101 protein-coding genes, 1 tRNA gene and 1 pseudogene (1 of these 103 cut by a window edge) are annotated in these 115343 nt (G+C 63.4%); 44 read left to right on the top strand and 59 right to left on the bottom strand.

Translation table 11 applies throughout. The features are described from left to right. Positions 1-980 carry the 5' portion of a 3-dehydroquinate synthase gene (gene aroB / locus AC1DX4_RS27595; protein WP_477223312.1) on the bottom strand. The gene continues 157 nt to the left of window position 1, outside the view, so only the first 980 of its 1137 coding nucleotides appear in the window; it begins with the start codon at positions 978-980; the stop codon falls past the left edge of the window. Beyond that, positions 977-1588 (bottom strand): shikimate kinase, encoded by a 612-nt coding sequence (locus AC1DX4_RS27590; protein WP_477223311.1) that lies wholly within the window; start codon positions 1586-1588, stop codon positions 977-979. Before AC1DX4_RS27590 ends, aroB begins: the two co-directional genes overlap by 4 nt. 211 nt (positions 1589-1799) lie before the next feature. Here AC1DX4_RS27590 and AC1DX4_RS27585 point away from each other — a divergent pair, with 211 nt between their 5' ends. The 5 genes from AC1DX4_RS27585 (at position 1800) to AC1DX4_RS27565 (ending at position 5749) form a co-directional block, all read left to right on the top strand. After that, positions 1800-1952, top strand: a complete 153-nt coding sequence (locus AC1DX4_RS27585; protein WP_015315495.1) for a hypothetical protein — start codon at positions 1800-1802, stop codon at positions 1950-1952. Positions 1953-1961: 9 nt separating this feature from the next. Next, positions 1962-2879 carry a site-specific tyrosine recombinase XerD gene (locus tag AC1DX4_RS27580; RefSeq protein ID WP_477223310.1) on the top strand — a complete coding sequence of 306 codons (918 nt, stop codon included), beginning with the start codon at positions 1962-1964 and terminating at the stop codon, positions 2877-2879. Positions 2880-2977: 98 nt separating this feature from the next. After that, positions 2978-3928 (top strand): acetyl-CoA carboxylase carboxyltransferase subunit alpha, encoded by a 951-nt coding sequence (locus AC1DX4_RS27575; protein WP_477223309.1) that lies wholly within the window; start codon positions 2978-2980, stop codon positions 3926-3928. Between the two features lie 241 nt (positions 3929-4169). After that, complete coding sequence (locus AC1DX4_RS27570; protein WP_477223308.1) at positions 4170-5501, top strand: L,D-transpeptidase family protein; 1332 nt, start codon at positions 4170-4172, stop codon at positions 5499-5501. An 8-nt stretch (positions 5502-5509) separates the two neighbouring features. Then, on the top strand, positions 5510-5749 hold the full coding sequence (locus AC1DX4_RS27565) for a sulfurtransferase TusA family protein (RefSeq protein ID WP_477223307.1): 240 nt from the start codon (positions 5510-5512) through the stop codon (positions 5747-5749). Positions 5750-5765: 16 nt separating this feature from the next. Here AC1DX4_RS27565 and AC1DX4_RS27560 read toward each other — a convergent pair whose 3' ends face one another. Together AC1DX4_RS27560 and AC1DX4_RS27555 are read right to left on the bottom strand one after the other, a co-directional pair. Further along, positions 5766-6887, bottom strand: a complete 1122-nt coding sequence (locus AC1DX4_RS27560; RefSeq protein WP_477223306.1) for a CobW family GTP-binding protein — start codon at positions 6885-6887, stop codon at positions 5766-5768. A 4-nt stretch (positions 6888-6891) separates the two neighbouring features. Continuing rightward, positions 6892-8058 (bottom strand): D-alanyl-D-alanine carboxypeptidase family protein, encoded by a 1167-nt coding sequence (locus AC1DX4_RS27555; protein WP_477223305.1) that lies wholly within the window; start codon positions 8056-8058, stop codon positions 6892-6894. Positions 8059-8292: 234 nt separating this feature from the next. Between AC1DX4_RS27555 and AC1DX4_RS27550 the strand changes: the two genes are divergently transcribed. The 6 genes and pseudogenes from AC1DX4_RS27550 to AC1DX4_RS27525 all read left to right on the top strand — a co-directional run bounded on the left by AC1DX4_RS27550 (position 8293) and on the right by AC1DX4_RS27525 (position 15474). Further along, a complete protein-coding gene (locus AC1DX4_RS27550; RefSeq protein WP_477223304.1) occupies positions 8293-9456 on the top strand; it encodes a M20 aminoacylase family protein in 1164 nt (387 codons plus the stop codon). Between the two features lie 84 nt (positions 9457-9540). Beyond that, positions 9541-9617 (top strand) — tRNA-Arg (locus tag AC1DX4_RS27545). A 675-nt stretch (positions 9618-10292) separates the two neighbouring features. Further along, on the top strand, positions 10293-11561 hold the full coding sequence (locus AC1DX4_RS27540) for a hypothetical protein (protein ID WP_477223303.1): 1269 nt from the start codon (positions 10293-10295) through the stop codon (positions 11559-11561). Between the two features lie 35 nt (positions 11562-11596). Continuing rightward, positions 11597-13972, top strand: a complete 2376-nt coding sequence (locus AC1DX4_RS27535; protein WP_477223302.1) for a di-heme-cytochrome C peroxidase — start codon at positions 11597-11599, stop codon at positions 13970-13972. 115 nt (positions 13973-14087) lie between these two features. Continuing rightward, on the top strand, positions 14088-14489 hold the full coding sequence (locus AC1DX4_RS27530) for a cytochrome b (protein ID WP_477223301.1): 402 nt from the start codon (positions 14088-14090) through the stop codon (positions 14487-14489). A gap of 13 nt (positions 14490-14502) precedes the next feature. Beyond that, positions 14503-15474: pseudogene (locus AC1DX4_RS27525) on the top strand (IS630 family transposase). 271 nt (positions 15475-15745) lie between these two features. On the opposite strand, the gene AC1DX4_RS27520 reads toward AC1DX4_RS27525, so the two are convergent. From AC1DX4_RS27520 to AC1DX4_RS27485, 8 genes are all read right to left on the bottom strand, one after another. Further along, positions 15746-16180, bottom strand: a complete 435-nt coding sequence (locus tag AC1DX4_RS27520; protein ID WP_477223389.1) for a YqaA family protein — start codon at positions 16178-16180, stop codon at positions 15746-15748. 128 nt (positions 16181-16308) lie between these two features. Next, positions 16309-16662 (bottom strand): cupin domain-containing protein, encoded by a 354-nt coding sequence (locus AC1DX4_RS27515; RefSeq protein WP_477223300.1) that lies wholly within the window; start codon positions 16660-16662, stop codon positions 16309-16311. A gap of 140 nt (positions 16663-16802) precedes the next feature. After that, entirely contained in the window at positions 16803-17696 is an 894-nt protein-coding gene (locus AC1DX4_RS27510; RefSeq protein ID WP_477223299.1) for a sugar phosphate isomerase/epimerase family protein, read from the bottom strand. Positions 17697-17762: 66 nt separating this feature from the next. After that, on the bottom strand, positions 17763-18701 hold the full coding sequence (locus tag AC1DX4_RS27505; RefSeq protein WP_477223298.1) for an ABC transporter substrate-binding protein: 939 nt from the start codon (positions 18699-18701) through the stop codon (positions 17763-17765). Positions 18702-18781: 80 nt separating this feature from the next. Then, on the bottom strand, positions 18782-19780 hold the full coding sequence (locus AC1DX4_RS27500; RefSeq protein ID WP_477223297.1) for an ABC transporter permease subunit: 999 nt from the start codon (positions 19778-19780) through the stop codon (positions 18782-18784). Next, positions 19777-21321, bottom strand: a complete 1545-nt coding sequence (locus AC1DX4_RS27495; RefSeq protein ID WP_477223296.1) for a sugar ABC transporter ATP-binding protein — start codon at positions 21319-21321, stop codon at positions 19777-19779. Before AC1DX4_RS27495 ends, AC1DX4_RS27500 begins: the two co-directional genes overlap by 4 nt. After that, a complete protein-coding gene (locus AC1DX4_RS27490; RefSeq protein WP_477223295.1) occupies positions 21318-22697 on the bottom strand; it encodes an FGGY-family carbohydrate kinase in 1380 nt (459 codons plus the stop codon). Before AC1DX4_RS27490 ends, AC1DX4_RS27495 begins: the two co-directional genes overlap by 4 nt. Continuing rightward, positions 22694-23473 (bottom strand): DeoR/GlpR family DNA-binding transcription regulator, encoded by a 780-nt coding sequence (locus tag AC1DX4_RS27485; protein WP_477223294.1) that lies wholly within the window; start codon positions 23471-23473, stop codon positions 22694-22696. Before AC1DX4_RS27485 ends, AC1DX4_RS27490 begins: the two co-directional genes overlap by 4 nt. Before the next feature lie 180 nt (positions 23474-23653). Here AC1DX4_RS27485 and AC1DX4_RS27480 point away from each other — a divergent pair, with 180 nt between their 5' ends. The 3 genes from AC1DX4_RS27480 to AC1DX4_RS27470 are packed head-to-tail and all read left to right on the top strand — an operon-like array spanning position 23654 to position 26835. Next, complete coding sequence (locus AC1DX4_RS27480; RefSeq protein WP_477223293.1) at positions 23654-24697, top strand: class II aldolase/adducin family protein; 1044 nt, start codon at positions 23654-23656, stop codon at positions 24695-24697. 15 nt (positions 24698-24712) lie between these two features. Next, a complete protein-coding gene (locus AC1DX4_RS27475) occupies positions 24713-25987 on the top strand; it encodes an FGGY-family carbohydrate kinase (RefSeq protein WP_477223292.1) in 1275 nt (424 codons plus the stop codon). Then, positions 25984-26835 (top strand): TIGR01459 family HAD-type hydrolase, encoded by an 852-nt coding sequence (locus tag AC1DX4_RS27470; RefSeq protein ID WP_477223291.1) that lies wholly within the window; start codon positions 25984-25986, stop codon positions 26833-26835. Before AC1DX4_RS27475 ends, AC1DX4_RS27470 begins: the two co-directional genes overlap by 4 nt. On the opposite strand, the gene AC1DX4_RS27465 is transcribed toward AC1DX4_RS27470, so the two are convergent. Continuing rightward, entirely contained in the window at positions 26822-27847 is a 1026-nt protein-coding gene (locus AC1DX4_RS27465; protein WP_477223290.1) for a sugar-binding transcriptional regulator, read from the bottom strand. The genes AC1DX4_RS27470 and AC1DX4_RS27465 overlap by 14 nt on opposite strands. Positions 27848-28004: 157 nt before the next feature. Here AC1DX4_RS27465 and AC1DX4_RS27460 point away from each other — a divergent pair, with 157 nt between their 5' ends. Beyond that, positions 28005-28805, top strand: coding sequence for a hypothetical protein (locus AC1DX4_RS27460; protein ID WP_477223289.1), 801 nt, complete (start codon positions 28005-28007; stop codon positions 28803-28805). Between the two features lie 39 nt (positions 28806-28844). On the opposite strand, the gene ptsP is transcribed toward AC1DX4_RS27460, so the two are convergent. The 5 genes from ptsP to AC1DX4_RS27435 all read right to left on the bottom strand — a co-directional run bounded on the left by ptsP (position 28845) and on the right by AC1DX4_RS27435 (position 33606). Then, on the bottom strand, positions 28845-30830 hold the full coding sequence (gene ptsP, locus AC1DX4_RS27455) for a phosphoenolpyruvate--protein phosphotransferase (RefSeq protein ID WP_477223288.1): 1986 nt from the start codon (positions 30828-30830) through the stop codon (positions 28845-28847). 56 nt (positions 30831-30886) lie between these two features. Beyond that, a complete protein-coding gene (locus AC1DX4_RS27450; RefSeq protein WP_477223287.1) occupies positions 30887-31267 on the bottom strand; it encodes a PTS glucitol/sorbitol transporter subunit IIA in 381 nt (126 codons plus the stop codon). Positions 31268-31340: 73 nt separating this feature from the next. Next, positions 31341-32339, bottom strand: a complete 999-nt coding sequence (srlE, locus tag AC1DX4_RS27445) for a PTS glucitol/sorbitol transporter subunit IIB (protein WP_477223286.1) — start codon at positions 32337-32339, stop codon at positions 31341-31343. Positions 32340-32355: 16 nt separating this feature from the next. After that, positions 32356-33117: a PTS glucitol/sorbitol transporter subunit IIC gene (gene srlA / locus AC1DX4_RS27440; RefSeq protein WP_477223285.1), complete on the bottom strand. Its 762-nt coding sequence runs from the start codon at positions 33115-33117 to the stop codon at positions 32356-32358. A 51-nt stretch (positions 33118-33168) separates the two neighbouring features. Next, complete coding sequence (locus tag AC1DX4_RS27435) at positions 33169-33606, bottom strand: transcriptional regulator GutM (RefSeq protein WP_127415454.1); 438 nt, start codon at positions 33604-33606, stop codon at positions 33169-33171. Between the two features lie 190 nt (positions 33607-33796). Between AC1DX4_RS27435 and AC1DX4_RS27430 the strand changes: the two genes are divergently transcribed. Together AC1DX4_RS27430 and AC1DX4_RS27425 are read left to right on the top strand one after the other, a co-directional pair. After that, positions 33797-34438 carry a hypothetical protein gene (locus tag AC1DX4_RS27430; protein ID WP_477223284.1) on the top strand — a complete coding sequence of 214 codons (642 nt, stop codon included), beginning with the start codon at positions 33797-33799 and terminating at the stop codon, positions 34436-34438. Positions 34439-34541: 103 nt separating this feature from the next. Further along, entirely contained in the window at positions 34542-35216 is a 675-nt protein-coding gene (locus tag AC1DX4_RS27425; protein WP_477223283.1) for an HAD family hydrolase, read from the top strand. A 9-nt stretch (positions 35217-35225) separates the two neighbouring features. On the opposite strand, the gene AC1DX4_RS27420 is transcribed toward AC1DX4_RS27425, so the two are convergent. The 7 genes from AC1DX4_RS27420 to AC1DX4_RS27390 form a co-directional block, all read right to left on the bottom strand. Next, on the bottom strand, positions 35226-36242 hold the full coding sequence (locus AC1DX4_RS27420) for a DUF930 domain-containing protein (RefSeq protein ID WP_477223282.1): 1017 nt from the start codon (positions 36240-36242) through the stop codon (positions 35226-35228). A gap of 184 nt (positions 36243-36426) precedes the next feature. Next, positions 36427-37617, bottom strand: a complete 1191-nt coding sequence (locus tag AC1DX4_RS27415; RefSeq protein WP_477223281.1) for a DUF930 domain-containing protein — start codon at positions 37615-37617, stop codon at positions 36427-36429. A gap of 105 nt (positions 37618-37722) precedes the next feature. Continuing rightward, a complete protein-coding gene (locus AC1DX4_RS27410; RefSeq protein WP_477223280.1) occupies positions 37723-38466 on the bottom strand; it encodes a 5'/3'-nucleotidase SurE in 744 nt (247 codons plus the stop codon). Next, positions 38466-39629: an MBL fold metallo-hydrolase gene (locus AC1DX4_RS27405; protein WP_477223388.1), complete on the bottom strand. Its 1164-nt coding sequence runs from the start codon at positions 39627-39629 to the stop codon at positions 38466-38468. The genes AC1DX4_RS27410 and AC1DX4_RS27405 overlap by 1 nt, the downstream gene beginning before the upstream one ends. Continuing rightward, entirely contained in the window at positions 39629-40708 is a 1080-nt protein-coding gene (locus AC1DX4_RS27400) for an ABC transporter ATP-binding protein (protein WP_477223279.1), read from the bottom strand. Before AC1DX4_RS27400 ends, AC1DX4_RS27405 begins: the two co-directional genes overlap by 1 nt. Then, positions 40696-42399 carry an ABC transporter permease gene (locus AC1DX4_RS27395; protein ID WP_477223278.1) on the bottom strand — a complete coding sequence of 568 codons (1704 nt, stop codon included), beginning with the start codon at positions 42397-42399 and terminating at the stop codon, positions 40696-40698. Before AC1DX4_RS27395 ends, AC1DX4_RS27400 begins: the two co-directional genes overlap by 13 nt. Positions 42400-42457: 58 nt before the next feature. Next, complete coding sequence (locus AC1DX4_RS27390) at positions 42458-43444, bottom strand: ABC transporter substrate-binding protein (protein WP_477223277.1); 987 nt, start codon at positions 43442-43444, stop codon at positions 42458-42460. 262 nt (positions 43445-43706) lie between these two features. On the opposite strand from AC1DX4_RS27390, the gene AC1DX4_RS27385 reads away from it, so the two are divergent. Then, complete coding sequence (locus tag AC1DX4_RS27385; RefSeq protein ID WP_477223276.1) at positions 43707-44678, top strand: sugar-binding transcriptional regulator; 972 nt, start codon at positions 43707-43709, stop codon at positions 44676-44678. A gap of 19 nt (positions 44679-44697) precedes the next feature. Here the strand turns inward: AC1DX4_RS27385 and AC1DX4_RS27380 are convergent, their stop codons facing one another. The 5 genes from AC1DX4_RS27380 to AC1DX4_RS27360 all read right to left on the bottom strand — a co-directional run bounded on the left by AC1DX4_RS27380 (position 44698) and on the right by AC1DX4_RS27360 (position 49901). After that, the gene (locus AC1DX4_RS27380; RefSeq protein WP_115140670.1) at positions 44698-45066 is read right to left on the bottom strand and encodes a hypothetical protein; all 369 of its coding nucleotides are present in this window, start codon (positions 45064-45066) and stop codon (positions 44698-44700) included. Between the two features lie 115 nt (positions 45067-45181). Next, entirely contained in the window at positions 45182-46540 is a 1359-nt protein-coding gene (locus tag AC1DX4_RS27375) for a pyruvate dehydrogenase complex dihydrolipoamide acetyltransferase (RefSeq protein WP_477223275.1), read from the bottom strand. A 3-nt stretch (positions 46541-46543) separates the two neighbouring features. Beyond that, positions 46544-47542: an alpha-ketoacid dehydrogenase subunit beta gene (locus AC1DX4_RS27370; protein WP_477223274.1), complete on the bottom strand. Its 999-nt coding sequence runs from the start codon at positions 47540-47542 to the stop codon at positions 46544-46546. Then, positions 47542-48570, bottom strand: coding sequence for a thiamine pyrophosphate-dependent dehydrogenase E1 component subunit alpha (locus tag AC1DX4_RS27365; RefSeq protein WP_477223273.1), 1029 nt, complete (start codon positions 48568-48570; stop codon positions 47542-47544). The genes AC1DX4_RS27370 and AC1DX4_RS27365 overlap by 1 nt, the downstream gene beginning before the upstream one ends. A 2-nt stretch (positions 48571-48572) precedes the next feature. Further along, positions 48573-49901 (bottom strand): NAD(P)H-dependent oxidoreductase, encoded by a 1329-nt coding sequence (locus AC1DX4_RS27360; protein WP_258589039.1) that lies wholly within the window; start codon positions 49899-49901, stop codon positions 48573-48575. Between the two features lie 307 nt (positions 49902-50208). Here AC1DX4_RS27360 and AC1DX4_RS27355 point away from each other — a divergent pair, with 307 nt between their 5' ends. Both AC1DX4_RS27355 and AC1DX4_RS27350 read left to right on the top strand, forming a co-directional pair. Further along, positions 50209-51261 carry a thioesterase domain-containing protein gene (locus tag AC1DX4_RS27355; protein WP_477223272.1) on the top strand — a complete coding sequence of 351 codons (1053 nt, stop codon included), beginning with the start codon at positions 50209-50211 and terminating at the stop codon, positions 51259-51261. Next, positions 51258-52721 (top strand): class I adenylate-forming enzyme family protein, encoded by a 1464-nt coding sequence (locus AC1DX4_RS27350; RefSeq protein ID WP_477223271.1) that lies wholly within the window; start codon positions 51258-51260, stop codon positions 52719-52721. Before AC1DX4_RS27355 ends, AC1DX4_RS27350 begins: the two co-directional genes overlap by 4 nt. Position 52722: 1 nt before the next feature. On the opposite strand, the gene AC1DX4_RS27345 is transcribed toward AC1DX4_RS27350, so the two are convergent. From AC1DX4_RS27345 to AC1DX4_RS27330, 4 genes are all read right to left on the bottom strand, one after another. Beyond that, the gene (locus tag AC1DX4_RS27345; RefSeq protein ID WP_477223270.1) at positions 52723-54702 is read right to left on the bottom strand and encodes a tripartite tricarboxylate transporter permease; all 1980 of its coding nucleotides are present in this window, start codon (positions 54700-54702) and stop codon (positions 52723-52725) included. A 20-nt stretch (positions 54703-54722) separates the two neighbouring features. Then, positions 54723-55718, bottom strand: coding sequence for a Bug family tripartite tricarboxylate transporter substrate binding protein (locus tag AC1DX4_RS27340; protein ID WP_477223269.1), 996 nt, complete (start codon positions 55716-55718; stop codon positions 54723-54725). Between the two features lie 158 nt (positions 55719-55876). Then, on the bottom strand, positions 55877-56632 hold the full coding sequence (locus tag AC1DX4_RS27335) for a phosphodiesterase (protein ID WP_477223268.1): 756 nt from the start codon (positions 56630-56632) through the stop codon (positions 55877-55879). A gap of 73 nt (positions 56633-56705) precedes the next feature. Beyond that, entirely contained in the window at positions 56706-57494 is a 789-nt protein-coding gene (locus AC1DX4_RS27330) for a 3-hydroxybutyrate dehydrogenase (RefSeq protein WP_477223267.1), read from the bottom strand. A gap of 224 nt (positions 57495-57718) precedes the next feature. Between AC1DX4_RS27330 and AC1DX4_RS27325 the strand changes: the two genes are divergently transcribed. Beyond that, on the top strand, positions 57719-58507 hold the full coding sequence (locus AC1DX4_RS27325; RefSeq protein WP_477223266.1) for an acetoacetate decarboxylase: 789 nt from the start codon (positions 57719-57721) through the stop codon (positions 58505-58507). Then, positions 58500-59660 carry a patatin-like phospholipase family protein gene (locus AC1DX4_RS27320; protein ID WP_477223265.1) on the top strand — a complete coding sequence of 387 codons (1161 nt, stop codon included), beginning with the start codon at positions 58500-58502 and terminating at the stop codon, positions 59658-59660. The genes AC1DX4_RS27325 and AC1DX4_RS27320 overlap by 8 nt, the downstream gene beginning before the upstream one ends. A 307-nt stretch (positions 59661-59967) precedes the next feature. On the opposite strand, the gene AC1DX4_RS27315 is transcribed toward AC1DX4_RS27320, so the two are convergent. Next, positions 59968-61575 (bottom strand): inorganic phosphate transporter, encoded by a 1608-nt coding sequence (locus tag AC1DX4_RS27315; RefSeq protein ID WP_477223264.1) that lies wholly within the window; start codon positions 61573-61575, stop codon positions 59968-59970. A 170-nt stretch (positions 61576-61745) separates the two neighbouring features. Beyond that, entirely contained in the window at positions 61746-62960 is a 1215-nt protein-coding gene (locus tag AC1DX4_RS27310) for an ROK family protein (RefSeq protein ID WP_477223263.1), read from the bottom strand. A gap of 220 nt (positions 62961-63180) precedes the next feature. Between AC1DX4_RS27310 and AC1DX4_RS27305 the strand changes: the two genes are divergently transcribed. From AC1DX4_RS27305 to AC1DX4_RS27280, 6 genes are all read left to right on the top strand, one after another. Continuing rightward, positions 63181-64419: an extracellular solute-binding protein gene (locus AC1DX4_RS27305; protein WP_477223262.1), complete on the top strand. Its 1239-nt coding sequence runs from the start codon at positions 63181-63183 to the stop codon at positions 64417-64419. Between the two features lie 81 nt (positions 64420-64500). After that, on the top strand, positions 64501-65385 hold the full coding sequence (locus tag AC1DX4_RS27300; protein WP_477223261.1) for a carbohydrate ABC transporter permease: 885 nt from the start codon (positions 64501-64503) through the stop codon (positions 65383-65385). Further along, on the top strand, positions 65385-66230 hold the full coding sequence (locus AC1DX4_RS27295) for a carbohydrate ABC transporter permease (RefSeq protein WP_477223260.1): 846 nt from the start codon (positions 65385-65387) through the stop codon (positions 66228-66230). The genes AC1DX4_RS27300 and AC1DX4_RS27295 overlap by 1 nt, the downstream gene beginning before the upstream one ends. After that, positions 66227-67249: an SIS domain-containing protein gene (locus AC1DX4_RS27290; protein ID WP_477223259.1), complete on the top strand. Its 1023-nt coding sequence runs from the start codon at positions 66227-66229 to the stop codon at positions 67247-67249. Before AC1DX4_RS27295 ends, AC1DX4_RS27290 begins: the two co-directional genes overlap by 4 nt. Further along, a complete protein-coding gene (locus AC1DX4_RS27285) occupies positions 67249-68187 on the top strand; it encodes a PfkB family carbohydrate kinase (RefSeq protein ID WP_477223258.1) in 939 nt (312 codons plus the stop codon). Before AC1DX4_RS27290 ends, AC1DX4_RS27285 begins: the two co-directional genes overlap by 1 nt. Beyond that, positions 68174-69271 carry an ABC transporter ATP-binding protein gene (locus AC1DX4_RS27280; RefSeq protein ID WP_477223257.1) on the top strand — a complete coding sequence of 366 codons (1098 nt, stop codon included), beginning with the start codon at positions 68174-68176 and terminating at the stop codon, positions 69269-69271. The genes AC1DX4_RS27285 and AC1DX4_RS27280 overlap by 14 nt, the downstream gene beginning before the upstream one ends. Before the next feature lie 39 nt (positions 69272-69310). Here the strand turns inward: AC1DX4_RS27280 and AC1DX4_RS27275 are convergent, their stop codons facing one another. The 7 genes from AC1DX4_RS27275 to AC1DX4_RS27245 all read right to left on the bottom strand — a co-directional run bounded on the left by AC1DX4_RS27275 (position 69311) and on the right by AC1DX4_RS27245 (position 79353). Beyond that, the gene (locus AC1DX4_RS27275) at positions 69311-70006 is read right to left on the bottom strand and encodes an SDR family oxidoreductase (protein ID WP_477223256.1); all 696 of its coding nucleotides are present in this window, start codon (positions 70004-70006) and stop codon (positions 69311-69313) included. 4 nt (positions 70007-70010) lie between these two features. Further along, positions 70011-71414: a GH1 family beta-glucosidase gene (locus AC1DX4_RS27270; RefSeq protein ID WP_477223255.1), complete on the bottom strand. Its 1404-nt coding sequence runs from the start codon at positions 71412-71414 to the stop codon at positions 70011-70013. Then, entirely contained in the window at positions 71395-73044 is a 1650-nt protein-coding gene (locus AC1DX4_RS27265; RefSeq protein ID WP_477223254.1) for an amino acid ABC transporter permease, read from the bottom strand. Before AC1DX4_RS27265 ends, AC1DX4_RS27270 begins: the two co-directional genes overlap by 20 nt. A gap of 56 nt (positions 73045-73100) precedes the next feature. Further along, complete coding sequence (locus AC1DX4_RS27260) at positions 73101-73847, bottom strand: transporter substrate-binding domain-containing protein (protein WP_477223253.1); 747 nt, start codon at positions 73845-73847, stop codon at positions 73101-73103. A gap of 21 nt (positions 73848-73868) precedes the next feature. After that, positions 73869-74939, bottom strand: a complete 1071-nt coding sequence (locus AC1DX4_RS27255) for a LacI family DNA-binding transcriptional regulator (protein ID WP_477223252.1) — start codon at positions 74937-74939, stop codon at positions 73869-73871. 221 nt (positions 74940-75160) lie between these two features. Next, a complete protein-coding gene (locus AC1DX4_RS27250; protein ID WP_477223251.1) occupies positions 75161-76174 on the bottom strand; it encodes an amino acid ABC transporter substrate-binding protein in 1014 nt (337 codons plus the stop codon). 122 nt (positions 76175-76296) lie between these two features. Next, the gene (locus AC1DX4_RS27245) at positions 76297-79353 is read right to left on the bottom strand and encodes an aminotransferase class III-fold pyridoxal phosphate-dependent enzyme (protein ID WP_477223250.1); all 3057 of its coding nucleotides are present in this window, start codon (positions 79351-79353) and stop codon (positions 76297-76299) included. Between the two features lie 132 nt (positions 79354-79485). Between AC1DX4_RS27245 and AC1DX4_RS27240 the strand changes: the two genes are divergently transcribed. Next, complete coding sequence (locus AC1DX4_RS27240) at positions 79486-79926, top strand: Lrp/AsnC family transcriptional regulator (protein WP_477223249.1); 441 nt, start codon at positions 79486-79488, stop codon at positions 79924-79926. Positions 79927-79958: 32 nt separating this feature from the next. On the opposite strand, the gene AC1DX4_RS27235 is transcribed toward AC1DX4_RS27240, so the two are convergent. Then, positions 79959-80492, bottom strand: a complete 534-nt coding sequence (locus AC1DX4_RS27235) for a TetR/AcrR family transcriptional regulator (RefSeq protein ID WP_477223248.1) — start codon at positions 80490-80492, stop codon at positions 79959-79961. Between the two features lie 145 nt (positions 80493-80637). Between AC1DX4_RS27235 and AC1DX4_RS27230 the strand changes: the two genes are divergently transcribed. After that, positions 80638-81996 carry an efflux RND transporter periplasmic adaptor subunit gene (locus AC1DX4_RS27230; RefSeq protein ID WP_477223247.1) on the top strand — a complete coding sequence of 453 codons (1359 nt, stop codon included), beginning with the start codon at positions 80638-80640 and terminating at the stop codon, positions 81994-81996. Further along, the gene (locus tag AC1DX4_RS27225; protein WP_477223246.1) at positions 81993-85076 is read left to right on the top strand and encodes an efflux RND transporter permease subunit; all 3084 of its coding nucleotides are present in this window, start codon (positions 81993-81995) and stop codon (positions 85074-85076) included. The genes AC1DX4_RS27230 and AC1DX4_RS27225 overlap by 4 nt, the downstream gene beginning before the upstream one ends. 158 nt (positions 85077-85234) lie before the next feature. On the opposite strand, the gene AC1DX4_RS27220 is transcribed toward AC1DX4_RS27225, so the two are convergent. Together AC1DX4_RS27220 and AC1DX4_RS27215 are read right to left on the bottom strand one after the other, a co-directional pair. Next, positions 85235-85690 (bottom strand): L,D-transpeptidase, encoded by a 456-nt coding sequence (locus tag AC1DX4_RS27220; RefSeq protein ID WP_477223245.1) that lies wholly within the window; start codon positions 85688-85690, stop codon positions 85235-85237. Between the two features lie 274 nt (positions 85691-85964). After that, positions 85965-86348, bottom strand: coding sequence for a hypothetical protein (locus tag AC1DX4_RS27215; protein ID WP_477223244.1), 384 nt, complete (start codon positions 86346-86348; stop codon positions 85965-85967). A gap of 65 nt (positions 86349-86413) precedes the next feature. Here AC1DX4_RS27215 and AC1DX4_RS27210 point away from each other — a divergent pair, with 65 nt between their 5' ends. Then, positions 86414-86581, top strand: a complete 168-nt coding sequence (locus AC1DX4_RS27210; RefSeq protein WP_477223243.1) for a hypothetical protein — start codon at positions 86414-86416, stop codon at positions 86579-86581. Between the two features lie 68 nt (positions 86582-86649). Here AC1DX4_RS27210 and AC1DX4_RS27205 read toward each other — a convergent pair whose 3' ends face one another. Then, a complete protein-coding gene (locus tag AC1DX4_RS27205; RefSeq protein ID WP_477223242.1) occupies positions 86650-87351 on the bottom strand; it encodes a winged helix-turn-helix domain-containing protein in 702 nt (233 codons plus the stop codon). Positions 87352-87396: 45 nt separating this feature from the next. On the opposite strand from AC1DX4_RS27205, the gene AC1DX4_RS27200 reads away from it, so the two are divergent. Further along, on the top strand, positions 87397-88170 hold the full coding sequence (locus tag AC1DX4_RS27200; RefSeq protein ID WP_477223241.1) for a response regulator: 774 nt from the start codon (positions 87397-87399) through the stop codon (positions 88168-88170). Between the two features lie 107 nt (positions 88171-88277). Further along, complete coding sequence (locus AC1DX4_RS27195; protein ID WP_477223240.1) at positions 88278-90365, top strand: PAS domain S-box protein; 2088 nt, start codon at positions 88278-88280, stop codon at positions 90363-90365. Positions 90366-90486: 121 nt separating this feature from the next. On the opposite strand, the gene AC1DX4_RS27190 is transcribed toward AC1DX4_RS27195, so the two are convergent. Further along, positions 90487-90897, bottom strand: a complete 411-nt coding sequence (locus AC1DX4_RS27190; RefSeq protein ID WP_477223239.1) for a hypothetical protein — start codon at positions 90895-90897, stop codon at positions 90487-90489. A 496-nt stretch (positions 90898-91393) separates the two neighbouring features. Here AC1DX4_RS27190 and AC1DX4_RS27185 point away from each other — a divergent pair, with 496 nt between their 5' ends. Together AC1DX4_RS27185 and AC1DX4_RS27180 are read left to right on the top strand one after the other, a co-directional pair. Continuing rightward, positions 91394-92596, top strand: coding sequence for an aromatic ring-hydroxylating oxygenase subunit alpha (locus AC1DX4_RS27185; RefSeq protein ID WP_477223238.1), 1203 nt, complete (start codon positions 91394-91396; stop codon positions 92594-92596). A 178-nt stretch (positions 92597-92774) separates the two neighbouring features. Further along, entirely contained in the window at positions 92775-93944 is a 1170-nt protein-coding gene (locus AC1DX4_RS27180; RefSeq protein WP_477223237.1) for a calcium-binding protein, read from the top strand. Between the two features lie 296 nt (positions 93945-94240). Here the strand turns inward: AC1DX4_RS27180 and AC1DX4_RS27175 are convergent, their stop codons facing one another. Further along, a complete protein-coding gene (locus tag AC1DX4_RS27175) occupies positions 94241-95659 on the bottom strand; it encodes an aminotransferase (RefSeq protein WP_477223236.1) in 1419 nt (472 codons plus the stop codon). A gap of 256 nt (positions 95660-95915) precedes the next feature. Here AC1DX4_RS27175 and AC1DX4_RS27170 point away from each other — a divergent pair, with 256 nt between their 5' ends. The 3 genes from AC1DX4_RS27170 to AC1DX4_RS27160 are packed head-to-tail and all read left to right on the top strand — an operon-like array spanning position 95916 to position 98777. Then, on the top strand, positions 95916-96833 hold the full coding sequence (locus tag AC1DX4_RS27170; protein WP_477223235.1) for an ABC transporter permease: 918 nt from the start codon (positions 95916-95918) through the stop codon (positions 96831-96833). Beyond that, entirely contained in the window at positions 96830-97651 is an 822-nt protein-coding gene (locus AC1DX4_RS27165; protein WP_477223234.1) for an ABC transporter permease, read from the top strand. The genes AC1DX4_RS27170 and AC1DX4_RS27165 overlap by 4 nt, the downstream gene beginning before the upstream one ends. 52 nt (positions 97652-97703) lie before the next feature. After that, complete coding sequence (locus AC1DX4_RS27160; RefSeq protein ID WP_477223387.1) at positions 97704-98777, top strand: ABC transporter ATP-binding protein; 1074 nt, start codon at positions 97704-97706, stop codon at positions 98775-98777. Here the strand turns inward: AC1DX4_RS27160 and AC1DX4_RS27155 are convergent. The 5 genes from AC1DX4_RS27155 to AC1DX4_RS27135 form a co-directional block, all read right to left on the bottom strand. Further along, positions 98741-100051 carry a flavin monoamine oxidase family protein gene (locus tag AC1DX4_RS27155; RefSeq protein ID WP_477223233.1) on the bottom strand — a complete coding sequence of 437 codons (1311 nt, stop codon included), beginning with the start codon at positions 100049-100051 and terminating at the stop codon, positions 98741-98743. The genes AC1DX4_RS27160 and AC1DX4_RS27155 overlap by 37 nt on opposite strands. Then, positions 100048-101124, bottom strand: coding sequence for an extracellular solute-binding protein (locus AC1DX4_RS27150; protein WP_477223232.1), 1077 nt, complete (start codon positions 101122-101124; stop codon positions 100048-100050). Before AC1DX4_RS27150 ends, AC1DX4_RS27155 begins: the two co-directional genes overlap by 4 nt. A gap of 111 nt (positions 101125-101235) precedes the next feature. After that, positions 101236-102318: an ABC transporter substrate-binding protein gene (locus AC1DX4_RS27145; RefSeq protein ID WP_477223231.1), complete on the bottom strand. Its 1083-nt coding sequence runs from the start codon at positions 102316-102318 to the stop codon at positions 101236-101238. A gap of 48 nt (positions 102319-102366) precedes the next feature. Next, positions 102367-103053 carry a transcriptional regulator BetI gene (gene betI, locus AC1DX4_RS27140; RefSeq protein WP_477223230.1) on the bottom strand — a complete coding sequence of 229 codons (687 nt, stop codon included), beginning with the start codon at positions 103051-103053 and terminating at the stop codon, positions 102367-102369. Between the two features lie 6 nt (positions 103054-103059). Beyond that, complete coding sequence (locus AC1DX4_RS27135; RefSeq protein ID WP_477223229.1) at positions 103060-103854, bottom strand: class I SAM-dependent methyltransferase; 795 nt, start codon at positions 103852-103854, stop codon at positions 103060-103062. Positions 103855-104133: 279 nt separating this feature from the next. On the opposite strand from AC1DX4_RS27135, the gene AC1DX4_RS27130 reads away from it, so the two are divergent. The 4 genes from AC1DX4_RS27130 to AC1DX4_RS27115 are packed head-to-tail and all read left to right on the top strand — an operon-like array spanning position 104134 to position 108834. Next, on the top strand, positions 104134-105753 hold the full coding sequence (locus AC1DX4_RS27130; RefSeq protein WP_477223228.1) for a phytoene desaturase family protein: 1620 nt from the start codon (positions 104134-104136) through the stop codon (positions 105751-105753). Beyond that, positions 105740-107305 (top strand): phytoene desaturase family protein, encoded by a 1566-nt coding sequence (locus tag AC1DX4_RS27125; RefSeq protein WP_477223227.1) that lies wholly within the window; start codon positions 105740-105742, stop codon positions 107303-107305. Before AC1DX4_RS27130 ends, AC1DX4_RS27125 begins: the two co-directional genes overlap by 14 nt. A gap of 3 nt (positions 107306-107308) precedes the next feature. After that, complete coding sequence (locus tag AC1DX4_RS27120; protein WP_477223226.1) at positions 107309-108568, top strand: aminomethyl transferase family protein; 1260 nt, start codon at positions 107309-107311, stop codon at positions 108566-108568. Positions 108569-108570: 2 nt separating this feature from the next. Further along, entirely contained in the window at positions 108571-108834 is a 264-nt protein-coding gene (locus AC1DX4_RS27115; RefSeq protein WP_477223225.1) for a hypothetical protein, read from the top strand. 7 nt (positions 108835-108841) lie between these two features. Here the strand turns inward: AC1DX4_RS27115 and AC1DX4_RS27110 are convergent, their stop codons facing one another. The 4 genes from AC1DX4_RS27110 to AC1DX4_RS27095 all read right to left on the bottom strand — a co-directional run bounded on the left by AC1DX4_RS27110 (position 108842) and on the right by AC1DX4_RS27095 (position 111905). Then, on the bottom strand, positions 108842-109900 hold the full coding sequence (locus AC1DX4_RS27110; RefSeq protein WP_477223224.1) for a dipeptidase: 1059 nt from the start codon (positions 109898-109900) through the stop codon (positions 108842-108844). 145 nt (positions 109901-110045) lie between these two features. After that, positions 110046-110345, bottom strand: coding sequence for a GNAT family N-acetyltransferase (locus tag AC1DX4_RS27105; RefSeq protein WP_477223223.1), 300 nt, complete (start codon positions 110343-110345; stop codon positions 110046-110048). Between the two features lie 2 nt (positions 110346-110347). Further along, positions 110348-110968: an alpha/beta hydrolase gene (locus AC1DX4_RS27100; protein ID WP_477223222.1), complete on the bottom strand. Its 621-nt coding sequence runs from the start codon at positions 110966-110968 to the stop codon at positions 110348-110350. 4 nt (positions 110969-110972) lie between these two features. Beyond that, a complete protein-coding gene (locus AC1DX4_RS27095; RefSeq protein WP_477223221.1) occupies positions 110973-111905 on the bottom strand; it encodes a VOC family protein in 933 nt (310 codons plus the stop codon). A gap of 225 nt (positions 111906-112130) precedes the next feature. Between AC1DX4_RS27095 and AC1DX4_RS27090 the strand changes: the two genes are divergently transcribed. Continuing rightward, positions 112131-113690: an alkaline phosphatase family protein gene (locus tag AC1DX4_RS27090; protein ID WP_477223220.1), complete on the top strand. Its 1560-nt coding sequence runs from the start codon at positions 112131-112133 to the stop codon at positions 113688-113690. 110 nt (positions 113691-113800) lie between these two features. On the opposite strand, the gene AC1DX4_RS27085 is transcribed toward AC1DX4_RS27090, so the two are convergent. Then, positions 113801-115123, bottom strand: coding sequence for a PRC-barrel domain-containing protein (locus AC1DX4_RS27085; RefSeq protein ID WP_477223219.1), 1323 nt, complete (start codon positions 115121-115123; stop codon positions 113801-113803). Positions 115124-115343 lie beyond the last annotated feature (220 nt).

Raw genomic sequence — 115343 nt, 5'->3', positions numbered from 1 at the left:
AGCAGCGCCTCGGCATCGGGCAAATCGCCAGGAATATCGGCCATCCGCCAGGGCAGGCCGACGGCGCGCAGATGCGTCTCGACACGTGCCGCGTCGTCGGGGCTGGCGAGGTTGAGCCGCGAGGAGAACCGGTGCGCCAGCGCCATGCCGATGGCCACCCCTTCGCCATGGACGAGCCGGGTTCCATCATACTGCGTGGCGGCTTCGAGCGCGTGGCCGAATGTGTGGCCAAGGTTGAGCAGCGCCCGGTCGCCGGTCTCGAACTCATCGCGGGCGACGACATCGGCCTTGGCGCGGCAGGCTTCGGCAATGGCCTCTCCCCTCTCCGGCCCGCCGGCGAAGACTTTTTCCCAGTTCGCTTCCAGCCAGGCGAAGAATTCCGGCCGGTCGATCAGCCCGTATTTGGCGAGTTCGGCATAGCCGGCGCGGAATTCGCGGATCGGCAGCGTGTCGAGCACTTGCGTGTCGGCCAACACCAGCTTGGGCTGCAGGAAGACGCCGACAAGGTTCTTGCCGCGCGGGCTGTTGATGCCGGTCTTGCCGCCGACGGAGGAATCGACCTGCGCCAGCAGCGAGGTCGGAACCTGCACGAAATTCATGCCGCGGCGCACGATGCCAGCGGCAAAACCGGTGAGATCGCCGATGACGCCACCGCCCAGCGCGATGACGACATCGCCGCGCTCCAGCCTGGCGGCCAGAATTCCGTCGACCACTGCCTCGAGATGGGCGAAGCTCTTGGTCTTCTCGCCTGGTGGCATCGTGATGACGGTGGGCTGGATACCACCCTTCTCAAGCCCGGCCTTCAGCGTATCGAGATGCGCGGCGGCGACATTCTCGTCGGTGATGACAGCGGCGCGCGTGCCGGGCAGACGGCGCGAAATCTCCTCACCGGCGCGCGACAAAAGGCCGGAGCCGATCAATATGTCGTAGGCACGGTCGCCAAGCCCGACTTCGACGGTGACGGGCTGATCCGCGCTCACGATTCGACCTCGCCCGTCGCTGCGATTTCATCGATGCCGAAATGCCGGCACAGTGCGTCCAGCACCTCGGCGGCGATGACTTCCTTGCGGTCGTCGCGGGTCGGCACGGTGACATCGGAAGTCGCGTAGACCGGATAGCGCTCGCCCATCAGCCGCTCCAGCACGGCGCGAGGATCGGCGCTTTTCAGCAGTGGCCGGTTCTGCTTCTTCGAAACCCGGTCCATCAGAAGGTCGAGTTCGGCCTTCAGCCACACCGACACGCCATGCGCGGCAATAGCCTCGCGCGTCTGCGCGTTCATGAAAGCGCCACCGCCGGTCGACAGCACCTGCGGGCCGTTCTCCAGCACGCGCAGGATGACGCGCTGCTCCAGCGCCCTGAACTCGGTCTCGCCATAGCGCTCGAACAGCTCGGGCACGGTCATGCGCGAGACGCTCTCGATCTCCTGGTCGCTGTCGATGAAGGGTAGCGAAAGCATCGTCGCCACCTTGCGGCCGATCGCCGTCTTGCCGGCGCCCATCAGGCCGACAAAGACAATGGACCGGCTGCCCAGCCGGCCAAGCAGCGCGGCATGGGTCTCGCCTGGAGGATTTGCCTGGTGAGCGTTCATCAGCTGTTTCTTGGGCCCTCTTTGCCGGCGTATCGACATGAAAAGCCGGTTTGCGTCAAGCGTGCCGAGCACGGGCAAGCGTATATCGGCCGGGGGATGGCTGCATCAGAAGTTGCTAACAGGCCTCCGCTTCTTCCTTGAATTGGCCGGATTGGCGTCCCATAAGGGCACAGGGTTTGGAAACGCAGAACAAGAAGACGGGCGAAAATTGATGCCGACACTGTTTCGCTTTGTCGTGACCCTCGCGATTCTGGCCGGCATTGCTTATGGTACGATGTTCGCACTGGTGATGTTCGTCGAGCCGAAAAAGGCGGAGATGAGCGTGCGTATCCCGCCGGAAAAGCTGAATCCCAAGAAGAACTGATCCTCAAGGATGAACAGCGCCGCCCGCATCGAGGCCTTCCTGGAAATGATGAGCGCCGAGCGGGGTGCTGCCGAGAACACGCTGTCCTCCTACCGCCGCGACCTCGAAGACGCTTCGAGCGAGATCGGTGGCGGGCTCGCTGGTGCCGCCGCCGCCGATATCCGCGCCTACCTCGACGACATCGCCGCGCGCGGCTTCGCGCCGACCTCGCAGGCGCGCAAACTGTCGGCGATCCGCCAGTTCTTCAAATTCCTCTACGCCGAGGGCCTGCGCGCGGATGACCCGACCGGCACGCTGGACAGCCCGAAAAAGGGCCGCCCGCTGCCCAAGACGATGAGTGAGGCCGACACCGGCCGGCTGATCGACCGCGCCGCGCAGGAAGCCGGCGACGCCGGGCTCGGTCACGCCGACCGGCTGGCCGCCCTTCGCCTGCATGCGCTGGTCGAGGTGCTCTACGCCACGGGCCTTCGCGTTTCCGAGTTGGTCGGCCTGCCGGTGACGGTGGCGCAGCGCGACGACCGTTTCTTCATGGTGCGCGGCAAGGGCGACAAGGAGCGCATGGTGCCGCTATCGGCCAAGGCGCGCATAGCGATGAAGACCTGGCTTGCCGCTCGGGCCAAGGTGCCTGCCTTCGCCGACAGCCCGTTCCTGTTTCCGGCCGCATCGGACAGCGGCTATCTCTCGCGCCAGGTCTTCGCCCGTGACCTGAAAGGGCTGGCGGCGCGCGCCGGCATCGCCTCAGCGAAGATATCGCCGCACGTGCTGCGCCATGCTTTCGCCAGCCATCTCCTGCAGAACGGCGCCGATCTCAGGGCCGTTCAGCAGCTGCTTGGCCATGCCGACATATCGACGACACAGATTTACACCCATGTGCTGGAGGAGCGGCTGGTGCGGCTGGTCAACGATCATCATCCGCTTGCCGACTAGGCCTCATATCGCTATGTGAGGACGACATTTCACCGCCCGGAACCTTCGTTTCAACGGTTCCGCAGTCCTTGCCTTCCGACGCATCGGTCCGCTCAAGCATGTACAACTACCTGGATTTCGAAAAGCCGGTGCAGGATCTTGAGCTCAAGATCCTCGAGCTCAAGAAGCTTGCCGAGAACGGCGAGGCGGTCGATGTCGCCGATGAGATCGCCAGGCTCGAGAAGCGTTCCCACGACGCGCTGCGCGAACTCTACAAGGCGCTGACGCCGTGGCAGAAGGTACAGGTGGCGCGCCATTCCGACAGGCCGCACTGCGTCGACTACATCAGGGGCCTGTTCACCGATTTCACGCCGCTCGCCGGCGACCGCAATTTCGGCGAGGACCAGGCGATCGTTGGCGGTTTTGCCCGCTTTCGCGGCGAGCCTATCGCGATCATCGGCCAGGAAAAGGGTTCGGACACGACGAGCCGCCTGAGACACAATTTTGGTTCCGTGCGCCCCGAAGGCTACCGCAAGGCGGTGCGTTTGATGGAGCTTGCCGACCGTTTCAAGATCCCGCTTCTGACCTTGGTCGACACCGCTGGCGCCTATCCCGGCGTCAGTGCTGAAGAACGTGGCCAAGCCGAAGCCATCGCGCGCTCGACCTCAGCTTGCCTTGGCCTGAAAGTGCCGTCGATCTCGGTGGTCATCGGCGAAGGCGGTTCGGGCGGCGCCATCGCCATCGCCACCGCCAACCGCGTCTACATGCTCGAACATGCCATCTATTCGGTGATTTCGCCTGAGGGGGCGGCCTCGATCCTGTGGCGAGACACCACCCGCTTGAAGGATGCGGCGACCAATATGAAGATCACCGCGCAGGATCTTCTGCAATTGAAGATCATCGACGCCATCATTCCCGAGCCGATGGGCGGCGCCCAGCGTGGCCCCGAAACGGTTATTGCCGCGACCGGCGACCTCATCGCCAAGACGATGAAGGAATTTGCCGGCGCCAACACCGATTTTCGCGAGCAGCGCCGCGAGAAATATCTGGCGATGGGCCGCAGCCTCTGACGCCCTCCGATGGCGGAACAAGGCCATCGGAAGCCCTGCGCCCACAGCAATGTGGCGGCAATGAGCAATTTCGCCACAAAAATGCCGCCGCATTCGGGTCAATGAAAGTGCCGCGAAGGGTTAGCCGAGGCTTGCGGTAAGGAATTTTCAAGGTTAACGGGCTTACGGTCCGTCAGTGTTCAGCATGCGGGCTCGGCCGTTTCGAAGCCATTGGCCCGAGGGAAAAGACATAGCCGTATCCATGTTTGCCAAGCTCGCCCGTACCGGAGTCGTCGCCGCCTCGATAGCCATTGCCGGCTGCAATGATTCGTCGATGAAGGACTTTGCCCCGGAGGCCAACAAGCCGCTGCCGGACAAGATCCTCGCCGACATGAAGGCCAAGGGCATGATCCGCACCTCGTCGGTGATGGCGCGCATCTTCAAGGAAGAGGGCAAGCTCGAAATCTGGAAGGCCAAGACCAACGGCCGCTACGACATGGTGGCGAGCTACGACATCTGCAAATGGTCGGGCAAGCTCGGACCCAAATACACCGAAGGCGACCGCCAGGCGCCTGAAGGCTTCTACACGGTCCGTCCGGCGCAGATGAATCCGCGCTCGAACTACCATCTGTCCTTCAACATCGGCTTTCCCAACGCCTATGATAAGGCCAACGGCCGCACCGGCCAGAACCTGATGGTGCACGGCGCCTGTTCGTCGTCAGGCTGCTATTCGATGACCGATGCGCAGATCGAGCAGATCTATGCCTTCGGCCGCGACGCCTTCCAGGGCGGGCAGACCGAATTCCAGGTCGAGGCCTTTCCGTTCCGCATGACTGCCGCCAACATGGCGCGCTATCGCAGCGACCCGAACTACGAGTTCTGGAAGATGCTGAAGGTCGGCTACGACAATTTCGAGATCACCAAGGTGCCGCCGAAGGTGGACGTCTGCGAAAAGCGGTACGTCTTCAACCAGGTCGCCGCCGACGGCCAGACATTCGATCCGACCGGAGCGTGCCCCGCGACCACGCAGCCGGATTCGCTGAAGAGCGCCTACAACGCCTATCAGAGCACCTACGACGCGGATTTCAACGGCGCACTCAAGGCCAGCGTACCGCCGCCCAAGCCGACCATTGCCGGCGTCAAGGAAGCCAGCATCGTTTCGGACTGGTCGAAGCGCCGGGCGCGCGGCGAGCGCGTGCCGATCGATCCGCCGTCGCTCAATTCCAACGGCACGGTGACCGAGACGGCGCGCATGGGCCGCATCGACTCGCCGGCTGGCCGCAAGATGGCTGCACTCGACGCAGAGAAAGCCGCCAAGCAGAAGGCCGAGGAGCAGCGGCTGGCCGCCATAGAGGCCGCCAAACAGGCCAAGGAAGCTGCCAAGGCACAGGCGCTGGCCGAAAAGGAAGCGGCCAAGGCGCAAGCCGTGGCTGCAAAGGAAGCGGCCAAGGCCGCCAAGGAAGCCCCCGTCGCCACCGCCACCATCGCGGCCCCCACCGAGGCAGCGCCGGAAACCGAAACGCAAGCTGCAAGCGCCGATGAGAGCCGGGTGACGAAGCTGAAGAACAAGCTGCTCGGCATGTTCGGCGGCTGAGCCGAGTCTTGGCCGCGGATACCGCTATCTATGACCTCAAGGGCCTGAACTGCCCGCTTCCCGTGCTCAAGGCGAAAAAGCGCCTGGCGGGAATGCGGCCAGGCAGCCGGCTGTGGCTCGAAACCACCGACCCGCTGGCGGTCATCGACATTCCGGCATTCTGTGCTGACAGCGGCCATCATCTGGTAGAAACGTCAGCCGTTTCCGGTGGTCATCGCTTTCTGGTCGAACGCGGCGAGACTGTCTGAATTTCGATCTGAACTGCTATCTTCCGGCAATCGCCAGCGGATTGTTTTCCAGCGCCGCGCGGTCGGGCGTGTCGATCGACGGCCGGTTGGTGAAGGCCGCAAACAGCCGGCGCACATAGTCTTCCGGCATATCGAGTGTGATCAGCACCAGCCTTGTGCCGCGCTGGCCGTCAGGCCAGGCCGGCAGCCTTGCCGGTGGATGCAGGATCTTCTGCACGCCGTGGATAACCAGCGGCCGCGACGGATCTTCCTGCAACTCAATAACGCCCTTCATGCGCAGCAGCTTCTCGCCATGCGTCGAACGCAACAGGTCGAGGAACATTTCTATAGCCGAAAACGGCACCGGACCATCATGGATCAGCGAATAGGAGCGCACGCGCTGATCGTGTCGGTGGCCATGATCATGATTGTGGTCGTGGTTATGCGCGTGGTCATGGCCTTGATGGTGATGGTCGTGATCGTGCGCCGCCTCCTCGCCGAGCCAGCGCCGCACGTCGGCGGATTTGGTGGCGGGATTGTAGAGGCCGCAATCAAACAGATCAGCTACGCCTGTTTTTGAGTTGCCGGCATCGAGCAGTTCGGCACCCGGATTGATCCGCCGCAGGCGCGCCCGCAGTGTGTCGAGATCGCCGGCATCGGTCACCATGTCGGCCTTGCTCAGCACGATGCGGTCGGCGACGGCGACCTGTTTGACCGCCTCGACATGGGCATCGAGCGTGGCATTGCCATTGACCGCGTCGACCAGCGTGATGACGCCGTCGAGCCGGAAAGCCTGGACAAGTGCCGGATGCGCCATGATCGACTGCAGCACCGGCGCCGGGTCGGCAAGCCCCGTGGTTTCGACGATGACGCGGGCAAGCCTGGCGATACGGCCGGTCTGCAACCGGTCGACCAGGTCGGCCAGCGTGTCGACCAGTTCGCCGCGCACCGTGCAGCACAGGCAGCCATCCGAAAGCTGAATGATGCCATCGGAAGCCTGCTCGACCAGCAGATGGTCGATCGCCACCTCGCCGAACTCGTTGATAATCACCGCCGTGTCGGCCAGCGCCGGGTCTTTCAGGAGCCGGTTGAGCAATGTCGTTTTGCCGGCGCCGAGGAAGCCGGTCAGCACCGAAACGGGGATAGGAAAGCCGCTCATCAGGTTAGTTCGCCACCTTGGCCGGCTGGTCGCCTTGCGCGGCGGAACCGGCAATGGCCGCACCAGCGCCGGTCGGTGCCGGCCGATCGGGCCGCCAGCTTGGGATCGGCACATCGGCATAGTCCTGCCCACCCTGGTCGAGCATCGCCTTCGGTGCCGGACCGGTGGCGCCGCCGAGGCCGACGGCAACCAGCGTCGGCACATGGTCGAGCTTTTCCTGATAGGGCGACTTCGGCACATCCTTGGGAGCCTCGGCGGGCGGTGCTTCCGACTGTTCCTCCTTTGTCTTCTTCTTGCAGATCTCGTCATGCATGTCGTTGGGCGAGACCGTGTCGCCGTAAGGCGCCAGCGTTGCGATGGTGGCGGTGCCGGCGGCCGGCGTGTCGAAGCCCTGGTCGAGCAATTTTGCCGCAGCCTCGGCGCGGCTGACCGCCGACTTCTCACCAAGCACGACCGCAACCAGCGTGCGGCCGTTGCGGGTCGCCGAGCCGATCATGTTGAAGCCCGAAGGGCAGACGAAGCCCGTCTTCATACCGTCGGCGCCGGGATAACGACCGATCAGGAGATTGTAGTTCGGGATTTCCTTCTTGCCGACCGCAAGGCCCTCGATCGAGAACCATGGCGCATATTGCGGAAACTCGCGGCGGATCGCCATCACCAGAACCGAGAGGTCGCGCGCCGTGGTGTACTGGTCCGGCGAATAGAGCCCATTCGGGTTGACGAAATGGGTGCCGTTCATGCCGAGCCGGGCAGCTTCGGCGTTCATCCTTTCGGCGAAGGCGGCTTGCGAGCCGCCGACATTCTCGCCGACCGCCATGGCGATGTCATTGGCCGATTTGACCAGCATCATCTTCAGTGCATTGTCGAGCCGCATCACCGAGCCCGGCTTGAAACCCATCTTGCTTGGCGGCTCGCCGGCGGAATGCTTCGTCACCTTGATCGGCGAATCGAGCTGGACTTCACCGGCCGCGATCGCCCGGAAGGTCACATAGGCGGTCATCAGCTTGCTCAGCGAGGCTGGATACCAGCGCTTGAACGCATCCTGATGCTGCAGAATCTGGCCATTCTTCAGGTCGAAGACAACCACCGGATTGGCCAGCACCGATCCGGCCACGACCGACAGCATGATTGCGCCAGCCGAGAATAGTTTGAGGAAATGCCTGTGCCGCATGATCGAATCCGAAATCGCCTCTTGCCCTGATTGCCTCTGGCTCCGTAAGATTTCGTTACGTGACCGCCAGCATAATGAGTCCGACCCTCAAAAACGGACCGCATCGGTGCGGTGCTATTTACCCTATGTGACGCCAACATGGCAAAGTGCCTGACAATCACAATTCCAAAACCCCGGCACAATTGCAGTACACCAGGCTGAAGCCGGCTGCTCCAACGACGAAATGGAACCATCATGCCAATCCTGAACCGCGCCGCTGAAATGCAGGACGAAGTCGCCGGCTGGCGCCGGCATCTGCACCAGACACCGGAATTGAACTTCGACGTCTTCAAGACGGCGGCTTTCGTCACCGAAAAGCTGAAAGAGTTCGGTTGCGACGACGTGGTCACCGGCCTCGGCAAGACTGGCGTCGTCGGCATCATTCGCGGCCGCCAGGGCGAAGGCGCCACCATCGGCCTGCGCGCCGACATGGATGCGCTGCCGCTCAACGAAATCACCGGCAAGTCCTACGCCTCGACCGTTCCCGGCAAGATGCACGCCTGCGGCCATGACGGCCACACGGCGATGCTGCTGGGTGCAGCCAAATACCTCGCCGAGACGCGCAATTTCACCGGCTCGGTGGCGGTGATCTTCCAGCCGGCGGAAGAAGGCGGCGGCGGCGGCAACGAGATGGTCAAGGACGGCATGATGGAGCGCTTCGACATCGCAAAAGTGTTCGGCATGCACAACATGCCGGGCCTGCCTGTCGGCCAGTTCGCCATCCGCCCGGGCCCGATCATGGCGGCGACGGCCGAATTCACCATCACCGTGAAAGGCAGGGGCGGCCATGCCGCGATGCCGCACGGCACGATCGACCCGATCGTCATCACCAGCCAGCTGGTCGGCGCGTTGCAGACCATCGCCTCGCGCAGCACCGACCCGGTCGAGGCGGTGGTGGTGTCGGTGACCAAGTTCCATGCCGGCGACGCCTACAACATCATTCCCGAATCGGCCGAGATCGCCGGCACCGTGCGCACCTTGCGCAAGGAGATCGCCAAGAAATCCGAAGAGCGCATCCGCACCATCTGCGACGGCCTGGCGACCGCGTTCGGCGCCAAGATCGAGGTCGACTACCAGGCAAATTACCCCGTGACCTTCAACCACGCCGAAGAGACGGTGTTTGCCAGCGATGTCGCCGCGAACGTCGCCGGCGACGCCCACGTCCACCGCGAGATCCAGCCGGTGATGGGCGGCGAGGATTTCTCCTACATGCTGGAGGCCCGCCCCGGGGCCTTCATCTTCATCGGCAATGGCGACACCGCCGGTCTCCACAACCCGAACTATGACTTCAACGACGAGGCCATCCCGCACGGCATGAGCTACTGGGTGAAACTGGCGGAAACCGCGCTCGCCGCCTGACGAGCGCCGCACAAAAGGCTGGCCGATTGCGTGCGGCCGGCCTCTTGGCGAAACGATCCGAAGCGGCTATGTGTCGGGCCGCGTGGTCCCGTAGCTCAGTAGGATAGAGCGGCAGATTCCTAATCTGTAGGTCACAGGTTCGATTCCTGTCGGGATCACCATGCATATTCTGTTGACCACTCTCGCCGCTTGGCGGTGACGCCGACATCCTCCACAAGCCAGTTCGGGAAGCCGCGCCAGCCGTCCGATGTCGGGCAGCGAGGGCCTTCAGACTTCAATGACCAATTCTTCACCCGGTATAGCGCCTTGAGTGCCAATGGCGGCGCGAGGCCCTGGCACCAAAGCCCGGGCTCGTATGTTTTCGAGCCGCCATCCGAAGTGATCGGAAGCCGGCGACCGCGAGAAAGCATTGAGGCTTTATTATCGTACCAAATAAAACCTGGTAATTGACATCAGGCGCGCATCGTATGTATCAATATGCTCATACAACTATAATTTTGAATTCCCGTGCATGGCGTCGATCCTTGTCTGTCATCTGTTGAAGGAGACGTTGATGGATGCGTCGACGCTCGACAATTCATTGTAGAGAAGTTCACCGTCCTCTCGGAGGCGGAAAGCTGCTCTAACTCTTTGTTCTGACGCAATTCTTGGCGGAAAATCATTTCACGCTCTTCCCCGAATTGCTCTGAACCACGCCTTTGGACAATGGAGCAGAAAACACTTTCAACATAGCCGGGGGGCAGAATATGTGGAAATCTCTAAAGGCCTATCGAAGGACAATCCTGGCGGCCGGCGCGATGGCGTTTGCCGCGATACTGAGCTTCACCTCTCCGGCGGTGGTCGCCGATGCGCCCGAGCCGCTCCATCCGCTCGACGTGTCGATCCTGTTTCCGGCGCCGAAAGACGCGGCCGACCTTGCCAATTTCATTTCCGTTGCGGACCTGATCGGCGCCGGCGGCGTGCCGTTGGTTCCCGAGCCGCTATTCCAGCGGTTTCTCGCGATCGCGGCCGGTGATGCCAGCAAGATCGCCCTCGCTGACGGACAATCGGTGCAGATCGGTCTCCCGGACGGAGTCGAGAACATCAAGAACTGGTTCGTCGCCGGCATCCGCGTCGATGTCGGCGCGCCTGGCCTGTCGAAGAACGTCATGGCGGCGTTCGGCCAGATCCCACAGGTCCGCTTGATCCTGCAACCCGTGACGATTGAGGGCAGCGCGGTCAAGATCCACGACCGCGCCGCTCACATGATCTTCAGTTTTATAGGGGGAATACCGCAACAGGAGACTTGCGCAGTTCAGATGATACCTAAGGTCGATCCCGACCTCACTGCTTTTCGACTGACGCTCGCCGACTTCGCGTCGTTGCGCGACGATCTGGCCAAAGGCAGCTTTGGCGCCACGCCGATCTCCACGCAGGGTCTTCTCGATGTGCATCCCGCGCTCGCGGACGCCAAGGCGAGGAAGCCTTTCCGCGATCGTCTGGTGGCAATCCTGGACAAGGACCTTTCGGTAAAAAAACTCGGTTCCATGGCAGCGATGGGATTGCCGAAATCCGCTGCCGCCCCGTGGATTTTCGTCGCCATGAAGATACAGTCCAACCCAAAGATCGCCGACTTCGGGAAATTGATCGCGGTTCCAAACCCGGCCCTTGATGGCAAGGCAACAGCCGAATTGGTGCGTTTTTTCGGAGGCGGAGACAAAGTGGTCCCCGCTCCCGTCTCCAACAATTTGAGCGAGACGATGACGACTTGCTTTCAACCGCCAAGCGATCGCAAGGGCGTTTCCACGGCGACGTTGCTCAAAGCGACGGGAAGCGAGCAGGACACGATAACCCTGGCCGATATCATCGCCGACCCGTCGAAGAGCCATTTCTTCAACACCGATTGTGTCAGCTGCCATACCGAAACCCGACTGCTGAGGAGCAACTCTCCGACGACCAAGATCGAAGGCGTATCGGAGGCTGTGCTGCCGAAGGACCAATGGAACGTGCGCAACTTCGGTTGGGGGCTTGAGGCCGACGGCCTGAGGCCGACGATCACCCGGCGCACCGCAACCGAAACCGACGAGGTGGTGAAGGCTGCAAACGAGTTGCTGCAAACGCCGTAATCCGCAAGCCGGGAGATTGCGCTCGGGAGACGACGATGAAACTCCGGTCGGTATTGCAAAAGCTCGGACGAGGCGTCCTCAAACTGGGACTGATCGCTATCGTGGCCGTCGCCGTAGCGATTCTGGTCCTGAGTTATGCGCCGGACCGTGCCCGATCCTTCCTGGCCTTCAGGGGCAGGATCGTGGAGTTCGCTTCGGCGCTGCTCCCGCCGCCGCTTGTGGCCGAGCGGCCGCAGAAAGGTTGCGCCTGGCTCGACCAGAACTGGTCGGCCGAGGACCGGGCCTGGTTCCACAACGTCTCTCAGGGCACCGCGACGTTCCCGGTATCCTACGCCTGGTTCCAGAAGCTCGAGCGCCCGGAAATCAGCCCGTTCGACCTCTTCGTACGCCGCGGTCTGACCAGCGACCCTGACTACCTGTCCCGGCTCGGCTTCATGGCGCCGCGCGATTGCGATCCAAAAGCGGGCAGCGACGAGCCTGACGGTTATGGCACCCTTCCGGTCGGCTTTGCGGTGCTCAAGAGCGGCACCGATCCAATAACCGGGAAAGAATTCGCAGACGGTCTGGGGCTCACCTGCGCGGCATGTCACACCGGCCACATCTCCTACAAGGGATTCGAGCTGCGTATCGATGGGGCGCAGGCGATGATCGACCTGCAGAACCTGGAGCGGATCATAGGTCTGTCGATCTGCTACACCGCCAAAGCACCCTGGCGCAAAGACCGCTTCATCGATGCTGTTCTGCGCGCCGATTCCGCGCCCGATCCCCGGGACTATCGGGCAAGAAAAGATGTCGGGGAGGAGATCAAAAGGATCTGCGACAACGAGGTCTTCGGCAAGGTGACCGCCGAACGGAATATTCTTGCCCGTCAGCATATGGTTCATACCGAGGAAGGCTTCGGCCGCCTCGACGCGCTCAACCGCATCGGCAACCAGGTGTTCCACGACAACCTCGTCAACCCGCTGAAACCGGAAGAGCCAGCTGTAAAGGAGTATGAAGGCGGCCTGTCGCAGGCCGCCATGGACGCCAACTTTTCCGCCCATACCGCGCCGGTCAGCTTCCCGCCGATCTGGGATGTCCCCAATTTTTCCTGGGCGCAGTACGACGCCTCGATCCTCAATCCCAACATCCGCAACATCGGCGAAGCTATGGGTGTCAACGCCAAGATCAATATGGCCAATCCAAAACTGCCGCTGTTTGCGTCTACGGTCCATGTCGCCGAGATAGCGAGGATCGAGAGCATGCTGCAGGGCCGCAAGCACATGGACAAGAGCATGACGCAAGGCGGCGAACACATGGATGGGATGCCAACCAGCTTCGATGGCCCCCCGGAGCCGCTGGCAGCGCCCCGGTGGGACGATGCGGCGAAAAAGCTCGAAGCGATGAAGGGTTGGGATCCCGGAGACGACGAAAAATGGCGTACCCACCCCGACGCAGTGGCCGAAGGCCGTAAGCTATATCGCCAATTCTGCTTCGAATGCCATCGCGCACCGTTGCGCGACCCCGGGATTTCGGCTGACGACCCCGACTCGTTCTGGAAGAAAATAAACAGTGACCAGACCGACAGCCACCCGAACTGGATTTCGATCGGTGGCGAGTGGCTGTTCAACTTGGTGCAAAAGCCGGTCGCTGATATGGGCACCGATCCCGAACAGGGCCGCGTGCTCGCCGAGCGGCAGGTGAACGTACCGAAATATCTTGGCTTGGATCTCAAAGCGGAGGTTTTCGACCACTGCCCTTTGGAGCCCAATGCGGCTTTGAACAAATCCTATGTCGTCAATCTGATGGCGGCGGTCAGCAGGACCGAGAAGCAGTGGGCCGAGAACCCCAGGCGCGCCGACGGCAGCGCGATGTCGCAGGAAGAAGTCGCTGCCACTCACAGCGAACGGCCGAACTGTCCGAATCCGAAGGTCTTCAAGCGCATGCAGCCGGTCAGTGACAAGGATAAACCTACGATCCCGGTCAGCGACAAGGATAAACCTGTGCAGCCGGCCGGCGAGAAGGCGCAACCGGCAAGCGACTCGACCAGCGTCACCTATCTTGCCACGCCCCACTATCGCGCCCGGCCGCTCGACGGCGTTTGGGCGACGGCGCCCTATCTGCACAATGGCTCGGTTCCAACCCTTGACGATTTGCTCAGGCCACAGGCCGACCGGCCACAGGCCTTCTGTGTTGGTCCGGTCGAATTCGACCCGGAAAGAGTCGGACTGCCTGTCCCTGTCGCCACCAAACTGACGGCCGTTGAATGTGAGGCTGGATTGACCCGGTTCGACGCGCGGCAACGGGGCAACTCCAATCTCGGCCATTCCTTCGAAGGCATGCCGACTCGTTCACCGCCACCTGGTGTACTTGGCCGCCAACTGCCCAACCGAGAACGTTCCGCGCTGATCGAGTATTTGAAAACTCTATAAAGTCGGACTGTTGGATTCCTGTCGGGACCACCACGTTTTCAAGAGCTTGGCGAAGAAGTACTATACCTTTCTGCGAAATCAGATTCGTTGAAGAGGACGAAGACATCACGCCCTCATGCGCACCGTTGACTACCGTCGGGCCGCGGAGGTGAGCGGGAAATCTGGCCCGCATTGGCATTTCGGCATTCGTCTGCTGCATTGGCTGACCGTGATCGCGCTCGCGGCGCAACTCGCCATTGCCTTCGGGCCGATGAGAGGGCCGGGGATGACGATGATGAACTGGCTGCCGATTCACATGTCGATCGGCGTGACCATCCTGGCCATCATCGTCCTCAGGCTTTGCTGGCGCATCTCCACCCGGGCCCCTGCCAGGCCAACCTCACGGTTCGTGCGATTTGCGACGGCTTTCTTCCACATATTTCTCTACGTCACGATCCTCGCGATCTTGATAACAGGGTGGCTAGAGCAGTTCCTATTTTGGGAGAATCGTAAGATTCCCAAATCGGTGGGTTTGTGATTCAAGATGGTGACTGGACGGAGGCCAGCATCAGATGACGCGAGCCCTTTCAAACGATCTTCGTGAGCGTGTTGTTGAAGCAGTTGGCGCCGGCGAGAGCTGCCGTGTTGTGGCGTCGCGCTTTGGTGTTGCAGTCTCCTCGGCTGTGAAGTGGTCGCAGCGTTACCGTGCCACCGGCTCGGTGGCGCCAGGCAAGATGGGCGGGCACCGCAAGCGGGTTCTTGAGCCGCATCGGGCCTTTATATCGTGGAGCGGATCAATCAGACCTCTGAACTGACGCTGCATCGGCTGAAGGACGAGTTGGATGCGCGCGGGATCAAGGTCTCGCACAATACGGTCTGGCTGTTCTTGCGCCGCGAGGGGCTGAGCTTCAAAAAAAACGCTGTTCGCTCTTGAGCAGGCTCGCGCCGATGTTGCCCGCAGGCGTCAACGATGGCGATCCTGGCAGACCGGTCTCGATCCGCAATGCCTGGTCTTCATCGATGAGACCTGGATCAAGACCAACATGGCTCCGCTGCGAGGCTGGGGGCCGAAGGGCAAGCGGCTGCGCGGCCTGGCTCCGCACGGCCATTGGCGCACGCTGACCTTCCTCGGCGCTCTGCGCTGGGATCGGCTCGCGGCTCCTTGCGTCTTCGACGGACCGATCAACGGCCAATGCTTCCGCGCTTATGTCGAGCAGCAGCTCATCGCCGTTCTGAAGCCTGGCGACATCGTCGTCATGGATAATCTTGGAAGTCATAAGTCGGCCGCCATCAGGCAGATGATCAAGGCTGCCGGCGCCAGGCTTTGGTACCTGCCGCCCTACTCTCCGGACCTCAATCCGATCGAGCAGGCCTTTGCGAAGATCAAACACTGGATGCGCCAAGCTCAGAAGCGAACCGTCGAGGACACTTGGCGTAACATCGGCCACCTCGTCGAAACCATCGAGGCAGCAGAATGCAAGAACTACTTCAAAAACGCCGGATACGCTTCCGTCAAAATATGAAAGGCTCTAGGCTACCGGCCAATGCCTTTCATGCCACCCGCACGGCTTTTCGGAACCCTGCCTGTACCGTTGGCACCATCCGTCGGTGCGCTGTCGGCAAGGGGCTTCGCGTTCGTCCATGCCAAGCTGGTCTGGATAATGCTTGGACTTATCGGTGTTCACGTGCTGGCTGCCCTGGTTCATTTCGTGCTGTTGCGCGATCGTGTCATGCAAAGCATGGGCTTCGGTCGGTCGAACACGGCCTCCCAAGGAATAGACGATGTGCAGCTGATCACCCCGCAGCCCACAATCCTCCCGCAACAATCACCGCATAGCGTGCAGCCTTGCCTATTGCGACGAGAGTGACGAACACGCCAAGGTTCACGCGTGCGGCACCCGCGGCGATGGTGAAAGCATCTCCGACTACCGGCAACCAGGCAAACAGCAGTGTCCATTCGCCAAAGCGCCGGAATATCCGGCTTGCCTGCTCAAAGCGATCGGGAGTGACGGGGAACCAGCGCCTGTTCTGGAGCGAGCCGATGCCGCGCCCCAGAACCCAGTTTACCACGGAGCCGAGCGAATTGCCGATCGTGGCAACGGCAAGGAGCAGCGCTGGATCATCACGGCCCGAGACGATCAGCCCGGCGAGCACCGCCTCCGACGAGACCGGCAGGACAGTTGCGGCGAGGAACGCGCTGACGAACAACGCGCCATAGAGCGCCACCACGCCCAACTATACCTGCACGTCGACAGTGCCCATCATACCGAGCTGCTCATGCTCGAAGATGTGGCAGGGATACATCCGCGCCGAGGACCCGCCATGGGCGCCGGCCATCCGCGGTCCAACGGGCCGCCTCAGCCAACCTTGACAACGAAATGCTTGGTCACCGGCTCGATGATCTTCCAGGTGCCCTTGAAATCGGCTTCCACCACGAACGCATCGCCGGGGCCGACTTCGACAGGTGTGCCGCCATCGGGGGTGATGATGATGCGGCCGGCGATCATGTGCACGAATTCATAGTCGGTGTAGGTCGCGTGATAGGTGCCGGGCGACGCGCGCCAGGTGCCAGAGATGACCTTGCCGTCCGCGGTCGTGTGCTGGACGGCGGTTTGCATGGTCGGGTGGCCCTCGACCACGATCCAGCCAGGCAGGTCGCCGGCTTCCGCGTGTTCGACGGGGCCGAATTTGAGGATCGTCTTGTTCGTCATGCCTGGCTCCTTCTACTTCATGTGTCGCAGAGGTCGGATAGCCCATGCACATGACGGGAGCAATGCATGCATCACCAGAACCAGCGGCGTTTACGCGCCCTGGCAGCGCAGCCTGGGAAGTCCTGCCGCCCGCGAACGCCCTACGGCTTGTGCCGGGCCGAGACCAGTTCCGCCTTGCGTCGCGCCGTCTCCAGCCCCAGGCCGATGAAGGCGCGCGCGTGCTTGGCGAGCGCCATATTGTCGGTCCACAGATTGCGCCAGATGGCGGTCTTCTTCGACAGGTTCTCGTCAACGATCTCCGACGAGAAGGATTCGAAGCTGAGATCATCGGCATAGCCGACCGCGGTCAGCGCATCGAATATCGCTGCGAAGTCGATGTTGCCGGTGCCGAGGAAGCCGCGATGGCTCTCGCCGATATGGACATAGCCGATCTTGCCTGCGGCGTGGCCGATGGCCAGCCCGACATCGGCCTCCTCGATGTTCATGTGGAACGTGTCGAGATGCAGGAAGATGTTGTCCGAACCGGTGTCCTCGATGAAGGCGAGGCCTTGCGAGGCAGTGTTGAGCAGATTGCTCTCGAAGCGGTTGACGATCTCGAGATTGAGCGTGACGCCGGCCGCTTTCGCCGTCTCGGCAACCTTTGCCAGCGCTGCGGCGCTGCGGTTCCATTGATCGCGCGTCGGCGCCTCGACCTGCAGGCCATGGCTGGTCGACAGAATGCCGGCGACCTTGCTGCCGCCAAGGTCGCGCGTCAGCGCGATGGTCTGGTTGAGGATTTCGACGCCGCGCGCGGCAATCGCCTTCTCGGCGCTCGATATGTCGCCATCAGCAGGCAGTCCGATGCTGATGGCCACGCCGAGGCCGAGATCGGCGATGCGCTTGGCAAGCCCGCCAATGTCGACATTAGCCGGGTCGAGATAGGAGAATTCGATCAGGTCGAAGCCGGCCTCCCTGGTGTTGGCCAGCGTGCGTTCGAGCTCGCTTTGCGCCGAGCTTGCCGACCAGACGAAAGAATGGATCCCGATGCGCGACATGATCGTCTCCGGTTTGTGGATGAGGGGGGCGTGGCCGGGTCAACCCGGCCACGCTTGTTGGAGTGATCAGCGGGCCGCGGTCCAGCCCTTGTAGTCCTTCAGGTTCTCGGCGGTGATCAGCTTGGGATCGAGCAGCACGATCGGTTCCGCCGGCTTCTTGCCGGCCAGCAGATCGGCCGCCATCGTCAGCGACTGGCCAGCCATTACGTAAGGGTCCTGCGAGGCCGAGGCCTTGATCATCGACTTGCCGGAAGAGAGTTCCTTTTCGATATCTGGCGCGCCGTCGACTGCAGTGAAGATGAACTCCGAGCGATTGAGCTGCTTGGCGGCAAGCTGGGCGCCGATCGCCGTCGGATCGTTGATGGCGAACACCGCGTCGATCTTGTCGAAGCGGGTGAGCAGCGACTGGAACACTTTCAGGCCGCCGTCGCGCGAGCCTTCGGCGTTCTGGTCGTCGGACAGGATCTTGATGTCGGGGTGCTGTGCAAGCACGTTCTTGCAGCCCTTGACCCGCTCCAGGATCGACGACGATGCCGGGCCGTTGAGGATGACATAGTCGCCCTTGCCGCCGGTGTGGTCGACCAGGTACTGGCAGGCCTCCTCGCCGGCCTTGACGTTGTTGGTCATCACGGTGACGTCGGCGCCCGGCGCCGAAACGTCGAACGCGGCAACGATGATGCCGGCAGCCTGCGCCTTCTTCACCGCCGGCGCGATCGCCTTGGCATCGACGGCGTTGAGCATGATCACGTCGACGCCGGCGGCAATGAAGGAATCAACCTGCGAAACCTGCTTGTTGAGGTCGTAGTCGGCCGACACCGACGTCACCTCGACATTCGGATTGATCTTCTTGGCCGCGTCCTCGATGCCCTTGATGGTGGCGACGAAGAAGGGGTTACCGAGCAGGCCGACCGAGATGCCGACCTTGTTGAGGTCCTTGGCCGATGCCGGCGCGATGGCGACGGCCGCGAGTGCGGCGCCGCAGAGTAATTTGGTGATGATCTTCATTACGCTTACTTCCTCCTGATGCCCCGCGCCTCTCGCGGTGCGTTACACAAGCCGGTCGTTGATGCCGGCGACCAGGTCACTCACGTTCTTGCTCCAGCCTGGAGCCGGTAGCGGTCGAGGGCGACCGCCACGATGATGACCAATCCCTTGATGATGTACTGCCAGATGTCCGAGACACCGGCCAAGATGAGCCCGTTGGAGAGCACCGCGATGATCAGGCCGCCGATCAGCGTGCCCCAGATCGAGCCGACGCCGCCGACGAAGCTGGTGCCGCCGAGGATGACGGCAGCGATGGCGTCGAGCTCGTAGGACTGGCCGAGCTGCAGGCCGTTGGCGGCATAGAGCCTTGCCGCCGACATGGCGCCGCCGAGACCGGCGAGCAGGCCGGACACGCCGTAGACGAAGAGCAGCACCAGCGGCACCTTGATGCCGGTCAGCCGCGCCGCCTCGGCATTGCCGCCGACGGCGTAGATCCAGGTACCGAGCACGGTGCGCTTGAGCACTACCCAGGACAGCACCACCACCGCCAGCGCGATGATGACCAGCCAGGGGATGCCAAGCAGCGAGCCATTGCCGATGAAGTCGAACGGCAGGTCCGAGTTGAACACGGTCGTGTCCTGCCCGAGCAGGCGGGCAATGCCGCGCACGGCTGTCAGTGAACCCAGCGTGACGATGAAGGGCGGCAGCCTGATATAGGCGACGAGCAGCCCGTTGATGAGGCCGAAGCCGAGACCGGCCAGGATGGCCGCCGGCACGCCGAGCAGGCCCCAGTCCGGCACCAATGATACCATCACCGCCACCATCGCCGCGGCGGCGAGGATGGAGCCGACGGACAGGTCGATGCCGCCGGTCAGGATGACGAAGGTCATGCCGGCCGCCAGCACGATGTTGATCGACGATTGCTGCGTGACGATCAGCAGATTGGTCTCGGTCAGGAAGCGCGGGTTCATGAACTGGAAGCCGGCCGCCAGCAGGATCAGGACAGGCAACATGCCAAGCGCGGCGAAAGTGGTTCGCAACCGCCGGCTCGCGCCGGTGGCCTGGTCGCCAACGCTGATCCCGGTCGCCTTTTCGGTCATTGCTGAGCTGCTCCCGTTGCCAGTTCCATGATCTTCTCCTGACTGAGTGGCGTGCCTTCGGATGCCGTCACCTCGCCCGCGATAGTGCCGTCGCGCATCACCAGCACTCGGTCGGCGACGCCGATCACCTCGGGCAGTTCGCTGGAGATCATCAGGATGGCGATGCCGCTGTTGGCGAGATTGTCGATCAGCCGGTAGATTTCCGACTTGGCGCCGACATCGACGCCGCGGGTCGGTTCATCGAGGATGACGACCTTCGGCTCGGTCTCAAGCAGTCGGGCGAGCAGCACCTTCTGCTGGTTGCCGCCCGACAGCGAGCCGGCATTGGCCTGCGCCGAACGGGTGCGGATCGACAGGTCCGCGATGGCTTTTGCCGCGCGCCTGTCGGCGGCGCTGAAGTCGCGGAACCCGCCGGCCCGCGCGTCCCTGGCCAGCACGCCCATGCTGATGTTGTCGGAAATAGACATGTCGAGGAACAGCCCGAGTTCCTTGCGATCCTCGGTGAGATAGGCGATGCCGGCATCGAGCGCCTCGCGCGGCGAGCCGATGGTTACAGGCTTGCCGTCAAGTTCCAGCGTGCCTGATGTCCGCCTGTCGGCGCCGAAGATCAGCCGGGCGAGCTCGGTGCGGCCGGAGCCGACGAGACCCGCCAGCGCCAGCACCTCGCCCTTGTGCAGGTCGAACGAACAGTTCTTCAGCAGGCGGCCGTCGGACATGCCGCGCACCGAGAGCGCGACGGCGCGCTTCTCGTCCGGCGCGCGATGGTCCTTCTTGTAGAAGGCGGAGAGATCGCGGCCGACCATCATCGACACCAGCCGCGAGGCATTGAGGTCGGCGCGCTCCAGCGTGCCGACATAGCCGCTGTCGCGCAGCACGCTGACACGATCGGCGAGCTGGTAGACCTCTTCCATGCGATGACTGATGTAGATGATGGCGATGCCTTGGGCTTTCAGCGTCGCGATCACCTCGAACAGCCGGTCGGTCTCGCGCGAGGTCAGCGACGTGGTCGGCTCGTCCATGACGATAATGCGCGCATTGGTCGACAGGGCGCGGGCGATCTCGACCAGTTGGCGCTCGCCGAGCGACAGGCTCGAGACCAGGGCGCGCGCCGAGAAGGACACGCCGAGCCGTGCAATGATTTCGTTGGCGCGCCGGCTGCACTGGTCCCGATCGACGATGCCGAAGCGCCGCGGCTCGTTGCCGAGGAAGATGTTCTGCGCCACGGTCAGATTGGGCGCCAGCGACAGCTCCTGGTAGATGACAGCAATGCCGGCGGCGCGCGCCTTGACCGGATCGCCGGTCGCGGCGGGCACACCATCGATCAGGATCTCGCCGCCGGCATCCGGACGATAGGCGCCCGACAGCACCTTCATCAGCGTCGATTTGCCGGCGCCGTTTTCGCCCATCAGCGCGTGCAGCTCGCCGGCATGGACGGTAAGCGAAACATCGTGCAAGGCGCGGACCGCGCCAAACGTCTTGGAGATGTGGCGCATCTCCAGCACCGGCCGGCGCGCCGTCTCGGTCTTGGCCGTCGCGATCATCGCGCGCCTCCCGCCGTTTTGACGGCGGCGCCGTGCCCGCCAACGCGATCGCGCCAGGCGTTGCGATAACCGGCGAGGCCGGTGAAGCGCGTCGCATGCACCGGCTCCGGCGCCTCGGCGGCGAAGTCGCGCCCTACGCTTTCGAAGGCGAGCGCTGCCGCCCCCGTGGCGCTGCCTTCGAGCGAGGCGCCCTGCAGAAAGCCCTGCCCGGGGCGCAGTTGCGCCAGCAGCCCGGCCAGCAGGCCGCCAGTGTTCAGCCCGCCATCGACGATGACGGTGTCTTGCGAATGGATCAGGTCGAGGCAGAGATCGACCATCAGGGTCACGTAAAGCAGCGCCACCGCCGCGCGTTGCTCGTTGCTGGGCGTACCACCGATGATTTCGCCACGATGGCCTGATATCGGCCCGCCGGGCGCAAAACTCGGCAGCGCCATGATGCCGGCGTCGATTGCCTGCTGGATCGAGCCATGCGGGATCGCACCTTGCCAGCCGCCGCTGATGGCGGCGAATTCGCGCCCGCCCATGAAACGGATGGTCGGCACCGGGCCACCGTCGACATCGACATTGACCAGCATGTCACGGTCACGGTCGAGCGCATCGAGAGGGCAGTCGGGATTGAGCACGATGACCCAGGTGCCGGTCGACACCACGGTCAGCGGGCCAAGCTCTTGCCGGCGATAGGCATAGAGCGCCGCATTCGAGTCGTGAACGCCATTGTGGATGGCGATCGGCCGCGCCGCACCGCCGAGATGCCGCTCGCCGATGACGGTGCCGGCGCGCGCGAAGGCCGGCATCTGGCCACGCCACCCCTCGGCATCGACCAGCGAGGAAAAGTCTTGGCTGCGGGGCGCCCATAGATGCGAATGGCAGCCGAGATAGGAGACTTCCGAAACTGGCCTGCCGCCGAGGCGCCAGCTCCAGTACTGGGGATAGCCGAGGATCGATTTCGCTGCCGCGAACGCGTCGGGATCGACCTCCTGCAGCCACAGCATGTGACGGCCATAGTTGAAACCGAGCGGCAGGCGCGGCGAGAAGGTTTCGGCGAAATCCGGGATATGGCGATCGATTCGGGCAGCGATTTCGGCCGGCGGCTCCTGCTCGTAGTCGAGGATCGGATGCGTCAGCGCCGCGTCGTCCACGAGGGCAAAGGTGCAGCCATGGCCCGAGACCATCAGCCCTTCCACGCCATGGTTTTCAGCCGTATCGGTTACGGCACCGAGCGCCCAATCATGCAGCGCGGCCTCGTCGAGCACGCTGAAGCCGTTTTGGTGCGCCCATTTCGGCTGGGTGCGGCGCTCGGCGAGGATGCGTCCGTCCTGGCCGAAGACGAACAGCTTCGAATTGGTCTTGCCGAAATCGAGCACCGCCACTTTCACGGGACGGCTCCCGAGGTGGCCGCGATCCGCACCATGACGCCGGCATCCTCCAGCATGCGCGCATCGGCATCCGAAAGACCGTCGTCGGTGATCAGCGTGCCGATCCGCGACAGCGGTAGCGCGACGTTACGCGCGTGGATCGACAGTTTGCGGCTGTCGGCCAGCACCACGATCTGGTCGGCGCACAGGCTGAGGTCGACGATGGAGCGCACCAGCAGCGGGTGCGATTCCAGCAGCCCTTCCTGGTTGAGGCCTTGCGCACCGAGAAAGAATTTCGAGGCGTAGAAGGGCGTCGGCTGGGTGAGCGAATGGATGATGCCGGGTTCGCGATGCAGGTCGCCGCCGGCGACGGTCAGGCTGCAATGGCCATGATCGCTGAGATAGGCCGCGAGCGGCATTGAATTGGTGTAGAGCCGGATGCTGCGCTCGGCGAGCTTGACGCCGAGATGGAAGCAGGTTGAACCGCCATGGACGATGACAGCGTCGCCGTCGCGCACCATGGTCGCCGCGATGGCCGCGATCTGCCGCTTGGCCTCTACTGCGAGATCGCGGTTTTCGTCATAGGGCCGGGCATAGGCAACGCCCTGCGAAGCGCCGTCGAGCGCCGAGATGCCGCCATAGACCTTTCGTGCTTCACCGGCTTCGTCGATCCGGTCGATATCGCGCCGGACCGTCGCCGCCGAAACGCCTAGCCGCTCCTGCAGCTCGCGCACCGAGGCGAACGGTCGATCCCGCAGCAGCTCGACGATCTGACGCTGGCGGCCGGAGTCGCTCAATTCTTTCCTCCCAATGCCCTTTTCCATGGCAATTGGTGCAACTTACTCAACATCAGTCAGATTGCAAGCCAGTTTTGATGATAGTAGATCACTATTGACGTAAGTCGCTCGCATCTGCGATATCAGCGCCGATAGCGGCACGGCGACGGGATTTCGTGCAACCGTGTAAGGAAAGGCGTCATGGCAACCCAAGCTGATGCACAGGAACTGGCTGCCTTGCGGGCGCTTTCGGCTGGCATTGGGCTGAACCCGCATATGACCCAGGCGGCGGGGGGCAACACCTCGCTCAAGGCTGAAGACACGCTGTGGATCAAGGCGTCCGGCACCTGGCTGAAGGATGCGCTCACCCACGACATCATGGTGCCGGTGGCGATGGCGCCGCTGCTCAAGGCGGTCGACGCGCGCGATCCGGCCGCTGACACGCCGCAGGCCTTTGCCATCGATGAACTCAATCCACGCGGCCTGCGCCCGTCGATCGAAACCACGGTGCACGCCTTGATGCCGCAACGCGTGGTGCTGCATGTCCATTGCGTCGACACGATTTCGCTTGCCGTGCAGGCCGATGGCGAGGCCGAGGTCGCCAGGCGGCTCGCCGGGATCGAATGGGCCTACGTACCCTATTTCCGGCCAGGCCTGCCGCTCGCCCGTGGCATTGCCGAAAAGCTGCGGCCTGGTGTCGACGTGCTGATCCTCGGCAATCACGGGTTGGTCGTTGCCGCCGAAACCGTCACCGCCGCGGACCTCCTGCTCCGCCGCGTCAGGTCGCTGCTGGCGCGGCCACCGCGCGCGACCGCCGCGCCCGACATCGTGGCCCTGACGACGCTTGCCGGCGACGGCGTCTACCGACTGCCGGCGGATCTCGAAGCGCATGCGGTCGCGCTCGATCCGCAAAGCCGCCGCATGGCTGAGGCCGGCAGCCTCTATCCCGACCATGTCATCTTCCTCGGCCGGGGCTCGGTCGTGGCGAGGCCAGGCGAGGATGCGGCCGGTGTTGCCGCGCGGTTCGGCGCGGCGCCGATGGCGATCCTGTTTCCCGGCGCCGGCGTGCTGATGCGCGGCGATGCCAGCGCCGGCGCCGACGCCATGCAACGCTGCCTCGCCGACGTGACGGCACGTGTCGATGTCGCGGCACGATTGAACTATCTCACCGCCGCCGAGAATGATGAACTGGTCAATTGGGACGCCGAGCAGTATCGCCAAAAGCTGAATGCCGCCGGCGGCTAGCAAAGGATTGAAGAGATGATGCCCCTTGTCATCGGCATCGACATCGGCACGTCGGGCGCGCGCGCCGTCGCCATGCGCCCGGATTTTTCGATTGCCGGCCAGTCCGCCGTCCGCCTCGACAGATTCGGCCAGAATCCCCGCGCCCCATCGGCATGGTGGCAAGCGGTCCAGACGGCTCTGACGGAACTGCTTTCCGGCATCGACCGCACAGCGGTCCGCGCCATCGCCGTCGACGGCACGTCCGGTACGCTGCTGCCGGTCGACGATGCCGGGCGGCCCCTGGCAGAGCCGATGATGTACAACGACAAGGTCGCCAACGCCGATGTCCTGGCCGCCATCACCCGCGAAGCGCCGGAAGCGAGCGCCGCGCATGGCGCCACTTCAGGCCTCGCCAAGGCGCTGCGGTTCCAGCATCTGTCCGGCATCGCCGCCGTGCTGCACCAGGCCGACTGGATCGCTGGAAATCTCTCTGGCCGCTTCGACATCAGCGACGAGAACAATGCCCTGAAGACAGGCTACGACGTCGAGGCGCGCCGCTGGCCGGACTGGATCGCGGCCACCGGCATGCGCATGGACTTGCTGCCTGATGTCGTCGAGCCGGGCGACGTCACCGGCACGCTCACCAAGGCCGCCGGGGAGCTGTTCGGCCTGCCGCGTGATGTGGTCGTGGTCGCCGGCACTACGGATGGCTGCGCCTCGTTCCTGGCGACGGGCGCCACATCAGCCGGCGACGGCGTCACGGCGCTGGGATCCTCGCTCACCATCAAGATCCTCTCCGACCGGCCGATCTCGGCGCCGCGCTTCGGCATCTACAGCCATCGCCTCGGCGATGCCTGGCTGGCGGGCGGCGCGTCGAATTCCGGCGGCAAGGTGCTGGCGCAGTATTTTCCGCTGGCACGCATCATCGAACTCAGTGCCAGGATCGACCCTACTACCGAGACCGGCCTCGACTATTATCCACTCGGCACGGCGGGCGAGCGGTTCCCCATAGCCGATCCCGCCCTGCCTCCACGTCTTGCGCCACGGCCGGCTGACGATGCCGACTATCTCAAGGCGATGTTCGAAGGCATGGCCGCGATCGAAGCACTTGGTTACCGAAGGCTTGCCGAACTCGGCGCGCCGGCGCTGACCTCGGTCAGGAGCGTCGGCGGCGGCGCAGCAAACCTGGCCTGGACTGATATCCGGCGTCGCAAGCTCGGCGTCGATTTCCTGCCCACGCTGTCCGATGAGGCGGCGGCCGGCACAGCGGGGCTGGCGCTGAAGGGTGCAAGCAAGGCGGGACTGCTATGAGTGCGAAAACCATCGAACGCCTGGACGGCATCGGACCGCTGGCTGAGCGCTACCAGGTCTTCCTGCTCGACCAGTTCGGCGTGCTGCATGACGGCCAGGCTCCTTATCCCGGCGCGGTGGAAGCATTGTCGGCGCTGAAGCGCGCCGGCAAGACGGTGGTGCTGATCTCCAACTCCGGCAAGCGCGCCAGGCCCAACGAGGACCGTCTGCTGAAGCTCGGCTTCGCCGCTGGCAGCTGGGACCATTTTGTCTCCTCCGGCGAGGTGGCATGGCGGTCCTTTGATGACATGGCGGCATCGGGAGAGCTGCGTTCGGGCACGAAATGCCTGCTGATCAGTCGCGACAACGACCGCACGGCGATCGAAGGCCTGCCCTTCGTGCTGACGGAGGCCGGGGAAGACGCCGAACTGGTGCTGATCTCAGCCAGCGAGGGCGATCGCCACGACCTCGATCATTATCGCCGGCTGCTCGCGCCGGCGGCGGCGCGGCGGGTGCCGTGCTTCTGCACCAATCCCGACAGGATCATGCTGACGGCGGTCGGACCTCGCTTCGGCGCCGGCGAGATCGCCGATCTCTACGAAAGCCTGGGCGGCAGCGTCACCTGCATCGGCAAACCCTATCCGGCGATCTTCGACGCAGCCCTGGCGCTGGCAGGCGAGCCGGATCGCGCCAGTGCGGTCTGCATCGGCGACAGCGTCGAGCACGATGTTGCAGGCGGAAACGGCGCCGGCGTCGCCACGGCGCTGGTGCTGAGCGGAATATTGGCGGACACACCGGATCTTGCCGCCGTGTTCGACGAGCAGCAGGCCTGGCCCGATTACATCACGGGATCCTTCAGCTTGCGCTGACCGCCTCGAGCATGCGCCTGGCGCTTTCCTCGTCGGTGATGAGGATCGTCGGCGCGATCAGGTTCATGGCGCCGAGCAATGCCTCGGTCTTCTCCGCACCGCCGGAGGTGAGGATACGGATCGGCGCCGCGCGCAGACGGTCGACCTCCACCGACATCACGTGGCTGTTGACGGGATGGTCGACGAGGTCGCCATAGCGGTCGAAGAAGTGGAACAGAAGGTCGCCCACCGCACCACGCGCAAGCAGGGCCTCCCGGTCCGCTTCCCTGAGAAAGCCGCCGCGAGAGAAGGTGGTGGCCGAAGCGATGCCGCCGACGCTCAGCAGGACGGCATCGAGCACGTTGGCCATTTCAAAGACTTCCTGCAGGCCGCAGCGCTCGACCAGCGCGATCTTGGTCTCGACGCTGTCGACGACGGCAGGCGTCGGGATCAGATAGCCGTCGCCCTGGAAGATTTGAGCGAAGCGCCAGGCGAACTCGGCCGGGTTGTAGCGCCGCACGACGCCGACACCGCCAAGCAGCGAAATGACCTTGAAGTCGGTGAGCGATTTGGCGCTGATGAAGGGCAGGCTCGAAAACAGCGTCTGGCCCCAGCCGACGCCGACGCGCATACCCGATTTCATCGTGTCGGACAGAAAACTGCCGGTCTTGGCGCTGATTGCCGGTATCGGATCGGCATTGGGGGCCGAAAGCGGCGCCACCAGCGCCTGCTGCAGGCCGAACGTCCGCTCCAGCGCGCGCTCCAGCCGCACGATCTCCGACAATTCGCTCTCGATGGTGATTTTCACCTCGTTGCGCGCCCGGGCGTCGGCAAGCATGCGCACGATGGTGACGCGGCCGACGCCGAGCACGTCGGCGATCTCGTTCTGCGTCATCTGCTCGACGAAATACATCCAGGCGGCGCGAATCCTGAGGCGGTCCGTCCGGCTTTCACTAGCGACCTGCTCGGTCACGTCGACCCCTGCCCGCCCCTCGTCGGCCCGCCCCTCGCCGGTTTGTCGTCGCCTGGCCAAATCATCCCTCCCCCGCGGCGACGGACAAGCGCGCTGTCGCCGATTCTGCGTGCTGGTCTAGTATCGCCTATTGATCTACCAATCGATAGGAACAATGTAGAGTTGGTGGCTGGCCCTCTGCTGGCCGCCCCCCACGACACTTTCGAGGCGATCCGCGATGCTCCGACAAATCTCCGAAGACGTCCGCGTCAACCTGAAGGACCGGTTGCGGGAAGTCCGCGACATCATCCGCCAAAGCCGCCATGACGGCACCGGTGACGCCAGCGTCCTGCGCGAAGCCACCAGCCATCTGCCGCCGTTTCCGGGCAAGGGCATCGAAGGCCTGCTCAGCCATGCCGCCAGCGCCTTCGACGAGGCGCTGTCGATCGCCGAATCCTTTGTTCCGCATGAGCGCCCGATCAAGGTGGACGGCACGACCGTGAAAGGCCTTGGCACCTATTTCCCAGCCGGAGACGAAGAACGTCAGTTGAGCGCCGAACGCCTGTTTCGGCGCGACATGTACTACCTGACCAAGGCAGTGCTTGCCGGGCTGAAGATCGATAATGCCCGCATTCATGAGGCTGATTTTGCTGCCGCGCATGCCACGATGCGCAAGCGCCATGGTGATCTGCTGGCCGCGTTGACCGCACCGGGTACCGGATTGCAAGCAATCGCGGCCACCTGCGCGGCACTGCTTGTCGAGTTGCTCAACCAGCGTCCCGTCCGCTTTGGCGAAGCCGCGCCGGAAACGGCCGCGATCGCCGGCCGGGCGCTCGATATAAGCTGCCTGGCGCCGGTCGTTCTGGCCTGCGGCCTGGCGACAACAGGGAGGGATGGTGCGCCGGAGCCGGACATGCTGGAGATCGCGATCCTGGCTGCCGATATACGTCACGACCGCATTGTGCAGGCTTGCGGAAAGGCGAGCCCGGTCGAGGAATTGACCCCTGTCTTTGCCACCTTGCTTGCCCACTTGCCATAACGCCGGGTTGCGCAAAACAAAGAGAACGGCTGCGGAAACCTAATCTCCAGCGGCCATGGCCGTGATCGTCTTCTTGGCGCGCTGGATCGAGGCCGGACTCATCGAAAGTTCGGTCAGGCCCATCTCGATGAAGGCCGGGATCAGATCCGGCCGGCCCGCCGCCTCGCCGCACATGCCGACCATGATACCGGCGGCGACGCCGGCTTTGGCCGTCAGTTCGATCGCCATCATGACCGCCGGATTGGTGACGTCGTTGAGCTTGGCCACGGTTGGGTTGAGCCGATCGGCGGCCATGATGTATTGGGTCAGATCATTGGTGCCGATCGAAAAGAAGGCCACCTCCTTGGCCAGCGCCGGGGCGATCAGCACGGCGGCCGGGGTTTCGATCATCACGCCGAGATCGAACGTCGCATGCGGCACGCCTTCGGCCTTCAGTTCGGCGGCGCATTCATCGACCAGTGCGCGGGTGCGCGTGACTTCGGAAATATCGGCCACCATCGGCAGCATCACCTTGATGTTGCCGTGCACGGCGGCCCTGAGCAGCGCCCTTAGCTGGCGCTTGAAGATATCCGGCCGATCGAGGCACATGCGAATGCCACGCCAGCCGAGGAAGGGGTTCTCCTCGTCGGGAAACTCGATGCCGGCAATCGGCTTGTCGCCACCGATATCGAGCGTGCGCACGATGACCGAATAGGGCGCGAAGGCCTTGGCCAGCGCCGCATAGGTCTCGGCCTGCATGTCCTCGGAGGGCAGGTGCATGTGGCGCATGAACAGGAGCTCGGTGCGGAACAGGCCGACGCCCATGGCGCCGGCCTCCTGTGCCGCCTCGATTTCCTCCAGCGAGCCGATATTGGCCGCGACCTCGATCACCTTGCCGTCGGCGCGCTTCGGCGTCACCGTCTTGAAGGCGGTCAGGCCGGCACGCTCCTTCGCCGCCGCTTCGACACGGCCGGCGTAGTCGGCGCGCGTCGCCGCATCCGGGTCGATGATCACATGGCCGGTGTTGCCGTCGAGCGCCACGTCGCGCGCGGTGCGCAAGGCGTTGACCTGGTCGCCAAGGCCCAGCACCGCCGGAATGCCGTGCGAGCGGGCGATGATGGCGATGTGCGAGGTGGCGCCGCCATGCCCGCAAATCACCCCGCCGATGCGTTTCAGCGGCGCGCGCGCCAGATCCCAGGCGCCAATATCGTCGGCGATGAGGATGGCGCCTTCGGGAATGTTTTCGAGGCTGACGTCGTCTTGGCCCAGCAGCACCAGGCAGATCTGCCGCCCGACGGCATGGACATCGTCCGCCCGCGCATTGAGGTAGTGATCGTCGACGGCGCTGAAATCGGCGGCGATGGTGGAAGCGGCGATGATGACGGCCGAAACCGCGTCATTGCCGCCGTTGATCGCCTTTTCCGCCTCGCCGGTCAGGCTGTCGTCGGCCGCGATATCGCGCAGGGCTGCGACGATTCCCCTGTCGCCGGCCGACAGGTTGTCCTGCGCCAAGGCCCGGTCCATGCGCGTCTGGACGGCGGCGACAGCGGCACGGAACCTGTCGATCTCGCCGGCGATCTCTTCAGCCTGCAGCATGCGGCCCTGTCCGGCGATGTCAGGCGGGAAATGCGCGAAGGCCGGCCCGATGGCGACGCCCTCGCTCGCGGCGACACCGCGCAAACCGTTTGCTTCGCCGGGTGCAGTCTTTGCGGATTGCGGCGCTGGTGCGGGTGGCGCTTCCTGTCCAGCGTCATTCGCCGGGCTCTGCGGCTCGGCTTCGTCGTCGAGACCGGCCTTGGGGTTCTCGAGATAGCCGATCAGCGCTTCGATCGCCTCGATGGCGTCGGCGCCGTTGGCACGCACGGTGACTTCCTGGTTTTCCTTGACCGCCAGCAGCATCAGCTTGACCGAGCTCTTGGCACTGACCGCCTTGCCGTCCTTGACCAGTTCGACATCGGATTCGAAGCCCTTGGCGAGCTTGACGAACCGCGTGGCGGGACGGGCGTGCAAACCTTCATGCACTCTGACGATGGTCGAGCGTTCCATGGCAAATACTCTGCTTTTTTAAGCGCCAAAACCAGATGGGCAGCGGCGCGAATGCTTCAGGCGGCGATGGTGATGATCGCGTCTGTCTTCAGGGCGGCCACGAGCGCTTGGGTATCGACCTGCGATGCGCAGATCTCGCCCGGCCTCTCGGCCTCGGTGGCGCCGTTGAACGAGATGACGACGTGGCCCATCTCGAGCACCTTGCTCCACGCGCTGGAGCCGACGGCGGTTATGACAGCGGAAACCGGACCAAGGGTGATCGACGCGCCCTTTTGAGGCGCGCCGTCGCTGGGTCCGAGCTCCGTCTTGTGGAGCACCGAGACCTCGGCAAGCTCCGGCGGCGAGCCATCCGCAAACAGGATGACCACGCCCCCTTCGGCAAGATCCGCCACTTCGGGCCCGATGGCAGTGACCCGTGTTCTCAACAGAACCGTCATATGGCGAACCTCATTTTCCTACTTTGACGCAATTCCGGACGGAAAACCGCTTACACTTTTCCTGGAATTGCTTTTAGAACACGATCAGGCTGACGACCCAGGCGATCAGCACCGAGACCGGCCCCATGATCTGGCGGCTGATGAGCACCGCCGGAACACCGATCTCGATCGTCTTCGGCTTGGCTTCACCGAGCGCCAGGCCGACGGGGACGAAGTCGCAGCCCACCTGGGTATTGTAGGCAAACAGCGCCGGTAGTGCCATCGCCGGCGAAATCGTGCCGTTGGCGATCTGCGGGCCGATGATGGCGACGCCGATGACCTGCGCGATGACAGCGCCTGGCCCGAGGATGGGTGACAGGAACGGCAGGCCGCAGATAGCCGAGATGATCAGCAGGCCGACGATGTTGTTGGCCAGCGGACCCATCGGCTGGGCGAGCACGTCACCGATGCCGGTATACAGGATCAGGCCGATGAGCATGGTCACGAAGGCCATGAACGGCAGCACGTTGCGTACCACCTGGTCGATCGTGCGGCGGCCGGCATTGAAGAAGATGCCGACCACCCGACCCATGACGCGGCCGATCGTGCTGATGAAGCCGATAAGACCGCCCTCGCTGGGCAGCGCCGTCGGCGTCGCATTGTTATTGCTCGAACTCATCGCTGCTGCTCCCCCCGCAGTGGTGACCGCTTCGGACCCGTCAGCCATTGTGACGTCGGCCGGCTTCACGCCCGAAACGTAGATATCCTCGGTGATGAACTGGGCGAGCGGCCCAGACTGTCCGACCGGCGTCAGATTGACGGTCGGGATGCGTTTGCGCGGATAGACGCCGCAGCGTGCGGTGCCGCCGCAATCGACGACGACGACCGCCATCTCGCCTTCGACCGGCGGCGCCCTGAAGCCGTCGACGGCCGTGGCGCCGGTCATGTCGGCGATAAGTTGGGCGACCGGATGGATGCCGCCGCCAGTGACGGAGACGACCTTGTCGCGCTGCGCGGTTGGCTCGATGACGAGCGGACCACCCCAACCGGTTTTACCCCGGGTGATGCGTACGGCTTTGTATGTCTTGGCCATGATGTCCTCCCCGCCCTTACAGCTCGACGCCCTGGCGGCGTGCCATGATCATGGTGATACGCTCGGTCAGCATGCCCTTGAGCAGGATGACGACGAGGCCGACAATGGCGTACCAGATCGCCACCTTGACGTGGTAACCGGCGACGACAACGCCCTTCTTCTCAAGCTCGAGCAAAGCCACGAGAATGCCGCCCCAGACGAAATACTCGCCGGGATTGATGTGCGGGAACAGGCCGAGCGGCGGATGCACGTAGGACACGGCCGCGTCATAGAAGGCCGGCTTGTGCTTTTCTTCCAGGAACGATCCGAACGTGTAGGCCATCGGGTTGGTGAGGAAGAACACCGCCAGCAGCGGCAGCAGCGTATAGCGGGTCAAAGCAATACGGCCAGCGCCGCGCGCCAGACCGTGCACGCGCTCTTCGCCGACCAGTTCGGTGACGGCGTAGAAGGCGGTCATCAGCACCACCAGCGTTGGAATGATACCGGTGACGAAGCCGGCGAACACTTCGCCGCCCTTCTGGAAGATACCGATGAAGTATTTGCCGATGGCGGTCAGCCAGCCGAGCTGCTCTTCCTGCTGGACGTCCTTCAGCTTTTCCTTGAACTGGTCGACGGTGATCGGTCCGCTGTCTGCTTGCGCAAGGACAACGAGATGATCGGAAGCATGCTCGACGGCGAGCTTGCCATGCAAAGCAGCATCCGAGACCATGGTACCTGCGACATGCAGATTGTGCACGGCCATGTCGGCATGCTGCGCCAACAACGAAAATACAGACATTTCTCCTCCTTATGCCGCCCGCCGGTTATCCCAGTCGGTGCGCGGCGTCCTCTAGGCCCTTGCTACGTTCAAACCGGATAGACCCGGCTTCTTCCCCGGCTCCGACCGTGTTTTGTCGATCTGTTCGATCGCTCGCTTCACGGCCTCGGCCACACCGGGTTCCCCCTCCCCCATGATCGCAGGGTTGGACCGGAGTCGATCGAGGGGAACACCCTCGAATTCTTCATGTCTTTTGAACTTGGTGAAGACGGAGCGGCCGCTCATCACCATCAGGCGGCGCACGATCAGGTCAGGCGTCACCACGACGAGCGCGATGGTGCCCTTGGCCAATCGGCCGCGAAAATTGCCGGCTCCGACGAAGCCGTCCTTGTACTGGTCGGTGACGCCCCGGAAGACATCCGAATAGTGCCGCATCTGCAGCCAGACGCCGAGCGACTGCAGCGCCCACACAATAACCAGCAGAAGCAGTCCCCACTGCCAAATCGCCATTCGGTTCTCCTCCCGAAGCCTCAGTTGAAGCCCACCTTGGACCGGCGCGCGACAACAGCAAAGTGAGAACATTTGTTTCCGCGAATGTCAATATGTATGATATTGGCCTCTGCCACGCCATCCACAGGACCGTCGCCGATTTCAGCGGCGGCACGGCTGTGCTAGCCTGTCGTCAAACGGGATGCATGCAATGGAACTGCCCTTCAGGGATGAATTGGCCCTAATGCCCGACCTGCGCCACCGGTTACGGCAGCTGCGCTGGTTCCGCGCCACCTTCCGCGGCAGCGCCAAGGTGGTCTCGGACACATTCGGCGTACGCTTCGACATCGACGAGGCAAAGCTGACAAGGGCTTTTCTCGACTGGGTCGAGATCATGGAGGCGCAGAAGCGCTTCGCCGCGGTCGACCGCGCCGACTTCATAGTCTTTGCCGCCGGCCTGGTGCTGCGCGAACTGATCAAGCAGGCGCCAGCCAGGGAAATCTCCGGTCTCGCAGAGCTCATCGAGACGGATCAGAATGCCGGCACGCTGGAAATCATCCGCTTCTGGCCGGAAGGCTTCCTCTACACCAACTACTGCGTCTCGGTGATTTCGGCGGTCCACGAGCAGGAGTTCGGCACGGCGCCCAGCATCGACAAATGCGCCGACGACCTGCGCACCTGGTGGTCCTATCGCGAGAATGTCACCGAGATGCCGGCCTATGCGGTGGCTTTCCTCGATCGCTTCCTCGGCGCCGAACCGAACTGGATCACGCCGGATCGCGCACAGTCCCGGCAAGCCATGCAAAGGGCGCTCGGATCCGCCCGCGCAAGCGATGCGCTGCGCCAGCTTTGATCGCCCACCGTTTCATCCCCAAAACGCGCTCAAGAGATCGCACTATTGAACATTTGACTTTTTGCCGATAGCGATGTGCGAAATGTGACTTGAGGAGAAGCGCGTGGCGCTACCAAGGCCTATCATCTTCGATTGCGACGGCGTTCTCGTCGACAGCGAGCCGCTGGCCGCCAGGGCCTATGAGCGCGTCTATGAAAAGCACGGCATGCCCGGCGTTCACGGCGGCATCATCGCCCAGTGCGTCGGCATGAAGCAGTCCGACATCATCGTCAGGATCAGGGAATTGACCGGCCACCAGTTTCCCGCCGCGGCCGACGGTGACATCTGGGCCGAGACCAAGATTCTGTTCACCGAGGAATTGAAGCCGACACCGGGAATCGCCGCGTTTCTGGAAACACTTCAGGGCGACCGCTGCGTCGCCTCGTCATCCTCGGTCGAGCGTATCAACCACAGCCTTGCCGTCACCGGGCTGGCGCATGTCTTCGGCGAGGCAATCTACAGCTCCTCGATGGTCAAGAACGGCAAGCCGGCGCCCGACATCTTCCTGTTCGCCGCCGCCAAAATGGGCGCCAACCCGGCCGATTGCATCGTCATCGAAGATTCGCCCTTCGGCATCCAGGGCGCGGTTGCCGCCGGCATGACGGCGATCGGCTACACCGGCGGCGGCCATACCTATGCCGAGCATGCTATGCGACTGACAGCGGCTGGCGCCGATTTCGTCTGCGCCGACTGGCAAGAAGTTAGCCGGCAACTGGCCGGACTCGGCGTGCCGGCGTAGACTGGCAGACTAGAGGGGCCGCGGCCATTCGCTGCGTGGCATCTCACCGCCGACACGGAAGTCGAATGACAAGACCCTCGTCGCATTGGTATCGACCTCGCACCGGAAGCTCAGATGGTACCATGCGGTTGTCGTGCTGAAAGCGGTATCCGAGCCGTCAACAATATTGCCCGCCTTCAGCGGAATAGATGGCACCCATTTGGGAAAATAAGAGGCATCCAGCAACTGCTGCTGCAACGCGTTGGCGCAAAGCATGGCAGCACGCTGTCCACGAGGCACTCCGTCCATCGCGGTCGTGGCCAGTGCATCGCTGATAGAGCCTTGCGAGAACAGCCTGCGAACACCCGGAAGGCTCGATTGGTTCCGCGATGCAGACTTCGAGACCTTTGAAGGGCCGGGCTTCGGCGCATTTGCCGGTTTGGGCTTCGGCGCTTCCGCCGACATGGGAAGCTCGATCTCGCCCACGTCGCCGGCGGTAGCCGGTGACGTGGGCGCAGGGGCTGTTTGCTCGTCGGCGTCGTGCGCTTCCGCCGACGCCGCGGATTCATCCTCTGCGGGCTTCGGCTCGACCGGCGGCTTCGAAGCGTCATCCGTGGCCGGCGCGGGCGAACCGTCCTGAGCGCTGGCCCCATCCAGGAATTTCCTCGGGCCGGTATCCTTGTCGCCGAACTGAAAGACAGGCTTCAGGCCCTCGACTGGCGGGGGCTTCTGTGCCTGCTTTTCCGGCGGAGGCGGCTTTTCAACCTTCTGCTCGGGTGGTTTTTCAACCTTCGGCTCCGGTGGCTTAGGAGGCGGCACGGGAGCAGGTTTCGGTTTCGGCTGATCGGGCGGAGGCACAAGCGCGACATTGACCAGCTGCTCCTCCGGCGGTGTTTGGGGAGGAATTGGCAGGCCGTATATCAGGATCGCCGCGATAAGCACGTGCAGGATCAGCGATGCGGGGATGCCCCACAACAGATTCCGACGCCGTTCTCGTGCCTCATCATTCATCCAGACCGATGTGGAATGAAATAGCGGCGGCTTCAAGCATAGGCATTGGATTAGCGCAATCTAGCCGCTGACAGCTTGTCGATTTGGATCACCACACGCAGGGCAGCCCGACCAAGGCGCTGGGACGGCTCAACGAGCGGCTGCCCACGATCCGATCCGTCAAGACTTGGGATCAGCCAGTTCGCCGCCGCCAGGATGGGCGCCAATCCAGCGTGCCGGCCTAATTCAGCGGGTACTTGGGGGTGAATCCGCGACTGGCCCATTCGCCGGGCGGAATCAAGGCGCCGACGCGGAAGTTGAAAGACAGGACCCTCGTCGCATCGGCGTCGACTTCGCACCGGAAGTCCAGATTATACCAGGCGCTTCTGGTGCTGAAGGCGGCTTTCGGAGGATTGAGAACATTGCCTTTGTCCAGCGTAATGGTCGGCACCCATTTGACCGAGTAGTCGGCACCTTGCAGTTCCTGGCTCAGAACATTGCCGCAAAGGGTGGCCACGCGCTGACCGCGCGGCACATTCTCCATGGAGCTTGTGGCGAACGCATTGCCGGTTGCCCCCTGCGAGTAAAGCTTTCTGACGCCGGGAAGGCCGGAATAGATCGGCGAACCCGCAACATCGTCGTTGCTGGAATTTGACCTTCCAGCATTCCCGATCGGCGCTTTGAAGGCTCTTGCGGGTTTGAACGTCATTGTCTTGGCAGGTTTGGGCTTTGCCTTTCCTGTTGAGGCTGGAGGCACCGGCTTGCCACCGGTCTCGGCCGCCAACGGCTTTGGCGCTGCGACCGCTTGCTTCTCGTCGGTTTGCGGCGCCGCCTCCTGTTTGTCCGGCTGCTGCTTGTCGGCGTCCTCGGTCGCCGGCTTTTCCTCGCTTTGCGCGGGTCTTTCGTCCGGCGTGGCGGTGGCCGGCTTCTCGTCAGGCTTGCTGGGCTCCGCCTTCTGCTGTGGCGGTGCAGCCGGGGCGGGCTGGGTCGGCGTGGGTGTCGGTGCGACAGGTGGCTTCGCCGCCTCATCCTTGGCCGGCGACGGCGTGTCGGGTTTAGCGCTGCTTCCGTCGAGTGATTTCTCCGGCCCGGTATCCTTCTGGCCATACTGAAAGACGCGCTTCAGAACCGGGAGGTTCTGCGGCTTCGGCGGCTCCGGAGGCGGCGGCTTTTCCACTTTCTGCTCGGGCGGCTTTTCAGGTTTTGGTTCGGGCGGCTTTTCGGCTTTGGGCGGCGGAGGAACAGGTTTCGGCTTTGGCTGATCGGGCGGCGGCACGATCGAGACATTGACCGGTTGCTCCTCCTGCAACTGTTGGGGAGGCCGCGGCAGGCCGTAGATCACGAATGCTGCGACTACAAGCGCATGCAGAATCAGCGATGCGGGGATGCCCCACAACAGATTCCGACGCCGTTCTCGTGCTTCGTCCTTCATCCCAGTCGATGTGGAATGAAATAGCGGCGGCTTCAAGCATAAGGACAGGATTGGCGCAATTTGGCCGCTGACAGCTTAGTGATCCGGATGGTCACACGCAGAAGATCAACCCAGAATCTCACCCAGAAACCGTTCGTTGAGCCGCGTTTCGCCAAACCAGTTCAGCCGGTTGATGCTGACGAAGCCGGCATCGATTGCTTCGTTTTCGTCGCCCGGCTCACTCGCGTGAGCCCGCCCGCGCGGTACGGTGATGACCGTGCGATCGCCATCGCTTTCCACGATTTCGGCCGTGCGGCCGATCTTGTCGCGGCCGATGCGCGGCTGCCGGATTTCGGCCGGCAGCGCGGTCGGCAGGTTGGCGCTGAGCCAATGTCCCTCTGTCGCCCAGTCGGTGTGCGACTGCCATAGTGAGGCGATCAGCGCGCCGAGCCATTGGTCGTCGCCATCGGTGAAATCGGGATTTTTCACCCGCGAAAAGCCGATCGCCGGCACGCCCCAGAAGGTTGCCTCCCGGGCAATGCCGAGCGTGCCGGAATAGGCAAGGTCCTCGGCGACATTGCGGCCGTCATTGACGCCCGACAGCACCAGATCCGGTTTCTTCGCATCGGCAAACAGCCACGCCATCGCACTCACCACGCAATCGGCCGGTGTGCCCGAGCAGGAATACCAGTTCGGCTTGACGCGCCGCATCGTCAACGGCCTCGCGATCGTCAGCGACGAGCCGGCGGCGGTGCGCTTGCCATCGGGCGCGACCACCCAGACATCGTCGCTCAGCCCGGTGACCGCGTTGACAAGACGGGCAAGCCCCGGTGCTTCGATGCCGTCATCGTTGCAGATCAGAATTCTCATCATTTGCTTCCTTGCGGCACCGCGATGCGCTGGCCGGTGCGGCATTGCGTGCGCAGTGAGGGGATGTGACTTTTGAGGTCTTCAAGAGAATCGGGTGCGCAGGAATGGCCGAGCGCATCAGGCCGTCCTGCCTTCTCCCAGATATCGACATTGCCCGACAGCGTCGGATGGGTGGGCATCCGCACCCAGTCCGCCCGGCCGGCTCTGTGCAAGAGATCGCCCGGAGAACCCGCCGGCAGATGCCCCGTAAGCAGCACAGGAAAACCCGCGTCGTCGGCACGAGGCAACAGCCGCGACGATGGGCCGGCCTCGCCCATGCCATCATCGGCCAACAACGGCAGCGGCGGCAAGGGATCGGCATCGGTCCAGTCGGCAGCACTTGCCAAACGGGCACGCAGAAGCTCGGAAATATCAGGCAACAAGGCCGCCGTGGCGCCGATCTGCGCTTCCAGCGACGCACGCATGCCGGCATGGATGGCAAACGGCCCCGGCAAGGCCGCGATCAATTCCAGCGACCGGCCCGACAGCGGCGTCGGCAGCAGACATCCCTGCGGATGCCGCGCCACCCATTCAGAAATTTCCCGCGCTCGTGCCGCTCCCGGCACGGGGTCGGCGCCGTAGGAGGCGTCGAAGACCAGAAGATCGCAGTGCGGGATCGTGTCCATGACGAACACATGGCTATCCGGCACCACATCGGCGGAATAGACCATGCGGCTTTTTCCGTCATCGACAGCGAACCAGACGCCGCCCACGACATGCCCCGACCGACCGGTCCTGACCGTGAGATTGCCGGTCTTCAGCGTGTCGCCGGGTTCGAAGATTTCGATACGATCATCCGGCAGCGGAAAGCGCCTGAAATCGTCCGGCTCGGCATAGGCGGCAAGCGTGGCCGGCGCCTCGTCGCGCGTCTCGGCTGTCATGAAGATCGGGCCGGCATAGCCGAGCGACAACAGCCAACTCAGCGCGCCGACATGATCCTCATGGGCGTGCGAGACAAACAGGGCATCGATGTCGTCGACCGACCCGTCGAGTGCCGGATAATATTCCGCCCCGGAAGCGCCGACCTTGATCCCGACATCAAGCAGGATGCGATCGCCACCACTGCTGACGGCGAGGCTGGTGCGGCCCTTTTCCCCGAAGCCGCCAAGCAGGTCCAGCATCATCACGATGCTGTCCCCGCAGCCGGGATCAGCCAGCCGGATTTTATCCGCAGGCGTGCCTGGGCACCGCTCTCCAGCACCACCGGATCGGGCTGTTCGAAGTGCAAGGTGAGATCGGGACCAGCGGCAGGCGTGAATTCGATGCGCGCGGCACCCCCCTGGTAGATCACCCGCTTGACGAGACCATCGAAGCCCGGACCATCCGGTGATACGTCGAGATCCGCCGACCGGCAGCAGATCTTCGCACCAGCACGCGGCCATTCGCCGGGCCGGCAGCGGACCACCAGTTCGGTTCCGAGAACCCGGACCTTGCAATGGCCACCTTCGTCTCTCGTCAAGACATCGGCCGGCAGCAAAATGCCTTGCGAGATGAAGGAGGCGACCATTTCGTTTGCCGGTTTATGATAGAGCTCGCGTGGCGTCGCGAGCTGCGCCAGGCGCCCGTGATCCATCACTGCGATACGGTCGGCCAGCGCCATCGCCTCGGCCTGATCATGGGTGATATAGACGATGGTCGTGCCCGTGCGCTTGTGGAAGGCGGCGAACTCGTCTTCCATCGAGGCTCTCAGGTGCACATCAAGATTGGCGAGCGGCTCGTCGAACAGCACCAGCGACGGTGCCGCCACCAGGCAGCGCGCCAGGGCCACGCGTTGGCGCTGGCCGCCGGAGAGATTGGCGGGCCGGCGTTCGCCCAGTCCCTGCAGATTGACCAAAGCCAGCGCGTCTTCCACCTTCTGGCGCGCGACGGCCTTGTCCAGCTTTGCCACCTTCAGCGAATAGCCGATGTTTTCCGCAACCGTCATGTGCGGCCACAGCGCGTAGTTCTGGAAGACTATGCCGACGCGCCGCTTTTCCGGCGCGACGCTGCCGCCGCTGTTCGACACGACATCGCTGCCGATGCGGATCTCGCCCGAGGTCACTTTCTCGAAGCCGGCAACGAGGCGCAGCAACGTCGTCTTGCCGCAGCCGGAAGGCCCAAGCACAGCAAGGAACTCGCCGTCCGCGACGTCGATCGAGACATCCTTGACCGCATCAAAATCAGCGAAGCTCTTGGTCACATGGTCCAGGCTCAATCGCGCCATGGCAGCACTCCGCTAGGAAGGTAGGGGGCGAGCAGATTGGTCACCAGCATCAGCACGAAGGTGACCGCGACCGTGATGACCGACATCGCCGCCGCATAGTTGGAATCGCCGCCCTGTTCGAAGGAAAACATCACCACACCGATCGTCTCGGAACCCGAGGACCACAGCAACGCCGAGACGGTGAGTTCGCTGAGCGCCGTCATGAAAATCAAAAGGCCGCCGGCAATCGCCGCCGGTGCGACCAGCGGAAAGATGATGGTGCGCATGCGGGTGAACAGGCCGGCGCCCGCCACTTGTGCCGCCTCCTCCAGCGCCCGGTCGATCTGGTGATAGCCACTGATGGTCGGCCGCAGCGCCAGCACCAGGAAGCGCGCGAGATAGGCGTAGAGGATGATCCAGACCGTGTTGTAGAGCTGAATGCCGGTCAGCGGGATCGGCCGCAGGAAGAGCAGCAGAGAGGCGATCGCCAGCACCACACCGGGCAAGGCATAAGGCAGTTCGACCGCGAAATTGAGCAGCCGCACCCAGCGCTGCTTGCCCCAGGCGATGAGATAGCCTACCGGCACGGCGACGACGACCGCGAAGAAGGCTGCCGCGATCGACAGCCAGAAACTGTTGAAGAAGGCTCGGCTGGCTGCGTCATGCTCGAACAGCACGAAGCGGTAATTGTCGAGCGTCGCCGTTTTGGCGTTGAGTGCGATGCCGTAGCCCGGCACCAGCGATGTCAGCACCAGCCCGAACAGCGGCAGGAACAACACCGCCACGATCAGCAGCCACATGCCGGCCTGGACGACCGGTCGCCAGCGGCCAAGCTCGTAGGGCTCGGCCGGCAGTGAGGTGGAACTGATGCGATAGTCGCGTCGACGGCTCATGAGCTCCTGGGCGAGGATGCCGGCCATGGCGATGACGCCGATCAGCACCGACAGGAACGCGGTTTCGCCGAGCACGGCCGGCCCGCCGCCCGCCAGCTTCTGATAGATGAGCGTCGGTAGCACCAGATAGTTGGCGGGAATGCCAAGGAAGGCCGGGATGCCGAAATTACCGACGCAGGACACGAAAGCGAGTGCCGCGGCGGCCATGATCGACGGCGTCATCAGCGGCAAGACAATGGTGACCAGCACGGTGAACCAGCCGGCGCCACCGGCGCGCGCGGCCTCGACCAGCTCGCGCGGCAGCTTGCGCAGGCCGGCCCGAACCAGCAGGAAGACCAGCGGGCCATACTGCACGCCGAGCAGCAGGATGATGCCCGAAGTCGAATAGAGCGGGTTCTTGGTGCCGAGCGGTGGTGCCGCGCCGAACAGTTTGAGGAATGGGCTTGCCGGGCCGAACAGTTGCAGCCAGGCCAAGGCTGTCACCTGCGGCGCGATCATCAGCGGCATGACGTAGCACAGCACCAGGGCACTGCGGCCGCGTATGTCGGTCAGCGAGACGAGCACCGCCACCAGCGTTCCCGACAGCACCGCAAGCAAGGTGCCGCCAATGCCGACAACCAGCGTATGCCAAGTCGCGACCCAGGTCGCCGGGCTTCTCAGTCCGGCCGCGATGGCCACGGTCGACAAGGTGCCGCCGGGTGCCACGATCTCCTTGATGAGCCGCAGCATGGGCAGCAGCGAAAGCAGCACGATGACGACGGCCACCGCCGCCGTCAGGACCATTTCCTGGCCCCGGCTTTCCCCGATGCGTGTCGACATGGTTACGTTTCCTGAGATCCGGGATGCCGCCGAAACGGCATCCCGCGTGAGTCTCGGCTCAGCCGCCGAAGAGTTCCGAGAACTTCGCCTTGTCGGCGTCGGTCTTGGCGACGATCGCCTTGGTGTCAAACGGCATTACCTTGACCTTGACGCCTTCCGGCAGCCAGTCGGGGCGGCCGACCGAGGCGCGCGCCGGCAGGTAACCCATGGACAGCGCCAGCTTCTGCCCTTCATCCGATAGAATGAAGTCGACAAACTTCTTGGCGCCGTCGACATTCCTAGCCGTCTTCATGATGGCGACCGGTTCGGTCACCGCCGGCACGCCCTCGCTTGGAAACACGAACTCGACCGGCGAACCCTTCTTCTTGGCGTTCATCGCCATGAAGTCGACGAGGATGCCATAGGGCTTCTCGCCCGATGCCACCGACTTCAGCACCGCGCCATTGCCGCGCACGCTGACGGTGTTGTTGGTCTTCAGCTTCTGGAAGAAATCCCAGCCATAATTGGCATCGCCGGCGAAGCCCGAAAGCAGATAGGCGGCGGCACCCGAATAGAGCGGGCTCGGCATAACCAGGCCATCGGCATAGGCGGGCTTGGCGAGATCGGCCCAATGTTCCGGCTTTTGCGCGGCTGCGGTGTTGTAGACGATGCCGGTGGTGATCAGCTTACTGCCGAAATAGGTCTTGTCGGCGTCATAGGCATCGGCCTCGATGCCGTCGAGCTTGGCCTCGGCATAAGGCATCAGCCGGTCATCCTTCTTCAACAGCTCCATCGAGACCGCATCGGCGATCAGCAGCACGTCGGGCTGCGGGCTGCCGGCAGCGAACTCGGCCGCCATCTTGGTGAGGATATCGCTGGTTCCGGAACGATAGATGGTCACGTCGATGCCGGGCTGCGCCTTCTTGAAGGCATCCACGGTCTTGGCCGCATCGGCTTCCGGCTGCGATGTGTAGAGCGTCAGTGTTTCGGCATTTGCCACGCCGGCAAACAAAGTTGCCGCGAGTGCCAACTGGCTGGCCAGCAGCTTGATGAAGTGCGTCTTCATGAGACCTCCTGTCTTGTCTGTGCATGAACGGTCCGACCCCTGGCCGGCTCCCCGTCTCTTCCTCCCTGCACGGCGCATATGACTGGTGGATGACACAGCGCGTGAAACCGACAAAATATGTTCATATGTACATTGTCAATTACAAATGAACACGACTATGCAACAATCGGCATAGCGGAAACCGGCATCCGGTTGACATCCGGCCAACGTTTCTCCGATGAGGGCAACGTGGCCAGGCCATGGTTCATGAGGACGAAGACCGATGCCCACGGAAAAACCCACGCCGGCCCGCCTGCCGATGGTCTCGTCCGATCTCAACGTCAAGACGGCCTGGCTCTACTATGTCGAAGGCTTCACGCAGGAACAGATCGCCGACAAACTCGATGTCTCCCGGGTGAAGGTCATGCGCACGCTGGCTGCCTGCACCGCCGAAGGCATCGTCGTCACCATGATCAACGCGCCGACCGCCGAACAGGTGGCGCTCGAACGCGAACTGGAAAAGCGCTGGGGTCTCAACGCCGCGGTCGTCATCCCGACGCCTTCGGCGCATGAGTATCTGGAAAAGGCGATCGGCCATGCCGTCGCGGCCTATCTTGGCGAGCAGATGCAGGACGGCATGACGCTGGCGATTGGCGGCGGCGCGACGCTGCATGCCAGCCTGGGTTTCCTCGCCCGCCGGCAGCTGAAGCGCGCCTGCGTGGTGGCGCTCGTCGGCAGCCTGCCGCATTCGCAATGGATCAACCCGTCGATCGTCGCCGCCAAGGTTGCCGATGTCTTCGAGGTCGACAGCTACCAGATCACCGCGCCGGTGATGGTCGACGACCCCTCGCTTCGCGATCTCTTGTGGGCACAGCCGACCTTGCAGGACGTGCGCCGGCGGGCGGCGGCGGCCGACATCGCGCTGCTCACCGTCGGCGACATGTCGCCGGACGCCACCATCTTCCGCCACGGCATTGTGCCGTCATCGCTGATCGCACCGCTGAAGGCGAAAGGCGCGGTCGCCAACATGCTGTGTTACTTCGTCGATGCCGCCGGCAGGCTGGTCGACCACGAGGTCAACGGCCGTGTCATGGCCATCGATCTCGATGTGGTGGGCCAGGTGCCGAATGTCGTGCTGGCCGCGGGCGGAAAACGCAAGGTGGCGGCCATCCTGGCCGCGCTGAAGGCCGTCAGCACCAATGTGCTGATCACCGACAGCGACACGGCAGCGGCACTGCTGGCCAAGGCTGGCTGATACAATGCGCCGGTTGGCGCTAAATCAAGCCGCGCTCGCGCAAAAAGTCCTCGACGCCGACATGGGTCATGGATTCGAATTCGGCGATGGCTTCGGCCACCCGCCTGCGCTGCGCCGCCAGCAAGGTGAACACCTGCTTCATTTCGCCGGAAACGCCGAAACGGCTCCAGCGCTCGGCAATATGAGCGGGCAGGCCGATATCGGCACAGAACGCATCGAGGCTGTCATAGCCGAGGCTGACGACGAGCTGCCTGGTCTCTTCCGCCGACATGCGCGGCTCGAAGGCGTGGTCGTGGAGGCGCTGCGCCACCAGCTTGATGTCAGACGGCGACGCGCCCATGACCTTGCCGAACAGGGTTTTGACGTCAGACGGATCGAATGCGGGCATTTTTTGGGCCTCCCTTGGTCGCAATCCACTAGGGAAGATGGGTCAAGGGTCGGCACCTGACAAGTCATTTCCCTCGTAAGCCGGCGCATCATTGGCGCCAGCTCACAACAAGAAGCTACACCAGCATGCCCATCGGGTTCTCGATCAGCCGCTTGAAGGCGACCAGCAGCTCGGCACCGAGTGCTCCGTCGACGGCGCGGTGATCGGTCGACAGCGTCACCGACATCACGGTCGCGATCTTGATCTCGCCATTCTTGACCACCGCCCGCTCTTCACCGGCACCGACCGCCAGGATCGTCGCATGCGGCGGATTGATGACCGCGGCAAAGTCCTTGATGCCGAACATGCCGAGGTTGGACACCGCCGTGGTGCCGCCCTGATATTCCTCCGGCTTCAGCTTGCGGCTGCGGGCGCGGCTCGCCAAATCCTTCATCTCGTTGGAGATGGTGGACAGCGTCTTTTCATCCGCATGCCGAATGATTGGCGTGATCAAGCCGCCGGGGATCGACACGGCAACGCCGACATCGGCATGCTTGTGCTTGACCATGGCGGTCTCGGTCCACGAGGCATTGGCATCCGGCACCGCCTTCAAGGCCATTGCCATAGCCTTGATCACCATGTCGTTGACCGACAGCTTGTAGGCGGGCGCCTCGCCCTTATCGGTCTTCTTGACGGGAGCTGCCGCATTGATCTGCGTGCGCAAGGCCAGCAGCGCGTCGAGTTCGCAGTCGAGCGTCAGGTAGAAATGCGGAATGGTGGTCTTGGCCTCGACCAGGCGCCGCGCAATGGTCTTGCGCATATTGTCGTGCGGGACCAACTCGTAGGAGCCTTGCTCGAACAGCTTCAGTACCTGATCGTCCGACATCGCCTTCGCTGCCGGGGCGGCGGCCGGCGTTGCAGGAGCAGCGGCAGGCGCGGCCTTGGCTTCGGGTGCAGCCTTTGCGCCGCTGGCGATCGCCGCCTCGACATCCGCCTTGATCACGCGGCCGCGCGGGCCGGTGCCTGCGATGCTGGCGAGGGCAAGACCCGCTTCGCGAGCCAAACGTCGGGCAAGCGGTGTCGCACGTGCGCCCGACGGCGATTGGCCGATCTCCCCCCCTGTGGGGGAGATGCCCGGCACGGCAGAGGGTGGCGTGACAGAATGCGACGTTGGCGGGGTAGCGCCCCCCTCTATCGGCTTCGCCGACATCTCCCCCACGGATGGGGAGATTGGCGCCTTGTCTCCATAGGCCTCGCCATCGGCATAGATCCACGCCACGGGCGCGCCGACCGGAATATCAACGCCTTCCTTGCCAGTCACGTCGCGCAGCACACCGCTGGCCGGCGCATCGATCTCCATCGCCGCCTTGTCGGTCTCGATCTCGAACAGCACGTCGCCCTTCTTGACCCGGGCGCCTTCCTCGGCGAACCAGCGCGAAATCTGTCCGGTCGCCATGTCCATGTCGACCTTGGGAAGAATAACTTCGGTCGGCATGTCTCAGCGAACCCCTTTCACGAGGTCGCGTGCGGCGGTGATGATATCTGGAACCTGCGGCACCGTGGCCTTTTCCAGCTCCGGATTGTAGGGGATCGGCGTCTCGGCGCCGCCCAGCCGCACGATCGGCGCGTCGAGATAGTCGAACGCCTCGCTCTCGGCGATCATGGCGCTGACCTCGGCGCCGATGCCCAGCGTCTTGACTGCTTCGTAGACGCACATCAGCCGCGACGTCTTCTTGACGCTGTCGATGACCGTCTGCTTGTCCATCGGCCGGATGGTCCTGAGGTCGACGACCTCGACGTCGATGCCTTCGGCTTCCAGGGCAGCTGCGGCGTCGAGCGCTTTGTGCACCATGATCGAGGTGGCGACGATGGTGAGGTCGCGGCCCTCGCGGCGGATGTCGGCCTTGCCGATCGGCACCGTGTAATAGCCTTCGGGCACCGGGCCTTTCATCTTGTAGAGCAGCTTGTGCTCGAAGATCATCACCGGATCGGGATCGGCGACCGCCGCCAAAAGCATGCCCTTGGCATCATAGGGCGTCGCCGGCTGGATGACCTTCAGCCCCGGCACATGGCCGAGCCAGGCCTCGAGGCTCTGGCTGTGCTGCGCCGCCGCACCCGTGCCGGAGCCGGCGGGAAAGCGCATCACCACGGGCACCGAGACCTCGCCGCCCAGCATGAAGCGCATCTTGGCCGCCTGGTTGACGATCTGCTCCATGGCCAGCGTGGCGAAATCGGAAAACTGGAACTCGAAGATCGGCCGCATGCCGGTGAGCGCCGCACCCACCGCGACGCCCGCGCCGCCCAGTTCCGAAATCGGCGTATCGATGACGCGCTCGGTGCCAAAGCGCTCGACCAGATCGCCGGTGACCTGGAAGGCGCCGCCATAGACGCCGATATCTTCGCCCATCAGGAAGACGCGTTCGTCCATGTCCATGGCGATTGCCATGGCTTCCTGGATCGCCTGGGCGTAGCTCAGTTCACGCACCATCGCGTCCATCACGCCTGCTCCGTATACACGTAATTCCCGGTCTCGCTGACGTCGGGTGACGGGCTCGCCTTGGCGAACTCGATGCCGTCGGCGATCTCCTGCGCCACGGCGCTGCGAATGGCCTCGATACCCTTGTCGTCGATGAAGCCGAATTCCCGCAGCTCGTTTTCGAAGAGCGTGATCGGGTCACGATTCGACATCCAGTCCTCGATCTCCTCCTTGGTGCGATAGCGGTTGCGATCGCTCTTGGAATGGCCGCGATGGCGGTAGGTCTTGGATTCGATCAGCGTCGGCCCCTCGCCCGCACGGGCACGCTCGACGGCCCTGTAGGAGGCCTCGGCGACCTCCGAAAAAATGTTGCCGTTGACGATGACGCCAGGCATCGAATAGGCGGCGGCGCGATCGGCGATGTTCTTGACCGCGGTCGAGCGGGCCGTCGACGTCGACATGCCGTAGCCATTGTTCTCACAGACGAAAATAACAGGCAGTTTCCAGACCGCCGCCATGTTGAGCGCCTCGTGGAAGGCGCCTTCATTGTTGGCGCCGTCGCCGAAGAAGGAGACGACGACCTTGCCGGTCTTCATCATCTTGGAGGAAAGCGCCGCGCCGACGGCGATCGGAATGCCGCCGCCGACAATGCCGTTGGCGCCGAGATTGCCCTTGGCGACATCGGCGATGTGCATCGAACCGCCACGGCCCTTGCAGTAGCCAGTGGTCTTGCCGAAGAACTCGGCGAACATGCGCTTGACCTCGGCACCCTTGGCGATGCAGTGGCCATGGCCGCGATGCGTCGAGGTGATCTGGTCATCCTCGCCAAGCGGCATGCAGATGCCCATGGCGCTGGCTTCCTGACCGATCGACAGGTGCATGGTGCCGTGGATCAGGCCGCGCGTGTAGCTGTCCTCGGCGCCTTCCTCGAAGCGGCGGATGAGGTACATCTTGTAGAGCACCTGCTTGAGCTGCTCGGCGCTGTACTGGCGATAGACGAAAGGCAGGTTGGCGCGACTGTCCGCGACGGCTTTGCTGGCTCCGGCCATGATCAGGCTCCAACGGTTCCGTAGACAAGTTTGTCCTGGCGGGCGCGCAGCTCGGCGATCTTGGAGCCCGGGGCCGGGGCTGCATTCGCATAGGTGATGAGTTCGCCCTTCTTGATCGGCGCGGTGACCGAGCCGCCCTGCAGCAGGCCGCAGGGAATGGCCTTGGCGGCATGCGCTTCCGGCGCCGTCATGATCCAGGCGCGGTAGCAATATTCGCCGATCGCATCGAGTTTCTCGCCGGGCTGCATGTCCTTCTTGGCCACGGCGGCAACTTCGGCCACCGGCTTGGCCAGCGGAACCATGTCGGCCTTGCCGTAGAGCACGACGCGGGCGCAGGTCAGGGGGACTTCGAGCGAGGTCAGGTGATAAGGACGATGGAAGGTGAAGTACGGGCCCTTGCCCATCTTCAGATCTTCCATGCGCTCCGAAATGCGCGGATGCGACATGTCGGCGACGACGAAAACGCCGGGCGCGACGCCCTTGCCGATCGAGTAGTCGACGACGCCGACCCTGGACAGCACGCCGCCATCCTTTTCAGGCACCAACACTTTCGAGAGTTCGCCGAGCGTTGCCGCGGGGCCATGCATGCCGGCCTTGTCGGGCACCAGCCCGGTGGCGTTGGCGATCGCCGCCATCTCGACCATGGTCTTCGAACCATCGACGAATTCGACCAGCATGCGCACATTCATGTGCCGGCGCTTGGCCTCTTCCTCATAGGCGGGCGGCGTGGCATCGATGTTGAGCGGATTGTTCTTGCCCTTGCCAGCGGCGACGATCGGATGGCCCATAGCCGAGACGAATTCGATCAGTTCCATGCAGGAGGACGGCTCGTCGCCGGCGCCCAGCGAATAGGTGACGCCAAGCCGGTCGGCCTCGCTCTTCAGATAGGCGCCGATGGTGACGTCGGCCTCGACATTCATCATCACCAGATGCTTGCCGTGCTCCATGGCGCGCAGGCCGATCTCGGCGCCGACGGCGGGAACACCGGTGGCATCGATGACGACGTCGATCAGGTCATTGTTGATGACCAGGCTGGCGTCGTTGGTGACCGCCACCTTGCCGGCTTCCATAGCGGCCGTCATCGCAGAAGCGTTCGACACTTCGCGCGCATGCCCGGTTTCCTGGAAGGCGATATCCACCGCCCTGCTGGCAGCCGGCAGGTTCAGTTCGGAAATGGCGCCGATCTCGATGCCCGACATGTGGGCGACGCGGGTGACGATGTCGGTTCCCATCTCGCCGGAGCCGATCAAACCGATGCGGATGGGCTTGCCCGACTTGCCGCGTTCCTCGAGATCGCGGGCGAGGCCCGTCAACGAAACATTGGAAGCCATACCGGTCATTCCTCCCATAGTGCAGGCTTGTTCATTCGCTTGACCGGTATTGAACATCTGTATTTCTGTCAAGACTAATGTCCAAATCTGTGTGCTTTTGAGGCTCTTTCCCCGCAGACGAGAGCGGAGACGAAAAGCGGTGGTGAAAGTCCAATATTCGGAGCCCAGCGATCAGCTACAGATGCACAACACCCTCACAAAAAGTCAGATGCTTTGACGCCATCGCTTCCGGCAAGACCTGCCAAGGCTTGTTCGCTGGACCATCAGTGCGTAAAAGGCAGGGATAGGCATCGGCAGGGGCTTTCCGATGAATGTCCAACAACGGGTTCGGCCTGTTGCATCGCCGGGCGACGGACCGGCACATGCGATTGCCGGCATCTTCGCCGGGGAATTGCAGGTTCCCTCGGTCGGTCTCGACGACAATTTCTTCGATCTCGGCGGTGATTCGCTGATGGCCGAGACGCTGGTGCTTGCCGTGCAGAAACGGTTCGGCGTCAAGCTCCAGACATCGGTCCTGCTCGAGGCGCAGACACCGCGCGAGTTCGGCCGGCTGATCGCGTCGCTGGTGCCGGTCCATCCGGCCCGCGAGCTGATCGTACCGGTGGCGGGAAGCATCGGCCATCAGCCGATCGCCATGATCCATGGCATTACCGGCTCGGCTCTGTTTGCCAATCGCTTCAGCAAACGGCTGAAAGAGAAATACGCCATCATGGCCGTGCGTGGCATGGGCACCGAGTCCGGTGAGACCCCCTATTCCGGCATGGCCGAAATCTGCTCCAGTTACTTCGAGGCTCTCACTTCAGTGACCGGCCAGCATCCTGACGTGATCGGCGGCATATGCGTGGGCGGCCTGCTGGCGATCGAAGTCGGCCGGCTGAGCCATGAGGCAACGGGCAAGCGGCCCGCGATCATACTCATCGATCCGCCCTCGCCCGGCTCTGCCTGGCTGAAGCCGATGCCCGACGATCGCCTGACCGAGAGCAGGCGCCGCCAGATCGCGGGCAAGGTGACCTACTGGCGGCTGTTGCGCGACGCGATGGGCACGATGGGACTGGGCCAGACACGCCTCGGGCGACATTTGCGCAAAAAAGCGTACAAAAGCACGCTTCTGCAGGCAGCCGCAGGCTTCGTACCCTCCTCCTATCCCTGCGACGTACTCATCCTGGCCAGTTCCGAATGGGGCGCCACCACGGTGAAGGATTACAAGGGCTGGGCGTCCGACAAGGCGAGCGTGAAAACGGTCGTGATGCCGGGCACGCACAACAAGTTCCGCAAGGCCAACATGGACGCGATCGATGCGGAGATTCTCGCTTTCCTCGCCGAAAGACCCGGGGCGACCACGGTCCAGCACCGGCAATGAGTTTTGGCCGGCAGATACTGGAGGCCTTCGCCGCTCATGGCGACAAGGTCGCGATGGTCAGCGACCGGTCGCAGATCACCTATGCGCAGGCGCTGATCCAGATCGGGCATCTTGCCGCCAATCTCAGCGCGTCGGGCATTGAGCCCGGCGACCGCGTCGGCCTCGCCATGGTCGACAATATCGACGTGGTCCTGTCCATCCTCGCCTGCTGGAGAAACAGCGCCACCCCCGTCGTTGTCGATTTTCGAACACCCAGAAGTCAGCGTGCGAGGCAGGCGCGCGACTTCGGCCTGAAAATGGTTTTCGAAAGCCGCGCCATGCCCGGCGACGAAATCTACCCGAACGCGCTCTTTGACGCCGGTTGGAAATCGATCTCGACGCCAGGTTTCAACGCCAGCACCCCGATGGATGAGTCCAGCCCGGCCTTCCTGATCTTCTCGTCCGGCACCACGGGCGACCCCAAGGCCTATACGCAGTCGCATGAGGCGCTCGCCAGGCGTGTCGCGGCGCGCCGGAGCGTGGTGGAAGGAACCGCCAAGCGATTTCTGACGCCGATGGCCCTGTCCTATTCGGCGATGCGCCACCAGATTTTCGGCTATCTGCTCTACGGCGGCGTCGTGCGGTTCTTCCCTCCGCTGTTCACGCCCTCGGAGCTCATCGAGGCGCTGCTGTCGTTCCAGGCAAGCGGCACGGCGCTGGCGCCATCGGTGATAGCGCGGATGGTCAAGGAGACCGGCGAACGCACCACCCATCTCCTTCCCGAACTTTCCGTTCTCTACAGCGTCGGCGGACCGGCGAAAGGCGAAGACAAGATCGCCGCCTATCGATACCTCTCACCGGGCTACCGGATAAGCTACTCCTCAAGCCTCACCGGCCTAATATCCTCGCTGTCGGGCTTGGATATCCTGGCGAAGCCTGAAAGTGCCGGCCGTCCGGTGGCCGGCGTGCAGATCGAGATCATCGGCGCCGATGGCCGCGTGCTGCAGCAAGGGGAACGGGGGCTGATCAAGGCGCGGACACCGACCATGGCCTCGGCCGTGCTGATGCCTGGCAACCGCCTGTTCGTCGATCCGCAGATCATGGGCTCCGACTGGGGCATCCCCGGCGATATCGGTTTCCTGGACGCGGACGGGTTCGTGACGATCGTCGATCGGGAAGCCGATATGATCGTTCGCGGCGGCGTCAGCGTCGCGCCGCAGGAGCTCGAGAAACTGATCCGCACCCATCCCAAGGTGCAGGATGTCGCCGTGGCCGGATTCGCGGACGAGACCCTGGGGCAGGAAATCGCGGTATTCATTGTTTCCCAACAGGGAACGGTCGAGGAGTTCCAGGCTTTCCTGCGCGCCAACATCGCACCCGACCGGCGCCCGCGCGAGATCCGGCTCGTCGCCTCATTGCCCTACAGCGACAACGGCAAGTTGCTGCGCCGCCAGCTGGTCGAAACGCTGGCAGGTAAATGATCTAGAAAATCCCTCCGATGCCGGCGAGCCACGGCGTCGGCCATGGCTGGGATGCCAGCATGTCGAAAACCGAATAGACAAAAACCGTCGTGGCGGCGGCGATCGTCAGCGGTGACCGCCATGATGTCGACCCAAGCACCGCGATGCTGCCGGCAACGAAAATGAACGTCGCGGCGAGATGCCCGACCAGCAGGATCAGAACGGCCAGGGCAAGGCAGAGGCCCAGGACGCCGAGATTGCCCTTCATGGTCGGTTCCGTAGCCGGCGACCATTCGCCCGGCGTCCCCACGGGCGCAGGTGAGACAGGCGTGGACGGCGTCCGCCTTCGCCATCGCAGTGTTGTCTGCACTGTGGTCGCCAGCGAAAAACCCATCAGCAATCCGGCCGTGATGATCGGGAAGATGGCGGCCTCGAAGGGGAAGCCGATCGCGGCAGTCACCAGTGCGGCGAGCGCCAGCAATGTCATGGCTGCGCCCGCGACAATGTCGGGCAGCACCGGCGGCAGCGGGCCGCCAGGATTTCTGGCCCTGATCCATGACAGGGTCTGCCTGACGACACCTACCACGGCCAGGCCGAGCAATATGAGCACCAGCGGCTGGGCAAGCCATGACCAGCCGGAAATCTGGTAGGCAAGAAAGAAATAATTCTCCAGGCTTGGTCCGAGCACGAACCCCAGCGAGAAGGCCGAGCGCGGCCAATTGAGTTCCTTCATCGCCATGCCGACGGCGCCGACACCGATGACCAGCGCAAAGTCGAAAGCGCTCATATTGGTCTGGTACGCGCCGACCACGATGAAGGTCACCACCAGCGGCACCAGTATAGCGGCGGAGACCTGCGCGACGCGCGCCAGCGGCCGGGTCAGCACAAGGCAGGTCACCGCGCCCACTATGTTTGCCACGGCGATGCTGAACACCATCGACATCGTCAGCGCAGCATTCTTGCCGAGCATGTCAGGGCCTGGAACGAGCCCATGGACGACAAAGGCGCCGAGCAGAATGCTCATCGAGGCCGAACCCGGCACGCCGAAGGCGATGGTCGGGATCAGTGAGCCGCCTTCCTTGGCATTGTTGGCGCTTTCGGGGGCGATGACGCCCCTCACATTGCCCTCGCCGAACTTCGGTCCGGAGCCTGGCCGGCGCGCCGCATAGCCATAGGCGATCCAGTCCAGCACCGCGATGCCGACGCCGGGAACGGCACCAAGCAAGGAGCCTATGGCGCTGCAGCGCAGGACCAGCGGCCACTCCCGCAGCGTGTCCATGATGCCTTGCCACATGCCGGCGTAGGTTGGTCTCTCGGCGTTGCCCTGGATGGAACCACGCAGCAGAAGCGATGCCAGCTCGGGCAGGCCGAACAGGCCGAGAAACACCAGCGCAACCGGCAGACCGTCCCAGAGATAGATTTCACCGAAGGTCCATCGGTCGATGCCGGCGATCTTGTCGATGCCGACGAATGAGGCCAGCATGCCGAACATGGCCGCCGCCAATCCCTTCAGCGGCTGGCTCCCCGCCAGCATCGCGACGATGGAAAGGCCGAAGGCGCAGATGGCAAAGAAGTCGGGCGTCTTCAGATAGAGGACAAGCGGCCGCATGATGGGAATTGCCGCGGCAAGCACCAGCGCACCGAACACGCCGCCGATCATCGACGCGGAATAGGACGCCCCGAAGGCCCGCGCGGCTTCGCCCTTCTTGGCCATGGCATGGCCGTCCAGCACCGTTGCCGCCGCGCCGACCGAACCCGGAACCCCGAACAGGATCGCGGGTATGGTGTCGGAGGTGGTGTTGACCGATCCCATGCCAAGCAACAGCGCGAAGGCGGCATAGGCGTCCATATTGTAGGTCATGGGGATCAGCAGGGCCATCGCGAACAGCCCACCGATGCCCGGGACAACGCCGACAATCAGACCGGCGAAAACACCGGTCACCAGCATCAGCATACGGAATGGCTGGGCCATCTCGACGATGGCGGTAAGGATCAGATCCACCGTTGCGCCTCGCCAGAAATCTACTTCACCAGATTTCTGGCGGTCTCGAACACGTCCGGATCCACCTTCAACTGCTGCGACACGAGCCGGCTTATGTCCTCGCCGCTGGTGGCGTTGACGGTCATTTCGCTAAGCTTGCCGATGTCGGCCAAAAACGCCGGATCCCTGACCATCTCCATATACCCCTTGCGAAGCGCCTCGACCGTCTCCTTGGGTGTTCCCGGCGGGACAACCAACGGGTGATGGAACTGCAAGGCCGTCTCGATGAGCGCGGCCGCTTCCCGGACCTTCGGGTCCTCGATCCCTGCGGTGAACTTCTCCTGGCCTGCAACTGTGCCCTGGCCGAAGGTGCCGATGAGGTTGAGCGTGTCGCGGTTTTCGGAGATGTTGTAACTGGAGACGCCGCACATGCCGGCGATCTCGCCGCGCTGCATTGCCAGTTCGATATCGGCGGTGCCTTCAAAGCCCGTGACGATCTTGAACTTCGCCTTCAGCCCGTTCTTGACCAGTGCCGCGAAAATATAGGTCACGCTGCTCTTGCCGGTCGCGCCAATCAGAAAATCGGACTGCAGGAACTTGTCCATCGTGTCGATGCCGGAGCTTCTGGCGGTCAGGCAATAGGCCGGCTCGTTGACGAGCGAGCCGATCCACTGCAGGGCAAGCGGGTCGAAATTCGCGTTCTGCGGATCAAGCACCGGCGCATAGGACATGGCCTCGCTGACCGAAGCGATGACGCTTCCATCGGCAGGCTCGCTGCCCAGCACCATCTTGGTCAGTTTGAGGCTGCCGCCGCCCGGCACATTCTGAACGACGATATCCGGGTTGCCCGGCAGAAACCGGCCAAGATGGCGCGCGATCACGCGCGACGTCTGGTCATAGCCTCCGCCGGGGCCGTAGCCGACCTTGATCGTGATGGTCTTGAATTCGACCGCTTGCGCCTCCGCGCACATCGCAAAGGTAAGACCGGCGGCAAGGACGAAAAGCGCGCGCAACGCGCCAAGGATCGTAGCCAACATATCAATCCCGCATGAACCCAAAGCGGTTCTAACCCATGACCTTACAAATCGGTAATAATTTTCACGGGGATGATGCGGGGATCAGATCACAGTTACGACAGCCATTCTGCGAGCTGGAATGGCGGGTCAGCGCCCTGATCCTGTTGGCGGCATATGCATTAGCCGGCGACGGGAAAATCGTGGAAATGCACGATCACCCCATCCGCATCGATGAAGATCACGGCATAGGCCGGCGGCTCGTGGCCCAGGCTCCAGCTCTGCGAAAAATCGAGTGCGGTCTGATGGTTGGTGCTGCGCAGCGTGCTGACCGGTATGCCGCGCCAGCTGCCGGCGATCGGCCGATGGACGTGGCCGGCGAAGATGTGGCCGACATTGCCATGGCGCGACAGAACGTCGTGGAAGGCATCGGCGTCGGCGAGCCTGACCTCGTCGAGCACCGGCATGTGTATGCGGAAAGGCGGGTGATGCATGAACAGGAAGACCGGGCCGCGCGCTTCCCCGAGCTTTTCATCCAGCCATTCGAGCCGGGCCGCGCAAAGCCTGCCCTCGACATGGCCGCTGTCCAGCGTGTCGAGCAGGATCAGGCGGCCCTCGCTGCCGTCGAACACGCTCTGCACGAACCCGCGCTCGGTGGCAGCCTCCGGGAACATCTCGAAAAACAACGCCCGGTCATCGTGGTTGCCGAGCATCAGCCGGCAGGGCGGAGAAAATTGCGCCAGCCTCTCCCGTAACGCCGCATAGGCGGCGCGCTCGCCGTCATTGGTCAGGTCGCCTGAGATCACCACCAGTTCGGCATCCGCATGGTTCTTGCCGATGTCGGCAAGGCAGGCCTCCAACCTTGTCAGCGGATCTGAGCCATAGAGAAGGCCACCCGGCGTCATCAGATGCGGATCGGAGAGCTGGATAATTTTCATGGACCTGACCGCAGTGTTTTCCCGCTGGCACCTGGCGGCACCGGCGGACAAATGGAACGCCTCGATGGACCCTCTACTGTGCCGTCCAGCCGCCATCCATCGGCAAGGTCGTGCCGGTGATCTGCCTGGCCGCATCCGAACACAGGAACAGCGTCAGCGCCGCAAGTTCCTCGACGGTGACGAATTCCTTCGTCGGCTGTGCGGCCAAGAGCACGTCGTGCTTGACCTGCTCTTCGGTCATGCCGCGCGCCTTCATCGTGTCGGGGATCTGCTTTTCGACCAGCGGCGTCCAGACATAGCCCGGCGCGATGGCGTTGACGGTGATGCCGTCCTGCGCGGTTTCGAGCGCCACAGTCTTGGTCAGGCCGGCAATGCCGTGCTTGGCCGAGACATAGGCCGACTTGAACGGCGAGGCGACCAGCGCATGCGCCGATGCCGTGTTGATGATGCGGCCCCATTTGCGTGCCTTCATGCCGGGCACCACCGCCTTGATGGCATAGAAGGCGGCCAGAAGATTGATGCGGATGATGGCTTCCCATTTGTCGTCGGGAAACTCCTCGATCGGCGCGACGTGCTGGATGCCGGCATTGTTGACCAAGATGTCGAGACTGCCGAACGCCGCCTCGGCGTCATGCACCATGGCGCTCACCGCGGCACCGTCCATCATGTTGGCGTCGGAGTAGCGGCACTTGACGCCGAAATCCTTCTCGATACCGGCGCGCTCCTGCTCGATGGCCGCCGGGTCACCGAGACCATTGATGGTGACGTTGGCGCCTTCGGCGGCAAAGGCGCGAGCGATGGCCAGGCCGATACCGCTGGTCGAGCCGGTGACGAGCGCATTCTTCGAAGATAGGGAACCCATGGGAGATCTCGCGACAGGTGAGGGAACTGTTGGCACACATGGTTTGTGCACCGCAACATAACAATGGCATGACCATATGTCATTGCGATTACAATGTTGTGATCCTTTCCGAGCGCCTTGAAGCTGGCATTGGCGCGGCGTGACATGGCACTGTCATGCTGCCGTGCAACATAATCCTCCTGCACGTCTCGTATGGATCGTTCCTGAACCAGTGGGTGAGAAGCTTGGAAATCGCCGATGTCGTGAAGCGCGCCTATGCGATGCCGCTGACCAATCCGTCTTTCCCGCCCGGGCCATATCGTTTCTTCGACCGCGAATACATCATCATCACCTATCGCACGACGCGCGAGGCGCTCGAAGCCGTGGTGCCGGCGCCGCTGGAGATCGACGAGCCGTTGGTCAAGTATGAATTCATCCGCATGCCTGATTCAACCGGCTTCGGCGACTACACCGAGACCGGCCAGGTCATCCCGGTGAAGTATAAGGGCCAGCATGGCGGCTACGTCCATTCGATGTATCTCGACGACGACGCGCCGATCGCTGGCGGCCGCGAGCTCTGGGGTTTCCCCAAGAAGCTGGCCAACCCCAAGATCGTCCATGAAGGCGAGGTGATCGTCGGTACGCTGCACTATGGCAGCGTTCTGTGCGCCACCGGCACGATGGGCTACAAGCACCGGGAAGCCGACCACGATTCCGTGCTCGCAGCGCTCGCCGCTCCCAATTTCCTGATCAAGATCATCCCGCATGTCGACGGCACGCCGCGCATCTGCGAACTGGTGCGCTATTACCTTACCGACATCACGCTGAAGGAAGCCTGGACGGCGCCGGCGGCGCTTGATCTCAGGCCCCATGTGATGGCCGACGTGGGGAAGCTGCCGGTGCTCGACATCGTCTCCGCCGTCCACTTCAAAGCCGACCTGACGCTTGGCTTGGGCGAGGTCGTGCACGACTATCTCAGCGAGCACAGCCGGCTCACAACCAGCACAACCCAGCCGGAGAAAATTCGTGCTTGAGCGCAACCGAAACAAGGAAGCAGCCGCCACGATCGCGGAGATCTCGGCGCAGTACGACCGCATCGCCCTGGTCTTCCAGGGTGGCGGCGCGCTCGGCGCCTATCAGGCCGGCGTTTACCAGGCGCTGGCCGATGCCGGCTGCGAGCCGAGCTGGCTGTCCGGCGTCTCGATCGGCGCGATCAACGCCTCGATCATCGCCGGCAATGAGCCGAGCCGCCGCCTGCAGCGGCTGGAAGAGTTCTGGCAGACCATCTCGGGCCGCAAGATCTGGTCCTATACGCCTGAAGGCGACATCTACCGCGACATCCGCAACCGCACCTCGTCGTGGATGACGATGGCCATGGGCCAGCCCGGCTTCTTCAAGCCGCGCAATCCCAATCCCTGGTTCGAGCCGCAAGGCGCGGAGGGTGCGACCAGCTTTTACGACACGGCCGAGCTGAAGGACACGCTCGAGAGCCTGATCGACTTCGATATCCTCAACGACGGCAAGAAGCGGCTGAGCGTTGGCGCGGTCAATGTCCGCACCGGCAATTTCGTCTATTTCGATACCGAGAAGGTGCGCATCGGACCCGAGCACATCATGGCCAGCGGCGCGCTGCCGCCGGCCTTTCCGTCGGTCCGCATCGAAGGCGAATATTACTGGGACGGCGGCATCGTCTCCAACACACCGCTGCAGTATCTGCTCGACCAGGACGAAGACCGTTCTTCCCTCGTGTTCCAGGTCGACCTGTTCAGCGCCCGTGGCGTCCTGCCGCGCAGCATGCCGGACGTGCTGTCGCGCCACAAGGACATCATGTATTCCAGCCGCACGCGCCAGAACACCGACAATTTCAAGCGCATCCATAGCCTGAAGATGCGGCTGCTCGATGCGCTCAAGCGCGTGCCGAAGGAGCAGCTGACGCCGGCGGAAGAAGCGCTGATCGCCGACTATTCCGATGCCGGCATCGTCAACATCGTGCACCTCATCTACCAGCACAAAGGCTATGAGGGGCATGCCAAGGACTATGAATTCTCCGGCACTTCGATGCGCGAGCATTGGGAGACAGGCCTGGAAGACACGCAGCGCACCTTGCGCCATCGCAAATGGCTGACGATGCCGACCAATGTCGATGGCGTTGCCATCCACGATCTGCACCGCGAGGATCCGACTTAAGGTCAGGCAAGGAATATCGAAGGACCCTGTCCATACCAGGCACCGTCGAGTTCCTTCACACCCCCCTCTGTCCTGCCGGACATCTCCCCCGCAAAGGGGGGAGATCGGATGTCTCGCCTGCTTTCGCTAATTACCAGCGTTGAAAGATTGGTGCTGACGGTCAAGCTGCCAATCTCCCCCCTTGCGGGGGAGATGTCCGGCAGGACAGAGGGGGGTGCTGTCCCGCTAGCGCTCCAAATAGCTCACAAAGAAAAAGGCAGCGCCGGCGACCGGCGCTGCCTTTTGTTTGAGAGTTCTTGCGCCCCGCTCAGAACACCTGGCGGAAGATGATGAACAGCACGAAGGCGAGCGTGATCGAGCATGGCAGGGTCAGCACCCAGGCCAGCAGCAGGTTGCGCACTGTCGACCATTGCAGGCCCGAGCCGTTGGCGGCCATCGTTCCGGCGACGCCCGACGACAGCACATGGGTTGTCGACACCGGCAGACCGAGCCGGTCTGCCATGCCGATGGTCACCATGGCGACGAGCTCTGCCGCCGCACCCTGGCCATAGGTCAGGTGGCTCTTGCCGATCTTCTCGCCGACGGTCACGACGATGCGTTTCCAGCCGACCATGGTGCCGAGGCCAAGCGCCAGGGCCACGGCGACCTTCACCCAGATCGGGATGAACTTCGTCGCGTTGTCGACGGCCTTGTGATAGTCAGTCACCGCCTTGAGATCGGCGGCCTCCATTGGCAGCAACTGCTTCTTGTCGATCAGCTTGAGCGCCTCGCCGATCAGGTAGATGTCGTTACGGGCATTGCTGACCAGATCGGTCGGCACCGTTTCGACGGATGGATACGGCCCCAGCGAAGCGGTCGTGTTGTGGATGTAGGTCTGCAGCGCGACTGTCGTCTGATCGCTCCAGGTCCTCGTGCGCACGGCATCTTGGACGGTCGCCTTTGCGGCCTTCGCATCGGCAATGGTGACACCGGGCTTGACGTATTTGCCCAACGCGGTCTCGACGCTGACCGAAGCCGACTTGTAGGCTTCGAGATAGTTGATGTCGGGCGTACGGTTGAGCGCATAGGCCGTCGGCACGACGCCGATCAGGATCAGCATGATCAGGCCCATGCCTTTCTGGCCGTCATTCGAGCCATGCGCGAAGCTGACCCCGGTGCAGGTGAAGATCAGCAGGGCTCGGATCCACCAGGGTGGCGGAGCGTTGCCCTTCGGAGCTTCGTAGAGCGCCGGATTGCGCACCAGAAGCTTCATTGCATAGAGCAGGATGGCGGCAGCGAAGAAGCCGATGATCGGCGACACCAGCAAGGTCACACCGACATTGGTCGCCTGCGACCAGTCGACGCCGCTGGTGGCGCTGCCGGCCGCCATGAACTGGTTGGCGAGGCCGACGCCGATGATCGAGCCGACCATCGTGTGCGAACTCGACGCCGGCAGGCCGAGGAACCAGGTGCCGAGATTCCACAGGATGGCAGCGACCAGCAGCGCGAACACCATGGCAAAGCCGGAGGAGGAGCCGACCTGCAGGATCAGCTCGACCGGCAGCAGCGACAGGATGCCGAAGGCGACCGCGCCGCTGGAGGTGAGAACGCCAAGGAAATTGAAGGCGCCGGACCACATGACGGCGAATTCGGCCGGCAGGGAGCGCGTGTAGATGACGGTCGCCACCGCATTGGCGGTGTCGTGGAAACCGTTGACGAATTCGAAGCCGAGCGCGATCAGCAAGGCGATGCCGAGCAGGATCCACGGCACGGTCTTGGCCACCGCCAGATCCTGGCTCAACGCGTAACCGACATAGACCACGCCGACCAGAACCAGCACGCCGAAGGCCGGCAGGAACCACTTGGCGCTGCCCGAACTATCCAGCGGATGATCCGGTCTCGGAATGCCCGCCTCACTGGAAATTATGTCCACCATGTCCCACTCCTATTGCATTGCAGCAAAGAACTGAGAAAGACGCTATGTCCGGTCGATGAACCCTGTGTGACGACGACAGCCGGCTTTAATGCATGTCGCCCAAAGGTGACTTCGGGTTTGGATGAACTACGCGCCGGTCGACGCGACGTACTTTTAGGTCTTCGACGCTGCTACAGCGGACCAGGGCTTGTCTTCAGGATCGCCGAGAACAGCGGATCGAAGGCGCGGCTGATCGGCGCCGCGGCCGCGCCGAGCGCGATCGACCAAGGGTCGGTGGTGCCGAGTTGCAGGCGCGGCAGGTTCCGGCCCGGCCGGTCGGCGATCGACGGCAGCAGCGGATGCATCGCCTCGACAAGCCGGCGCGCCAGCGCTTCCGGCGCGCCGCTGGTCAGGATCACGGTCTGCGGATCGAAGATCGTTTCGATGAGATGCACGCTCCAGCGCAGATCATGCGCCGCCCCATCGATCCAGGCCATCATCCCGGGATTCTCGGCCAGCACCAGGGCGTTCATCTGTTCGTAGATGTCGCTGTCGGCCGGGTTGAGGCCGAGATGCTGGTACAGCGAGGCCAGCGACGCGCGGTGCTCGAGCGGCGTCGAACCGGGGCCGGCCGGCGCCAGCAGCGCCATGCCGATTTCGCCGGCATTGCCGTGGCCGCCGCTGTAGAGTTCGCCATTGAGGATCAGCCCGGCGCCGATGCCGTAGCCGACATAAAGGCAGACCGCGTGATCGACTCCATGCGCGGCGCCGACGATGCGCTCCGCCGTGGCGCAGGCGGCGGCATCGTTCTGCAGGCCGACATTCAGTCCCGTGCCTTTGGCCAGCGTCTCCAGCAATGGAAATTTTTGCCAGGCCGGCATCATCCATTTGTCGTCCGAATCCTTCAGTCCGAAAGGTCCGGGCATGGCAACGCCGAGACCGACCAGCCGTTTTTCCGACTGGGCCGAAATGCTGGCCAGGTCGCGACGGACACCAGCGATCAGCTCAAGGATGATCTCGACGCCCGTCGACGGCTCATCGAAAGGCAGGTTCGCCTCGGCCCGCGCCAGCACGCTGCCCATCAGGTCGACGGCGACCGCCCGTGTCAGGTGACGGTCGATATGCAGGCCGATGGCGAAGGCGCCTTCGGGCACCAGCCTGTACGGCGTCGAGGGTTGCCCCCTGCCCTTGCGTACCGCATCGAGCGCGACAACCAGGCCATCGCTTTCGAGATCCTCGATAATGTTGGAAACGGCTTGCTTGGTGAGCTGCGTCGCCCGCGCCAGGTCGGCACGCGACAGCGCGCCATTGAGACGCAACGCCTCGATCATGACCCGGCGGTTGTGCGCGCTGGTGCCTTCCTGATTGGTGCCGCTTTTGGCGCGGATCGGGCTGATGTCGTCCACCGGCGTTTCCCCTCTTGACTCCATTAGAATATTGATCGACTAATTAAGTCAAGCGAGTTGACTTAATGCAAACCGAATGACCCAGAATAAGATGGCAAAGGCTCCCAGCCTGTCGCCACTGGTCAGCCGGGTAACCATCAGGTCACGCGACATGGATCCGGGAAGGCGATGCGAAATATCGGCATCGCCGGCCCATCAACGCCGGAAATGGGAGAAGTAGATGCTTAAGACAATCACCAAAACACTGGTCGGCGCGGTCTTCGCGGGAGGACTGCTCGTCCCCCACGCCTTCGCCGAAACGACGCTCAACGCGCTCTTCATGGCGCAGGCTGCCTACAGCGAGGCCGATGTCCGCGCCATGACGGATGCCTTCACCAAGGCCAACCCGGACGTCAAGGTCAATCTCGAATTCGTTCCCTATGAAGGCCTGCACGACAAGACCGTGCTCGCGCAAGGCTCGGGCGGCGGCTACGACGTCGTGCTGTTCGACGTCATCTGGCCGGCCGAATACGCCACCAACAAGGTGTTGGTCGACGTCTCGTCGAAGATCACCGACGACATGAAGAAGGGCGTGCTGCCCGGCGCCTGGACCACGGTCCAGTATGACGGCAAGTACTACGGCATGCCCTGGATCCTCGACACCAAATACCTGTTCTACAACAAGGAAATCCTGGAAAAGGCCGGCATCAAGGCGCCGCCGAAGACTTGGGAAGAGCTCGGCGCACAGGCCAAGATCATCCAGGACAAGGGCCTGCTGAAGACGCCGATCGCCTGGAGCTGGTCGCAGGCCGAAGCGGCGATCTGCGACTACGCCACATTGGTCAGCGCCTATGGCGGCGACTTCCTCAAGGACGGCAAGCCGGACTTCCAGAATGGCGGCGGCCTCTCGGCGCTGAAATACATGGTCGACAGCTACAAATCCGGCCTCACCAACCCGAATTCCAAGGAATTCCTGGAAGAGGACGTGCGCAAGGTCTTTGAGAACGGCGACGCCGCCTTCGCGCTGAACTGGACCTACATGTACAATATGGCCAACGATCCGAAGGACTCGAAGGTCGTGGGCAAGGTCGGCGTCGTGCCGGCGCCGGGCGTCACGGGCATCAGCGACGTGTCGGCCGTCAACGGCTCGATGGGCCTCGGCGTCACCGCGGTCTCGAAGCATCCGGACGAAGCCTGGAAATACATCGCCTTCATGACCTCGCAGGCGACGCAGAACCAATATGCCAAGCTCTCGCTGCCGATCTGGGCCTCGTCCTATGACGACCCGGCGGTCACCAAGGGCCAGGAAGAGCTGATCGCCGCCGCCAAGCTCGGTCTGGCCGCCATGTATCCGCGTCCGACCACGCCGAAATACCAGGAGCTGTCGACCGCGCTGCAGCAGGCGATCCAGGAATCGCTGCTCGGCCAGTCCTCGCCTGAGGATGCCCTGAACACGGCCGCCAAGAACAGCGGCCTCTGAGGCATTGTTCTCCGATTACGGGCGGCCCAGTGCCGCCCGTGCTATGTCCGAAATCACCATGAATGAAGAGAGGCTGCTCCGATGTCGAGCACCTGGATGACGACCCGCGCGTGGCTGCTGATGCTGCCGCTGCTCGTGGTCATGGTCGCCGTCATCGGCTGGCCGTTAGTCGATACGGTCAACCTGTCCTTCACCGACGCCAGGCTGGTCGGCACCAGCGGTAATTACGTCGGCTTCGACAATTACACCAACATGCTGTCGAGCCCGAATTTCTCGCGCACGCTGGTCACCACGACGCTGTTCGCGGTGATTTCGGTTGCCGCCGAAATGGTGATCGGCGTTCTCGCGGCCCTGCTGCTCAATCAGCAGTTCCACGGCCGCGCCGTCCTGCGCGCCTTGATGATATTGCCATGGGCGCTGCCGACCGTGGTCAACGCCACGCTGTGGCGGCTGATCTACAATCCCGAATATGGCGCCCTGAACGCCGCCTTGACGCAACTGCATCTCATCGACGCCTACCGCTCCTGGCTGGGTGAGCCGGGGACTGCGCTGGCGGCGCTGATCGTCGCCGACTGCTGGAAGAATTTCCCGCTGGTGGCACTGATTGCGCTCGCCGCCTTGCAGGCGGTGCCGCGCGATATCACCGCCGCTTCGCTCGTCGATGGTGCGGGACCTTTCAACCGTTTCCGCTTCGTCATCCTGCCCTATCTTGCCGGCCCGCTGATGGTGGCGCTGGTGCTGCGCACCATCGAGGCCTTCAAGGTCTTCGACATCATCTGGGTAATGACCCGCGGCGGCCCGGCCAACAGCACACGCACGCTGTCGATCCTCGTCTACCAGGAAGCCTTCTCCTTCCAGCGCGCCGGCTCCGGCGCGTCGCTGGCGCTGATCGTCACCTTGCTCGTCACCGTACTCGCCGTCGCCTATGCGGCACTGGTGAGGAAGACCGCCGGGAGTGCCGCCTGATGGAACGCAGGAGCCCCGCCTTCACCATCTTCATCTATGCCTGCGCGCTGCTGCTGGCCGCCATCATCCTGGCGCCCATCGCCTGGCTGTTCATCATGAGCATTTCACCGGCCGCCGATCTCGCCGCCAAGCCGCTGCGCTGGTGGCCGCAGGTTGCGGACTTCTCGCGCTACCAGACATTGCTGTCGACAGCCGAAAACAGCGCCGGCGCTGCCTTCACCTCGTCGCTGCGCAACAGCCTGGAGATATCAGGCATGGCGACGCTGGCGGCACTCGCTCTGGCCATCCCCGCCGGCTGGGCGGTCTCGCGCACACCGGCGATCGGCTGGTCGCTGTCGATGGTCATCGCCACCTACATGCTGCCGCCGGTGGCGCTCGCCGTGCCGCTTTATATGGGCCTGTCGCATCTCGGCTTGCTCAACAATGTCTTCGGCCTGGCGTTGGTCTATCTGACCATACTGGCGCCCTTCACCACCTGGTTGATGAAGTCCGGCTTTGACTCCATCCCGCGCGAGATCGAGGCGGCGGCGATGATCGACGGCGCCGGCCTGTTCCAGACGCTGCGCATCATCACGCTGCCACTGGCCGCACCAGTGATGGCGACATCGGCGCTGTTTGCCGTGCTGCTCGCCTGGGACGAATTCTTCTATGCGCTGCTGTTCACCTCCGACCAGCGCGCCAAGACCTTGACCGTCGCCATTGCCGATTTGGCCGGCGGCCGTGTGTCCGACTACGGGCTGATCGCCACCGCAGGCGTGCTCGCCGCTTTGCCGCCGGTGCTGATCGGCTTGGTCATGCAGCGCGCGCTGATTTCGGGCCTGACCAGCGGCGGTGTGAAAGGATGACGATGACTGCAACAAAAGTTCGACCGGCGGGGCTGCTCGCCATCGACCGCGAAATGGCGCGCCAGCATGCCGATGCGCGTGCTTCGTTCGAGAACAACGCTGCCATGGCGGTTGAAGTCGCGGCCTCGATCAGGAAGACCGGCCGTCTGCTGCTGCTCGGCATGGGTGGCTCGCATGCGGTCGGGCGCGCCATCGAGCCGTTTTACCGTGCCCTCGGCATCGATGCGCTGGCGCTGCCGCTCTCCGAACAGCTCGGCCAGCCGGTGCCGCTGAACGGCAAGACGGTACTCGTTACCTCCCAGTCGGGCGAGAGCGCCGAGGTCGTCCGGTGGTTTGCGGAGGCCGGCAGCGCTGCCGATGTCTTCGGCCTGACGCTCGAAGGCGGCTCGTTCCTGGCGCGCACAGCGCCTTGCCTGATCGGCGCCGGCGGCACCGAACTGGCCTTCGCCGCCACCCGCAGCCTGACCGTGACCTTCGCCTTGCACCTGGCCATCCTGGCCGCGCTGGGCGAAGACCCGAACGCAGCACTTGAGGCACTGGATCAACCACAGGACAACGACATCACACAGGCACTCGCGGCACTGGAGAAGGTCTCGACCATCGTCACCTCCGGCCGCCGCCTGCAAGGCGTTGCCGAAGCGCTGGCGCTTGGTCTTACCGAACTGTCGCGGCTGCCCTGCTTTTCGCTCGAGGGCGGCCAGTTGCGGCATGGGCCGATGGAGATGCTCGGCCAAAAGATCGGCGTCATCCTGTTTCGCGGCAACGACCCCACGGCGGAACTGGTGACCGCCATGGCCACCTCCGTCGTCGAGGCGGGCGCACCCCTCGTCATCTTCGACGCGTCAGGGCAATCGCCCGTCGCCGGTGCCATCACGCTATCGTTTAAGCCGGCTTCGGGTCTCGCCGCCGTCTTCGCCATGCTGCCGGTGGCGCAGCGCCTGATGATCGCCTTCGCCGACAGCCGTGTCGACAATGCCGGCACGCCTGTGCGCTCCACCAAGATCACCAGGAGCGAGTGATGCGTCCGCTTGCTGTGATCGGCAACGTCAATGTCGACCTGATCGTCGGTCCCGTCGAGCCATGGCCGAAGGCGGGCACGGAAACCGTCGTCGACCATGATGAATTGCGCGTTGGTGGACAGGCCGGCAACACCGGACTTGCCTGGCAGGCGCTGGGCGTCGATTTCGAGATCGCGGCCAATGTCGGCGACGACCAGTTCGGCCATTGGCTGCGCGAGGCTTTTGGCCATCGCGCCGATACCTGGCCGGTCCGACCCGAAGGCACGACACTGTCCGTGGGCATGACCCACCCGGATGGCGAACGCACCTTCTTCACCACGCGCGGGCACCTGCCGCGCTTCAACCTCGCCGACGTCTTGTCGGTTCTCGACGGCAGCGCGCTCTCCAGCGGTTACGCGCTGTTGTGCGGCTCTTTCCTGACCGAGGATCTCACCCGCAACTATGATGCCTTCTTCGACTGGGCGGACAGCCACGGCATTGCCGTGGCACTCGACACCGGCTGGCCGATCGATGGCTGGACCGAGGCCAACTGCGCATCGACGCGCTCTTGGCTTTCACGTTGCGCGTTGGCGCTGTTCAACGAAGTCGAGACGGTGACCCTGGCGGGAATGCCAAGCCCGGAGGAGGCCGCGCGCGCGATCCGCTCCAGCATGCGGCAAGGCGCGACCTTCGTCGTCAAGCGCGGCCCGCGCGGCGCTATCGCCATCGGTCCGGACGGAGCGCTTGTCGAAGCCGTGGCGCCCGATGTCCGCGTCGTCGACACGATCGGCGCCGGCGATGTCTTCAATGCGGCCTTCCTGGCCGCTCTGGCGCAGGACCAGACGCTGACGGCCTCGCTGAATACCGCGACGCAGGTGGCGTCGCGCGCCATTTCCACTCTGCCCCGCAACTATGGCGGGCCGATGCAGTTCGAGGGATCCATGCATGAGCGCGCTTGAAATCCGCAACGTCCGCAAGAACTACGGCAGCGTCGAAACGCTGAAAGGCATCGACATCGCGCTGCAGAGCGGCGAGTTCCTGGTGCTGCTCGGCTCGTCCGGCTGCGGAAAATCGACGCTGCTCAACATCATCGCCGGCTTGGCCGAAGCGACGAGCGGCGATGTGCTGATCGGCGGCCGCTCGATCCTTGGCGTCCATCCCAAGAACCGCGACATCGCCATGGTCTTCCAGTCCTACGCGCTCTATCCGAACCTGACCGTGCGCCGCAACATCGGCTTCGGGCTGGAGATGCGCGGCGTCGCCGCCGACGAGCGCGAAAAGGCGGTGAACGAGGCGGCAAGATTGCTGCAGATCGAGGCCTTGCTCGACCGCAAGCCGAGCCAGCTTTCCGGCGGCCAGCGTCAGCGCGTCGCCATCGGCAGGGCGCTGGTGCGCAAGCCGCAGGTTTTTCTCTTCGACGAGCCTTTGTCCAATCTCGACGCCAAGCTGCGCCTGGAAATGCGCACCGAGTTGAAACGGCTGCACCAGATGCTGCAGACCACCGTCGTCTATGTCACCCACGACCAGATCGAGGCGATGACGCTGGCGACACGCATCGCTGTGATGCGCGACGGCAGGATCGAGCAGCTTGGCACGCCCGAGGAGATCTACAACGACCCGGCGACGCTCTATGTCGCCGGCTTTGTCGGTGCGCCGTCGATGAACATGCTGCAGGCGGTGATCGCTGAGGGAAAGCTGGCCATTGCCGAGTCCGATGTGCGGATCCCTCTGCCGGCACGCTATGCGAACGCGGCGAGCGAAGGCGCTCCGGTGGTCGTCGGTATCAGGCCGGAAGCGCTTCGCGTCGCGACCGGCGCCGCGACGGATTTGTCACTGCCCGTGGAGATCGAGGTTGTCGAACTGACCGGCCCCGAACTGGTCACCACGGCCCGGATCGGCACGCAGCGGCTGACGGCCTGCCTGCCGCCAAGGTCTCGGGTCGCCAAGGGCGAAAAGCACAGCCTCACCTTCGATGAGACAGCACTTCGCTTGTTCGACCCCTCGACAGGCAAAGCCCTGTCGGCAGCGGCCGCGCCGCGTTAAGATCCGGAGGGATATTCGGCATGGACAGGGACCCTTCGGCTACCACCCGATATGTATGCCGTCGAATGTCTGGAATGAGCCGCTATCCCCAAGCGTTGCGTTGTCGATGACCGTGCGCAGGCCCCGCGCACTGTCCTCGACCGCCAGCACCGCCTGATCGCCGCCCATATCGGTCTTCACCCAGCCCGGATGCAGCGACAACACATTTATCCCGTCGACGCGCAAATCCTGCGCCAGCTGGGCGCAGACCATGTTGAGCGCTGCCTTCGAGCAGCGATAGGCATAGTCGTCGTCATAGTCATCGAGCAGCCCTTCCGCCATCGAGCCGGCGCGGCTGCCGATATTGGCGATGGTCCGCATACGCCCCGCGACCAGGTTCGGTTGCAGCGCCCTCGCCAGCAACAGCGGGCCGAGCGTGTTCGTCGCCATGAGCTTCAGGAATTCATCCGGGGCGAAACTGTGCAGGCCTGGGATGTCGCTGCGGATGGCGGCGTTGTTGACGAGCACATCCAGCGGCCTGCCGGCGAGACGCACGGCAAGGTCGGAGATGGAAGCCGGATCGGCGACATCGAGCGGCTGGAACTCGATTCCATCTTCGAAACCTTGCACTGGCAGCGTTCGCCCGCACGCGATCACGTGCCAGCCATGCTGGGCGTATTGCCGTGCCAGCTCGCGGCCGAGCCCGCGCCCGGCGCCCGTTATGAGGACCGTGCGGCCGCCTTGCCCGTCTCCCACCAACTCAGGCGCTCTTGGCGACCGGCACGGTCTCCTGCCGTGCAATCATGGAGTAGACCTCGCCGGAATATTTGATGCGGCGCTGCTGCGTGGCGAAATCGACATGGGTGATGCCGAAGGGCGTCGTATAGCCATACGCCCATTCGAAATTGTCGGTCAGTGTCCAGGCGAAATAGCCGCACACCGGCACGCCCTCGGCTGCCGCCTTGGCCACCTGCTCGAGATGGTCGACATAATAGGCGGCACGCAAATCATCCCAGACATGCCCGTCTTCGCCAACCTTTTCCGGCGTCGTGGCGACGCCGTTCTCGGAAATGTAGATCGCCGGCGGCGCATAGCGATCGTTCACATAGTGCAGGATGTCGTACATGCAACGCGGCCAGATTTCGTAATCGACAGCGGAATAGATGCCTTCCGGTTGCACCCGTCGATAGCTGAGCGGCGCGAGTTCGTCACCAGCGGCGATCACCGAGCGGCGGTAGATGTTGATGCCCAGATAGTCCACCGGCGCGGCGATGATCTCGTTGTCCTGCGCACGGATCGGCGGCAACAGATCGCCGTAGAGCGCCAGCATGTCCTGCGGGTATGCGCCCTTGAAGACGGCATCGAGAAACCAGCGGTTCTGGGCGCCGTCGAAACGCCGTGTCGCCGCGATATCGCGCGGATCGTCGGTGGCAGCTTCCGCCACATTGAGATCGAAAACGACGCCAACCGAGGCGTCGGCCACCTCGGCCCGGATGACGGGAACAGCCAGGCCATGCCCCAGCAAGGCATGATGGCTGGCGGCCACACCGCCTTTCACGCCGTCCCGCAATCCCGGCGCGTCCTCGCCGGTCGCATGTCCTGACCAGCAGAAGGTCCAGGGCTCGTTGAGCGTCGTCCATTTCTTGACGCGATCGCCGAAACTGCGGGCGGCAAGCCCGGCATAGTCGGCAAAGGCGGTGGCGGTTTCGCGGTTGTACCAGCCGCCACGGTCTTGCAGCGCCTGCGGTAGATCCCAGTGGTAGAGCGTTGCATAGGGCTCGATGCCGGCTTCAAGCAGGTCGTCGATCAGCCGGTCGTAAAAGGCGATGCCTCTGGCGTTGGCTTCGCCCCGACCCTCGGCAAGAAGTCGCGTCCATGCCAGAGAGAAACGATAGGCACCAAGGCCGAGCGCCTTGAGCACGGCGATATCCTCCTTCCAGCGATGATAGTGGTCGCAGGCGACATCGCCGCTGGAGCCGTCGATGATCACACCGGGAACGCGGCAGAACCGGTCCCAGATGCTTTCGCCTTTGCCATCCGCGTCAGGCGCGCCCTCGATCTGATAGGCCGCGGTCGCGGCGCCGAACACGAAGCCTTGCGGAAAGGCCAGCCCGCAGGCGCGGGCGTTGAGGGTCCGGCGTGCATTATCGATGCTTGATGTCATATTTTCTCTCGATGGTGCTGACGAGGCTTGCCGCGGCCAGCGTCAGGAAAATGTAGAAGATGGCGGCTGAGTTGTAGGGCGCGAACGGCAGGAAACTTGCCGACTGGAATTCCCGCATACGCTGCGTGATGTCGCGGATCGACAGGATCGAAAGCAGCGACGTGTCCTTGAGGATGGCGATCAGTTCGTTGCCGAGCGGCGGGATGATGATGCGGAAGGCCTGCGGCAGCACGACCAGCCGGGCGGTACGCCAACCATTGAGGCCGAGGCTGTGTGCCGCCTCGATCTGACCCGCGGGAATGGCATTGATGCCGGAGCGGAATATCTCGGCGAGATAGGCCGAATAGGCGAGCGCCATGGCGACGATGCCGCGCACCAGGTTCGGCGGATCGACCACGCCCTGCGTCGCATCCTTGAGCGCGCCGGCGAGCGGCAGGCCGACATAGAGAACGATAACCAGCATCGGAATGCCACGGATCGTGTCGACGATGAATTCCGACCCGATCGAGAGTGGATGTCTGCGGTGGATATGGCCGCCGAAGGTCAGCAGGCCAAGCACGATCGCCAGCACCGCGAGCGTGATGCCGAACGCCTTGTCGCGATCGTTCAGCGCCTCCGTTTGCCACAGCACGGGCAGCCTGCCCGGCGCTGTTGCGACCGGCACAAGCGCTGCACTGACATCGGGGATCTTGCCGATCGCATCGATCGCTTCCGGTGGGCCACGAAAGGTTCGCAGCGGCACATCGGTATCGGGGCCACCGGGAAATTGCCCGTAGCGGACGGCGCCGAGGATCCCGGATGGCGTGCCGGTTGTGACCGCGACCTTGCCGGCGAGAGACCCCACGAGCACATAACTGTCGCGCGGCTGAAGCAGGAACCATGCTGCGGCACAGATCATGAGGATGGTTGCCGCGATGCAGGTCAGGTCTGCCCGCCAGCTGTATTTGAGCTTGAGCAGCCCAACCCAGAGCAGTCCCATCATTGCCGCCAGCAGGTAGGCCGCGACGGCCGCGCGGATCGTCGTCGCAACACCCGCCGCGAATGCGATATGCGCGAAAAGCAGGATGAAGACCAGCCCGGCGCCGTTCACCGCCGCAAGCGCAAGGCGGGTAAAACGGTGCATCACGTTGCCGGTCCCGTTACGGGCGGTGATGAAGAACGCGCCGAGCATCACGACCGTGAGGCCGAGATATACGCGCAACACGAGTGTGGCCTCGCCGCTCACCATGATGTCGGCGGCATCCGTCAATCGGCGCGGCGTGACGCCCTGAACCACCAGATCGGAGGTGAACGGATCGACAGCGTTCGCCACGACCGATGCCACAAAGGGATAGACCAGACCGGTTGTCGCCAGCACCACCGCGGCGGCAAGATTGGCCCCGGCGGCAACCGCCGCAAGACGAGGCGACCGCGACGAAGCGCGCGAGAACACGACCACGGCAAGGCCGGCGACAAAGGCGACGGCCAGCGTCAGGAAGCCAGGCACAAAGGCCGAAGAGCCGTTCTCCACGCCGAGGATGGCGCGAAGCGAGCGCTGGTAGTTCACCGACGAAGCAAAGAGATAGACGATGAACGGCAATGCCGCGACGATGATCAGATTGCTCGGTCGCAGGCGCATCAGAAACTGCATCCGGTCCCGTCTCCCTAGTGAATGCTCCGGCGCCAGGCGCCGGAGCGTTCAAGCCGCTATTTTGCGCCCCAGTATTTGGCGATCAGCGCATCGAGGCTGCCATCGGCCTTGATCGCCTTCAGTCCTTCATTGAAAGCGGCGACATTCTCGTCGCCCTTGCGGAAGACCAGCCCCAGCGGATCGGACTGAAGGTTCCTGATCGGCACCACCAGTTCGCCCGCGAATTCCTTTTCATAGGCGGAGGCGTTGGCGCCGTTGATCACAACGCCGTCCACATCCTTGTTCTTCAGCGCGATGACGGAGGCCGCGAAGCTGTCATACGCGACCACATTGTCCTTGCCGACAATGCCTTCGGCGACCTGCGAATCGGTGGTGTTGGCTTGCGCCGAGAGCTTCTTGCCTTTCGCCTTGAAATCATCGATGGACAGGCCCTCGTCTTCCACGCGCATGAGGACAGCTTGGCTGTTGATGATGTAGGGGTCCGAGAAATCCATCGCCTTCTTGCGTTCCTTGGTGATGGAGACGCCGGAGGCGACCAAGTCGAAACTGCCCTGGTCGAGGGCTGCGAAAATGCCGTCCCAGCCGGTGGTGACGAATTCAGCCTTGCAGTTGATCTTGCCGCAGACCGCCTTGATCACATCGACATCGAAACCGACGATCTGGCCGGTCGCCGTGTCGACGCTTTCCATCGGCGGCGAGGTGGTGTCGGAACCCACCTTCAGCACCTTGCCGCCGAGGTCGGCGGCGCCGGCAGTGCCGGCCGTCAACAGCGCCAGCGCAAGTCCGATCAGGATCTTCTTCATGCTCTTCCTCCCATTTGATGATTAGCGGCGGTTGCGTCCGCCGAGATTGTCCGGCTGCCGGCCGATGAGCTCGGGCCTCGAGACCATGGTGAGCTTTGCCGGGTCTTCGCCCGCCATGCGCCGCAGCAGAAACTCGCCGAGCTTGCGGCCGAGGAGTTCGATTGGCTGGTAGAATGTCGTGATCGGCGGGGTGAAGTAGGCGCTGACGTTGATGTCGTCATAGGCGATGACGTCGACATCCACCCCGACCCGCCGCTCAAGGCTGCCCAGCGCCGACAGGACGCCGAGCGTGGTGGATTCGTTGATGCACACCAAAGCCGTCGGTGGGCTGGGCAGGCGAAGAAGCCTGAGCGCGCTGTCACGGCCGAAGCGGGTCGACAGATCGCCGTCGGCCACAAGGTCCATGGATGCGGCAAGCCCCGCCTCGTCAAACGCACGCGAGAATCCGTCGATCCTGTCCAGGGCGTAGGATAGACGGCGATCTGCGTTGATCAGGGCGATACGTCTATGTCCGCCCGCGATCAGCCGCGCCGTGGCGGTGAACGCCGCCCATTCATTGTCGACATCGACATGGGCATAGGTGAGCGGCTTGCGACAGCGGCCGAGCGACACGAATGGAAAATCGCGTTCGACCAGCATGTCGATGCGAGGATCGTCGGCCTGCACGCCGGAAAAGACCAGGCCGTCGGCCGCGCTCTGGTCGACGATGCGCCGCGCCGTGTCGAAGGCGTCGCCGAAATCCCGGAAACCGTGCACGGACAGCTGATAGTCGCTGTTTTCCAGCGACTGGCTTATGCCGCTCAGGATCTGTGTGTATTCAACGCCGTCCCATTCATAGCCGGCCGCGGACGTTATCGGCATCAGCACAGCCGCCCGATAGGTCTTGCCGGTCCTCAGCGCCATGCCTCGGGTGTTCGCCTGATAACCCAGATGCCGCGCGGCGGCGACGATGGCGTCCCTGGTCTGCTGCGCAACCACGGGCGAACCGTGCAGGGCCTTTGAAACAGTAGCGATCGAAAAACCGGTGTGGGCCGCCAATGTCTTGATCGTCGGCGAAAGCACTCGGCCTTCAGATTTCGTGTTCTCTGCCATGGATGGTCGCTATCCCTTAGGTCAACATCCATAGCATCGGATAAAAACGTTTTCAAGAACAATAAAAACGTTTTTATAGCCATCATTCCATACAAGATTGAAACGGCGGCGGGGGCGATGATGCACACATCACCGCCCCGCCGGTCAGGGGAACAGGGTCGGCCAAAGAGCCCGGAGACACCGCCTCCTGCCGACGCCAACAGGCGTTCGGCATTCAGGTTTCAGCGCGCCGGTGGCGCGTACATCAGGCCGCCGGCGTTCCACAGCGCATTGATGCCGCGCGCGATCTTCAACTGGCTGGACTGGCCGAGATTGCGTTCGAACATCTCGCCGTAATTGCCGACCTTGGCGACGATGTTGTAGGCGAAGGCAGCGTCGAGCCCGAGCTGCTTGCCGTTGTCGCCCTCGACACCGAGGAACCGGCGGATCGTCGGGTTCTGCGACTTCAGCGAGGCTTCCGCATTGGCCTGCGTGATGCCCTCCTCTTCCGCCTCGATCAGCGAGAACAGCGTCCAGCGCACGATGTCGAACCATTTGTCGTCGCCCTTGCGGACGGCCGGACCGAGCGGCTCCTTCGAGATGATCTCGGGCAGCACCGTGAAAGCGGCAGGATCGGTCAGCTTCAGGCGCTGCGCGTAAAGCGCCGAGGCGTCGGTGGTGTAGACGTCGCAGCGGCCGCTATCGAACGCCTTGATGATGCTGTCGGCGGAATCGATGACGACCGCCTCGTATTTAATGTTGTGGGCGGTGAAATAGTCGGCGACGTTCTGTTCGGTGGTCGTGCCTTGTTCGGCGCAGACTGTGGCGCCCGAAAGCTTGAGCGCGCTGTCGACGCCGAGGTTCTTGTGCACCATGAAACCTTGGCCGTCATAATAGGCGGCGCCGACAAAATGGATGCCCAAGCCGGTGTCGCGCGACAAGGTCCAGGTCGACTGACGTGACAGGACGTCGACGGTACCCGCCTGCAGCGCCGTGAAGCGCTCCTTGGTCGACAGCGCGACGTAGCTCACCTTGTCGGGATCACCGAAAACCGCAGCGGAAACCGCGCGGCAGAAATCGATGTCGAAGCCGCTCCATTTGCCCTCGTCGTCGGGCGCCGAAAAACCCGCCACGCCCTGGCTGACGCCGCACAGGATCGAGCCTCTCTGCTTGACGATGTCGAATGTATCCGCCTTCGCCGGCAAGGCCATTGTGGCCGATGCGAGCAAGAGCGCAGTTATGATTGCATGTCTCATGGTTTCCTCCCTTGATGAGGCAAAGCCTCTCCTGCCGCCGGCGCGTGAAGCGCCGGAAGTTCCTGAAAATCGCTGTTGTTAAGTCTGCTTGCGCGCCGCCGAGGCGGAGCGAGGAATCTGCCCTAAGCCCCTTCCGCCAGAACCGCCGCCAGCGTCTCGTCGAGAACGCCGACTAGGTGATCGGCATTGGCCCGGCTGAAGATCATCGGTGGGCGCATCTTCAAGACATTGTCATGCGGTCCCTCGGTGCCGATCAGCACGCCGCGTGCCCTCACCCCGTCATTGATGCGGCGGGCAAGTGCTGTCGCCGGCGCCTTGGTCTTGCGGTCCTCGACCAGTTCGATGCCGAGGAAGAGGCCCTGGCCGCGCACATCGCCGATGATGTCGTAACGGTCCTGCAAGGCCTTGAACCGCGCCATGAGATAGTTGCCGATCTCCAGCGCATTGTGCCTGAGCCCGTCGCGCTCGATGACATCGAGCACCGCAAGCCCGGCCGCGCAGGACACCGGATTGCCGCCGAATGTGTTGAAATACTCCATGCCGTTGTTGAACGAGGCCGATATCTCTGATGTCGTCACCAAGGCCGCCATCGGATGGCCGTTGCCGATCGGTTTGCCCATGGTGACGATGTCGGGTGTCACCCCCTGGGTCTCGAAAGCCCACCAATGGCTGCCGACGCGGCCGAAGCCGACCTGCACTTCGTCGGCCACGCAGATGCCGCCGGCAGCGCGCACCATCGCGTAGACTTCCCTGAGATAGCCTTCCGGCAGGAACACCTGGCCGGCGACGCTGGGGATCGATTCCGCCAGGAACAGGCCAGGCGCTCGGCCTTGCCTGGTCATCTCAGCGATCTGCTCGGCGACGCTTTCGGCAAAGCGTTTTGCATGTTCGCCGACCGGCCATTCGGCAGGGGCGCGGTAGCTGTCGGGAATGGTCGCCTCGAACACATGCGCCGGCCGCCCCTTGCCGCCCTTGCGCTTGTATTTGTAGGGGCTGAGGTCGATCAGCTCCTGCGTCGTGCCGTGATAGCCCCAGTCGAGCACGATCGCCTCGCTGCGGCCGGTATGGGTCCGTGCCATGCGCAGCATCAGGCTGTTGGCCTCGCTGCCGGAGCAGGCGAAGGATGCCACCGACAGGCCGGCGGGCAGCGTCGCTGTCAGCCGTTCGGCATAGGTGACGATGGCGTCGTGCAGATAGCGCGTGTTGGTGTTGAGCTTGGCCGCCTGGCCCGCGATCGCCTCGACCACGTCGGGGTGGGCATGGCCGAGGTGGCAGACATTGTTGAAGCAGTCGAGATAGGCGCGGCCGCGGTCATCGATTAGCCAGGCGCCCTCGCCGCGCACGAACTTGATCGGCTCGGAATAGGAGATGGAGAGATTGAGCAGCAGCGACGCCTTGCGCGCAGCAACGATTTCCGGGCGGGAACGGCCGCTCTGCCGGAAGGTTTCCGGCGGAATGCCGGCGAGATCGGCGGCATCCGGAAACAGTTCCTTCCACACGTCCAGATAACGCTCCTCGCCGACCCCAAGAATGTCGCGTGCGGCAAGGCTCGTATCCGTCGATATCTGAAAATGCAGATGCGGCGCCCAGCCCCCATTCTCGGCTGATGTGCCCATCTCGCCGACAAGCGCGCCCGCTTCCAGACGGTCGCGGGCCTTCAGCCTTCGTCCCGCCTCATGCGCCATGTGTCCCCACAGGGTCACGAAAGGTGGGCATCCCGGCGGCGCATGCTCAAGCGCCACCAGGCAGCCATAGCCGAGCGGATCCTCCTCGATCTCGACGCTTCTGACCGTGGCGGCCAGCGGCGTGTAAAGCGGTGTGCCCGCCGGCATGAAAAGGTCGAGGCCGAGATGGTTGGCGCGGCGCGCGCCCTCGACGAAACGCGACTGGAAGATGTCGCTGGTGTAGACGGTGCGGGCTTCGCCCCATGGGCCGATGCCGAGCGCAACGCCATGCTCGGCGCAATAGGCATCCCACCATGCGGTGGCCCTGTCGGGCTGCTGCGCCGCCGATGTCACCGTCATTGGATTGTGCGGATCGCCGTAAGGCACCAGCGCCTTGGCAAGCGTCGCCGGATGACGGTCGAGGACCGGCGCGAGCCGCGTGCGGTTTGCCGCGATCCAGCCTGTCACCGCTCGCGCACCAGGAGCGGCCTCGAAGCCGCAGGCCTGGCGCAGGATCGCCGTGGCGAAGCGCCGGTTCATCCTGTCCAGGCGACGCAGCAATCGCCAGGCCGGTGCCTCCGAGATCGACAGATAGGGATTGTCGGCGGTACGGTCCCTGCGCGCGGCCGACAGCGTCACGGAGGTGACGAGACGCATCGCGATGAGGTCGAACAGCAGGTCGAGTTCTTCCTCCCGCAGCGGATATTCCGCATGGAATCCGGCGGCCAGCCGTGCGGCGGCGCCGATCGGATCCTCGGCATCGAGGATGGCATAGGCGCAAGCAACGGCAACCTCGGCGATGAGCACGCTGTGCAAGGCATCGCCGAAATCGATCAGCCCTGCGACACGCTCGGGCATCGCTGGATCGACGAGCACATTCCAGTCATTGGCGTCGTTGTGGATGACCTGCGCCCGCAACACCGGCAGCCGGGGTGCCACCACGGCATCGAAATGATCGAGAAGCCGTTCGAGCAGGGCGCGGTCCTGTTCGTCATCAATGTGGTGGACGCGTTGCCGCGCGGCACCCGCCTGGCGAATGTCCCAATCGAACGTGCGCAACGCGCCGGGGTGGATGAAGCCCTGCAGGGCGCGGTCCAGCCGGCCGAGCGCACCGCCCAGGCTTTCAAGCAGCGCTGGAGTGGTCTGGCTCTCGGCCATCGGTTGGCCGGGAAGCCACGACACCAGGCGTACGGCATGATCCTCGCCGTCCGTACCCCTGGCATGGGCGAGCGAAGCGCCCTGTACCGTCTTCCTCAAACGCGGCACGGCGAGACCCGGGCTGTTGCGCTCGAGATGATCGAACAATGCCGTCTGGAATTCGCTCTCGACGAGTGGCTCGCTGGCGTTGACGATTTTCAGGATCCACAGCGAATGGTCCGGCGCGGTCAGCTTGAAATTCCGGTCGCGCTCGCTGTCGAGCGGCGTGACGCTGCCGGCAATGCCGAAGTGCCGCGTCGCGATATTGACGGCCTCGTCCTGCGAGACTTGAGGCGCTGGGTATGAGACGTTGGTCATCGGGATTCCGGATCTGCTTTGTCCAAGCTTGGCATGGGTCAAAAAATCGGGCATCCGGCAAAGCGTCGGTTGCGCCGGCACAATGACTGCATTGACCGGCACATTAACGGAACCGCTTGGGAGCGTGACGTCATGAAAGAACTGGACGCCAAGGACCGGGACATCCTCGCCATTCTGTCGAAGGAGGCCCGCATCCCGCTGAAGACACTTGCCGGGCGCATCGGCCTGTCGCGTAGCGCGACGAGCGAGCGGGTGGCCTCGCTGGAAAAGAGCGGCGTCATCAGGGGCTATCGGGCCGATATCGGTCAGATGGACGCCGGACTGGTCTGCGCTTTCCTGCTGGTCACGCTGATCCGCACGCCGTCAATCGGCATTCTCGACCAGCTGGCGCGCTATCCGGAAGTCCGGCGCGTGTCGTCGGTGAGCGGCCAGCTTGATCTCATCGTCGAGGTCGAGGTGCCGTCGATCGACAGGCTCAACACGGTGCGCGACCTCATTGCCACGCTTGGTGGCGTCGAGGACCTGACAACCGCAATCGTCCTGCGCCGGGATATCGAACGCGCAGTGGTTTGAGTGCCCGCAGCAGCCGTCATTCTTGATGCCGCCTACTTGGCGATCTCCAGCAGGGATGCGACCAGCAGCTCGCGCTCGTCCTTCGACAGCACGTCGGAATCGAAAAGGTTCATGCTGCGCAGCCCCTCGATGGCGAGATAACAGACCAGCAGCGACTTCAGATCCGGCGTCTCGCCCTTCAGCCGTTCGAAAAGCTGCCGCTTGAATGTCTTTATCGGCGTCATGAAATCGGGGTCCTCGGCGATCGCCGAAAAGATCCAGGAGGCCGAGGGCTGCTTTTCCTCGCAATCATTGGCCGACAGCCTGATATATACGGCAAGTGGATTTTTGCCATCGTCGTTGCTGCTGGCTGCTTCCAGCGCCTGCTCAAAATCGCGCAGATAGCCCTCGACCAGACCCTGCATCAATTTGGCCTTGGTCGGGAAATTGTAGAGCAGCCCGCCCTTCGACACGCCGGCGCGGTTGGCCACCGCTTCCAGCGACAGGCTGCCGGGCCCGGATTCCCGGGCAACATCAGCCGCCGCAGCGAGTATCTTCTCGCGCGAATTCGGTCGTTGGGCTCTCATGGCGCCTCCCTTCGCAAGCTTAGGCCCAATTGACAAGACCGTCCAGACGGTACAGTAAGACCGCCACTATTTGAAATCGGGACCCGCAGTCGATATGTGTCCCGATGTCCGCGCTTCGCGCCGGATTTCGACTGAGGGGACTTCCTTGTTCAAGCGCATACTTCGTATCTTTCTCATCATTGTTGTCCTGGCTGTGCTCGTCATCGTGGTCGGCGGTATCGTCGGCTTCAACTTCCTGCGCGACAACGGCATCAAGCAGTATTTCGCCACCATGAAGCCGCCAGCGGCGACCGTGTCGACGACCATCGCCACGCCGTCGAGCTGGACACCAGGCGTCGAGGCGATCGGTACGGTCAAGGCGGTGCGCGGTGTCGACCTGACAGTCGAGACCACCGGCATCGTCAAGGACATCCTTTTCCATGCGAACCAGAAAGTGGCGGCCAATGCAGTTCTGCTGCAGCTCGATGATGCCGTCGAGCGCGCCGATCTCGACGCACAGAAGGCGCAGGCCGCGCTCGATCAGACATCGCTGGCCCGCGCCATCGAACTGACCAAGCGTGGCGTCGGCTCCGACTCGACGCTGGACACGGCGCGGGCGGCAGCCTCGGCCTCGGCATCCCAGGTCACCAGGCTGCAGGCCGTACTCGACCAGAAGCAGCTGACGGCGCCCTTCGCCGGCACGGTCGGCATCCCGAAGATCGACCTCGGCCAATATCTGTCGCCCGGCACCTCGGTGGTGACGCTGCAGGATCTCGACACGATGCGGGTCGACTTCTCGGTTCCCGAACAGCAGCTGCCGCTGCTCAAGATCGGTCAGACGGTTCGGCTGGGCTTGAGCGGCTCGGACATGCCGTTCGCCGGCGCCATTCGCGGCATCGACCCCAAGATCGACCCGTCCAGCCGGCTGGTGAACATCCGGGCGGAAGTCGCCAATCCCGACGGCAAGTTGACCCCTGGCCAGTTCGTGCAAGTGCGCGTCGAACTGCCCGAGGAGCAGAATGTCCTGTCGCTGCCGCAGACGGCGCTGACCACCAGCCTCTATGGCGACTTTATTTTCGTCGTGCAGCCGGCCAAGCCCGCAGTGGCCGCCCCGGCCCAGCCCGCCGCCGCAAGCGACAAACCGGCGGACGCCAAGCCCGCGGATGCCAAGCCTGCGGATGCCATGAAACCAGCAGCCGATGCGACGAAGCCGGGGGCTGATGCCACGAAGCCTGCCGCCGATGCGGCCAAGCCAGCGGACAAGGCCGCTCCCGATGCGACCAAACCCGCGACCGACCCGGCCAAGCCGGCGGCGGAAGGCGACAAGCCCGCGCTGGTGCTGTCGCAGGTCTTCGTCAAGCCCGGCCGCCGCAATCAAGGCATGGTCGAGATCGTCGAAGGGCTGAAGGCTGGCGAGGAGGTCGTCACCGCCGGTCAGAACCGCCTCTTCAACGGCATGACCGTCAACGTCGACAACACCATCGATCCGACCAAATCGGCGAACAAGCAGGCCGACCAGCAATGAGCTTTTCCGATCTTTTCATTCGCCGGCCCGTCCTGTCGACGGTCCTTGCCTGCATGATCCTGCTCCTGGGTTTCCAGGGCATCTTCAACCTGTCCATCCGGCAGTACCCGAAGGTAGACGAAACCGCGATCACCATCACGACGGCCTATCCGGGCGCCAGCGCCGACCTGATCCAGGGCTTCATTTCCGCCCCGATCGCGCGTGCCGTCGCCTCGACGGAAAACATCGACTACGTCACCTCATCCAGCCGTCCATCCTCCAGCACCGTGACGGTGCAGATGAAGCTCGGCTCCAACCCCGACGTGGCGCTGACCGAGGTGCTGTCCAAGGTCCAGGGCGTGCGCGGCACCTTGCCGGACGCCTCCAAGGACCCTGTGATCGTCAAGGGCACCGGCCAGCAATTCGCGATGATGTACATCTCGATGCAGAATCCGAACATGACGAAGGAGCAGCTGACGGAGTATATCGAGCGCGTCATCAGGCCCCGCATGTCGACAGTCGAAGGTGTCGCCGACGTGCAGATCTTCGGCGCCCAACAATACTCGATGCGCGTCTGGATCGACCCGATCAGGCTTGCCGCGCGCGGCGTGACGGCGGCGGAAGTGCTGGCGGCAATCAACAATTCCAACTTCCTGTCGGCGCCTGGCAACACCCAGAACGAATATGTCGTCTCGTCGATCACCGTGCGCTCGACGCTGCAGACGCCGGAAGCCTTCGCCGAACTGCCCCTGCGTTCGACCGACGGCAATGTGGTTCGGCTGCGCGACGTGGCCCGCGTCGAACTCGGCGCGGAGAATACCGACACCAGGGTCTCCTTCAACGGCAAGCCCGGCACCTTCCTCGCCATCTTCCCGACCCCGGCGGCCAACCCGCTGACCACCGCGGCAGCGCTCACCAAGCTCGTGCCGCAGATTCAGGAAACGCTGCCGAAAGGCATGACGATCGAGGTCGTCTACGACGCGACCGGACAGATCAGCGCCTCGATCGAGGAGGTGTTCAAGACCATCGCTGAAGCGGTTGCCATCGTCATTGTGGTCATCCTTTTGTTCCTTGGCTCGTTCCGCTCGGTGATGATGCCTATCATCACCATCCCGCTGTCGCTGATCGGCGTCTGCTTCCTTTTGTTTGCGGTGGGCTATTCGATCAACCTTTTGTCGCTGCTAGCCATGGTGCTGGCGATCGGTCTTGTCGTCGACGACGCCATTGTGGTGGTGGAAAACATCCACCGCCACATGGAAGAAGACCACATGTCGCCAATGCAGGCTTCGTTCAGCGGCATGCGTGAAATCGCCTCGGCCATCGTCGCCATGACCATGACGCTGGCCGCCGTGTTCGCACCGTTGGCCTTCACCGGCGGCCTGACCGGCGCGCTGTTCCGCGAATTCGCGGTCACGCTCGCCGGCTCGGTGGTGCTGTCGGGTATCATCGCCGTCACCATCACCCCGATGATGTCGGCACGCCTCTTGAAGGCGGGTACACCAGGCCGTTTCCAGCGCATTGTCGACGGCATTTTCGCGCGGGTCGAGCATGTCTATGAGCGGGCCGTCACCGGCTCGCTGAATTATCGTCCTTTGACGCTGATCATCGTGCTGGCGCTGGTCGGCGTGACCGGCTTCATGTTCACCAAGACATCGAGTGAACTGGCGCCGGAAGAGGACCAGGGCTTCCTGCTCTCGCTGGTGACTGCGCCGACCTATGCGACATCGGACTATACCGAAACCTATGTGAACCAGATGCTCGGCCTGGTGAGAGATATTCCGGAAACGCGGGCGCAGTTCTCGGCGGTCGCCTTCGGTGGCACCACGAACAGCGCTTTTGTCGGTTTTGCCTTCAAGGATTGGGCGGAGCGCAAGCGCAATTCCAAGGAACTGCAGGCCGACATTACCGCTCGTATCGCAAAGGTGGCGGGTGTCCAGGCCTTCGTCTTCGCACCGCCGACGCTGCCGGGCTCCGGTGGCGGCCTGCCGATCGCCCTGGTGGTGCGTTCGACCGGCGATTCCGCGGAAGTGTACGAGGCGGCCGAGCAGATCAAGAACAAGGCACAGGCCTCCGGCCGCTTCATCGTCGTGCAGAACTCGATGTCTTACGATTCGCCGCAGGTGACGGTAACCATCGACCGCGACCGCGCGGCGGCGCTGAACCTGCCGATCGCCGATATCGGCCGGACGCTGACACTGCTGGTCGGCGGCGCCGAAGTGGCGCAGTTCGACCGCGACTCCAACAGCTACGACATCATTCCGCAGGTGCCGCAGGAGTTCCGCGACAACCCCGAAAAGCTGGGCCAGTATTTCGTGCGCAGCGTCACGGGCGAGATGGTGCCGCTGTCGGCGGTGGTGAAGATTTCGAACAATGCGTCGCCGGCGGCAATCGAACAGTTCAACCAGCTGAATTCATCGACCATCTCCGCACTGCCGCTGCCCGGCGTCACCACAGGCGACGGTTTGAAAGTCCTCGAAGACATTGCCAGGGAGAGCCTGCCCGACACCTTCTTCATCGACTATTCCGGCCAGTCGCGGCAGGAGAAGGAACAGGGCAACACCATCCTGATCGCTTTCGGAGCGGCCGTCATTGTCATCTACCTGGTGCTGGCGGCGCAGTTTGAAAGCTTCCGCGACCCGCTGATCATCATGATGGCGGTGCCGCTGTCGATCTTCGGCGCGATCGTGCCGCTTAATCTCGGCCTCGGCACGCTCAACATCTACACGCAGGTAGGCCTGATCACGCTGATCGGCCTGATCACCAAGCACGGCATCCTGCTGGTTGAATTCGCCAACCAGCAGCGTGAGGCGCATGGCATGCGGCGGCGTGACGCCATCATCGCCTCGGCCAAGGTGCGGCTGCGGCCGATCCTGATGACGACGGCGGCTATGGCGCTTGGCGTGGTACCGCTGATCACGTCGAGCGGCGCGGGTGCGGCGGCCCGCTACTCGATGGGCCTGGTCATCTTCACCGGCATCCTGGTCGGCACCATGTTCACGCTCTTCGTCGTGCCCATGTTCTATACGTTCATCGCCAGCAAGGATCTGCCGCATTTGGCGGAAAAGCCGGATCCCAAGCTGATGCCGGCACTCCAGGACTGATAGAAAACCGAAGAACAAAAAAGAGGCCGGAAAAATCCCGGCCTCTTTTTTTGGCTGCGCTCGATACCGCTGGTTTGAGCGGTGCTCAATACCGCCGGAATGTTCCGGAGGGAGTCCTGAACAGGCACGACAGTCTGCCGGCCCCGTTCCTCAGCCTGCTACTTGACGATGACGATGCTGGTGTTGTCGGGTCCGAAGGTCTCGACAAGCTGGTAGAAATCGGCGGCATTATCGGGATGCAGCCGCACGCAGCCATGCGAGGCCGGCTGGCCGAGGCGCTTGATGGCATAGGTGGCGTGCACCGCGTAGCCGCCGCTGAAGAACACCGAGTGCGGCATCGGCGCGTTGTCGTACTTCTTCGAATACCACATCTCATGCATGCGGGTCGGCTTGAACGAGCCCGTCGGCGTCACATGCGCCCGGTCGCCGGTGGAAACCTTCCAGGCGAAGGTCGGCCGGCCATCGACCGAGACTTCCATGACCTGCTGTGAAAGCGAGACCCGCGCCACGATCTTGTTGGCGGCGTGCGCTGCGTTGGCGCCGAACAGAAGTGCTGCACCCGTGAGCGCGGCGGCGGTGATGTTGATGAGCTTGGCGGAAATGGTGGTGTGCATAATGTCCCCTCTCTCTGCCGGTTCGGCCGGCTGCAATTCGATGAGCGGCTTATCGCTGCGGCATGTTTCGAAGAGATTTCGCGAAATGCTCGTTTGTGTTTCGAATCTGTTTCCTCTGGTTAACAAGCAGGCGGTCATGGCGACAGCGGCCTCGCCCGCAAAACGGAATGAGACACAGCACACATACGTATTTCCCGCGAAACGAAAGTTCGAATACCTTCTATATGAAAGGGTAGAGCTCAATCTCGAAACCAACCTGCAACAAAACGCTGCTTCAGGCGGCATGATGCGGATACGGGCCGGAAGCAAAGTTGACGCAACGAAAGCAGACGGCAACGACCATGGGAACGAAAACGAACACACAGTCCTGGCTCTTCAGGATCAGCATCACGGCAGCGGTCATCGGCGGTGTCGGCACGGTTGCCGGTGGCCCCGCGGCAAGGCTGGCGGCGATGAGTTCGAGTGAGATCTCTACCCTGCACGTCGCTCTGTTTTCCGCCACGGTCTGGATTGTTTCCAGCCTGCGCATCGCCCGATTGATGGCCCTCTGGCGGGTTGGCCTTCGGTTGCTGGCATTGCGCGGCCCCTCCGGCAACTTGCTGCCGAGAGGACCGAAGGCCCGCGCCGCGACGGGGGGCTCCGTGGGCGGCGCGGGCACTTCGGGAGTTTCCTGAAGCGACCCGCGACATTTTGAAGAATTGGCATTTCTGGGGAGTTGGAACGATGAAAACGAAATTCGCGGCCTCGGTGCTTTCCGCATTGCTCTATGCCCAGGGCCTGCTCGGCTTTGCCGCCCTTGCCACCGTTCTCCTTAAGGACCGGGCCCACGCAAACGAAATCGCCATGGCCAATGACATGCCATCGGGGCCGTCGCTGCTGGTGATACGCTGAGTTTCGGGAGCGTCGGTGAGTTGGACCATCCGATGCTCAGCCAGAAAGATAGCCCGAGTGTCCAGCCTTTAGTCGGCAAATTGCTGCGGCGGATCGAACCGGTAGCCGGTGCCGCGTATGGTGGTGATGGTTTCGGTGTCGAGCTTGCGGCGCAGCCGCACGATACGCGAATCGATCGAGCGATCGAAGGCGTCGGCGTTCTCGGCCGGTGCGGCGGCGATAATGTCGTCGCGCGTCAGCACCTTGCGGGGGCTGGCCAGGAACAGCCTGAGCAGCGCCACCTGACCGGGCGAAAGCTGTTCCTCGCTACCGGAGCGATGCATGACGATCGCCGATCTCAAATCGACGGTCGCGTTCTCCAGCACGATCAGTTCCTGGGTGCCCCTGCCGCGCCGCGAAAGCAGGCCGCCGACCCGGGCGGCCAATTCCCTGACATTGAGCGGGCTTTCGACAACGTCGGCCGCACCCAGTTCGAGCGCCAGCACCTTGTCGACGAGATCGGCCGGCCGGCAGATCAGGATGAAATCGGGCCCATCCTCGCCGCCCCCACCTCCGCCGCCATAACGCCTGAGCAGGTCTCGCCCGTCCGCCTGGCTGAGACTGTCACCGACGACAACGACATCGATGCCCCCGCCCGCCAGCAGCGATTCCGCCTCCCAGGGCTGCCGGGCCTGGCGCACATCATGGCCACGCCGCTCGAGATGGTCGCCAAGTTCGGTCGCCACCACCTCGGCGACGGAAACAAGCGCAATGACGGCTCGTGCGGCCATGTTTTCCAACCGTTCCCTTGCAACCGGATATGAGTGCTGGACATCATGTTTATACCCAATCTACTTTCCACTGAAAGTGGGAGCGAGAGCATCGTGCGGGCAAGAATTATTATCGTCGAGGACGAGCCCGACCTGAGGGACGCGGTTGCCGAATATCTCGGCGCCGCCGGCTATGATGTGGCGACCGCCGAAACCGCGGCCGCCGCGCGCAGCCTTATCGAGACTCAAGCCTTCCATTTGGCCATTCTCGACATCGCCATGCCGGGCGAGGACGGTCTGTCGCTCGGCCGCTGGCTGCGCTCGAAAATGCCGATCGGCATCATTTACGCGACCGCCGCCGGCACTGCGCTCGATCGCATCGTCGGGCTGGAACTCGGTGCCGACGACTATATCGTCAAGCCATACGAACTGCGCGAACTGCTGGCGAGGGTGCGCAGCGTGCTGCGCCGCGTTCCAGAGCCGACGGAGCTGCTCGCCAGGAAAGCCAGGACGGACCGCCGTTCCGTCGCCTTCGGCCCGTTCCAGGCCGATCTTGACGGCAGGCTGGTCACCGGCACCAACGGCGCCGTGATCGACATGGCCAAGAGCGAATTCGATGTGCTGGAGGTTTTCCTGACCCGCGCCAACCGGCTTTTGACGCGCGCCGCGATCTCTGAGGCCATCGGCTTCACCGAGGATCCGGAATCGTCGCGTGCCGTCGACATCCGCATCATGCGCCTGAGAAAGAAGATCGAGGCGGACCCGGCCAACCCGAAATTTCTGCGCACGGTGCGCGGCGAAGGCTATATCTTCTCGCTGCCGACCGGCGACAGCAACTGAGCGCCAGGCCCACAGGGTCTCAGGTTCACAGCCGTTGCTCGCCGATCGAATTGGGCCGATCGGATTGGCCCGACCGAATTGGCATGACTTTGGAATAACGGCTGAAAATGACGGGCGAAGCGACAAGCACGGATACACAGGGTTTCAGGCAGGGCGCGGCGATGGCGGCCGTGCGCGTCGTTCGCCGGCTGCGCGAGGCCGGCGACTGGCAGCGCGAGATGGAAGGCATATTGGAAACCCTGTGCCGCGCCATGGAGTGCCAGCGCGGCATCCTGTTTCGCCTGCGCGAACTGCCCGGCCAGGGTTTTGCCCAGTCGGTGTCCGCCTACTGGATCGACCCTGACTTCGGCGGGGAACTTGCATCGCCGACCGTCATCATGCAGTCGATCGTCAATTCGGATCCACTGCTGGAGCGCGTGGCCGAGGACGAACGGCAAGGCAAGATCTTTGCCGGGCATACGCGCAATCTCAGCGGCTTCCTCAGAACCGACTTCGAAAAGCAGAACATCAAGTCGTTCCTGTCGGTGTCGGTCTTCGCGCATGGCCATCTGTGGGGCACGCTCGCCGTCAATGATTGCGTCGAAGAGCGCGAGTGGACCGACGAGGAAGAGGCAACACTGCATATCATCGCGCTCGCCATCGGCGACGCCATCGAACACTCGCCCTCCGACGCCCATGCCAGCGAAGTGATCCGCCGCACCATGCTGCAGGCCTCGCTCGACGCCATCATCGTCATCGACGAGGCCGGATCGATCATCGAATTCAATCCTGCCGCCGAAAAGATGTTCGGCTTCCAGCGCAGCGACATCCTCGGCAAGGACCTGCTCGACACTGTCGTGCCGGAATACTACCGCAAGGGTTATACCTCGGGCGCCGACTACATGTCGGGCCGCGGCGCGCCGATGGTCGGCCAGCGGCTCGAGACCGTAACGCAGAATGCCGCCGGCGAGGTGTTCCCGATCGAGCTGACGGCGACCGAGATGCGGGTCGCCGACCGCCGCTTGATCTTCGGCTCGATCCGCGACCTGCGCGACAGGCTGCGCGCCGAGGAGGAGATCAACCGGCAGCGCGAGAAGCTGCACCAGAACGAGAAGATGGCGGCGATGGGCTCGCTGCTCGCCGGCGTCTCGCACGAGCTCAACAACCCGCTGGCGGTGGTGGTGGCGCAATCGACGCTGTTGCACGAATTCGCCACCGATCCGCAGACCAAGGTCCGCGCCGAGAAGGTGCGCGCCGCCGCCGAGCGCTGCGGCCGCATCGTCAAAAGCTTCCTGTCGATGGTCCGCCTTCATCCGGCAGCCCATGCCGAGACCGACCTCAATCAGGTGATCCGCGCCGCCCTCGAGGTGACCGCCTATGGCGCGCGCTCGAGCGGCATCATCATCGACACCGATTTCGCGCCCGGTCCGCTGCTGGTCATGGCCGACGCCGACCACGTGACGCAGGTGGCGGCCAATTTCCTCATCAACAGCCAGCACGCTTTGGCCGGTGTTGCCGGCGACCGGCTGATCAAGGTGCGGACGTTCCGCAGCGACCTGGGCAAGCCCGGTTTCTCGGTCGAAGACAATGGGCCCGGCGTTCCCGAAGCGATCCGCAACCGTATCTTTGAATCCTATTTCACCACCAAGCCTGTTGGTGTGGGCACCGGCATCGGCCTGTCGATCTCGAAATCGATCATCGAACGGCACAATGGCAATGTCTGGTTCGAGGAAGTGCTGCCCAGAGGCGCGCGTTTCGTCGTCCAGTTGCCGGCCATTTCGGCCGGCATCGCCGCCGCCGGCGAAGCCCAGCCGCGCTCGAGCGGCCTGCGCCATGCCCTGATCATCGACGACGAGCCCGATGTCGCCGGCTCGCTGTCCGACATTCTCGAATTGATGGGCATCAAGTCACGGATCGCGCCGGTCTGGGAATCGGGCGCCGCCACACTGGGCGGCCACATGCCGCCGGACATCGTCTTTTCGGATCTGCGTATGCCCGGCATATCAGGCATAGCCATCTACCGCGAGCTGCTCGTCGAAAGGCCTGATCTGGCGCGGCGGTTCGTGTTGGTCACCGGCGATCTGATCGGCGCCAAGGCGGAAATCGAAGCCTTGCCGGCGCCGCAGCGGCCGCAGATCCTGGAAAAGCCGTTCAGCACGCTGGATGTGCGCAGCGTACTTTCAGCTATTGCCGAGCAAGCGGCACTGAACGGATAGAAAAAAGGCTCCCGGCCGATTGCGCGGCGGGAGCCGAAGGGAGCGCTGGAGGGAGCGCTCGGGGAGGTCAGAGCATTACCCCGAAGAGGGAACCGGTTTCGGGATCACGCTTCGACAAAAATCAGAAAACGTTTGGCGTGTTGGTCAGCGGCGCGGCATTGGCGATCATGCGGATTGCACGGGTCTTGTGCGTCCCGGACTGCTGTGCGATCGCGCGCAGGCAATCGACGCTCTCGGCGCCCCAGGACTGCCCCTTGCAGGCAAAGTCGAGCGTCGGCATCGGCAGGCGAGCGGTCTTGATCGTCGTCGGCGCCCCGTCAACGACGTTGGCCGGCGGATTTAGCGATGCGAAGGCCGGGCCAACCGTCGGCGTGAACGCCATGCCGGCGAAGGCGCAAGCAGCCAGCGCCATGAACATGGCCATGGGGTGGTCGCTGGCGCGCTGGCGCAGGGCCAGCTTCGGGCGGCGGTCAGCGCGCTCCGGAGCCTGGAGGCGGTGTTCGCTGCTGATGATCTCGGCTTTCGCATACATTGCCTTCCCCTTCGCTGCGTTTCTTTTTGATGATGAAACGAACTTAATCGCACTTTGTAACAGCACAAAATTGGCGCAGGTCTGGCAATGTAACCAGATTGAAACAGCGCAATCGGGCAAGACCGGGCAAAATCGGTCATTCCAGCTGTCATTTTGCCGAGTTAAGCGAATCCCGGATCGACTCCCGTCAGACTGTCCCGAACCAGGCGCCTGCCGAACAGCCGATCAGGCCACGCGGGGGGAGCGGTTTTGCCTCCGGCGAGGCGGCTCGTTCTTCAGCTCGCACGCTTTGTGAAACCGCGCGGAAACGGCATTCCGGAACCGGGGCTAACACCCGGATTCTCCGCGATTTTCTGAGGCAGCAGCCGTATCGAATTCCTCCGCCGGCGATCCATGGAACCCACCTCGGAATCCTTAGCATTTTCACAAGCCATTGCATTTCAATGCAAAATATGATTTTATTGAATGATTATTCAACAAAAAGAAGAGACGTTTTATGAACCCGCACCTCCGTGACGTGGCGATCCCCAACGATTGGGACCGGCGGGGGCTACCGGGCTGGAGTTACCATTCCGATGCCCTTCTCGAGCTCGAGAAGGAGCATGTCTTCCGCAACCACTGGCAGATCGTCGGTCATGTCAGCGACGTGCCCAACGCCGGCGACTATCTGACCATGGACGTGGTCGGCGAACGCGCCTTGATCGTGCGCGGCAAGGACGGCGTCGTGCGCGGCTTCAACAACATGTGCCGCCACCGCGGCAGCCGCGTCGTCGCCGACAGCCAGGGCAATTGCAAGAACGCGCTGGTGTGCCCGTTCCATGGCTGGGTCTACAATCTCGACGGCACGCTGCGCGGCGCCGCGCGCCCGCGCTCCTTCCCCGACCTCGACAAGGCCGAGTTCGGCCTGATGCAGCTCGACCTCGAAGTCTGGATGGGGTTTATCTTCATCCGCTTCCGCAATGGCGGACCGCAGCCTTCGGTCGCCGAGCTGATGAAGCCGATCGAGCCCGAATTCGCGCACTACAAGGCCGCCGACATGGTGCCGTCCTGGGGCATCTGGAGCCAGAAGACCCCGGTCAACTGGAAGTCGGTGCGTGATGTCGACAATGAGGGCTATCACGTCGCCATGGCGCATCCTGCCCTGCAGGATCTTTATGGCGCTACCTATTTCGACGAACCCTTCATCAACGGCGTCTCACGCTCCTTCGCCACCTACAACCCGCATGCCGGCCGCCGCTGGAGCGTCAAGAACTACGTCAAGATCGCGCCCGAGCCGGCGCATCTGCCGGACTATCTGAAGAAGGCCTGGGTCTACTACGGCATCTTCCCCAATGCGGTCATTTCGGTGATGCCGGAATCCGTGCAGTTCTATCAGGAGTTTCCGCTGTCGACGGGTGAGACCCTGCTGCGCGGCGCCATCTACCGTTACCGCGACGAAAGCCGCGAGCAGGCCGCCGCCCGCTACCTTTCCTTCCGCATCGACCGCGACACCATGTCGGAAGATGTACAGCTGTCGGTGTGGTCGAACGAATCCATGCTGTCCGAAGCTTTCGAGGGTTTCTATCTCTCCGACCTCGAATATGGCGTGCGCACCCACCACGACCATCTGCGCAAGATGCTGCCGGTGCTGGGGCTGGAGACGGCGCCCGAGGAGAAGGACATGTGGAATCTGAACGACGCGCTCAGGTCACGATCGTAGGACGCTGCCTATCACCGTTTGATAACCAAAGGCACGATAGTGTGGGATCGGCCGCCACTGGCCGTCGGACCCGGGCATGTCGAGCATTTCACCACTTCGGACCAATCCTACGGCAGGCCTGGCCGTCCAGCTCCTGCAGGGCGTAAACTCCAAAGCATCCGGCCGTGATCTGTCGGCAATGCCTGCGTTGTTGGGCGACGATCGCTCCAGCAAGGCGGTCTCGACGATCATCCGCATCCTCATGGACGCGAAGGGCAACACCGCCGTCGCCGCCCAGGCACAGGGCGCAACCGTCAGCATGTCGACCGGGAGCGGCAACGACGCGGTATCCATAGACGCCAACGAGGCCGACAACGTTGACACCGGCGCCGGCAATGACGTGATCGCCATCCGCACCTCGGGCGGCCTCACGAATTGGGACGGCCGCATACTGACCTCTGTCAGCCGCATCTACGCCGGTAATGGCGATGATGCGATCTCGATCGCCGCGCACGGCAGCGCCACCAACATTGATGGCGGCGACGGCAACGACGCCATTGCAATTACCAGCACACAGGCCGGGCAGGAACCATTCGACCGCGGCATAGACGTCATCAACGGTGGCGCCGGCAATGACAGCATCGCTCTGGCGGCGGCATCTCAGGTGAGCCGCGTCTATGGCGGCAGCGGCAATGATGCCATTGCCATAAGCTCCGGCCGCTCCGTCTGGCTAGTCGATGGCGGTGACGGTAACGACCAAATCGCCATCGCCGCCGCCGGCGTGAGCCATGTCTATGGCGGCGACGGTCACGACACGATCAATGTGGCCGCACGCGGCCTGGACCAGATATATGCCGGATCGGGCGATGACACCGTGACCGTGAGCGCCGAGCGCGCCTCGCGCGTGCATGGCGAAGACGGCAACGACCTGCTGCAAATCACGGCCTCCGATGTCAGCGATGTCGATGGCGGTGACGGCAATGACACGATCGTCATCACCGGTGACAAGATCGCCTCCGTCCACGGCGGCGCAGGCGATGACAGGATCGTCCTGAACAACACCGGCGACCGCGCCGCGCATGTTTTTCTGGTCAATGGCGAAGGCCAGGACCAGATCGAGACCAATGGAGCACTGGCGATCTCGCGCTTTAACGATGACGGCACGCAGCGTCTGGACATGGCCAATGCAATGGTCACCCAGAACGACGACGGCACGCTGACCATCGGCTTTTCGGACAGCGCCGACACCATGACCGTCAAGCTGACGGGTGCCATGGCCGGGGCCAAGCTGGCCTTCGATACTCCCCGGGATGGAAGGACGCTCCTTATCCGCGCCGCCGATCAGCCCGTAAAAATGCCGTGGGAATAGTTCGCCGCCAAAAGCGCGGGCGCGGATAATTGGGCGAAACCGTTGACGAGAGCACCCCTATGCCCGTCACTATACGGGGAGAGGATGCCGGCAGGCAGGTGAGGTGCAGCACTGTGCTTGCGAGGATTATCGCGTTGGACCGACGACGCATTTACCGATGCGACCAATCGCCAACGCTGGCGCCGCCCCTCATCCGCCCTTAGGGCGTTCGTCGTTCGAAAAGCCAAGCAATTGGCTTTTCGTCCGCTGCGCGGACCTTCCTCACCTCCCCGTGAAACGGGGAGAAGGAAGAAGCCTCACCCCCGCCACACGCCTTCTTTTCTGAGATCATCCATAGTCCGCGAAATACCCTCGCGCAGAATGCCGACCATGTCGTCGATCTGCTCGCGCGTGATGATCAGCGGCGGCGACATCACGCACATGTTGATCAGCGGCCGCACCAGCAAGCCAAGTTCGTGGCAATGGGCGTCGATGCGTTTGCCGACATCCTTGTCGAGTTGCAGCGGGTCCTTGCTTTCGCGGTCCGCAACACATTCGACGCAGCCCATCAACCCGACGCCGCGCACCTCGCCGACCAGCGGCAGCTCTTCCAGCGTCTTCAACTGCGCCTGGAAATAGGGCGCGACCGCTTGCGTGTGGGAAAGCACGCCTTCTTCCAGCAGGTCGAGGTTTTTCAGCGCCACGGCGCAGCCGACAGGGTGGCTTGTGTAGGTCAGGCCATGGCCGAACATGGCGTCGGGATGGTTCGAGCGGCGCAACTCCTGCAGCAGCCGTTCCGAAATGATGACGCCGCCGAGCGGGAAATAGCCCGAGGTGACGCCCTTGGCGAAGGTGATCATGTCGGGATCGATGCCGAACACCTCGCCCGAAGCGAAGACATGGCCAAGCCGGCCGAAGCCCGTCACCACCTCGTCGGAGACATAGAGGATGTCGTTGTCGCGGCAGATTTCGCGGATGCGCTTGAGATAGCCGTCCGTCGGGATCACGACGCCTCCCGATGCCTGCACCGGCTCGCCGACGAAAGCACCGATCTTGTCGGCGCCGACGCGGGCGACCGTATCGCGGAATTGATCGACCAGGAAATCGGTGAAGGCGGCAAGGCTCATGCCGTGCGGACGGCGGAACGGATCGGGCGAGGACAGCTTGATCACCAGCTCGTCGGCGCCGTCCATCCAGTCGCGGTCGCGCGGACGGCCGTTGAGCGAGGCCGACAGATAGGTCGAGCCGTGATAGGCGCCGCCGCGCGACAGGATCAGCTTCTTTTCCGGGCGGCCGCGCACATTGTTGTAGAACTGCATGAAGCGCAGCGCCGTCTCGACGGCCGAAGAACCGCCGGTTGTGTAGAAGACATGGCTGAGATCGCCCGGCGCGTGGCCGGCGATGCGCATGGCAAGTTCGGCCGACGGCGCGTTCATGGTGTACCAGGGCGTGTTGTAGGACAGCGCCATCGCCTGGTCGTACATCACCCTGGCCAGTTCCTCGCGGCGGTGGCCGACATTGACGCACCACATGCCGGCAGGCCCGTCGATCAGCCGCTTGCCGGTGCTGTCGGTGATGTAGATGCCGTCGCCCTCGCCGATCAGTGCGCGAGCTTCCGCACCGACAGAACCAGCGTACGGCCAGGGCTGGATAAGATGGCGCTTGGCCAGTTCAACGGCATCGTCATCCCCAAGCGTTGCCGGTTCGGTCGCCTTCAGGTCTCTCACCGCAGCCATTGTCGTCTCCACATCTCTATCGAATTTTTCCTGGACCTCAAATTCGGCGGCAAAGGCCGGAAATGGCGGCTTTCTTCACCTAATTTTGAATGTCCGTTCAATCAATATCTCAGAAATAGCGCTTGATTTCAATCCACGGATGCGCGCATGATGAAAGAAAGCCGGCAAGGGGAACGACAGTCGGCGTCAGCACAATGGGATGCCGCATGGCGGAAAAGTCCAAGCCCGCAACCGAGATCACGCCCGGGGCCCTGCAATGACGGCGGCTGTGGAAGGGTCGCCCCCGTGGCGCATGACGCGGGCCAGACGAAATGCCCTTCTGCAATCCGAGCCCGTCCAGGGCTTTGCCCTGATCAGTCCGACCTTTCTCTACGCCCTCATCCTGCTGGTGCTGCCGATCCTGGTGGTCATCGCTCACTCCTTCTGGACGCAGCACTATCTCACCATCGACCGCACATTCACGCTGGAAAACTACCGCGTCGCGCTGACCGAGCCGATCTACCGCGATCTCCTCTGGCGCTCGCTCTACATCTCGCTGACGGTCAGCCTGTTCACCGTGATCCTCGCCTACCCGATCGCCTACTTCATTTCCTTCCATGGCGGCCGTCACAAGAGCCTGTGGCTGTTCCTCATCACCATCCCGTTCTGGACCAGCTATCTCCTGCGCGTCATGTCGTGGAAGGTCATCCTCGGCTACAACGGCGTCTTGAATTCCGGCCTGATGGGCCTCGGCATCATCGATGAGCCATCGACGGCGCTGCTCTACAATTCGACCGCCGTCATCATCACGCTCACCCATGCATGGGCGGCCTTCGCCATCCTGCCGATCTTCGTCTCGCTGGAAAAGGTCGACCGCACGCTGGTCGAAGCAGCCACCGATCTCGGCGACGGTCCCTTGCGCTCATTCCTGCGCGTGACCTTGCCGCTGTCGGCGCCGGGCGTCATCTCGGCGGCGCTGATCGTCATGATCCCGACGGTCGGCGACTACGTCACACCGAAGCTGGTCGGCGGCAAGGACGGCGTCATGATCGCCAACGCCATCCAGGCGCAGTTCGGCAAGGCGGCCAACTGGCCGTTGGGGGCCGCGCTTTCCGTCACCACCATGCTGATCGTCACCCTGATGGCCGGCGCCACGGTGCTGATCATACGCGCACTGCAGAGGCTGGCACGATGAGGGCGCGGCGTTTCCTGTCGGGCGGCTGGCTGTCCGTCTATGCGTTCCTCTATGTCGTCTTCCTCTATCTGCCCGTCATCTTCCTGCCGATCTTCTCGATCAACGCGGCGCCAACGCCGAAATTCCCGCTCACCGGCTTCACGCTGCAGTGGTATGCGGACCTGCCGCATACGCCGGCCCTGCTCGACGCCGCCTGGAACAGCCTGAAAGTCGGTGTCTCGGCTTCGATCCTCGCTACGGTGCTCGGCATCCTCGCCGCCCGTTCGATCACTCGCTACCGCTATCCCGGCCGCCGCACCATCAACGGCCTGATCATGGCGCCGCTGGTGCTGCCCGAGGTGATCGTCGCCATCTCGATGCTGCTGGTGATGCTGCAATTGGGCCTCAGCCTGTCGCTGTTCACCGTCGTGCTTGGCCATGTCCTGGTCTGCATTCCCTATTCGATGACGGTGCTGACCTCCGGCTTCGAAGGCTTCGACCGCAGCCTGGAGGAAGCCTCCGCCGATCTCGGCGAAAGCGCCTTCGGCACCTTCCGGCGCGTGACGTTGCCGATGGTGGCGCCGGCGATCATTTCCAGCCTGCTGGTGTGCTTCACCATTTCGCTGGACGAGTTCATCATCGCCTTCTTTCTGACCGGCACCGAGGCGACATTGCCTATCTACATCTGGGGCCAATTGCGTTTCGCCTCGAAACTGCCGGGCGTTTTGGCGTTGGGCACGCTGCTTCTGGTTGCCTCTTTCCTTTTGATGACCGTCGCCGAAATCCTGCGTCGCCGCGCGGCCAGACGCACCCAGAACGAGGGAGGCCTCTATGCCTGAACAGCCGCAGATCGAGCGCCCCCAATCCGAGCGAGCCCAATCCGATCGGGCCATGATCGAGATCCGCAACGTCACCCGCAGCTATGGATCGTTCAAGGCGCTCGACGACGCGTCCCTGACCATCCGCGAGGGCGAGTTCTTCTCGCTGCTCGGCCCGTCCGGCTGCGGCAAGACCACGCTGCTGCGCATGATCGCTGGCTTCGACAACCCGACCAGCGGCTCGATCGCCGTCGGCGGCCAACCGATGGAAGGCATTCCGGCCAACCGCCGGCCGACCAATATGGTGTTCCAGAGCTATGCGATCTTCCCGCACCTCAATGTCGAGCAGAACGTCGCCTATGGGCTGAAGCGGCTTAGGCTGCAGGGCGGCGAGGAAAAGCGCCGCGTCGAGGAAGCGCTGGCGCAGGTGTCGCTGACCGGGCTTGGCAAACGGCTAGCCACAGAGCTTTCCGGCGGCCAGCGTCAGCGCGTGGCGCTCGCCCGCGCGCTGGTCATGCGGCCCAAGGTGCTGCTGCTCGACGAACCGCTGTCGGCACTCGACAAGAAGCTGCGCGAGCAGATGCAGGTCGAGCTGCGCCGGCTGCAGCAGGCGGTCGGCATCACCTTCGTGCTGGTCACCCACGACCAGTATGAGGCGCTCGCCATGTCCGACCGCATCGCCGTGATGTTCGGCGGCAAGATCGCACAGGTCGCCTCGCCCAAGGAAATCTACCAGCGGCCGGTCAACCGCCAGGTCGCCGACTTCCTCGGCGGCATGAACTTCGTCAAGGCTGAGATCGTCGAGGAGAACGGCACCTCGCTGGTCGTCGACACGCTGGGCTTCGGCCGCGTCAAGACCGAGAAGCCGAAGGCTTTCGTGCGCAATGGCGGCGGCGCCACGCTGGGCATCCGCCCCGAACGCCTGCGCGTGCTGTGGGACAATGCGACGGCAAAGTTCGAGGTCGCCGGCAAGGTGGTCGAACGCCACTATTTCGGCGAGATCACCCACCTGATCGTCGAGATACCGGGCTTGGAAAAGCCACTGTCGGTAACCGAAACCAACGATTTCGGCGCCGACGACATTCCGGTCGGCACCCCGATACGCCTCGCCTACGATCCCGAGGCGCTGGTGGCGATGGGCGACTGAAGCTGCGCCACGATCTTGCGCGCCGCGATGCGTCCCGCAACGATCGCACCCTCGACATAGGCCGGGAATGACGGCGACAGTTCCGAAGCGGCGAAATGGACTGGCGATGCACCGCCAAGAATCGTCCGCTCGGAATCCCTCGCCGTCACGTCGACAATGAGGTCGCTGTAGGCCCCGCCGCTCCAGCGGTCCTGTATCCAGTCGCGCGACCTGAAATCGATGACATCTCCGGCATCCGGCCCGAGTGCTTCCTGCAATCGGGTGGTCACTTCCGCACGCAGCCCCGCCGCGTCGAGCGCACGCCAGCGCAGCGCGAGCGGGCCGCCGATGAAAACGACGAGCGCTGCATGCTCCGCGTCCTTGCTGGCGTCGCAGGCAAACAGTCCCGGCAGGTCGCGCCACATCACCATGCCGCTCAAGTCCCGCTCGCGCCAGAACGGCCGGGAATAGCGCACCAGGATCTTGATCACCGCCCCGCTTTCCCAGACGCCAAGCGCGTGCCCGAGAGAGGGCGGCAAGGCGGGCGCGAAATCGAGCTTCGCGGCCGTCGCCGGCGGCAGGGCGACCAGCACTTGACGCGCTTCGATCGCGCCGTTGGCCGAGACGACACGAACGCCTTGCGGCCCATGCTCGATGCGCAGGACCGGCTCATTCAACAGCACCCGGTCGCCGAGGTCGTCAGAAAGATCCTCGGCCAGCGACTGCATCGTCTCGCGCAGAGAATATTGCAGCTCCGGCACCTCGTTGGTGATGCGTCGGTCATTGTCGATCAGGTACCAGAGCGGCACCCTGTCCATCGGCAGGCACCACAGGCCTTCGATCATCGACCGGAAAGCCGTCTTGGCATCGATGGGATCATGCTGCTGTTCCAGCCAGGCGGCGACGGTCATGCCTTCTATCGACGGGTCGTCCGGCTCGATACCATTCATCCGCTCGCGGATCGCCATGGCGCCGTGATAGGTCCGCTTGGCGTCCTTGGCCGACATCGACGGATGGGTGATGAAATCGCCCTCGACATAGGTTTCGACGAATGTCTTGCCTCGCGCCCTCGCCAGCGCCATCACCTCCGGCATGTCCTCGCACAGGAATTGGCCGCCGCTGTCGATGCGCTCGCCAAGACCGTTGCGGATCGCCTCGACCCGCCCGCCGACGCGGTCGCGTGCTTCAAGCAACAGGAAGCCGACGCCGGCCTGCTTCAGCTCAAGCGCCGCCGACAGGCCGGTGAAGCCGGCACCGACGATGACGACGTCGGTTCTTTCCAGCTCGCTCTTCAATAGCCGGCCTTGATCTTCTCGAACTCGTCGACCATGCGCTTCTTGAGTTCGGGCGCGACCGGCTGCTGGAACAGCGTCTTGTCGAGGAATTTGTCGATGTCGTCGAAACCGCGCTCGGCCAGCACCTTGTGGTCGATCGCGGCCATGCCGGCGCTGTTGCCATGGCCGTAGCCGAACGTCGTCACCATGTATTTCGAAATGTCCGGCGCATTGACCGCGCTCAGGAAATCATAGGCCTGGTCGAGCTTGCCCGGCGCGTCCTTCATCAGCACGTAGCCGCACACCCAGGTCGACATGCCTTCCCTGGTGTCGCGGTTCATGGCGACGGGAACACCTTGCCCATTCATCGCGATCAGTGTCTGGCCCCAGCCCCAGGCGAGATCGACCTCATTGCCGGAGAACGCCTGGTCGATGTCGCTCGAGTCTGTCCAGTAGAGACGGACATTCTTGTGCACCTGGCGCAGGAAGTCGGACGCCTCCTTGAACTGCGCGTCGGTCATCTTGGTCCAGTCCTTCAGGCCGATGACCAGGCTCGCCAGCGCGTAGGCATCGTCGACATTGTCGCCGATGGTGACGCGGCCCTTGAACTTCGGATCGGCGAGGATCCGCAGCGACTGCGCCTCTTGAGCCGTCACATTGTCGGTGCGATAGAGCAGTGCCGTATTGCCCCAGTCAAACGGCATGAACCAGGCCTTGCCGTCGGCCGTGGTGGCGAGGTTCTTCATCGCCATGATGCCGGGATTGAGATCCTTCCAGCCGGCAATCCGGGAGGTGTCGAGCGGCTGCAACAGGCCCGCGTCACGCCATTTCGCAACGCTTTGCGAACAGGGATGCGCAATGTCGGTCTTGAACCCCGCCCGCATCTTTTCGAAAGCTTCGTCCTCGTCGCCGAAGAAGGCGAAGGTCGGCTCGGCGCCGTGCTTGGCCGTGTAGGCGGGATGCAGCAGAGGATCCTCGTAGCCGGACCAGTCGAACACCACGAGATCGCCGCCGCCTTCCGCCCAGGCATAGACCGCGCCGGCGCCGATCACACACGCTGCTGCAAGGGCAAGGCGGCGTAGCACTGACGTCATGGCGAAACTCCCCCATCGCGAAAAAGCTGCTGCGAGGTTAGGAGAAATCATCCGCTTTGGCGAGGCCCGTCCGCCCGCGCTGTCGGCGACGGACGGGCAGTCGGGACGGGATCAATACCCGGCTTTGATCTTCTCGAATTCGGCGATCATCTTCAGCTTGAGGTCGGACGGCAGCGGCGACTGGAACAGTGTCTTGTCGACGAACTTCTGCACGTCGTCATAGCCCTTTTCCTTCAGGATCGCCGGATCGACGCCGGCCATGCCCTTGGCGTTGGCCTGGCCATAGCCCCAGTCCTTGACCAAGATCTTGGCGGTCTCCGGATCGTTGACGGCGTTCAGATAATCATAGGCCTTGTCGACGTTGCCGGGCGCGTCCTTGAACAGCACATAGCCGCAGACCCAGGTCGAGATGCCTTCGTTGGTATCCTTTACGGACTTGATCGGCACGCCTGCCTTGACGGACTGCACAGTCGCATCGTTCCAGGCCCAGGCGAGGTCGACCTCACCGCCGCTCAACAGCTGCACGATGTCGGTGGTGTCGGTCCAGTAGGAGCGGACGTTCTTGTGCACCTGGCGCAGGAAGTCGGACGCCTGCTTGAACTGGTCATCCGTCATCTTGGTCCAGTCCCTCAGGCCGATGGCCAAGCTCGCCAACGCATAGGCGTCGTCGACATTGTCGCCGATCGACACCCGGCCCTTGAACTTCGGATCGGCGAAGGCCTTCAGCGACTGCACGTCCTTGGCATCGATCTTGGAGGAGTTGTAGGTAAGCTGCGTGTTGCCCCAGTCCCACGGCATGAACCACGCCTTGCCGTCATCGGTCGTGGCGAGATTTTTCATCGCCATGATGCCGGGATTGAGGTCCTTCCAGCCTGATATCTTCGAGGTGTCGAGCGGCTGCAGCAGGCCTGCCTCGCGCCACTTCGTCACGCTCTGCGAGCAGGGGTGGCCGAGATCGGCCTTGAAGCCGGCGCGCACCTTCTCGAACGCCTCGTCCTCGTCGCCGAAGAAGGCGAAGGTCGGCGAATCGCCGTTCTTCTCGACATATTTCGGGTGAAAGCTCGGATCCTCATAACCGGACCAGTCGAACACGATCAGGTCCTTGTCGGCGGCGACGGCGAACGCTGCCGCCGAAGCCGCAAGCGCGCCGCCCAGCGCCAATGTCAATGTCAGGCGTCGGCTAAGTTTTTTCATGCTGTTCCATCCTCTTTTGGTCTTGCCGGTCTTGGCGGCCGGCTGTTGCTAACCGTAATGCTTCGGGAAAGCCGCGGCCAAAAAAGCGTTGGCCGCCTGCAAGGCTGTTTCGCGCGTTGTGTCCTCGGTGCCCATCATCAGCCGCAGCCACAGCCCCTCCAGCATGGCCGACAGCGCCAGCGCCATCACCTGCGGCTCATAGGCATACGCGCCGCTCTGCTTGAGCGTCGTGCAGAGATCGATGAAGACCTGCTGGTAATAATTATCGCGCGAACTGCTCAGCGCCTGATAGGTCGGCCGCGACTTGGCCTCGCCCCAGAAGGCCAGCCAGGCGGCGAGCTTGCGCTTGTTGCAGATCGAGCGATCGAAGTCGGCCCACACCAGTTGCTGCAGCTGCCGCGCCGGATCGTCGCCTGCCTTCTGCAGGGAAGCGCGCCAATGCGTAGAATACTCGTCATACATGTACTGCAGCGTCGCGATCAGCAGCTTTTCCTTGCTTTCGAAATGGAAGTTGACGATGCCCCGCGAGAGGCCCGCGCCATCAGCGACATCGGCCATCGTCGTCTCGGCGTAGCCGCGCTTGGCCAGCGAATCGATCGTCGCCTCGATCAGCTGCAGCTGACGGACCTCCTTCGAAGCCTTGCGACCGCGCTTTTCGGCATCGCCCTTTCGCGCCGTTTCGGCGAGAATGTCCTTGGCCTCGGAAGTCTTCATGGATGTGACGGTCTCCAGCATTGCCGGCTATCCAACCGGCTTCCAACCGCGCAGATGAGTGGGACGGTGCTCGCCACTGTCAAGCACCTTCTGCATGGCCTCCCAGGTCTTGATATTCTTGTCGACATAGGCCGCGCCGACCACGGCGGCGACCGGCGCATAGAGCGGTCCTTTCAGCCTTTCCAGTTCCCCGCGCGCGACCTCGCGGTACCAGGGATTGCGGTCGCGCACGGTGACATCGGCAAAGCCGGCGCCACGCATCGCCTGGGCGTAGCGTGCCGGCGAGGCCATGGCGAAGGACAACCCTTCGGCGGCGACATAGGCCTTCATCTCGGGTGAAGGTTCGCCATCATGAGAGATCATCCAGTTGGAGGCGGCAAAGACACCGCCCGGCTTCAGCACGCGGAATATCTCGGCGAACAGGCCGTCCTTGTCGGGCACATGCAGCAACGCGTCCTTGGAGAAGACGACATCGAAGGAGCAATCGGTGAAAGGCAGTGGCCCGGGTGCCGCCTGGACAAAGCTGGCGCGCTTCGCCAGCCCACGCGCCGCAGCCCGCAGCCTGGCCGCCTCGATCACAGGCTGCTCGACATCGAAGCCGGTGGCATGGTTAGCGCCATGGCGCTCGATCAGATGCAGGGTGATGCCGCCGGATCCGCAGCCGATATCGAGGATCGTCTTGCCCTCGAGCGAGAGTCCGTCGACCACCCGGTCGACCTCATCAGGCCCGCCCGGCGACAGATAACCATCGCCCCACAGCGCCTCGAGGAAGCGGATGGCGGTGTCGTCATACTCGGGCTCGGCATCTGCCGTTTCGATCATCGGCTCTCGGTCCCCAATCGCCGAAATTGCGCACTGTCGAATGTCGGCAAAGCGTAGCGCATGTCAGGGAAAACGCAACATCATTTGTTGAACATTCATTCAGTATGGCTAGACAGAACGGCTGAAACCATGCCAAATTCCGCGCATTCGGGAACAGATCACGCAAAAATGAACAGCGGGCCGTACAGAGCAATTCCAGGAAAAGTGTGAGCGGTTTTCCCGGGAAAAGCGCGGCGCTTTCCCTTGGGAATTGCGTAGAAACAAAGAGATTAGGGCACAATGAAAGCTTGGGACGCGATCATCATCGGCGGCGGACACAACGGTCTGGTCAATGCCGGCTATCTGCAGCGCGCCGGGCTCGACGTGTTGGTGGTCGAGAAGAACGAATGGGTCGGCGGTGCCGCCACCAGCCGCGAGCTGACGCCGGGCTTCCTCTACTCCAACTGCTCCTATGTCTGTTCGCTGTTCCGCCCCGAGATCATGCGCGACCTCGAACTGCCGCGCTTTGGCCTGCAGGTCATTTCCTATGAGGGCGGCGCGGTATTCACCCGCGACGGCGACTACCTCGCCAACTACCGCGACCACGATGCGCACCGGCGCGAATTCGCCCGCTTCTCCAAGCGCGATGCCGAAGCCTATGACCGCTACGCCCGCGACGTGACGCGGCAGTGCCGTTTCATCCAACCGCTCTTGATGCGCACCGCCCCGGATCCGACCAGCCTCAAGCCGCGCGACCTCGGTGAGTTGCTCTATCTCGGGAAGAAGTTCGCCGGCCTGTCGGCCGAGGAAATGGCGCTGACGCTGCGCTTCTGGACCATGTCGATCTCGGAATTCCTCGACGAATATTTCGAGACCGATGTCATCAAGGCGAACTTCGCTTTGTCAGGCATCATCGGCACAGCACTCGGGCCGATGTCGCCCGGCACGGCCTATGTGCTGCTGCATCACTATATGGGCGAGGTCGACGGCTCGGTCGGCGCCTGGGGCTATGCGCGCGGCGGCATGGGCGCGGTGACCAAGGCGCTGGCCGCGTCTTTCAAGGCCTCTGGCGGCACCATCCGCACCGGCGCCGAGGTCGACCATGTGCTGGTGAACCGAGGCAAGGCCAAGGGCGTGGTTCTGGCCGGCGGCGAGGAGATTTACGGCAAGCTCGTCGTCTCCAATGCCGACGTAAAGCGCACCTTCCTGAAGCTGGTCGAGGAAAAGGAACTCCCCGACATTTTCCTGCGCCGGGTGAAGAACTTCAAGATCCGTGGCTCGTCGGGCAAGGTCAACATCGCGCTCGATTCGCTGCCGGAATTCCCGGCACTGCCGAAGGACTCGCCGGTCTATCGCGGCGACATGCATTTCACCGATTCGATGGAGCGCATGGAGCGCGCCTATGACGACTGGAAGGCCGGGCGCTGGTCGGCCGATCCCTTCCTCGACATGGTCATCCCAACGACGCTCGATCCAACGATGGCGCCGCCGGGAAAACATTTCATGAGCTGCTTCGTGCAGTACGCACCGCCCAAGGTGAACGGCCGAGAATGGACCGATGCCGATCGCGACGGTTTCGCCGAAAGCGTGATTGCGCAGATCGCTGAGTACTCGCCGGGTTTTCGCGACCGCATTGTCCACATGGAAGTGCGCACGCCGCGCGAGATCGAGGCCGAGGTCGGCCTCACCGAGGGCAACATTTTTCAGGGCGAACTAACCTTCGACCAGCTGCTGTTCAACCGCCCGGTGCCGGGCTACGCGCAATACCGCTCCCCGGTCGGCGGCCTCTATATGTGTGGTTCCTCGACCCATCCCGGCGGCGGCGTCATGGGCGCGCCGGGCCGCAATGCAGCCGCTGAAATCCTGCGCGATCTCGCCAAATCCACCTCGCATATGAGCCCGGCCCATGACGTCATTTGATGCAATCGTCATTGGCGGCGGCCACAACGGCCTCGTCGCCGCTGCCACGCTGGCCAAAGCCGGCCGCAAGGTGCTGGTGCTGGAGGCTGGAAGCGAAGTCGGCGGCGCAGCGCGCACCGAGGAATTCGCTCCGGGCTTTCGCGCGTCGTCAGTCGCACATCTGCTGAATCGTCTGCATCCCGATGTGGTGAAGACGTTGGAACTGGAGAAGCATGGGCTGCAATTTAACCGCGCGGACTTCCTGCCGTCAGTAGCCCTGTCCAGGGATGGCCCGCCGCTGATGCTGCATGGCGCCTATGGCGAGGTGCTGACCGGCGCCAGTTCCTCCGAGCAATCCGCCTGGAAGGAATTACGCGAACAGCTGCTGCGCTATGCCGGCATCCTGAAACCTTTCTTGTCGCGCCGGCCTCCCGATCTCGCCGGCATGTCGTTGCTCGAGACCGCTGCCCTCGGCCAGACGGCGCTGGCCCTGAAAAAGCTCGGCAAGGAAGACATGCGCGACTTCCTGCGCGTGCTGCTGATGAACGTCGCTGACCTGCTCGACGAGCAGCTTGCCGACATCAGGCTGAAGGGCCTGCTCGCCTTCGACGCGACGCTCGGCAGCCATCTCGGCCCGCGCTCGCCGACCTCGCTGCTCGGCCTCTACTATCGCCTCGCCGGCGAGACCGGCGGAGCAACCGGTGCGCAGGTCGTGCCGCAAGGCGGCATGGGCGCTGTCGTCGCCGCCATTGGCGCTTCGGCGGAACAGGCCGGTGTCACCATCCGCACATCGGTTACCGCAGCAAAAATCATCGTCGAGAAAGGCCGCGCCGTCGGCGTCGTGCTCGACACCGGTGAGGAGCTGCGCGCCAGGACCGTTGTCTCGGCCATCAACCCGGCAACCACTTTCCTCGACCTTGTTGGACCGCGCGAGATCGACACCGGCTTCGTGCGCAAGGTGAAAAACATCCGCATGAAGGGCGATGCCGCCAAGCTCAATCTGGCGCTCGACCGGCAGCCGCAGTTCACCGGCGTCGATGCAGCCGGCCACAAGGGCCGGCTGGTCATCGCGCCCTCGCCCGATCATGTCGAGCGCGCCTTCAACCCGTCCAAATATGGCGAATTCTCACCCGAACCGGTGATGGAGATCACGCTGCCCTCGCTCGCCGACCCGTCGCTCGCACCCGCCGGCGCCTGCGTGCTGTCGGCGGTGGTGCAATACGCCCCCTATGCTCTCAAGGAGGGCTGGGACGCCGGCAAGCCGAAATTCCTTAGGGCAGTTATGGCGCAGCTCGAGGTTTTCGCGCCCGGCATCGGCAAGAGCGTTGTCCACGCCGAGCTTCTGACGCCGGCCGATATCGAGACGCGCTACCGCATGCCGGGCGGTCACTGGCACCACGGCGAATTGCAGGCCGACCAGATGCTGATCTCGCGGCCCGTGGCCGGCTGGTCCGGCTACGACACGCCGCTCGAAGGACTGTTCCTGGCCGGCGCCGGCTCGCACCCCGGTGGCGGCGTCTCCGGCGCACCCGGGCTCAATGCCGCACGGCGCATCATCGCGATGAAGGGGTAGGCCATGGCTCAGGCAACCAGGAAGAAGCCCGTTGCAAAGACAGCCGATGCGGCTGTTTCCGCCCGCATCGCCGCCCAATCGCATTTCCGAACGCTGCGCCTCGGCACGCCATTCCAGCCGCGCATCGATGCGCTGGCCAAAACCCAGGACTGGTACAATTGGGCCGGCTACCGCGCTCCGCATTCGCTGTGGGATGAGGAGCTCGAGTACTTCGCCATCCGTAGCCAGGCGGCGCTGTTCGACATCTCGCCGATGACCAAATACCGGATTGAGGGGCCGGGAGCCGAGGCCTTCCTCGGTCGGGTCACCTTGCGCGATGTCACTAAGCTCAAACCCGGCCGCGTCCACTACACAGCGTGGTGTGACGACGAGGGCTTTGTCCTCGACGACGGCACGCTGTTCCGGCTATCGCCGACACGCTTCCGCCTGTGTTCGCAGGAGCGACATCTGCCCTGGCTGCTCGACAGCGGCATCGGCTTCGACGTCATCGTCGAAGAGGAAACCGAGGCGGTCGCCGGCCTGGCGTTGCAGGGGCCAACCTCCTTTGCCGTGCTGCGCGATGCCGGCTTTGCCGGCGTCGAGAAATTGAAGATATTCGACCTCGCCGATTTCCCGCATGACGGCGGCACCGTCACGATCTCGCGCACCGGCTTCACCGGCGATCTCGGCTATGAACTCTTCGTGCCGGCCGACAAGGCGTTGAGCCTGTGGGACCGGTTGATGACGGCAGGCGAACTGCGCGGCATCCGCGCCATCGGCTACACCGCGCTCAACCGCGCGCGGCTGGAGGCCGGACTGATCGTTGCCAATGCCGACTTCACCACCGCAGAGCATGCCATCCGCGCCGACCGCTTGCGCAGGCCCGACGAGATCGGCCTAGGCTTCATGATCGATCGGGAAAAGGGGCATTTCAACGGCCGCCGCGCCATTCTCGAAGCGCGTACCAAACGCAAGCTGCGCCATGTGTTGGTCGGGCTGGAGATCGAAGGCAACATTCCAGCCGAACACGCCATCGTCTATTACAAGAAAAGCCAGGAGGTCGGGCTGGTCAGCGCCGCCATGTGGTCGCCGATGGCCAAGCGCAACATCGCCATCGCTTCGCTTGAGCGACCGTACGGTGATACGATGGTGGAGGACCTCTGGGTCGAGATCTATGCCATGCGCGAGCTGCAATATCAGAAGCTAATGAAGCGGGCCAAGGTGGTGCCACGGCCGTTCATCAAGCTCGATCGTCGCACCGCCAATCCGCCGGCGGATTTCTGACCATGGCCGACGAAGCCGACAAGCTGCAAGAAGATGGGGAAGTCGCCGAACAGTGGGAGCTGGTCAACACCCCGCTCGGCGAGAAGTGGTCCGGCCGCACCCGCTATGCCGCCGCCATGTTCTTCTACAAGCGCGACGAGATGAGTGCCGAGACGCTCGAGGTCTACCGCATCTGTGCGCGGCTCGATTCAGAAAACCCGCTGCCGATCATCCGCGACCGTGGCGTCGGCAAGGACTGGCTGAAGCGTGTGGGCTTCGATCAGTAGCGTCGCCTCAGCCTATCGTGCGCTCAAGCATGCTCAACCAATTGCGATAGGCGATCTTCTCGATCAGCGCCCGGCCAAAGCCACGCGCGGCCAAGGCATCGATCAGCTTCGGCAGGCCGGCAACGTCGCCGATGACGGCCGGGATCATGGCGCCGTCGAAATCCGAGCCGAGACCGACGCCATCCTCACCCAGCGCCTGCAGCAAAGAATCGACATGGCGCACCATGATGTCGAGGCTGGTATCGGCATTCATGCGGCCGTCTTCACGCAGGAAGCCGGTCGCAAAATTCAGACCCACCATGCCGCCGGACTCGCGGATCGCGCCGAGCTGCCAGTCGGTGAGGTTCCGCGAATGGGTGCAGAGCGCATGCACGTTGGAATGGGTGGCGACCAATGGCGCATCGCTCAGCGCAGCGACATCGCGAAAGCCCTTCTCATTCAGGTGCGAAAGATCGATCACGATCTTCAGCTCGTTGCAGGCCTTGACCAGCGCCTTGCCGGCATCGGTCAGACCCGGGCCGGTGTCCGGCGAAGACGGAAAGCGGAACGGCACGCCGTGGCCGAACGCATTCGGCCGGCTCCAGACGATGCCGAGCGAGCGCAGGCCGGCGGCATGCAGCACGTCGAGCATGGTGAGTTCGGGATCGATCGCCTCGACGCCCTCGATGTGGAACACCGCGGCAATCGTGCCTTTGGCCATGGCGTTGTGTATGTCGGCGGCAGTGCGGCAGACAGCCAACGCTCCGGCGCGTTCCAGCCGAAACAGGATGGAGGCCATCGCGATCGTCGAATTGAGCGCATCAGCGCGCGGCACCTCCGGCGGCAGCGGCTCGCTGTCGCTCGGTGCCAAGGGCACGGCGCTGCGCCTGGCTTTCTCGACCGGCGGCGGGAAGATCGCGAACATGCCGCCGGCAAAGCCGCCGGTCTTGGCGCGCGGCAGATCGATATGGCCGCCCGATTTCCCCTCGATGAACAGCTTTTCGACGTCCGTGTCCTTGGACTGATAAAGTCGCAGCAGCGTATCGTTGTGGCCGTCGAAGACGGGGACGAGGTCTGTTTCGGTCATAGGGGGATCATTCACTTCGTTTGTCGGCACGGCGATATATCATATCTAGGCAAGATATCCGGTCGCGGCAAATTACAAAGCCAATCGGCTGCCGCGACCGCCCCTTCTTCCCATGCACACCGATCGACGAAGTGCCTGCGCGCCCCTACAGCTTCAGCACGTCGGCCCATTCAGGATGGCGGCGGAACTGGGCGTTGGCGAAGGGACAAAGCGGGATGATCTTCTTACCCACTGCCCGCGCATCCTCGACGGCACGGGTGACGAGCCGAAGCCCGGCACCCTGGCCGCGAAACGCATCCGGCACTTCCGTGTGGTCGATGATGATCTGGTGTTCGCCGATCTTGGTGAAGGTCATCTCGGCCTCGGCGCCACCGGGTCCGCGCAGGACATAGCGACCCTTGGAGCCGTGATCTTCCAGTTCGATTTCGGGCAGTTGGTCGGGCATTTCTACACTCCTTGAGCGACACCGGCGAAGAGCCGCCGGGCCGCTTCGATTTCATTCGGCCGCACCTCGTGCCCGCCTTCGTGCCACTCCACTGTGACATCGGCGCCATCGGCACGCAAATAGGCCTCGAGCCGCGTCGTCAGGTTCGGCGGGCAGATCGGATCGCGCTTGCCGGCGGTCATCAGAATATGCCGGCCGGCAAGGCTGCCCTTCACCTGCGGTTCGAACGGGATCAGCGGATGCATCAGCACCGTGGCGTCGAACAGCTCAGGCTCCGCGAACACCAATGAGGCCAGGATGTTGGCGCCGTTGGAGTAGCCGAGGCCAAGCACCGCCGACGGCTTCGCTGCCTCGACATGCGCCTTGACGAATTCAGCCATCTTGCTCGTCCCCCGCGCCAGATCGTCCATGTCGTAGACGCCCTCGCCGGTGCGGCGGAAAAAGCGCGCCGCACCGTGTTCGGATACATCGCCGCGTGGCGAGATGATGGTGGCCTGGGGCACGAGATCGCGTCCCAGTGACAGAAGCTGGCTCTCGTCACCGCCCGTACCATGGAAGACGAAGACCAAGGGGCCGCCCGGCGAACCGGGCAGCATCTTATTGATGTAAGCGTCCTTGCTCATGGCCTTAGCCTTCCAGCTTCTGCAGGTGCTGTTCAAGATAGGGCCGCAAATGCTGATGCTGCGTCGGCAGCTTCAGCGCTTCGCCCAGATGCGCGGTGTCCTCGTCCTTGTCGAAACCCGGCTCGTTGGTGGCGACTTCGAACAGCACGCCGCCCGGCGTGCGGAAATAGATCGCCCAGAAGTAATCGCGGTCGATCACCGGCGTCACCCCATAGCCCGTGTCCATCAACGCCTTGCGCACTTCGAGCTGCTTGGCGCGGTTCTCGACGGCGAAGGCGACATGGTGGACCGAGCCGGCGCCGAGATCGGCGAAGGCCGCGGTCGGCAGCGATTCGATGTCGACGACATCGGCACCATTGCCGTTCTTCACGGCAAGCCGCGTGATAGTGCCTGATTTATCGACTTCCTCGTAGCCCATGAACTTCAACAGCTCCTCGGTGGCGCCGCCATCCTTCAGCCTGAGCGAAACCGAGTGAAAGCCACGGATCGCTTCGTCGGTCGGAATGCCGCCTTTCGCCCACGGCGCACGGCCGTCTGCCTTATCCTCGACGAGCGCGAAACCGTCACCGTCGGGGCCGGCAAATCTGAGCCGCTTCTCACCAAAACTCTCCTCGCGGGAAACACCGGCCACGCCTTCATCAGCGAAGCGCTTTTCCCAATAGGCGAGCGTCCCTTCCGGCACGGAGTAGGCCGTGGTGCCGACTTCGCCGACACCGTGGCGGCCCTTGCCGATGTTTGGAAACGGAAAATAGGTCATCACCGAGCCGGGCGTGCCGGCCTCGTCGCCATAATAGAGGTGGTAGACGTCGGGCGCGTCGAAATTGACTGTCTTCTTGACCCGACGCTGGCCCAGCTTGTGGGTGAAGAAATCATTGTTCTGCCGAGCATCCCTGGCCATCGAGGTGACGTGATGCAGGCCCTTGATCTGGTCGAGCATTGTCTTGCTCCTTCCCTTGGTGTTTGTGCGGCCCTTGCCGCTGTCCACGCCAATATGAGGACACGACAGCTTGCGGCAAAGGCGGCAAACACAGAATGGACTGTGCTGTAAAAGTGAACAATCAAAAGATATTTGTTCACCAATCGACTACGCGGACGGTCTTGCGCCGCTGCCGGAAATCGGTTCCATGAACGGCATTCGACCATCCAGCGAAAGGTATCGCGCGTGACAGGAAAAGCCAGGCGCCCGAATGTTCTCCTGATCACCTGCGACCAGTGGCGCGGCGATTGCCTGTCGGCTGCCGGCCATCCCGTGGTGAAGACGCCGAACGCCGATGCGCTGGCTGCCGAGGGCATGCTGTTCAAGCGCCACTATGGCGGCGCCGCACCGTGCTCTCCAGCCCGCGCGTGCCTCTACACCGGCCTCTACCAGATGAACAACCGCGTCTGCCGCAACGGCTCGCCGCTCGACGCCCGCCACGGCAACATCGCGCTGCATGCCCGGGCCACCGGTTACGATCCGACGCTGTTCGGCTACACCGACGTGGCGCTCGATCCGCGCTTGCTGGCGCCCAACGATCCAAGGCTGAAAAGCTATGAAGGCGTGCTGCCCGGATTCACGGCGCGGCAACTGCTGCCCGAGCACCAGAAGCAATGGCTGTCCTGGCTGAAGCAGCAGGGCATCGATGCAAGCGCCGGATCTCCGGGCATTCACCGTCCCGTGGACGAGGACGCTGACGCAGTGACCGAGGCGCCGCCGATCTATTCGAAAGACCAAACGCCGACGGCTTTCCTTGCCGGTGAATTCATCCGCTGGCTCGGCGAGCAGGAGCAGGCCACGCCCTGGTTCGCGCATCTCTCCCTCATCAGCCCGCATCCACCCTTCATCGTCCCGGAGCCCTACAACACGTCATACGATCCGGCCGAAGGCCCGGCTTTTCACCGCGCGGAGAGTTGGCGGGCCGAAGCGCAAAGCCACCCCTATCTCGCCTATGATCTCAGCCGGCAGAAGCGCGCGAAATTCCGCCCCGGCGCCGCAGGCAAGGTGCACGACTGGAGCGAGGACGATTTCCGCCGCATCCGGGCGATTTATTACGGCATGATCGCGGAGGTCGACGCACAGCTTGGCCGGATATGGCAGTCACTGAAGGCTTCGGGCGCGTGGGACGACACTATCATTGTCCTCACCTCGGACCACGCCGAGATGATGGGCGACCATTACATGCTGGGCAAGGGCGGCTACTTCGACGGCAGCTACCACATCCCGCTGATCATTCGCGATCCGCGACATCGCAAGGCGGCCGGCAGCACGGTCGATCGCTTCACCGAAGCGGTAGACATCTTGCCCACACTGATAGATCTGCTTGGCGAAGCCCCAGAACCGCATCTCGACGGACACTCGCTGAAACCATTCCTGAGCGGCGGAACTCCCGTTATCTGGCGCGACGCCGCGCATTGGGAGTTCGATTTCCGCTCGATCGCCGGCGGCGAGCCCGAGCAGCACTTCGGCATTGCCTCGCGCCAGTGCAACCTCGCAGTCATCCGCACCAAAAAATTCAAATACGTGCATTTTGGCGGCGGCTTGCCACCCTTGCTTTTCAACGTCGAAACAGACCCTAGCGAACTGACCAACCTCGCCACCAGCCCTGCCCACCTGTCCACCCGTCTGGAATTCGCCGAGCGGCTTCTCGCCTGGCGCGCCGAGCATCTCGACCAGTCACTGGCGCTGGCGGAGCTGACGCAAAATGGCGTGGTTGGACATGTCAGCAGGGCAGTAAGGGAATAGGGCAGTAAGGCAGTATGTTTGGGTGTACCCGCATCGACGCCGCACCCTACTGCCCTACTGCCCTACTGCCCTACTGCCCTACTGCCCTACTGCCCTACTGCCCTACTGCCCTACTGCACAATCAACCGTTGCTGATCACGCTTCTCGGCATAGCTGCCCTTGTCATAGGCAGGCTGTGCCTCGAGCTGTTCCTTCGTGAAGGTGGTGTAGAGGTACTTCTTGCCGTCCTTGTCGGTCATGAATTTGAGGTTATCCATGCCGAGCGCCACTTCCTTCTCGCCGATGCCAAGGAAGCCTCCGACATTGACGATCACCGCATCGGTCTTCTTGTCAGGCGCCAGCACGACATCGCCGATCTCACCGACCTTGGCGTCATTGGCGCCATAGACCGTCGCGCCCTTTAGATCGTCGGCCCTGATCTCGCCGACCGGCATCTCCGTCAGCGTCGATTTGTCGATGGCTGCAGTCTGTGTCTGGTCGGGAGCGGCGGCATCAGGGGCCGTAGCCGCTGGCGCCTCGGCAGTCTTCTCCGCTGGTGCCGCGGCGGGAGCCGTGGTCGCGGCTGGAGCTGTTGCCGCAGGCTCATTGGAAGCCGTCGTTGCCGGCACCGGGTCATAGGCCTTGCGGTTGAAATCCGGCTGCGCCTGCAGCTCTTCCTTGGTGGTCTGCGCAACCAGCCAGCGGTCGCCGTCCTTCTCCGCCCACTGTGCCTTGCTGAAATCATAGGTGACGTTCTTGGCGCCTAGGCCAAGGAAGCCACCCACGCCGATGACAAGGGATTCGGCCTTGCCGTCCTTGCTCAGCACGATGTCGTTGACGTTGCCGATGTTCTGCGCGTCATCGCCAGTGCCGTTGTACACGGTCTCGCCGATGATGTTGGTGGCAAGGTTGCCATCGGAACGCTTCACCGGCTCGGCCGGGGCGGCGGCAGGCGCCTGTGCGGTATCCGTGGTCGCTGGCGCCGCCGGTGCTGCTGCGTCGGTAGACGTGGCAGGCGCCGTTGCCGGTCCGTAGGGCTTGCTGTCGAACTCCGGATGCGCCGTCAGTTCGTCCTTGCTTGTCTGGGCAACCAGCCAGCGGTCGCCGTTCTTCTCGGCCCATTGCAGCTTGTCGTAGTCGAAGGCAACGTTCTTTGCGCCAACGCCAAGGAAGCCGCCGACGCCGATGACAACCGATTTCGCCATGCCATCCTTGTCGAAGACGACATCGGTGACCTTGCCGATGTTCTCGGCATCATCGGCGGTGCCATTATAGACGGTCTCGCCGATGATGTTGGTGACGATGCTGCCTTCGGCGCGCGGCACCGGAGCGGTGGCCGCAGGCTCCTGGACGGACGGCGCGGCGGCCGGAGCCGGGGTCGTCGCGGTCTGCGCAAAGGCGCCCGTCGCGATCAGCGTTGCGAGTGCGGTCGTGGCTAAAAGGGTGCGGATCATGATGGTCTCTCCTGATGCGTGATTGGTGCAAGCCGCGTCCGGTCTAAAGTGTCGTTGAGAACCTTGGCGCGGCATCTCTACGGGTTCACAACGTTGTGACCATGCCGTTGTTCCGACAAAACTGGCGGGGATTTCTCGGCCAAAAACACGGAGCGGTTGCACAGAGTTGAAGAACACGCGCGGAATTGCGCCTTCAGACGGAACCTTTCCTGCATCGCCA

The sequence above is a fragment of the Mesorhizobium sp. P3_A8 genome (assembly GCF_056402995.1).
Note: the sequence above shows the minus strand (reverse complement) of the source record. Positions and strands in the feature narration are given on the sequence as shown.

What these genes read in the sequence shown, in the direction of transcription:
- AC1DX4_RS27170 (WP_477223235.1), top strand. Translation starts at nt 95,916, where the DNA reads ATGACGGCGGCTGTGGAAGGGTCGCCCCCGTGGCGCATGACGCGGGCC.
- AC1DX4_RS27150 (WP_477223232.1), bottom strand. Translation starts at nt 101,124, where the DNA reads ATGACGTCAGTGCTACGCCGCCTTGCCCTTGCAGCAGCGTGTGTGATC.
- AC1DX4_RS27185 (WP_477223238.1), top strand. Translation starts at nt 91,394, where the DNA reads ATGAACCCGCACCTCCGTGACGTGGCGATCCCCAACGATTGGGACCGG.
- AC1DX4_RS27375 (WP_477223275.1), bottom strand. Translation starts at nt 46,540, where the DNA reads ATGCCGACCGAAGTTATTCTTCCCAAGGTCGACATGGACATGGCGACC.
- AC1DX4_RS27395 (WP_477223278.1), bottom strand. Translation starts at nt 42,399, where the DNA reads ATGTCGACACGCATCGGGGAAAGCCGGGGCCAGGAAATGGTCCTGACG.
- AC1DX4_RS27405 (WP_477223388.1), bottom strand. Translation starts at nt 39,629, where the DNA reads ATGATGCTGGACCTGCTTGGCGGCTTCGGGGAAAAGGGCCGCACCAGC.
- AC1DX4_RS27330 (WP_477223267.1), bottom strand. Translation starts at nt 57,494, where the DNA reads ATGGGTTCCCTATCTTCGAAGAATGCGCTCGTCACCGGCTCGACCAGC.
- AC1DX4_RS27555 (WP_477223305.1), bottom strand. Translation starts at nt 8,058, where the DNA reads ATGCGGCACAGGCATTTCCTCAAACTATTCTCGGCTGGCGCAATCATG.
- srlA (WP_477223285.1), bottom strand. Translation starts at nt 33,117, where the DNA reads ATGTCTGTATTTTCGTTGTTGGCGCAGCATGCCGACATGGCCGTGCAC.
- AC1DX4_RS27115 (WP_477223225.1), top strand. Translation starts at nt 108,571, where the DNA reads ATGGCCGACGAAGCCGACAAGCTGCAAGAAGATGGGGAAGTCGCCGAA.
- AC1DX4_RS27195 (WP_477223240.1), top strand. Translation starts at nt 88,278, where the DNA reads ATGACGGGCGAAGCGACAAGCACGGATACACAGGGTTTCAGGCAGGGC.
- AC1DX4_RS27400 (WP_477223279.1), bottom strand. Translation starts at nt 40,708, where the DNA reads ATGGCGCGATTGAGCCTGGACCATGTGACCAAGAGCTTCGCTGATTTT.
- AC1DX4_RS27180 (WP_477223237.1), top strand. Translation starts at nt 92,775, where the DNA reads ATGCCTGCGTTGTTGGGCGACGATCGCTCCAGCAAGGCGGTCTCGACG.
- AC1DX4_RS27480 (WP_477223293.1), top strand. Translation starts at nt 23,654, where the DNA reads ATGGCAACCCAAGCTGATGCACAGGAACTGGCTGCCTTGCGGGCGCTT.
- AC1DX4_RS27120 (WP_477223226.1), top strand. Translation starts at nt 107,309, where the DNA reads ATGGCTCAGGCAACCAGGAAGAAGCCCGTTGCAAAGACAGCCGATGCG.
- AC1DX4_RS27255 (WP_477223252.1), bottom strand. Translation starts at nt 74,939, where the DNA reads ATGGCAGAGAACACGAAATCTGAAGGCCGAGTGCTTTCGCCGACGATC.
- AC1DX4_RS27205 (WP_477223242.1), bottom strand. Translation starts at nt 87,351, where the DNA reads ATGGCCGCACGAGCCGTCATTGCGCTTGTTTCCGTCGCCGAGGTGGTG.
- AC1DX4_RS27350 (WP_477223271.1), top strand. Translation starts at nt 51,258, where the DNA reads ATGAGTTTTGGCCGGCAGATACTGGAGGCCTTCGCCGCTCATGGCGAC.
- AC1DX4_RS27365 (WP_477223273.1), bottom strand. Translation starts at nt 48,570, where the DNA reads ATGGCCGGAGCCAGCAAAGCCGTCGCGGACAGTCGCGCCAACCTGCCT.
- AC1DX4_RS27220 (WP_477223245.1), bottom strand. Translation starts at nt 85,690, where the DNA reads ATGCACACCACCATTTCCGCCAAGCTCATCAACATCACCGCCGCCGCG.
- AC1DX4_RS27530 (WP_477223301.1), top strand. Translation starts at nt 14,088, where the DNA reads ATGCGCACCGTTGACTACCGTCGGGCCGCGGAGGTGAGCGGGAAATCT.
- AC1DX4_RS27290 (WP_477223259.1), top strand. Translation starts at nt 66,227, where the DNA reads ATGACGATGACTGCAACAAAAGTTCGACCGGCGGGGCTGCTCGCCATC.
- AC1DX4_RS27335 (WP_477223268.1), bottom strand. Translation starts at nt 56,632, where the DNA reads ATGAAAATTATCCAGCTCTCCGATCCGCATCTGATGACGCCGGGTGGC.
- AC1DX4_RS27585 (WP_015315495.1), top strand. Translation starts at nt 1,800, where the DNA reads ATGCCGACACTGTTTCGCTTTGTCGTGACCCTCGCGATTCTGGCCGGC.
- betI (WP_477223230.1), bottom strand. Translation starts at nt 103,053, where the DNA reads ATGCTGGAGACCGTCACATCCATGAAGACTTCCGAGGCCAAGGACATT.
- AC1DX4_RS27100 (WP_477223222.1), bottom strand. Translation starts at nt 110,968, where the DNA reads ATGAGCAAGGACGCTTACATCAATAAGATGCTGCCCGGTTCGCCGGGC.
- AC1DX4_RS27355 (WP_477223272.1), top strand. Translation starts at nt 50,209, where the DNA reads ATGAATGTCCAACAACGGGTTCGGCCTGTTGCATCGCCGGGCGACGGA.
- AC1DX4_RS27200 (WP_477223241.1), top strand. Translation starts at nt 87,397, where the DNA reads ATGTTTATACCCAATCTACTTTCCACTGAAAGTGGGAGCGAGAGCATC.
- AC1DX4_RS27570 (WP_477223308.1), top strand. Translation starts at nt 4,170, where the DNA reads ATGTTTGCCAAGCTCGCCCGTACCGGAGTCGTCGCCGCCTCGATAGCC.
- AC1DX4_RS27340 (WP_477223269.1), bottom strand. Translation starts at nt 55,718, where the DNA reads ATGTTGGCTACGATCCTTGGCGCGTTGCGCGCGCTTTTCGTCCTTGCC.
- AC1DX4_RS27105 (WP_477223223.1), bottom strand. Translation starts at nt 110,345, where the DNA reads ATGCCCGACCAACTGCCCGAAATCGAACTGGAAGATCACGGCTCCAAG.
- AC1DX4_RS27130 (WP_477223228.1), top strand. Translation starts at nt 104,134, where the DNA reads ATGAAAGCTTGGGACGCGATCATCATCGGCGGCGGACACAACGGTCTG.
- AC1DX4_RS27095 (WP_477223221.1), bottom strand. Translation starts at nt 111,905, where the DNA reads ATGCTCGACCAGATCAAGGGCCTGCATCACGTCACCTCGATGGCCAGG.
- AC1DX4_RS27415 (WP_477223281.1), bottom strand. Translation starts at nt 37,617, where the DNA reads ATGAAGGACGAAGCACGAGAACGGCGTCGGAATCTGTTGTGGGGCATC.
- AC1DX4_RS27370 (WP_477223274.1), bottom strand. Translation starts at nt 47,542, where the DNA reads ATGGACGCGATGGTGCGTGAACTGAGCTACGCCCAGGCGATCCAGGAA.
- AC1DX4_RS27225 (WP_477223246.1), top strand. Translation starts at nt 81,993, where the DNA reads ATGAGCTTTTCCGATCTTTTCATTCGCCGGCCCGTCCTGTCGACGGTC.
- AC1DX4_RS27270 (WP_477223255.1), bottom strand. Translation starts at nt 71,414, where the DNA reads ATGACATCAAGCATCGATAATGCACGCCGGACCCTCAACGCCCGCGCC.
- AC1DX4_RS27575 (WP_477223309.1), top strand. Translation starts at nt 2,978, where the DNA reads ATGTACAACTACCTGGATTTCGAAAAGCCGGTGCAGGATCTTGAGCTC.
- AC1DX4_RS27210 (WP_477223243.1), top strand. Translation starts at nt 86,414, where the DNA reads ATGAAAACGAAATTCGCGGCCTCGGTGCTTTCCGCATTGCTCTATGCC.
- AC1DX4_RS27165 (WP_477223234.1), top strand. Translation starts at nt 96,830, where the DNA reads ATGAGGGCGCGGCGTTTCCTGTCGGGCGGCTGGCTGTCCGTCTATGCG.
- AC1DX4_RS27550 (WP_477223304.1), top strand. Translation starts at nt 8,293, where the DNA reads ATGCCAATCCTGAACCGCGCCGCTGAAATGCAGGACGAAGTCGCCGGC.
- AC1DX4_RS27390 (WP_477223277.1), bottom strand. Translation starts at nt 43,444, where the DNA reads ATGAAGACGCACTTCATCAAGCTGCTGGCCAGCCAGTTGGCACTCGCG.
- AC1DX4_RS27235 (WP_477223248.1), bottom strand. Translation starts at nt 80,492, where the DNA reads ATGAGAGCCCAACGACCGAATTCGCGCGAGAAGATACTCGCTGCGGCG.
- AC1DX4_RS27535 (WP_477223302.1), top strand. Translation starts at nt 11,597, where the DNA reads ATGAAACTCCGGTCGGTATTGCAAAAGCTCGGACGAGGCGTCCTCAAA.
- AC1DX4_RS27280 (WP_477223257.1), top strand. Translation starts at nt 68,174, where the DNA reads ATGAGCGCGCTTGAAATCCGCAACGTCCGCAAGAACTACGGCAGCGTC.
- AC1DX4_RS27145 (WP_477223231.1), bottom strand. Translation starts at nt 102,318, where the DNA reads ATGAAAAAACTTAGCCGACGCCTGACATTGACATTGGCGCTGGGCGGC.
- AC1DX4_RS27260 (WP_477223253.1), bottom strand. Translation starts at nt 73,847, where the DNA reads ATGAAGAAGATCCTGATCGGACTTGCGCTGGCGCTGTTGACGGCCGGC.
- AC1DX4_RS27430 (WP_477223284.1), top strand. Translation starts at nt 33,797, where the DNA reads ATGGAACTGCCCTTCAGGGATGAATTGGCCCTAATGCCCGACCTGCGC.
- AC1DX4_RS27360 (WP_258589039.1), bottom strand. Translation starts at nt 49,901, where the DNA reads ATGGCTTCCAATGTTTCGTTGACGGGCCTCGCCCGCGATCTCGAGGAA.
- AC1DX4_RS27305 (WP_477223262.1), top strand. Translation starts at nt 63,181, where the DNA reads ATGCTTAAGACAATCACCAAAACACTGGTCGGCGCGGTCTTCGCGGGA.
- AC1DX4_RS27470 (WP_477223291.1), top strand. Translation starts at nt 25,984, where the DNA reads ATGAGTGCGAAAACCATCGAACGCCTGGACGGCATCGGACCGCTGGCT.
- AC1DX4_RS27315 (WP_477223264.1), bottom strand. Translation starts at nt 61,575, where the DNA reads ATGGTGGACATAATTTCCAGTGAGGCGGGCATTCCGAGACCGGATCAT.
- AC1DX4_RS27500 (WP_477223297.1), bottom strand. Translation starts at nt 19,780, where the DNA reads ATGACCGAAAAGGCGACCGGGATCAGCGTTGGCGACCAGGCCACCGGC.
- AC1DX4_RS27285 (WP_477223258.1), top strand. Translation starts at nt 67,249, where the DNA reads ATGCGTCCGCTTGCTGTGATCGGCAACGTCAATGTCGACCTGATCGTC.
- AC1DX4_RS27190 (WP_477223239.1), bottom strand. Translation starts at nt 90,897, where the DNA reads ATGTATGCGAAAGCCGAGATCATCAGCAGCGAACACCGCCTCCAGGCT.
- AC1DX4_RS27450 (WP_477223287.1), bottom strand. Translation starts at nt 31,267, where the DNA reads ATGACGGTTCTGTTGAGAACACGGGTCACTGCCATCGGGCCCGAAGTG.
- AC1DX4_RS27085 (WP_477223219.1), bottom strand. Translation starts at nt 115,123, where the DNA reads ATGATCCGCACCCTTTTAGCCACGACCGCACTCGCAACGCTGATCGCG.
- AC1DX4_RS27160 (WP_477223387.1), top strand. Translation starts at nt 97,704, where the DNA reads ATGATCGAGATCCGCAACGTCACCCGCAGCTATGGATCGTTCAAGGCG.
- ptsP (WP_477223288.1), bottom strand. Translation starts at nt 30,830, where the DNA reads ATGGAACGCTCGACCATCGTCAGAGTGCATGAAGGTTTGCACGCCCGT.
- AC1DX4_RS27110 (WP_477223224.1), bottom strand. Translation starts at nt 109,900, where the DNA reads ATGACCGAAACAGACCTCGTCCCCGTCTTCGACGGCCACAACGATACG.
- AC1DX4_RS27385 (WP_477223276.1), top strand. Translation starts at nt 43,707, where the DNA reads ATGCCCACGGAAAAACCCACGCCGGCCCGCCTGCCGATGGTCTCGTCC.
- AC1DX4_RS27295 (WP_477223260.1), top strand. Translation starts at nt 65,385, where the DNA reads ATGGAACGCAGGAGCCCCGCCTTCACCATCTTCATCTATGCCTGCGCG.
- AC1DX4_RS27435 (WP_127415454.1), bottom strand. Translation starts at nt 33,606, where the DNA reads ATGGCGATTTGGCAGTGGGGACTGCTTCTGCTGGTTATTGTGTGGGCG.
- AC1DX4_RS27495 (WP_477223296.1), bottom strand. Translation starts at nt 21,321, where the DNA reads ATGATCGCGACGGCCAAGACCGAGACGGCGCGCCGGCCGGTGCTGGAG.
- AC1DX4_RS27300 (WP_477223261.1), top strand. Translation starts at nt 64,501, where the DNA reads ATGTCGAGCACCTGGATGACGACCCGCGCGTGGCTGCTGATGCTGCCG.
- srlE (WP_477223286.1), bottom strand. Translation starts at nt 32,339, where the DNA reads ATGGCCAAGACATACAAAGCCGTACGCATCACCCGGGGTAAAACCGGT.
- AC1DX4_RS27475 (WP_477223292.1), top strand. Translation starts at nt 24,713, where the DNA reads ATGATGCCCCTTGTCATCGGCATCGACATCGGCACGTCGGGCGCGCGC.
- AC1DX4_RS27175 (WP_477223236.1), bottom strand. Translation starts at nt 95,659, where the DNA reads ATGGCTGCGGTGAGAGACCTGAAGGCGACCGAACCGGCAACGCTTGGG.
- AC1DX4_RS27125 (WP_477223227.1), top strand. Translation starts at nt 105,740, where the DNA reads ATGACGTCATTTGATGCAATCGTCATTGGCGGCGGCCACAACGGCCTC.
- AC1DX4_RS27580 (WP_477223310.1), top strand. Translation starts at nt 1,962, where the DNA reads ATGAACAGCGCCGCCCGCATCGAGGCCTTCCTGGAAATGATGAGCGCC.
- AC1DX4_RS27135 (WP_477223229.1), bottom strand. Translation starts at nt 103,854, where the DNA reads ATGATCGAAACGGCAGATGCCGAGCCCGAGTATGACGACACCGCCATC.
- AC1DX4_RS27250 (WP_477223251.1), bottom strand. Translation starts at nt 76,174, where the DNA reads ATGAGACATGCAATCATAACTGCGCTCTTGCTCGCATCGGCCACAATG.
- AC1DX4_RS27560 (WP_477223306.1), bottom strand. Translation starts at nt 6,887, where the DNA reads ATGAGCGGCTTTCCTATCCCCGTTTCGGTGCTGACCGGCTTCCTCGGC.
- AC1DX4_RS27505 (WP_477223298.1), bottom strand. Translation starts at nt 18,701, where the DNA reads ATGAAGATCATCACCAAATTACTCTGCGGCGCCGCACTCGCGGCCGTC.
- AC1DX4_RS27410 (WP_477223280.1), bottom strand. Translation starts at nt 38,466, where the DNA reads ATGAGAATTCTGATCTGCAACGATGACGGCATCGAAGCACCGGGGCTT.
- AC1DX4_RS27460 (WP_477223289.1), top strand. Translation starts at nt 28,005, where the DNA reads ATGCTCCGACAAATCTCCGAAGACGTCCGCGTCAACCTGAAGGACCGG.
- AC1DX4_RS27240 (WP_477223249.1), top strand. Translation starts at nt 79,486, where the DNA reads ATGAAAGAACTGGACGCCAAGGACCGGGACATCCTCGCCATTCTGTCG.
- AC1DX4_RS27265 (WP_477223254.1), bottom strand. Translation starts at nt 73,044, where the DNA reads ATGCAGTTTCTGATGCGCCTGCGACCGAGCAATCTGATCATCGTCGCG.
- AC1DX4_RS27590 (WP_477223311.1), bottom strand. Translation starts at nt 1,588, where the DNA reads ATGAACGCTCACCAGGCAAATCCTCCAGGCGAGACCCATGCCGCGCTG.
- AC1DX4_RS27380 (WP_115140670.1), bottom strand. Translation starts at nt 45,066, where the DNA reads ATGCCCGCATTCGATCCGTCTGACGTCAAAACCCTGTTCGGCAAGGTC.
- AC1DX4_RS27245 (WP_477223250.1), bottom strand. Translation starts at nt 79,353, where the DNA reads ATGACCAACGTCTCATACCCAGCGCCTCAAGTCTCGCAGGACGAGGCC.
- AC1DX4_RS27515 (WP_477223300.1), bottom strand. Translation starts at nt 16,662, where the DNA reads ATGACGAACAAGACGATCCTCAAATTCGGCCCCGTCGAACACGCGGAA.
- AC1DX4_RS27510 (WP_477223299.1), bottom strand. Translation starts at nt 17,696, where the DNA reads ATGTCGCGCATCGGGATCCATTCTTTCGTCTGGTCGGCAAGCTCGGCG.